This window comes from Bacteroides xylanisolvens XB1A (genome assembly GCF_000210075.1).
Classification (GTDB): Bacteria; Bacteroidota; Bacteroidia; order Bacteroidales; family Bacteroidaceae; genus Bacteroides; species Bacteroides xylanisolvens.
Genome location: NC_021017.1, coordinates 4106799 through 4194119, shown reverse-complemented (window position 1 = coordinate 4194119; position 87321 = coordinate 4106799). Strand labels below are relative to the sequence as shown.

Here is an 87321-nt window from a genome sequence, read left to right as displayed (position 1 = left end):
GATTTCGCGAAATCATTTCTCATGTTCTCATACTTCACATGATAATTATCTGTAATTCAAAGCAATAGCACTATGAGAAATACTTTTTAAAAAGGTGTTTCTCATAGTATTTTGCCTGAAATGTCATAAAAAACCGGTATTTCTCATACTTTCATCATGCATTTCTCATACCGGAACTGCTATATAATACCTACATAATAAATGTCAACCCAACCCGAAGATAAAAAAAAGGCAGCCAACTATTATCAGGGTATTACAGCCCCCGGTAGTCCCACATATTGTGGGAAAAGATTCCCTAGCTGGAGAGAATTTATTCCCTCATTTTGAGGGAATAAATTCCCATAATATAAGAGAATACTTTCCCACAATATATGGGATTACCGGAACTAACGGATATACTTACCCAAGATCATAGTATTCGATATATTCATCATATTGAGGCGTTTCTGTAACTCCCCTCTTTCGAAAAAGTTCTTGTATATACTTTTGTTCCTTTGGTTTAATCAACCGTTCTTTATTGCAACAACGATAATAGATCGTTTTGCCGAAGTAGGCTATCATCTGTCGCTTGATAACGGTGGCATCAGCAAGCGGCACCCGATCCAGCAAATGTTTCATTCCCCGTGCAAACAACACCGGCTTTTCATCAATAAAGTAAGTACAGTCTTCACCATCGGAGGTGACATGTTCGGGATTAATAACCATTACAGCAGCCCGCTCTTTCGGCATTCGGAGAGTTACTTGTCGTCGCAGACATTTGTCCGCACGCAAACAATGTCCATTCAAGCAATGAGCGAAGCTAACGGGCATAGAATTGTAATCGAAATCTGTTTTCATGTGTGTTATGTTTAGTGGAAAGTGGCCTATTTTTATAAACCGCTACAAATGTATGAAAATAGCTGGAGGACAAGAAATAAATACACTATTTACTTCAACACATTGATAAAATCTTTATATTTGCCTCCAACATCAATACAGGAACTTATAAAACTATATCTCTCCTGCAAAACTATAAAACAGAATAATCATGAAGACAAAACATTTACCTGGAGCACTACTGCCATTTCTCTATACAATTATCTTTTTTAGCTGTGGAAATAACGATGAAAAAAAGATATATTCTTTATCCTTCGAAAAAGAGTATTACGAACGACCTTTGTTAGGAACAACCAATATCACCATCACAGGTGGAAACAGGGACTACACCGTAACTGTAGAAAAAACTGACATTTTAAATATAGATGTAGATTTGTCCAGTTCGATAGGAATGGGAAGCTTAAGGGTCACCCCAAAAAAGAAAGGAGAAACAAAGGTGAAAGTAAAAGATAATATCACCAACGAAACAGTTGATTTAAGAATTAAAATAACAGACAGCTATTTGGCGTACGCTATAGAAAAAAGTAATCATCCGGCACTTTCCAATGGCACTGTAGTTTATCTGATTAACAATGAAGCTAAAGAATGCTATTTTTTCCGTTATATTGAGTTTAGAGACGAACTATCTCACACTCCAATAGCAAAAGGAACATACGACTTTTTCACCAAGTTAGAAAGCGGTTCCGGCAACTCGTCTCCTACATACGCCATACCTTATTTAACATTAAATTATACATCTGACGAACAAGAAAATTTCACGGATGCATCAGTTCCCCCCACCCCTCACAAATTAAGATTTGAGCTATACGATGGGGTTACGAGTGCAAATGCTGTCCTAAATCTTATATCAAGATTTCTAGGTGTAGATTGGAAAGAACTTGTAGAAAAAGCTCTTACCAGAAGCGAACATACAATAGTACCCACACTAAAAACAACAATTGACAATACAGATTATACCATAATAGGTATATTAAATACCTATCCTGAAATACCAGAGAATATTTTGGAATAACCTCAAAAGTATGGAATTGAAAATAATGCAAAGCATGGAACGTATGAAAAAATAGCGTATATTTGCGAGCAAAAAATATAAAATGACTATTTATAAGCTTCGCATATTACCGCTATTTTTACTAGTTATTGGGCTTACAACGCTTACTTCGGGCTGCAAAAAGAAAGACATGTCGCTGAAACTGAATGAGCCACGCAATATTCGTGGCGTCGTCAGCTATAAACGTTCTTTCCCTGATTTGAATGACGCACATCTGGAAGTAGCCAAAAAGATAGGGATTCACCCATTGGCAGACCGGGAAGCAGCAGAAGATATGAAAGAAAAGCTAACTCATATTACCGACAATGAGTTTTATGTAGTAGATTCACTGACACACTCCATCCCCTATCTCGTACCGCGTGCCAGTGCACTGCTCGATACAATCGGTTCCAACTTTCTCGATTCATTGGCAGCCAAAGGTTTAAACCCCAACCAGGTAATCATCACTTCCGTATTGCGTACCGAAAACGATGTGAAACGCCTCCGCCGTCGCAACGGAAATGCTTCCGCCAACTCGGCACACTGCTTTGGAGCCACCTTTGACGTCAGTTGGAAACGTTTTAAAAAGGTAGAAGACAAGGGTGGAAGACCGTTACAGGATGTAAGTGCCGACACACTGAAACTTGTCTTGTCCGAGGTTTTAAGAGACCTGCGACAAGCTGAAAAATGCTACATCAAATATGAATTGAAGCAAGGATGTTTCCACATCACCGCCAGATAATCGGGAGATGAGTATAAAATGCAGTAAAATTCACCTCCAAACAATCAGAGAATCCAAAACGTTTGATTAAATTTGCAGAAATTTTTCTTTAATACAACTTAATGATAGAGAAGCTGATTGTTCTTGAGGACATTGATCCGGTTATTTTTTACGGTGTAAACAACGCCAACATACAGTTAATTAAAGCTTTATATCCAAAGCTACGCATAGTTGCCCGAGGCAATGTCATCAAAGTGCTGGGCGACGAGGAAGAAATGTGTGCCTTCGAGGAAAATATCACCAAACTTGAAAAGTACTGCGCCGAATATAATTCACTGAAAGAAGAAGTTATCATTGACATTATAAAAGGAAATGCTCCGCAAGCGGAACAGACAGGAAACGTGATTGTGTTCAGCGTCACGGGCAAGCCTATCATCTCCCGAAGCGAAAACCAGTTGAAACTGGTAGAAGGATTCGCCAAGAATGATATGGTATTCGCCATCGGTCCGGCAGGTTCGGGAAAAACATACACCGCTATTGCCCTTGCCGTGCGTGCATTGAAAAACAAAGAAATCAAAAAAATCATTCTTAGCCGCCCCGCCGTAGAAGCCGGAGAAAAGCTCGGTTTCCTGCCCGGCGACATGAAAGATAAGATCGATCCATACCTACAACCTTTATATGACGCCTTGCAGGATATGATACCTGCCGCCAAGTTAAAGGAATACATGGAATTGAACATTATCCAGATTGCCCCGTTAGCCTTTATGCGCGGACGTACGCTGAATGATGCAGTCGTTATATTGGACGAAGCCCAGAATACTACCGCCCAACAAATCAAAATGTTCCTCACCCGTATGGGGATGAACACCAAAATGATTGTGACGGGAGACATGACACAGATTGACCTTCCCGCTTCACAAACATCGGGATTGGTGCAAGCCCTCCGCATCTTGAAGGGAGTGAAAGGGATCAGTTTTGTTGAACTGAATAAGAAAGATATCGTACGCCATAAACTGGTGGAACGTATCGTGGATGCTTACGAAAAGTTCGATAAAGAAGCGAAATTTTAATATATATATCATTATGAAAGCATTAACAAAAACAGATTTCAACTTTCCGGGACAGAAAAGTGTGTACCACGGAAAAGTGCGCGATGTGTACAACATCAACGGCGAAAAACTCGTCATGGTAGCAACCGACCGTATTTCGGCCTTTGACGTAGTACTACCTGAAGGTATTCCTTACAAAGGACAAATGCTGAACCAGATTGCAGCTAAATTCCTCGATGCCACTACTGACATCTGTCCGAACTGGAAAATGGCTACTCCGGACCCAATGGTAACAGTGGGTGTGTTGTGTGAAGGTTTTCCGGTGGAAATGATTGTACGTGGTTACCTGTGCGGTAGCGCATGGCGGGCTTACAAAAGCGGTGTACGCGAGATTTGCGGTGTGAAATTGCCGGACGGAATGCGCGAAAACCAAAAATTCCCCGAACCGATCGTCACTCCGACTACGAAAGCAGAAATGGGATTGCACGACGAAGACATCTCTAAAGAAGAAATCCTGAAACAGGGATTGGCTACTCCGGAAGAGTATGAAATCCTCGAAAAATATACATTAGCCCTTTTCAAACGCGGTACTGAAATCGCAGCAGAACGCGGACTGATTCTCGTAGATACAAAATACGAATTCGGCAAGCACAACGGTACTATCTACCTGATGGATGAAATCCACACTCCGGATTCAAGCCGTTATTTCTATGCTGAAGGTTATCAGGAACGTTTCGAAAAAGGCGAACCACAGAAACAACTTTCTAAAGAGTTCGTTCGCGAATGGTTGATGGAAAACGGTTTCCAGGGCAAAGACGGTCAGAAAGTGCCTGAAATGACTCCGGCTATCGTACAAAGCATCAGTGACCGTTACATCGAATTGTTCGAAAACATCACCGGTGAGAAGTTTGTGAAAGAAGATACCACCAACATCGCTGAACGTATATTCAAAAACGTTGAAACGTTCTTGAATCGTTGATAGTCAACAAATGACAGATAATAAATGATAGTTGACAGATAATGAATGACAGTTCGTATGCAATTCATCGCATATAACTTCAACCTTAATTATTATCCGCCAACTATCATTTATCAACTATCATCTTCCAACTATCATTTATCAACTATCAATTAAAAAGAATGGACTACCCACAACAACATATCAAGCCTTACGACGAAGAAGGAAAAAAGACCGAGCAAGTGGAACGAATGTTCGACAACATCGCGCATGCATACGATAAGCTGAACCATACCTTATCTTTAGGTATCGACCGCAGCTGGCGCAAAAAAGCGATTGCCTGGTTACGCCCTTTCCAACCGCAGCGTATGATGGACGTAGCTACCGGCACAGGAGATTTTGCTATCCTCGCCTGCCGTAAACTGCAACCAGCCGAACTGATCGGGACGGACATCTCGGAAGGCATGATGAATGTGGGACGTGAAAAAGTAAAAAAGGAAGGACTGTCGGACAAAATCTCTTTTGCCCGGGAGGACTGTACTTCACTCTCTTTTGCCGACAATGATTTTGACGCCATCACCGTAGCTTTCGGTATCCGCAATTTCGAAGACCTCGACAAAGGACTCTCCGAAATGTGCCGTGTATTGAAACCGGGCGGTCATCTTGTGATTCTGGAACTTACCACTCCGGATCGTTTCCCGATGAAACAATTGTTTTCCATCTACTCTAAAGTCGTCATTCCATTATTGGGCAAACTGCTCTCCAAAGATAACAGTGCCTACCGCTATCTGCCGGATACCATCAAAGTATTTCCTCAAGGGGAAGTGATGAAAGGAGTCATCGCCCGAGCCGGATTTAGCGAAGTCAACTTCAAACGGCTGACCTTTGGCATCTGCACGCTTTATACCGCAACAAAATAGCAATTCATTGTGAATGATTAATTTAACCCTTATTATATTATGGAAAAATATGGTTTAATCGGCTATCCTCTGCGACATTCATTTTCTATCGGATACTTTAATGAGAAGTTCAAATCCGAAGGAATCAATGCAGAGTATGTGAATTTTGAGATTCCCAGTATCAATAACTTCATGGAAGTGATCGAAGAGAATCCCAACCTGTGCGGGCTCAATGTCACCATCCCTTACAAAGAACAAGTGATTCCTTTTCTGGATGAACTCGATCGTGACACCGCAAAGATAGGCGCAGTCAATGTGATTAAAATCATTCGCCAGCCAAAAGGAAAAGTCAAGTTGGTGGGTTACAACTCCGATATCATTGGATTCACTCAATCCATCCAGCCCTTGTTGCAGCCTCATCACAAGAAAGCGTTGATTTTGGGTACCGGCGGAGCTTCCAAAGCTGTCTACCACGGTCTGAAGAATCTAGGTATCGAAAGCATCTTCGTATCGCGCACCCACAAAGCCGACGATATGCTGACTTATGAAGAACTGACTCCCGAAATTATGGCAGAATACACAGTCATTGTCAATAGCACTCCCGTAGGAATGTTTCCTAAGGTAGATTTCTGCCCTAATATCCCTTATGAACTTCTGACACCAAACCATTTGCTCTACGATTTGTTATATAATCCGAACGTTACGCTGTTCATGAAAAAAGGAGAAGCGCAAGGGGCTGTTGTAAAAAACGGTCTGGAAATGCTCCTGCTTCAGGCATTTGCCGCCTGGGAGATATGGCATAAATAAGGGTTAAAAGAAGTTTTTATGAGGAGAAAAGTAGTATATAGCATCATTATTATCATGCTGGCATTGACCGGCTGCACTATCGGAGGAAGTTTTTATATGTTAAACTTCTCATTGACTCCGAATGCCAAAATTTTGTCTAAAGATGCTGACTCTTATCCTTTCATGTATAAAAACTACCCTTTTTTGCGTCCATGGGTGGATAGCCTGAGACAAGTGGATGCACTGAAAGACACTTTTATCATAAACCCACACGGCATACAACTACATGCGTATTATGTGGCTGCTCCCCAACCTACCAGCAAGACCGCAGTCATTGTACACGGATATACGGATAATGCTATCCGCATGTTTATGATCGGTTATCTGTATAATCGTGATTTAGGATATAATATATTACTCCCCGACCTGCAACATCAGGGAGAAAGTGAAGGTCCTGCCATTCAAATGGGCTGGAAAGACCGTCTAGATGTATTGCAATGGATGAACATCGCCAATGAAATCTTTGGAGACAGCACGCAAATGGTTGTACACGGAATTTCAATGGGAGGTGCCACCACCATGATGGTATCTGGTGAGGAACAAAAGCCATTTGTCAAATGCTTTGTGGAGGATTGCGGCTATACCAGCGTATGGGACGAATTCTCACACGAGTTGAAAACAAGTTTTCATCTTCCTCCTTTTCCACTCATGTACACCACAAGCTGGCTTTGCGAAAAGAAATATGGATGGAATTTCAAAGAAGCTTCTTCACTGAAACAGGTAGCCAAATCACAACTTCCGATGCTGTTTATTCACGGGGACAAAGACACGTATGTGCCTACCTGGATGGTATACCCGCTTTACGAAGCCAAACCGGAGCCCAAAGAACTATGGATTGTGCCGGGAGCCGCTCATGCTGTTTCATACCAAGAGAATAAACAGGAGTACACCGACCGAGTCCGTGCATTCGTCGGGCGATACATCCATTAAACCTATTATAACAAGGAGTTTAAGATTCATAACAGAAAAAGTTTCTATATTTGCAAGCATAAAATAATCGTTATGAAATCAATATTAACTTTTATACTAGCTACTTTTCTTCTGTTCCCACTACAAGCTCAAGGGAAAGTATACACGGTAGACAACCTTCCGAAAGTACATCTGCAAAATAAAATGCAATATGTTTGCAACCCGGCCGGCATACTTTCACAGGCTGCTTGTGACAGTATAGACTCCATGCTTTATGCTTTGGAACAACAAACTGGAATTGAAACAGTGGTTGCCGTAGTTCCCTCAATCGGAGAAGAAGATTGTTTCGACTTCTGTCATCAGCTGCTTAATAAATGGGGTGTAGGAAAAAAAGGCAAAAACAATGGATTAGTCATTTTATTAGTCACCGATCAACGCTGTATACAGTTCTATACTGGTTATGGCTTGGAAGGAGTACTTCCCGATGCTATCTGCAAAAGGATTCAAACAAGGTATATGATTCCTTACCTCAAAGATGGGAATTGGGATGCAGGAATGGTGGCTGGTCTAAAAGCGACTTGCCAGCGGCTCGACGGTTCGATGGAAAATGATGCTCTCTCCGATTCTAACAGCGGTGGTTCTTTTGATTTTATTCTTGCTATTCTTTGTTTTATCACCATTGGCGGAGGTCTTGCTTTCTTTTCGGCACGCAAACAAAGTCGCTGTCCGAATTGTGGTAAACATCAATTGCAGAGAAGCGGAAGCAGAGTCGTATCCCGGATTAATGGAGTGAAGACCGAAGATGTCACCTATACATGTAGAAACTGTGGACATACCATCATACGCCGCCAGCAAAGTTATGACAATGATTACCATCACCGGGGCGGTGGCGGAGGCGGTCCGTTCATTGGTGGTTTTGGCGGAGGCAGTTTCGGAGGCGGAGGCGGTTTCGGTGGAGGCAGCTTTGGCGGAGGAATGGGCGGAGGCGGTGGTGCCGGTTCTCGTTTCTAAAATAAATGTTATCCAATGCCCTAGTTTCGAAATAAATTAGTAACTTTACCTAATGACTAAGACAGAAGAAAATGAAAGAGAATAAAGAATATCAAGAAAAAAAAGAACAAGAAAAAGTTGTCCATGAGCCAACTGGTTCTTACGGTATGGACACCATCACCATGAGACAGAAAATTATGGAACGAGTTATGTTAATGGAAGAAAATCAGCTCAAAGAAATGCTTCGATTCTCCAACGAATTGGAACAAAAATCATGGTTATTACCACATACTCAAGAAGAATTAGAGATCGCAATCAATAGAGGTATGGAGGATGTCAAGGCAGGAAGAATTGTTTCACATGAGGATGTTCTCAAATATTATATGAAATGACAAATATTGTTTGGACTCAATCGGCTTTGCAAACGCTAGAATTAGTTTATTTACAAACATTACAATATACAAAAAACGAACGTATAGCTGCTAAATTACATAATAAACTTATCAAAGAAGCAGAGATGCTTAGAACTTTCCCAAATGCGGGAAACATTCTAAATACTTCAGAAAGAGTTACACTCTGTTACAGAGCATTAGTAGTAGACACTAATTATAAACTTATTTATTACGTTGATGCTAATAAGGATGTAATCATTGTGACAGTTTGGGACGTTCGTCAAAACCCTGATAAATTAACAAAAACTATAGAATAATTAGAAACATGAAGAAGTCAATTATTATCATCTTAGCCGTTGTGGTTATCCTTGTTATATGGGCAGTAAGTGTATATAACGGTCTGGTTACTATGGACGAGAATGTAAGTGGTCAATGGGCAAATGTAGAAACTCAATATCAACGTCGTGCCGACCTGATTCCTAACTTGGTAAACACAGTGAAAGGATATGCGACACATGAAAAGGAAACATTGGAAGGAGTTGTTGCCGCACGTAGCCAGGCTACTCAAATCAAAGTAGATGCTGCCGACCTGACACCGGAAAAGCTGGCGCAATACCAAAAGGCACAAGGTGCTGTAACATCAGCATTGGGCAAGTTATTAGCCATCACCGAGAATTATCCGGACCTGAAAGCTAACCAGAACTTCCTGGAACTTCAAGCTCAACTGGAAGGAACGGAAAATCGTATCAATGTAGCACGCAAAAACTTCAATGATGCTGCACAAGCTTATAACACCAATATCCGCCGTTTCCCGAAGAATATCTTTGCAGGAATGTTCGGCTTCGATAAGAAAGCATATTTTGAAGCAGAAGAAGGAAGCGAGAAAGCTCCGAAGGTAGAATTCTAAAAAAGATTTGATTTACCCAAAAAGATACTTGATATCATCTGAGATATTTATCTCGGCATTTTTTCATTAGATAAAACACTTCTATATTAAGAGTTAAATTCATAGTAATGAAAACTATGAATTTAACTCTTAATTTTCTATTATTCTTCTCCTTTTCAATAGAATATCCCAAAGTATAAAAGTTAATGATTAACATTTACTAGTACCTAGTTGGCTGTACCAAAAAAAAGCTGTACTTTTGCAGCCGTATACAAAATAATTCTATAACTCATGAGTAATCAACGATACATGATGCGTGGAGTAAGCGCATCAAAAGAAGATGTGCACAACGCCATCAAGAACATCGACAAAGGAATCTTCCCGAAAGCATTCTGTAAAATTATTCCCGATATATTGGGAGGTGACCCGGAATATTGCAACATTATGCATGCCGATGGTGCCGGAACCAAATCATCTCTTGCTTATATGTACTGGAAAGAAACGGGTGACTTATCCGTTTGGAAAGGTATTGCACAGGATGCATTGATTATGAATATCGACGACCTGCTTTGTGTAGGTGCCGTAGACAATATCCTTGTTTCATCTACCATTGGACGTAACAAACTGTTGATTCCCGGAGAAGTAATCTCCGCCATCATCAACGGAACAGACGAATTGCTGGCCGAACTCCGTGAAATGGGTGTAGGCGTATATGCAACCGGTGGTGAAACTGCAGATGTCGGCGATTTGGTACGTACCATCATCGTTGACTCTACCGTAACTTGCCGTATGAAACGTTCAGACGTTATCGACAATGCCAATATTCGCCCGGGTGACGTGATCGTTGGGTTGGCTTCTTACGGACAAGCTACTTACGAAAAAGAATATAATGGCGGTATGGGTAGCAACGGTTTGACGAGTGCCCGTCACGACGTATTCGGCAAATATCTTGCTGAAAAATATCCGGAAAGCTATGATGCTGCAGTTCCTGAAGAGTTAGTTTATTCCGGTAAGTTAAAACTAACAGACAGCGTGGAAGATTCTCCAATTGATGCAGGTAAGTTAGTACTCTCTCCTACCCGTACATACGCACCGGTAGTCAAAAAATTGCTTGATGCATTGCGTCCGGAAATCCACGGAATGGTACACTGCTCCGGTGGTGCACAAACTAAAGTTCTGCATTTTGTAGAAAACGTTCGTGTAGTAAAAGATAATCTTTTCCCTGTTCCTCTTTTATTCAAAACGATCCAAGAACAAAGCGGTACGGACTGGGCAGAAATGTACAAGGTATTCAATATGGGACATCGCCTCGAAGTCTACCTGTCACCGGAACATGCAGAAGAAGTAATAGCTATTTCCGAGTCATTCGGTATTCCGGCACAGATTGTAGGACGTGTTGAAGCATGCGAGCAAACAGAATTAATCATTAAGAGCGAATTCGGAGAATTTAGATATTAAAGAATGGCAGACAATAGTACCATACTAGAAAAATTAGACGGACTCGTAGCCCGTTTTGAAGAAATATCTACCCTTATCACAGACCCGGCAGTGATTGCCGACCAGAAACGTTATGTCAAGTTGACTAAAGAATATAAGGAATTAGACGACTTGATGAAAGCAAGGAAAGAATATATCCAATTACTGGGTAATATTGAAGAAGCTAAAAATATCCTTGCCAATGAATCGGACGCTGAAATGCGCGAAATGGCGAAAGAAGAAATGGACAATAGTCAAGAGCGCCTTCCGGTATTGGAAGAAGAAATCAAACTGATGCTTGTCCCTGCCGATCCGCAAGACAGCAAGAACGCTATTCTCGAAATCCGCGGAGGTGCAGGAGGCGACGAAGCAGCTATCTTTGCCGGCGACCTCTTCCGTATGTATGCCAAATTCTGTGAAACCAAAGGTTGGAAAATGGAAGTCTCCAATGCGAACGAAGGGACAGCCGGTGGATTCAAAGAAATTGTTTGTAGTGTGACAGGCGATAATGTATACGGAATTTTAAAATACGAATCGGGAGTACACCGCGTACAGCGTGTTCCTGCGACGGAAACGCAAGGACGTGTTCACACTTCAGCCGCATCCGTGGCCGTGCTTCCCGAAGCTGAAGAATTCGATGTAGTCATCAACGAAGGAGAAATCAAATGGGACACTTTCCGAAGCGGCGGTGCCGGCGGACAGAATGTAAACAAGGTAGAATCCGGAGTACGTCTGCGCTATATCTGGAAGAACCCGAACACCGGTATTGCCGAAGAAATTCTTATCGAATGTACCGAGACACGCGACCAGCCGAAAAACAAAGAGCGCGCCTTGGCCCGTCTCCGTACTTTTATCTACGACAAAGAACATCAGAAATATATCGATGACATTGCCTCCAAACGTAAGACAATGGTATCTACCGGAGACCGTTCAGCCAAAATACGAACTTACAACTATCCCCAGGGACGTATCACCGACCACCGCATCAACTATACAATCTATAATCTGGCAGCCTTCATGGACGGGGATATCCAGGATTGTATCGACCATCTGATCGTAGCGGAAAATGCAGAACGCCTGAAAGAAAGCGAACTTTAGAGAAGTGGAGAGTTGAGAATTGAGAGTTGAGAACGGTTTCTTAAAATAGTAAATAGTAAATTGCAAATTGCAAAATAGTAAATAACAAGATGGATAAGCAACAATTATTTGAAAACATAAAGCGCAAAAAATCATTCCTTTGTGTAGGACTTGATACTGACATCAAGAAAATCCCGGAACATCTGTTGAAAGAAGAAGATCCGATCTTTGCATTCAACAAAGCAATCATTGACGCGACAGCTGATTTGTGTATCGCCTACAAACCCAATCTGGCTTTCTATGAAAGCATGGGTGTAAAAGGATGGATCGCATTTGAAAAGACAGTAAAATATATCAAAGATAACTATCCGGATCAATTCATCATCGCTGACGCAAAGCGTGGTGACATCGGAAATACTTCTGCAATGTATGCCCGCACATTCTTTGAAGAATTGGATATCGACTCTGTAACAGTAGCCCCCTACATGGGTGAAGACAGCGTTACTCCGTTCCTTACCTACGAAGGCAAATGGGTGATCCTGTTGGCATTGACTTCCAACAAAGGATCTCATGACTTCCAATTGACAGAAGACGTAAACGGCGAACGTCTGTTCGAGAAAGTATTACGCAAATCACAGGAATGGGCTGGCGATGACCGCATGATGTATGTGGTAGGTGCTACTCAAGGACGTGCTTTTGAGGACATCCGCAAGATTGTCCCGAACCATTTCCTTCTCGTACCAGGCGTGGGAGCACAAGGCGGTTCACTCGAAGAAGTTTGCAAATATGGTATGAACAGTACATGCGGATTGATTGTTAACTCGTCGCGTGGTATTATCTACGTAGATAAAACAGAGAAATTTGCAGAAGCTGCCCGCACCGCCGCACAAGAAGTGCAGGCTCAAATGGCTGAACAACTCAAAGCAATTCTCTGAAAAGGGAAAAAGGATCTCTAAAGAAAACGAATGCTTTACGAAAGAAAGATAATTAACGACCCCGTATTCGGGTTCATCAATATTCCAAAGGGGTTACTGTACGATATAGTACGGCATCCCCTTTTGCAGCGTCTTACCCGCATCAAGCAAGTAGGATTGTCATCTGTTGTGTACCCCGGTGCACAACACACCCGCTTCCAACACTCCTTAGGTGCTTTTCACCTGATGAGTGAAGCTATCACCCAACTGGCCTCCAAAGGCAATTTTATTTTTGATAGTGAAGCGGAAGCCGTGCAGGCTGCCATCCTGTTGCATGATATAGGACACGGCCCTTTCTCGCATGTACTGGAAGACACAATTGTAAAAGGAGTCTCGCACGAAGAGATTTCTCTTATGTTGATGGAACGGATGAATAAAGAGATGAACGGCCAGCTGAGTCTTGCCATTCAAATCTTCAAGGACGAATACCCGAAACGCTTTCTGCATCAACTCGTAAGCGGTCAGTTGGATATGGACCGGCTTGATTATCTTCGCCGCGACAGCTTTTATACAGGCGTAACGGAAGGTAACATCGGCTCTGCCCGAATCATCAAAATGCTTGATGTAGCGGATGACCGTTTGGTTGTCGAATCCAAAGGGATCTATTCTATCGAGAATTTCCTCACGGCACGTCGCCTGATGTACTGGCAAGTATACCTGCATAAGACGTCCGTGGCATACGAAAAGATGCTGATTAGTACTCTATTGCGTGCCAAAGAACTGGCTTCACAAGGAGTGGAACTATTTGCATCACCCGCATTACGTTTTTTCCTTTACAATGATATCAATCCTACGGAATTCTATAACAACCCCGACTGTCTGGAGAATTTTATCCAGCTGGACGACAACGATATATGGACAGCCTTGAAAGTGTGGAGCACCCACACCGATAAAGTACTTTCTACTTTAAGCACGGGAATGATAAACCGAAATATCTTTAAAGTGGAAATTTCGTCGGAACCTATTAGTGAGGACAGAAAAAAAGAATTAACTTTGCACATCAGCCAGCAACTAGGCATAACCCTTTCCGAAGCGAACTATTTTGTCTCTACCCCCAGCATCGAAAAGAATATGTATGACCCGGCAGATGACAGTATTGATATTATCTACAAAGACGGCACTATCAAAAATATTGCCGAAGCATCGGACATGCTGAACATCTCATTATTGTCCAAAAAGGTAAAGAAATACTATCTCTGCTATCAGAGATTACACAGATAAGTATAAAATATTCATGCAATAACACGGAAATCTGAAAAAAAAATCCGTTATTTGTGAACTAATTAAATTTTAAATAAAAGACATGGAGTTCTCGGCTAAGCAAATTGCAGCATTTATCCAAGGGGAAATCATTGGAGACGAAAACGCTACGGTACACACATTCGCTAAAATTGAAGAGGGAATGCCCGGAGCAATTTCTTTCCTGTCAAATCCCAAATATACACCTTACATCTACGAAACACAATCAAGCATTGTCTTGGTTAATAAGGACTTCACTCCCGAACACGAAATTAAAGCTACTCTTATCAAAGTAGACAATGCATACGAAAGTCTAGCTAAATTGCTCAATCTTTATGAGATGAGCAAGCCTAAGAAACAAGGGATAGATTCATTAGCTTTCGTTGCACCCAGCGCCAAAATTGGTGAGAATGTATACATCGGTGCTTTTGCCTATATCGGTGAAAATACCGTGATTGGAGATAATACTCAAATTTACCCCCACACTTTCGTTGGAGACGGCGTGAAGATAGGCAACAGTTGCCTGCTTTACTCCAATGTAAATGTTTATCATGACTGCCGCATAGGTAATGAATGTATCCTTCATTCGGGTGCAGTGATCGGAGCTGACGGATTTGGTTTTGCTCCCACTCCGAACGGATATGACAAGATTCCGCAAATCGGAATTGTTATTCTGGAAGATAAAGTAGATATAGGTGCTAATACGTGTGTAGACCGTGCTACAATGGGAGCTACGGTAGTACACAGCGGTGTCAAGTTAGACAATCTGATACAAATAGCACACAATGATGAAATAGGTTCGCATACCGTTATGGCTGCGCAAGCCGGAATTGCCGGTTCTACCAAAGTGGGTGAATGGTGTATGATCGGTGGTCAGGTAGGTATTGCAGGACATGCTAAAATAGGAGATAAAGTTGGATTAGGCGCACAATCAGGTGTGCCGGGAGACATCAAGTCCGGTAGCCAGCTTATCGGAACTCCTCCTATGGAACTGAAGCAATATTTCAAATCATCCATTGCACAAAGAAGCCTGCCGGATATGCAGAAAGAACTGCGTAACTTGCGCAAAGAAGTAGAAGAATTAAAACAACTATTAAATAAGTAAATAAGTAACCAATGCTGAAACAAAAAACGCTGAAAGATAGCTTTTCACTGAGCGGGAAAGGTCTTCACACTGGACTTGATCTCACTGTAACATTCAATCCAGCTCCGGACAATCACGGATATAAAATCCAACGCATTGACGTAGAAGGACAACCAACTATCGACGCAGTAGCCGACAATGTAACAGAAACCACCCGTGGTACTGTATTGTCGAAAAATGGAGTCAAAGTAAGCACCATTGAACATGGTATGGCAGCCCTTTACGCATTGGGCATTGATAACTGCCTGATCCAAGTTAACGGACCGGAATTTCCTATTTTAGATGGTAGTGCACAATATTACGTACAAGAAATAGAACGTGTAGGAACAGTAGAACAAAATGCCGTCAAAGACTTTTATATTATCAAGTCTAAAATTGAGTTCCGGGATGAAACGACTGGTTCTTCTATCATTGTACTACCTGACGAGAATTTCAGTCTGAATGTACTGGTTTCTTACGATTCGACTATTATCCCGAATCAGTTTGCTACCCTTGAAGATATGCATAATTTCAAAGACGAAGTGGCTGCCAGCCGTACTTTCGTCTTTGTTCGTGAAATAGAGCCGTTGCTCTCCGCCGGATTGATTAAAGGTGGCGACCTGGACAATGCGATCGTAATCTACGAACGCAAGATGTCACAGGAAAGCTTCGATAAGTTGGCAGATGTGATGGGAGTACCTCACATGGATGCCGATCAGTTAGGCTATATCAATCACAAACCGTTAGTTTGGCCCAATGAATGTGCCCGTCACAAACTGCTTGATGTCATCGGTGACCTCGCTCTAATTGGAAAACCGATTAAAGGTCGTATCATCGCTACCCGTCCGGGACACACCATCAACAATAAATTTGCCCGTCAGATGCGGAAAGAAATCCGTCTGCACGAAATACAGGCACCAAGTTACGACTGTAACCGTGAACCAATAATGGATGTAAACCGTATCCGCGAATTGTTACCGCACCGCTATCCTTTCCAACTGGTGGACAAAGTGATTGAAATTGGTGCCAACTACATTGTAGGTATTAAAAATATCACAGCCAACGAACCTTTCTTCCAGGGACATTTTCCACAGGAGCCCGTTATGCCGGGAGTACTTCAAGTGGAAGCAATGGCACAAGTCGGAGGCTTGCTCGTCTTGAATTCCGTAGATGATCCTGAACGTTATTCTACCTATTTCATGAAAATAGATGGAGTGAAATTCCGTCAGAAAGTAGTGCCGGGAGATACAATCATCTTTCGTGTAGAACTGCTGGCACCTATCCGCCGTGGCATTTCTACCATGAAAGGATATGCGTTTGTCGGCGAGAAAGTTGTTTGCGAAGCAGAATTCATGGCACAAATAGTAAAAAATAAGTAATAATTGATATTTAAAAGCATGATAAGTCCTTTAGCGTATATCCATCCCGAAGCTAAGATCGGAGAAAATGTAGAAATTGCGCCTTTTGTATTTATAGATAAGAACGTAGTTATCGGCGACAACAATAAAATTATGGCTAACGCCAATATTTTATACGGTTCACGTATTGGTAACGGAAACACGATTTTTCCGGGTGCCGTTATCGGAGCCATTCCGCAGGACCTCAAGTTTCGCGGTGAAGAATCGACAGCCGAAATCGGAGATAATAATCTGATTCGTGAAAATGTAACAATCAACCGTGGTACGGCAGCTAAAGGGCGCACGATTGTGGGAAATAACAATTTATTGATGGAAGGTGTACACGTAGCACACGACGCATTGGTTGGTAACGGATGTATCATCGGTAACTCTACCAAGATGGCAGGCGAAATCGTCATTGATGATAACGCGATTGTCAGCGCCAATGTATTGATGCATCAATTTTGTCATGTAGGCAGTCATGTAATGATTCAGGGCGGATGCCGTTTCAGTAAAGATATTCCTCCTTACATCATTGCAGGACGCGAACCGATCGCTTTCAGCGGAATCAACATCATCGGCTTGCGCCGTCGTGGCTTCTCCAATGAAGTGATCGAAAGTATTCACAATGCATATCGTATCATCTACCAAAGTGGTTTGAACACGACAGAAGCATTGAAAAAAATAGAAGATGAATTCGAAAAGAGTCCGGAAATTGACTATATAGTCAATTTTATCCGTAATTCAGAACGTGGTATTATTAAATAAACAGTTCAAAATAGTCATATTATGATATACAGATTTACTATCATATCTGATGAAGTTGACGATTTTGTCAGAGAAATACAAATTGATCCGGAAGCAACTTTTTATGACTTCCATGAAGCAATACTGAAATCAGTAGGGTACGCAAACGACCAGATGACTTCTTTCTTTATCTGCGATGACGACTGGGAAAAAGGAAAAGAAGTAACCTTAGAAGAAATGGACGACAATCCGGAAATAGATAGCTGGGTAATGAAAGACACTGCTATCAGTGAACTGGTAGAAGACGAAAAACAGAAACTGCTATATGTATTCGATTACATAACAGAACGTTGTTTCTTCATCGAACTATCCGAAATTATCACCGGAAAAGATATGAATGGTGCCAAATGTACCAAGAAATCAGGAGATGCTCCCAAACAAACGGTAGACTTTGAAGAAATGACCGCTACCGGAGGTTCTCTTGATCTGGATGAAAACTTCTATGGAGACCAGGACTTCGACATGGAAGACTTCGATCAGGAAGGATTTGACATAGGTGGTGACACTAGCAGCCCATACGAAGAAGAAAAATTCTAAGTATTAAGCATCAAGTATTAGGTATTAATTGCTATGTAGTGTCAGGCAGTTAATACCTAATATTTTTTTTTAGTCCCGTACGCTTTAATACTTAATACTTCTATACTTAATACTTAAAAATCTATGCCTACTCTCATTGTTCTTATAGGTCCTACAGGTGTGGGGAAAACGGAGTTGAGCCTGCGCTTGGCAGAAACATTTCAGACAAGCATTGTATCTGCCGATTCGAGACAGCTTTATGCCGAATTAAAAATAGGCACGGCAGCTCCTACTCCCGACCAACTCAAACGTGTCCCCCATCAACTGGTCGGCACGCTCCACCTCACAGACTATTACAGCGCTGCCCAATACGAAACAGAAGCACTGGAAATTCTGGAGAAATTATTCACGCAACACGAAGTCGTGATTCTCACTGGTGGCTCAATGATGTATGTAGACGCTATCTGTAAGGGAATTGACGATATTCCTACCGTTGATGCGGAAACCCGTCAACTCATGCTACAAAAGTATGAAGAGGAAGGCCTTGAACAACTCTGCGCAGAACTTCGCTTGTTAGACCCGGAATATTACCGGATTGTAGATCTGAAGAATCCCAAGCGGGTAATTCATGCGTTGGAGATTTGCTATATGACCGGACGCACTTATACTTCTTTTCGCACCCAACAAAAAAAACAGCGTCCTTTCCGTATTCTGAAAATCGGCCTGACTCGTGATCGGGAAGAACTTTATGACCGTATCAACCGTCGGGTAGACCAGATGATGGAGGAAGGATTATTGGAAGAAGTACGTTCCGTACTTCCCTATCGTCACCTCAATTCACTCAATACAGTAGGCTATAAAGAACTGTTCAAATATCTGGACGGAGAATGGGAACTCTCCTTTGCTATAGACAAAATCAAGCAAAACTCCCGCATTTATTCGCGTAAACAGATGACCTGGTTCAAAAGAGATGAAGAAATAAAATGGTTCCACCCGGAACAAGAAACGGAGATACTAGCGTACCTCCGTCAATCTTTATAACATTATATTTTGACAATATTTAGAAACAGAAGACATCTAAAATCTACTGCTATTCTTCAGATGTAGTTACTTTTATTGTTGAAGTCACTGTATCATTAATAGCACGAATAGAAATTTGACGGGCTTGATATTCTTCTTTCACTAATAGATTTACTTCAATCACTCCATTCTTTCCCTTATCACCATAAGCAGCCAATGCAGTCTTATCTTTCAATACAGATATACTCCTAATACGATCAGGAGAAATATTCGCTAAAGGATCATCACCTGTAGCCTCTTTGCCATCAATTATAACCAAAGGTTTACCTCCATCAGCAGAACGAAACGTAGCTCCCCAACTCTTTGCCCCACTATTTAATGCATCCAACCTTGTTTTATTAATGCCTTCGATTTCAATCTTTCTCGGCGCAAACTTTTTTTCCGAATATAGTTTTATATCCATCACTCCATCCTTAGCCTTTTCTCCATAAATCTTAATAGCTTTTTCAGGACCTATGACAGACACACTTTCAATACGTTCAGGATTCAAAGCATTTACTACTTCACGTTCAGACTCTTTCCCATTAATAATAACCAAAGGTTTTCCTTCACCGGAAATTCCTTGTACCGAAATAGCCACCTTCTTTTTCCCGGATGTTAAGACAGAATCTTTTTTTTCTGTACGATAACCTACCACTACTACCTTATTCTTGGTAGTATCAATAGGCTCCTTAACAACATTTTCTTCACTCTTTTTTTCCACAATTTCCGCCAAATCATTAACTTTGACTGCAGAAATCTCTTCCACTTTTTCAGAGATTTCAGGACGGGCAAAAGCAGTTACTGCAATAGCTGCCAACGGAAGTACATACAGGTACTTCAACCGTGCCCACGGATTCGATTTTTCTTTTAACATCATAGTGATACGTTTTTTAAGTTTACTGTGATTAAAGCTGTTGGCCATAGAGTAGAGCCTTGTGCCAACGGCTTTTTTTATTAATAATAGTTGATATTCTTTCGCGTTTACACCCTCATTAATGACGGTCTCGTCCGCTTCATATTCGTGAACGTTCTGCAACTCCTGTTTCAACAACCATGCACCAGGATTGAACCATTGGAAAAAGATGCAAATATCCGCCACCAATAAATCTACTGAATGACGATGGTGGATATGAGCCATTTCATGAATAAGGATTTCCCTCCCGTTTTCCTCCAGGTCTTTCCGGCTGATGACAATATACTTCATCCAACTGAACGGAGCTATCTCCTGATTGTGCACCACAAGTGTAACTCCTTTCTCCAACTTCTCATGTTTGCCGGAATGTATCAACCGGAAGAGACAAATCAAAGAATAGATATTGCGACAGGCAAGAAACAGAATACCCGCCAGATAGACCAACAGAACAATCTGTACCCAAGATATGGCCGGCGTCTCCTGCACTGCACCGACATTGGCAGGAGTAGCCTCCAACTCTGCCATCAATAGCAATTGTTCAATGGAAAGCACAGCCTGCTGCACTTCAACCTGATGCCGGGTAGTTACTTCGATACAAGGAATGAGTAATGAAAAGAACAACACTCCCAATAAAGCCATACGATTGAAACGATGAAAGGTTTCCTTGCTAAGTAATAACCGGAAAAACAGGTAAAACAGAACAAGACAAACAGATGATTTTAATATATAAATGAAGAAAACTCCCATAGCATAGATTTTCGTTTAATAGATTAGTGTTTTTTGTCAGCCTGTTCCACTTCCTCGATGAGCTGTTTCAATTCATCCAAGGAAATATCTTCCTCCTTAACCAAAGAAGAAACGGCATTCAGGTAAGAATTATTAAAATACTTACTAATCACATTCCGCAGCGTTCCTTTACGAAAATCTTCTTCACTGACTACGGGATAATATTGATAGGTATTTCCGAAAGTATAATGAGCTAGAAAACCTTTTTCTTCCAACCCACGCACAATCGTAGATAGTGTATTGAAATGTGGCTTGGGATCTTCATAGAAAGCCAACATTTCCTTCACGAACAAGGGACCTTTTTCCCAGAAAAAGCCCATGATTTCTTCTTCTTTTGCTGTTAATCCTTTCATATCTGCAACTTTGTTTGCTGCAAATAACGAAAAGTTTTAGTTCATAAACTAATTTATCTAGTTAAAGTAAACTAAAAACTATAGTTAAGACGAAGAATCTACTATTAAACACCTGTGAAACAGATTTATTACATCTCTTTTAGCTCCACAGTTTATTGACAATAAAGTTGCCGATAAAGAATAAGTCGCCCATAAAAATAATGCTAAATACCAGAAAAGTGAAACAAGTACTCCACCGGGCTCCTCCCTCCTCTTCGCCACGTTTGATACGAAGCAGGGAACTATGTAAACAATCACCTGCTATGAATAGTACAAACAAACTCGGTATCAAGTCACCCCATGACACCAACCACAGATTATCACCCTTCCCCATCAGGAACGTCAATGCCACGGCCAATAAGAAGACAGAAGCATATTGCAAGTCTTTTCTTTTTGAATTCATAGTGGTAATGTTTAAAGTCCTTTTCACAAAGATATTGAATCTCACCCAATAATCCTTATCAAATCTATATAAAAATCGGTCAGGCTTTGTTGAATCTAAGTTTATTGTTACTTTTGCAAGTACGAATTAAAACCAAAACCGATTATAAACGCAGATGAAAAAGATCAGCATCACTTTATTACTCTGCCTTCTCTGTCTGACCGGAATGGCACAAGGACAAAAGGCACTCGATTTAAAAGATATTACCTCCGGACGTTTCCGCCCGGAAAATATTCAGGGAGTAATCCCTATGCCTGATGGCGAACACTACACACAGATGAACGCTGACGGCACGCAAATCATTAAATACTCTTTCAAGACAGGCGAGAAAGTAGAAGTGATTTTCGATGTAAATACCACACGCGAATGTGACTTCAAGAACTTCGACAGTTACCAATTCTCGCCCGACGGTCAGAAATTGCTGATTGCTACTAAAACAACACCTATTTACAGGCATTCATACACAGCTGTACATTACATTTACCCTTTGAAACGAAATGATAAGGGCGTTACGACAAACAACATTATTGAACGGCTGTCTGACGGTGGACCTCAACAGGTCCCCGTCTTTTCTCCGGACGGTACCATGATTGCATTTGTACGCAACAATAACATATTTCTTGTTAAGTTGCTTTACGGCAACAGCGAAAGCCAGGTCACAGAAGATGGCAAACAGAATTCGGTAATCAACGGTATTCCTGACTGGGTGTATGAAGAAGAGTTCGGCTTCGACCGTGCTTTGGAATTCAGCGCCGACAATACGCTGATTGCTTTTATCCGTTTCGACGAGTCGGAAGTTCCCTCCTACTCTTTCCCGGTATTTGCCGGACAAGCACCCCGCATTGATGCTTTAAAAGATTATCCGGGCGAATATACATACAAGTATCCGAAAGCCGGATATCCGAATTCGAAAGTAGAGGTACGCACGTATGACATCAAATCACATGTCACCCGTACAATGAAACTCCCATTGGATGCAGACGGATACATTCCGCGTATCCGTTTCACAAAGGATGCCAATAAACTGGCTATCATGACATTGAACCGCCATCAAGACCGTTTTGATCTTTACTTTGCCGATCCTCGTTCCACACTTTGCAAACTTATACTTCGTGATGAGTCTCCTTATTACATAAAGGAGAATATTTTCGATAATATCCAGTTCTATCCGGAATATTTCAGCCTGCTTAGCGAACGTGACGGTTACAGTCACCTCTATTGGTATAGCATGGGAGGTAATCTGATTAAAAAAGTTACTAACGGTAAGTTTGAGGTGAAAGATTTTCTGGGATATGATGAAGAAGACGGTTCTTTCTATTACACCAGCAATGAAGAAAGCCCTCTGCGCAAAGCTGTCTATAAAATAGACAAGAAAGGCAAGAAGCTCAAACTATCCCAACAGGTAGGAACCAATACACCGCTCTTCAGCAAATCAATGAAGTATTACATGAACAAGTTCTCCAACTTGAATACTCCGATGCTGGTTACACTGAATGATAATTCGGGCAAAACACTCAAAACGCTTATTACCAATGACGGTTTGAAACAAACATTGTCCGGATATGCTGTGCCACAAAAAGAATTCTTCACTTTCCAAACCACAGATGGCGTGAAGTTGAACGGCTGGATGATGAAACCGGTTAATTTTTCCGCATCTAAAAAATATCCGGTACTGATGTATCAATATAGCGGTCCGGGCTCTCAACAGGTATTGGATACCTGGGGAATCAGTTGGGAGACATACATGGCAAGCCTTGGTTATATCGTGGTATGCGTGGACGGTCGCGGCACAGGAGGTCGTGGAGAAGCTTTCGAGAAATGCACTTATCTGAAAATCGGAGTCAAAGAAGCCAAAGATCAGGTAGAGACTGCCTTGTATCTCGGCAAACAGCCATACGTGGATAAAGATCGCATCGGTATCTGGGGCTGGAGCTACGGCGGATACATGACTCTTATGAGCATGAGCGAAGGAACTCCCGTATTCAAAGCAGGAGTAGCAGTAGCTGCACCCACCGACTGGCGTTTCTATGATACGATTTACACCGAACGCTTCATGCGTACTCCGAAAGAGAACGCGGAAGGATATAAGGAATCATCAGCCTTCACCCGTGCTGACAAACTGCATGGAAACTTGTTGTTGGTGCATGGCATGGCAGATGACAATGTGCACTTCCAAAACTGTGCAGAATATGCCGAACAATTGGTTCAACTTGGAAAACAATTTGATATGCAAGTGTACACGAACCGCAATCATGGAATATACGGTGGCAATACCCGCCAACACCTATACACACGGTTGACCAACTTTTTCTTGAATAACTTATAATGACGGACAGAGTACGTAAGCCCGAATGGCTGAAAATTAATATCGGTGCCAACGAACGATACACCGAAACCAAACGGATTGTCGACTCCCACTGCTTGCATACTATATGCAGCAGTGGGCGTTGCCCTAATATGGGGGAATGCTGGGGAAAAGGAACTGCCACCTTTATGATCGGTGGTGACATCTGTACGCGCAGTTGCAAATTCTGCAACACACAAACCGGCCGCCCGCACCCGCTAGACATAAACGAACCTACCCATGTAGCAGAATCCATCGCACTGATGAAACTGGATCATGCTGTCATCACATCCGTAGACCGGGATGATCTGCCGGATTTGGGAGCAGCACATTGGGCACGTACCATTCAAGAAATAAAACGGCTGAATCCACAAACAACAATCGAAGTGCTCATCCCTGATTTTCAAGGCAGGATGGAGTTGTTAGATTTGGTAATCGAAGCCCGCCCCGACATTATTTCACACAATATGGAAACCGTACGCCGCATTAGTCCGCTAGTGCGCAGCGCGGCAAATTATGATACAAGTTTGCAAGTTATCAGACACATTTCCAGAAAGGGAGTTAAATCTAAAAGCGGCATTATGGTCGGACTGGGTGAGACCCCGGAGGAAGTTGAAACATTGATGGATGATCTGTTAGCAACCGGTTGCCAGATTCTTACCATAGGCCAATACCTTCAACCGACTCACCGGCATTATCCCGTTGCGGCATATATCACTCCGCAGCAATTTGCAGAATATAAAACTGTAGGTTTAGAGAAAGGATTCAACATCGTAGAAAGCGCTCCCCTTGTTCGTTCCTCCTACCATGCAGAGAAACATATTCGTTAGTAAACAAAACACATACCCTATTTGTTTTATAGATAGAACCGACAAATAAACATAAATATAGAGATGGCTCATAAAGGAATACTTTCTTCCGCATTTAACATGTCGCTGGGTTTTATCCCCGTTATTATTTCCATTTTATTGTGTGAACTTATAACGCAAGACACGGCTATTTACATCGGTACAGGCATAGGTATTATAGGTATATACCTTTCTTATCGACGTAAAGGATTGTTAATTCCTAATTTTATCCTCTATATAGCGACCGGAGTGTTAGCACTATTATCCGTAGCAGCTCTCATTCCTGGTGATTATGTTCCCCCCGGTGCGCTTCCACTTACGCTGGAAGTCAGTATTCTCATTCCGATGCTAAGTCTTTATATGCATAAGAAAAGGTTTATCAACCACTTCTTAAAACAGATAGGTTCTTGCAACAAACGTTTATATGCGCAGGGAGCAGAGGCAGCCGTTGTCTCTGCCCGCATTGCCTTGATTTTCGGAATACTGCATTTTATTATAATCAGCATCACCGTCATTTTCCAAAACCCACTAAGTAAGACAAGTCTGTTTGTACTCTATAAAGTGTTACCTCCTACTGTCTTTCTGATGAGTATCCTGTTCAATCAGATCGCCATCCGTTTCTTCAATCATTTAATGTCACACACGGAATATGTTCCTATTGTGAATACCAAAGGAGACGTGATCGGGAAAACACCTGCAATAGAAGCTGTTAATTACAAAAATGCATACATCAATCCGGTGATAAGAATTGCCATATCCACTCACGGAATGTTATTCCTTTGCGACAGGCCATCAACAGCCATTCTGGATAGAGGGAAAGTAGATATTCCCATGGAATGTTATCTTCGCTACGGAGAATCTCTGGAAGTAGGCGCCACTCGCTTAATCAACAATGCTTTTCCTCATGAAAAAGGTATCAAACCTGAATTCAATATCGTTTATCACTTCGAGAATGAAGTGACCAACCGTCTTATCTATCTATTCATTGTCGATATCAAAGACGATTCCATCCTTTGTACTCCCCGCTTTAAAAACAGTAAGCTGTGGAGTTTCAAACAGATAGAGGAGAACTTAGGAAAAGGCTTCTTCAGCAGTTGCTTCGAAGATGAATATGAACACCTGAAAGGCGTTATTTATATAAGAGAAAAATACAGGGAATCTTAGATAAATCGGGCACGTGTCCTTTCCAGTCCTTCACTGTACGCGTCTGTATATATTCTCCTTCACAAGTAATATTGGCAGCGATACAGAGCTTTGTTTGAGGACGGCAATTCAACAAAATATCTTCTACCATCTTATGATTTCGGTAAGGCGTCTCAATGAAAAGTTGCGTTTGATTTTCAGCATACACACGCTGCTCCAGTGCTTTTAGTTTCTTGGCACGTTCTCCCGGTTCAATCGGCAGATAACCGTGAAACGCAAAACTCTGCCCGTTAAAGCCGGAAGCCATCACGGAAAGGATAATGGAAGAAGGTCCGACCAAAGGAACCACTTTCAGCTTTTTACGTTGTGCGATAGCAACCACATCCGCTCCCGGGTCAGCTACTGCCGGACAACCTGCTTCGGAGATAACCCCCATTGAAGCTCCACCCACCAAAGGTTGCAGATAACCGGAAATATCATCAGGAGAAGTATGCTTGTTCAACGGGTAAAATGTCAATGCATCAATATCAATCTCCCGGTCCACCTTTTTCAGGAAACGCCGGGCAGAACGAACATCTTCGACTATAAAATACCGGATACCAGAAATGATCTCCTTATTATAAGAAGGCAATACCTTTTCAATAGACGTATCACCTAACGTCACAGGCAACAAATAGAGGGCAGTTTCCACTTTTAAAATTGAGAATTAAGACTATACTTTAATATTAAAAATCAAATAAGGTTTTGAGCGAAGCTAATTAAAAATTGAAAAATGCAACAGTTTAGGAAGCCAGATAGTTGGATTCACTTAACATCACATGATAATCAGTAAATTCCAGGAGATCTTTCAGTTTCATGTCCTTATGCTTTTTCATATAAGAGGCGATGATTCTTGCACCCATCCATGTTCCGATCAATGCCGGAGCTTGAGCACCCAACATATCGACAGCAGGAGCAGGCTTCATATAATAGCGGATCACCATCGGGTCTCGTGCATGCAGATGATCGTTGGTACAGATATAATTCCATATCTCCTTTTCATTCTCCTTACACCAGTCGTTTTCCTCCTTGGAATATCCCATCGCTTCGCCGATATCACTATATCCTAATAAGTTCTGCACGACGTAGTTGATTTTTCCGGAGTGCATCATCAAGTCAATCAAACAAGTACCCTCATGATAGTTCATTCCGTAACGGCTCAAAAGATAAAAAGCAAAACAATCCGGCACAATCCGTTCCGGACGCATCGAGCGACATTGATAATCGTAATAGAAACGCTTATAAAGAGGATAATCTTCCCCCATATATTTATCAAGACTGATTCCCAATAAAGAATCCACTAAAATAATAGATTCGTTGAAAGCGGATACTTGCGAATAGATAAACGGCACTTTCGTATCAGGCACTTCCTTTTTCAGTTTCCGAAATCCTTTGCTAAGTCCTTTTTCCACTTCATCCAGATTAGGATATTTTGCTTCTACATCGCTAAGCAAACGAACCAAAGTCGTATCCGAATAGAATTTTTGCAGACGTTGCGAGATGGTATCATCTTTCACTGTACCGATAGACAATACATCCTCAATCAGGATTTTCGTCGGCATACGGTAGTCCATCGTCAACTTCTGCAGAGCAGAAAAACTGTTGGAGCGAACATATTCGCTCAACAGCTTATCATATCTCAGAACAGAAATCTCTTCTTCCTTCTGCTCCGTACCCTTTCCTGTGCTTATCCCGCAGGAGGCGAAAAGCATACTCATTAAAATAATAAGAAGAGAGATCCGTAGTTTCATATTTTTTTATCCGTAAATGATGTTACCATTTTCGTCCATATACTCATCGAGTCCTTTCTCGTAAGTAGCCATGGCACGAAGACTCATACCTACACTGGAGAATCCACCGTCATGGAATAAGTTCTGCATAGTTACCTTACGGGTAAGATCGGAGAACATCACGATGCAATAATCGGCACATTCGTCAGCCGTAGCATTTCCGAGAGGAGACATACGGTTGGAGAAATCAAACAGTTTATCCATACCCTTCACGCCCGAACCGGCAGTAGTAAATGTAGGAGACTGCGAGATAGTATTCACACGTACGCTATGTTCGCGTCCGTAGATGTAACCAAAGCTACGTGCAATAGATTCCAGCAATGCCTTTGCATCTGCCATATCATTGTAGCCGTAGAAAGTACGCTGCGCGGCCACGTAGCTCAAAGCAACGATAGAACCGTAATCAGCAATAGCGTTCAATTTCTTGGCCGACTGAATCATTTTATGGAATGAAACAGCTGAAATATCCAATGTCTTATCCAACATTCCATAGTCAAGGTCATCGTAAGTACGTTTTTTGCGCACGTTGGGAGACATACCGATAGAGTGGAGTACAAAATCAATTTGTCCACCCAGTATATCCATGGAGGTCTTGAATACATTTTGCAAATCTTCTACACTGGTGGCATCTGCCGGAATAACCTGGCAATTTAATTTCTGGGCCAAAGCGTCGACTTCTCCCATACGGATAGCCATCGGAGTATTTGATAATGTAATAGTTGCACCTTCTTCTACGGCACGCTCTGCTACTTTCCAGGCAATAGACTGATCGTTCAAAGCACCGAAGATAATACCTCTTTTTCCTTTCAACAAGTTATAACTCATATCTTTTAATAGTTAAATTTTGTGCAAAGATAGGAACTTTCTGCATAAAAACACGAGAAGTGTGCAAATAATAGACAGAAATGACAAAAAATACACGTATTCTATCAATTAGTCCACATCCTCTTGGGGTTTGCCACCTATCTTTGCAATCGATAATTAAGAGGTTTTTTCATAATATTTATTTAAGGTTAGAATTAGGTTAACATGAATTTGTCTTATTCCTCTCCTGCAGGCTGCCTGCGACAGATCGCCTGCGGAAGGACATAAGAATTATGAAATCGCCCTCATTAATCATCACCCAATTACCAAGAAAAACAATAGATGTATAACCCTATAGAAATAAGTTACTAAATGAACACATTGACAAAAAGACTCTTCTGGATGGCCCTATGCTGTTTACCGTTTATCTCATCAGGATGTAAACAAAGCGAGACTACCGTAAAAGAAAGCTCCATCAGTGACGCTCTTTACCAGAATTTACCTTTTGAAATGCCGAAAGTACAGCAACCGGTTTTCCCTGCTTACGAAGTAAACATTGAGAAATTCGGAGCCAAAGGAGACGGTCTGTTCCTGAATACCAAAGCTATCAACGATGCTATTAAAGACGTGAATCAACGCGGAGGGGGTAAAGTGATTATCCCGGAAGGTGTCTGGTTGACTGGTCCGATCGAGCTGTTGAGCAATGTAAATCTATATACGGAACAAAATGCGCTGGTACTTTTTACCGGTGATTTTGAAGCATATCCTATCATTGCCACTTCTTTCGAAGGACTCGAGACTCGTCGTTGCCAATCACCGATTTCAGTACGCAATGCAGAAAATATAGCCATCACCGGACATGGTACATTTGACGGAAACGGTGACTGCTGGCGTCCGGTAAAAAAAGGAAAGCTGACTGCTTCACAATGGAAAAAGCTGGTAAACTCGGGAGGTGTTCTCGACGAGAAACAAGAGATATGGTATCCCACTGCCGGCTCACTGAGAGGTGCAATGGCTTGCAAAGACTTCAATGTCCCCGAAGGTATCAACACAGATGAAGAATGGGCTGAAATCCGTCCATGGTTACGTCCGGTGTTGTTAAGCATCGTCAAAAGCAAGAAGGTGCTGTTGGAAGGAGTTACTTTCAAAAACTCACCAAGCTGGTGTCTGCACCCATTGTCTTGCGAAGATTTCACAGTAAATAATATCATGGTCATCAACCCCTGGTATTCTCAAAACGGTGATGCTATCGACTTGGAATCTTGTAAAAACGCTCTAATTATCAATAGTGTGTTTGATGCGGGAGATGATGCCATCTGTATCAAATCCGGTAAAGACGAAGATGGACGCCGTCGTGGAGAACCTTGCCAGAACGTTATCGTGAAAAACAATACAGTATTGCACGGACATGGCGGATTCGTGGTAGGTAGTGAAATGTCCGGCGGTGTGAAGAATATCTATGTAGAGGACTGCACATTTATGGGTACAGATGTAGGTTTACGTTTCAAGAGTACCCGCGGACGTGGCGGTGTGGTAGAAAACATCTACATTAACAATATCAATATGATTAATATTCCGAATGAACCCTTATTGTTCGACTTGTTCTACGGTGGAAAAGGTGCCGGTGAAGAATCGGAAGAAGATCTGTTGAGCCGTATGAAAACTGCCATTCCTCCGGTGACAGAAGAAACACCAGCTTTCCGCAATATTCATATTTCCAATATTGTTTGCAGAGGTTCGGGACGTGCCATGTTCTTCAACGGACTGCCGGAAATGCCCATCAGCAATATTACCGTTAAAAACGTTGTGATGACGGAAGCTGCGGATGGAGTTGTTATCAGTCAGGTAGACGGAGTTACTTTGGAAAATATTTATGTAGAATCTTCTAAAGGTAACAATATATTAAACGTTAAGAATGCCAAGAATCTGACTATAGACGGAAAGGTATATGAGGAATTAGGTGCAAAAGAGGAGATTTTAAGTCTCAAATAAAAAACTCATTGCCATTCTGTGATGCAAAATAGAAACCACAATATCATTATATAGAGTAAAAAGCTCAAATAGCAGACTATAATCTCCTCAAAAGAGACACAGTCTGCTATTTTTTCTGCTATTTTTGCAAGGAGAAATACGACGTATAATTTCAGCCTTAGAAACATGAAGAAGAATCTTTTTATTATTACTTTCTTTTTAGGAGCTTTCAGCCTGTCTGCCCAAACGCAGAAACAGGAGAAAACCATCACAGTTGAAGTACAAAACAACTGGAATCAGCCCAAAGCGGATGCTCCGGTTGTTATCAATCTACATGAGTTGCACGCTGGTTTCAAAGTAAAATCAGCCGTTGTCATGGAAGGAAGGAAGGAAATTCCTTCGCAGTTGGACGATTTGAACCGGGACCGCAAGATGGACGAACTGGTCTTTGTTGCCGATCTTCCTGCCCATGGTAGAAAAACATTTCAGGTTACACTTTCTTCGGAAAAGAGTACAAAGACTTATCCTGAACGAGTTTATGCCGATATGTTTATTGTAGACAACAAGAAAGGTAAACATCAACGGGTACAGGCTATCACCGTTCCCGGCACTAGCAATATATACAGCATGGTACGTCCTCACGGTCCGGTTTTGGAATCGGAACTGGTAGGATACCGTCTTTATTTCAATGAAAAACAGACACCGGATATTTACGGCAAGTTCAACAAAGGACTGGAAATCAAAGAATCGCAGTTCTATCCGACGGATGAGCAGTTAGCTAAAGGATTCGGAGATGACGTACTTCGCGTGTTCGACAGTTGCGGACCGGGTGCATTGAAAGGTTGGGACGGACAAAAGGCAACCCATATTACTCCAGTGGACACTCGTACAGAACGTATCGTCTCTTATGGACCGGTACGTGTAATTGCAGAAATAGAAGTAACCGGATGGAAATATCAGGACCAGGAACTGAATATGATGACACGCTACACGCTTTATGCCGGACATCGCGATCTTCATATCGAAGCATTCTTTGACGAACCGCTCGATAAAGAAATTTTCTGCACAGGTGTGCAAGACATCGTAGGTACTTCCAAATCTTTCTCCGATCATAAAGGACTCGTAGGAAGTTGGGGAACGGACTGGCCGGTAAACGATACCGTAAAATATGCTAAAGAAACTGTAGGGCTGGGCACTTGTATTCCCCAACGTTATGTAAAATCGGAAGAAAAGGATAAAGCCAACTTCCTTTATACAATTACCGCCCCGGGAAATAAATATTTCCAGTATCACACGACTTTCACCTCGATGAAAGAGACATTCGGATATAAAACGCCGGAAGCATGGTTTGCTCATCTCCGCGAATGGAAAGAAGAGCTGGCTCATCCGGTGACAGTGAGAATAAAAGATAACCGCCCCAATAAATAGGGTAGAAACAAATACAACTAAACAAAAATTACGAGGTATCTACCAATTTTTCTATGACTCTGCACAAATATTCCTCCTTGTGCAGAGTCTTTTTATTTACCTTTGCCATCAGATAAAACCAACGAATCATATCTATAAATAATCTATCTATAACATGAAACGATTGACACAGACTTTAGCCTTTTGCTTATTAACGGTTTTCACCGCAGTAGCACAGAAGAACTATGTATCTGAAGTATGGGTTTCCGACCTCGGAAACGGTAAATACAAAAATCCGGTGCTTTATGCCGACTATTCCGATCCGGATGCTTGCCGTGTAGGAGATGATTTCTATATGACTTCATCCAGTTTCAACTGTTTGCCGGGATTGCAAATCCTTCATTCTAAAGATTTAGTCAACTGGACAATCATCGGTGCCGCAGTTCCCAATGCCCTCTCCCCTATCGAAACTCCGGAACGGCCGGAACACGGCAATCGCGTATGGGCTCCGGCTATTCGTCATTACAACGGTGAGTTTTACATCTTTTGGGGAGATCCCGATCAGGGAGCTTTTATGGTGAAAGCCAAAGATCCGAAAGGTCCGTGGAGCGAACCGGTCTTGGTGAAAGCGGGAAAAGGTATCATTGACACTTGCCCGTTCTGGGATGAAGACGGAAAAGTATATATGGTACACGCATACGCAGGAAGTCGTGCCGGACTGAAAAGTGTAATCACTATCTGCGAACTGAATGCAGAAGCAACAAAAGCGATCACTCCTTCCCGTATAATTTTCGACGGTCACGAAGCACATCAGACTTGCGAAGGTCCTAAAATGTACAAGAGAAACGACTATTATTATATCTTCCATCCGGCCGGCGGTGTGCCGACAGGCTGGCAGGTCGTATTACGTTCTAAAAACATCTACGGTCCTTACGAATGGAAAACAGTACTTGCGCAAGGTAACTCTCCTGTCAACGGTCCTCACCAAGGTGCATGGGTAGATACTCCTACCGGAGAAGACTGGTTCCTCCACTTTCAAGATGTCGGTGCTTACGGACGCATTATGCATCTCCAACCGATGAAATGGGTGAACGACTGGCCTATTATCGGTATTGATAAAGACGGTGACGGCTGCGGAGAACCTGTTTTGACTTACAAGAAGCCAAATGTCGGTAAAACATATCCTATCTGCACTCCACAAGAAAGTGACGAATTTGATGGGTATACACTTTCTCCGCAGTGGCAATGGCATGCTAACATTAATGAAAAATGGGCGTATTATGCAGGTGACAAAAGCTATGTCAGATTATACTCTTATCCGGTAGTAGAAGATTATAAGAACCTGTGGGATGTAGCCAACCTCTTATTACAAAAAACTCCTTCTGATAATTTTACCGCAACAATGAAACTGACGTTCAGCCCTAACCAAAAGAATAAAGGCGAACGCACTGGACTTGTCGTTATGGGCAGGGATTATGCCGGACTTGTTCTAGAAAATACAGACAAAGGTTTGGTTCTGTCGCAAGTTGAATGTGACAGAGCAGATAAAGGCAAACCAGAAGAAGTGAAAGCCGCTGTTGATCTTTCGCAAAACACGGTTTATCTGAAAGTGCGTTTCAGTTGTGACGGAAAGAAAATCAAGGGTAGTGAAGGCGGACATGACCTCATTGTGATGTGTAATTTCAGCTATAGCCTCGACGGAAAGAAATATGAATCATTAGGTGTTCCTTTCCAGGCAAGAGAAGGACAATGGATTGGTGCCAAAGTCGGTATGTTCTGTACGCGTCCGGCTATTAAAACGAATGACGGCGGTTGGGCAGACGTTGACTGGTTCCGTATTACGAAGAAGTAATCAAAGTATATATAAGGATGAAAAAAGATTGTCCCACAACTTTCAAGCAGTAGCGGGACAATCTTTTTTATCTTCTTTAAACTTACATACAAGCCCAGCCAAATTTACGAACAAGCTCTGCAAGCAGACTACGGTCTTTTATTGGCAAATTAATGACCACATTCTCGCGCTTCTCTCCAGATAAAACATATCCCTCAGCCGGCAATTTATCTTCCAACAATACACTTTCCTTTAATAACGTTTTCTGGTATTCACCCGATTGAAACACAACATCGTAATACTCATGTTCATTTTCAGGCTGTAGATAGAGTAAACGCAAATCGGCTTTACCTGCTAAGAAGGATTCAAGTCTACGTGTAGAGATACGTATTCCCGTATAGCGATAAACCGTCTCATCATCATATAAAAGACAAAGATACAGTGTATCAAAGGCATCTCTTGCCACAAAAAGCTGAGGCACATCACAGAAATCCAGAATTTTGTCTATCCTTAACACATCTTCCATTCCCATAATCAGACTATTTTAGCTTGTAAAACATTAAAATCCTTTGTTCTCCACCAAGAATAATGTGCTATATCAAATGTTTTCTTTAACACTCCATCTTTTGGTTCCAATATGACTAAAGCAATATTTGCCTTCTTGAACTTAGGAAGCTTTAATCTTTTCTCCGCTTCTTCCCTCTCTGAAAATAGAGAGACTGCCCTTGTCACACATTCATCTATTCCTAATCCTTTAAAGACCTTATCCGGCTGCATTTTTCTTTGCGAAAAGAAATCTTCTGTTGTAACAGGATTACCATTTGCAATTCTATAATAACAGCCTTCGCACCGCTTCGCATCTGTTGGGGGACATTGTTCAGGCAATGCCTCAAACCATTCTGCATTCATTATTCTTTAGTTTTTCGCAAAGTTAAGCCAATCTGGTAGAATAACAAATATATTTCCGGCTTTGTTGTTCATTCGATATTCTCTAAACTATTGCCTCATTCTTCCCAATCTCATTTTTTTAGTATACCTTTGCAGAATAAAAGATTTAAATATAGAATTAACTATAAACATAAGCCTTAATGAAAAAACTAATAATATTCGATTTGGACGGTACATTATTAAATACTATCGCAGACCTCGCCCATAGCACTAATTATGCTTTGAATAAATTAGGATACCCCACACACGATGTAGAAAAGTATAACTTCATGGTAGGAAATGGTATCAACAAACTCTTTGAACGTGCATTACCCGAAGGAGAAAAGACAGAAGAGAATGTGCTCCGGGTAAGAAAAGAGTTTATTCCTTATTATGATATTCACAATGCAGACGATAGTCGTCCTTACCCGGGTATTTCAGCGTTATTGTCTTATCTGCAATCCGCAGGCATTCAGATTGCCGTAGCCTCCAACAAATATCAGGCCGCTACCGAGAAACTGGTTGCCCACTACTTTCCGGAAATTCATTTCACTGCCGTTTTCGGCCAACGGGAAGGAGTAAATGTCAAACCTGATCCAACAATCGTTTTTGATATATTAAAACTTGCCGATGTACGAAAAGAAGATGTTCTTTATGTAGGTGATTCCGGTGTAGACATGCAAACAGCAGCCAATGCCGGTGTAACCGCTTGCGGAGTGACATGGGGATTCCGACCACGCACGGAACTAGAAGAATTTAATCCGGCATATATGACAGATGTGGCCGAAAAAATAAAAAAAATGGTCTTTTAACGATGATATCCTTACAAGAATAATTATGATTCGGCAAGTAAAACTTCAATAGTCTCAATAAGTTCTCTTGCCGGAGCTTTTATCGTACTGATTTCATCCTCCGATATTGAATAAATGCAATTATAATCCCCTTTTTGCCGTAATTGTTCCATACGCGCCAAAAAACTTCCCAAACGTGCACTAATTTTGCCTGTTTTTATAAAATTCAAGCCAAAGCAAGCTATCAACCCATCATGGGTTTTACATGATAATCCATTTTGTATTAATAAAGCCTGAACAGCATGAAAACAGGCATAATAATATCTATTGGAAGCAATATCCCAATACTTCAGATCAAACATCTCATCTGCTTGTTTCAAAAATACTTTAGCTTTCTCCAACTGTAATATCACCAAAGAATTACGTTCTTCATCTGTCAATTTCATACTAATTCAATTCCTTCCTGCTCTACATTTTTATAAAATGGTGTAATACAACTTGCAGCCCATTCTTTCATCGTATACATAATCGGATTAATTCGCGCTCCCAAGTCCCATCCCAACATAGTTAAGGGAAAGCTTACCTTATCATAATCTTCAGGCTCCAATTTTTCTTTATCTAAGATAATCAAAATATCCCAATCAGAATCAATCCGTGCATCCCCACGAGCTTGAGAACCAAACAACAAAGCCTTGCCACCTTTTGGTAAATGCTCTGTCAATGCCTGCTTAATAGACTCTAATATTTTATTTGTATGACTTTTCATATTCGTCTCCCCTTACTCTTCTACAAATATACAATAAATATCAATACAACAATATGACTTACAAAAAAATCGCTCTTGCTAATTATTCATACTTGGTTCTTATCCATGACTAATATGAATAAAGAATAAAGTCTAATATTACATATTTTCCGTACAAATTTCAATATCACTTTCCTTACAATGCATTTTCTTTGCAACAGGTAAAGAAAGGCTCACCTTTGCGTGCCTAAATCTAAGAACAATAGTAATCTAATTTATTATAAAATGAAAAAGCATCTTATACTATTTTTTGCAGGAGTAATATTGAGTTACGGGAACATAAAAGCACAGACAGTTCCCGATAAAAAAGAAATTCTGAAAGTAACTCTTCATGTGAACGACTATTTCATGAAGAAATATGCCGACTATCGCACTCCTTCCTTTGTGAAAAAAGTAGTTCGCCCCAGTAATATCTGGACACGAAGCGTATATTACGAAGGCTTAATGGCACTCTACTCCATCTATCCCGCAGACGAATATTATCTCTATGCCAAAGAATGGGCGGATTACCACCAATGGGGCTTCCACCGTGGGACAACCACCCGTAATGCAGATAATTACTGCGCCAGCCAAATCTATCTCGATTTATACAACATTTGCCCCGATCCTGAAAAAATACGGAAAACGAAAGCCAATATGGATATGCTGGTCAATACTCCACAAATAAACGACTGGTGGTGGATAGATGCTATCCAGATGGGGATGCCTATATTTGCCAAAATGGGGAAACTTACAGGCGAACAGAAGTACTTCGACAAAATGTGGGATATGTACGAATATACCCGTAATAAACACGGAGAGAACGGAATGTTCAATGTCAAAGAAGGTTTGTGGTGGAGAGACCATAATTTCGATCCTCCATACAAAGAGCCTAATGGCGAAAACTGTTATTGGAGCCGTGGTAACGGATGGGTATACGCAGCTTTGGTGCGGGTAATGAACGAAATTCCATCTGATGAAAAACATCGCCAAGATTACATCAATGATTTTATGGCTATGAGCAAAGCACTGAAACAATGCCAGCGTGAAGATGGCTTTTGGAATGTCAGCCTCCACGATCCGTCAAACTTCGGAGGCAAAGAGACTTCCGGCACAGCTCTTTTCGTATATGGTATGGCTTGGGGCGTACGCAACGGTCTATTGGATAAAAAGACCTATCTGCCTGTAATCATAAAAGCATGGAATGCTATGGTGAAGGATGCAGTTCACCCGAATGGTTTTCTTGGTTATGTACAGGGAACCGGCAAAGAACCGAAAGACAGTCAACCTGTCACATACGACAAAGTTCCTGATTTTGAGGATTTCGGAACAGGATGTTTCCTTCTTGCCGGAAGTGAAATCTATAAATTAGACCTCAATATGTAACTGATAAACATACTTATCTTGAATCCGGTCTATCCTTCACAAACCGGATTCAAGGTAAGTATATACTACGTTTTACTTCTCTCCCCTTTCTGGTAAGCCGAAGGAGATACTCCAAACTGCGCTTTAAAACATTTACTGAAATAAAGAGGATCGTTAATACCCACTTTATAAGAAACTTCCGCAACAGTCAGATCCCTTTCGGTCAAAAACAGTTCGGCAGCCTTCTTCATTCGTACGACACGCAAATACTCATTCGGTGAGTATCCTGTCACTCCGCGTAATTTCTTATAAAACACAGTTCGTCCCATCCCCATCATCTGCGCAAATTCATCAATAGAAATGTTGTATTGAGAATAAATCTTTTCCACCACAGCCACCAACTGATCTGCAAACTCCTTATCCCGGTCCGTGTTACATAAAGCAGGACGCACTACCCCCGGTTCACTGGAAAACTTCTTCCGTAACTTTTCGCATTGCTCTATCAGCCGGAACACCTGCGCAAGCAAAAGCTTAAAACTAAATGGCTTTGCAACATAAACATCCGCTCCCGCTTCAAGTCCTTCCAGGTGCTTATCCGGTGAAGTCAAGGCAGTCAGCAGAATAATAGGAATATGACTTGTCGCAAATTCAGTTTTCAGTTTCTTTGTCACTTCGAAACCGGTCATCCCAGGCATCAATACATCGCAGATAATCAAGTCTGCGTCATAGTTGCATGCCTTTTCAAATCCGGATATTCCATCCGCAGCCACTTCTACTTCAAAATAAGCACTAAGCTCCTCCTGCAGGAACCCACGAATATCATTATCGTCTTCGATGACTAATATTTTATGTTTTCTTGATGTGGTGACTGTCTTTTCATGTTCCTGACATTCCTCTGAAAGCTCCTGCAAATGGTGAGTCTGCATATTCGCTTCTTCCAACAGGAGATTGCCGGGAACCAGGAAGTCTTTTTCCGAATAAACAGTTTTATCAGTCGGAATACATACCGTAAATACGGAACCTCCCCCTTCATTATCTTTATATTCAATCGTTCCCTTATGCACCTGCACCAATTCATGGCTCAAATGCAACCCTACTCCAATGCTATCTCCGGAGAAACTACTTTGCATGAAACGTTTAAACAATTCTCCCTGCTTTTCTTTAGGAATACCTACTCCGGTATCCGCTACCTGAATGTATAAACACTTCTTCACCTCATCCACATTCACAGAAAACAGAATTGTCCCACCCGAAGGAGTATACTTAAAAGCATTTGAAAGTAAGTTATACACCACCTTATCCAAATTACCTTTATCAATAAACATTTTATAGGATGGCACAGACGGCAAAAAGCGGAAATCCATATTCTTCTGTTCTGCTACGTCACTGAAACTTAAATATATTTCGTACAGGAAAGCAACTACATCAGTTTCCTGCAGAGAAAGAGCCAACTTGTTGTTCTGCATTTTTCTGAACTCCAGCAACTGATTAATCAGCCTCAACATACGTTGTGTACTTTTATCCATGACTTTCAACGGATGCAATAAGGCTTGTGGAATATCATCCATCCGGTACATTTTCTCCAATGCTCCTTGGATCAATGTAAGCGGAGTACGGAATTCATGAGAGATATTTGTGAAAAATACCAGTTTATACTCTGTCAGTTGTTTTTCAACATTGATGCGGTTGCGCAACCTATTGAAATTAAAAATGATACGATATGTAAAGTACAAAGCTATTAACATCAGGATGAAATATCCAAGCATAGCCCAATTTGTTTTCCAAAACGGAGGCACGATAACAATCTTCAAAGTTGTTTCGGTATCATTCCAAATACCGGCACCATCACAATATTTCACATGGAAAATGTAACTGCCCGGCTCCAGATATTTATAAGTGGCAAAACTTAACGAAGACGGAACATTCCATCCCTTGTCATAGTTTTCCAGCCAATACATATACTTGATTTGACCATTATCCGAATAATCGAGAGTAGAAAAATCAAGCATAAAAGAATTCTGGAAATATTTCAATGTAATCTTATCCGAATAGGCTAAAGATTCTTGCAAAGGAGAACCCGGCATATTAGGCTTCACCTGAATTCCATTAACGGACAATCCTGTGATAACAATAGGAGAAAGCAATCTCTCTGTTGGAATCTTCTTCGGGTCAATAATCGTCAATCCGTAGTTTGTTCCAAAAATCAGTTTACCGTCTGCCCCCATACACGCACTGTTCTCGCTATACACATTTCCTAATGTATAAGATGAGAAGAAATAATTCTCGAAAGAATGGCTGTTGGGATTGAACCTTGAAATTCCATATTCCGTAGCAATCCATAATTGTCCCGAATGATCTTCCAAAATAGATTGCACCATATTATTAACCAGTCCTTCCGCTATTCCATAATGTGTATATTTCAAAGACTGACAGTCGTCTGACAGTTCGCATAGATTCAGCCCGGCACCCGAAGTACCTACCCACATGCGCCCTTTGCTATCACGAAACAGGCAACGAATCTCATTGCTGCAAAAATTGCCATCGGTGTAGCTGAACAAATGATAGTTATCTTCATTAGCGATCAATGAGTCAGGGTGGAAAATGCAGATACCTTCACTTGTGCCCATCCATATCATCCCTTTCTCATCTTCTGCCATTACTCTGACTATCCGTAAGCCATACTTCTTTCCTTGAAAGAAACGACGGAACTTGTATTGTCCTTTTTCCGTTGATTCTGCCAGATCCAGTCCTCCTCCAAATGTCCCCACCCACATACGATCTTTCTTATCGCGAAGAATGGAATAAATATTAGAATGAGATAAGGCAAAAGGATTAGACGGATCCGTTTTATACCACGTATCTCCTATTTTTAGTCCGTCTCCCCGGGTTCCTATCCATATATTCTCCTGACTATCTTCTGAAATCGCATAAATATTATAGGGCAAATAATGATTATCTATTTTAGTTTTCAGATGAGAATCATAATTATACAATCCACCTCTTCGCGTTCCTACCCATATATCTCCATTCGACATTTTAGTCAGTAACCGGATTGTATTCGAACGGTCAAAAACATCCGGTGATTCTGGATAGACATGTGTAATGCCTTTATTTGAAATGGAAATATGAGACAAACCGGAATATTCGGAGCTTACCCATATCCCTCCTGTTCTGTCTTTCATCAAACATAACAAAAAATCTGACCCTATAGGTCCTGCATTCTTCCCTTCGGAAACAAAGTGTTCCAACCGGTCCTCCTGAATATCGTAGGTGAAAAGTCCGTTTCCATAAGTTGAAATCCACACAATCCCCCGGTCATCACGCACCACATGATAGCGTTCATAATCTATATATTTCATCTTCTCTTCAGGAATCAGTTGAAAATTCTTTATTTCTCCGCTCTTCGAGTTTATGTAATAAATTCGTCCAGTGTTATTGTAAGCCCAACAATCTCCATAATTGTCATGAATAACTTTTCCATTATTTATTTTCAATTCCCGGCAAGGAGTTATTTGAAAATTCTGAAAATCAAATTCATATACCCCTTCGCTAGAAGTAAATATAACCCATTTATCTTTTATCAATGAATGTGTACTGACAGATGTATTACCGGCAATAGCAGACAGCGACGCTAAACAGTCTATTTTTTTCGATCCATTTACACAGCGATACACATCTCCACTCTTTGTCAGAAAATACATATCCTCTCCATGAGGGAAAGAAGAAGAAAAATTCAATTTCCTATCGATAAATTCAACTTTCCCTTTATAAACAGACGCAAGTCCCTGCATGGTACCAATCCAGATCCTGCCACTAGAATCTTCATTTATAAATTTAATCCGGTCATCGGGCAGGTTTCCAAATTTCGTTCTAAACTTCACAGAGGTCATAGTCCGATCGTCCTCACAAACAATTTGACGTACACCGTTCCTTCTATGCCAAAGCCACACATCTCCATTAGAGGACATAAATATTTCCGAATAGTTCTCTCCATCACTTCCGGTACCGGTAAAATCTACAAAACAAGCTTTCTGTAGGTCATAACAGCTGAATAATTCCGGTACAGTCTTTATCCACAAAAAACCGTTCTTATCCTCTGCCACATGTTTTATTCTGTTATCTGCTAAAGAAATCTGATCGTGTTTTCCACTTTCCAACTGATAAGTAAGAAAAGTATTTCCATCATAACGGGTCAATCCGTCTAAAGTACCCAACCATAAGAACCCTTTACTGTCCTGAAACATGCATCGTACAGAATTACTAGGTAGCCCATCACTGGTTCTCATTTGTTTGGAACTAAGTTCAATATCAGCATACAAATCCGATAAAGAAAAACTTAATAAAACGAAGAGGCATAATAATTTATATTTCATATAGTGGTTGGGGTTATTTTGATTGCTGGTTACAAAGATACATCTTTTCATAGTTTTTTAAGATTTATACAAGCAAAACTAGCCAAAAGGAATAATAAATACAAAAAACTTAGCAGTCTATTTCGAAACAAGGATTATTATCCATATTTATGTCATTTTTTCCATATACTGACCAATGATTTGCATTGGTTCATAATCGGTACGGTTTTGAACAATTCAATGCTTTTCTCTATAACATGGTCAATTCTTCCATCTCCTTCACTTTTCTCTGTTTCTTCGATAAATAAGGAGTTTGCAGGTGGAATGTCTTTATTCTAAAAAGGTTGTCATCTAAAAAAATAAGAACAAGTGAAGCAAATTCTGTATTTCAAGATAAATCCTTATATTTGTATCAAATTCGTCTGATATAAAAGTTGAATATGATAAAAACAATGAATAAGCCACTTACATACGATGATATACCTAAAATGTATCTGTTTTGCAACCACACCAAATGTCCGCGCCGCAACAAATGCCTCCGTTTTCAGGCTGCGATGATTGTGCCCCAAAGTGTTCCTCACTACGAAGCGATCAACATCAACCATGTAGCGGGGAATGAAAAGGAATGTTCCTATTTCAGCGCATACACTCTCACGACCTTTGCACTTGGCATCAGCCATATATTAGACGACGTTCCGCACAAAAAAGCTATGGCCATACAAAATAGCCTTAAATCTTTAATGGGGAAAAGTATGTACTACCGTATTCGCAACAAACAACGTCGACTTCATCCATCGGAACAGAAACAAATCGCAGACGTTTTCCTGGAACACGGCATCAAGACAAAGATTAACTTCGACGAATACATTGAAGATTATGACTGGTAAGCCACAGATTGTGACGGGAAAGATACTTGCGAAAATATTTCATAGGAATTGAATAAAAGTTTCATAACGATGAAAAAAAAGTTCCATCGCAATGAAAAAAAAGTTCCATCGCGATAGAAATAAAGTTTCACAACGATGAAACCTGCGAAACTTTTAGCACAAATAAAGATTAACAGGTAAGCGAAGACCTAAAGGTTACACATGCGTCATATTCCCCTTATAATAAGAAGCCTGCGCAGACGCCCGTCCAAATGTTCAAGCATAAATATTAAAAAAAATCGGATACCATATTTAGGCTTCTGATTCATTTTCGCAATCCGCTCTGGACGCCAGCTTCTCCAGTGCCACCAATTCCCATCCCTTGAACACCAGCGTAATCAATCCAAGCCGGGTATTCCCTTTCGTGCGGGCCACCTTCCCATCGTCGGCATAGCGGCGCAACTGTTCTGCCGCATCACGTTTCAGCAAGGCGATGTCGGCATCGGAGGTGTCACGGCGGGCATACTTCACCTCCACGATATAGCTGTAGACTATGTCCGGCTGGCGCACCAGATCGGGCATCATGTAGAAGTCCGCATAACCTTTGGAAGATTCGTATTCGGGAAGAAGGATGTAGCCCTGCGTCAACCCTAAGTAAGCCAACAGGAATCCCTTGACGTGCGCCTCGCCGTCGATAAATTCACGGATGGCATTTTGCCGATGAATCAATACCATATCTGCTTAACATCTTTATACAAGAAAATTCGTTCATCCGTCCCCCTAGTAAGATCTCTCAATAAAAGTAAAGCATTTTGTGGTACATGGTGAAAGGTTAGACTAAAATCGTCAGCTATTTGTTTGCCCAACGACACCCAATCCATATCCCAATAAAAAAGCTCGTAAGTATCTCCAATACGAACATTATTGTCATCATTACGTGTCATATAGCCTATTCTTCCAACAGATTCCGGTTTGCCCAAATCCAATCCTACCCAACCATCTCTTAAAGTTTTAGATGCGAAAAATGTCAACGGATCTAAATCAAAAGCAGCAGAACGGCTATAATGAGGATTCTTACTTCGTTCTTCAGAACCAATAATTGTTCCTGTCAGTTTTTTATTCTCTTTATCCAAGAACATCAATTCTGCAATATTACAGCGGTAGGGCTTTGGACAGATATAACGCCAATAACGATACTTTGTAGTATCGCTCACATTTATACTACCCGATACGCTATACTCTTTGAACGTATGTACTGTGACGGCATCACTAAAATCCTCCTTGTGTGCTGCTTGAAACATGCTGTGTTTTAAACGGAGTGCTGTAGTGAACGCTTTGCGTGTTAAGGGATATTTCCGTTTTAAACTAATACTTCTTTTGGATGTGTTATCGGGATTCAAGAACTCCAGTTCACCTTTTTCATTCAACAAAGCAGGATAATTGAATGGACGAACCCTTCCATTTATATAATATACCGGCAGATAGACAGCTCCCTTCTCTATTTTATCAAAGGCAATCTGCTTACTATCTTTTATTTCCGAAAAGCAAATAGGAATCCATTTCGCATTGTCGAATACAGCCAGATACGCATATCTTTCTTTGCGTTCTCTTTTCCCGGAAAGTACAGGAAAAACAGGATCAATGGTCGTTGCATATTCATCCGTAACGTCTTTTATAAACACATTGCGCAACGTTGACGGGACACTACCAGCTTCTTTATTCAGCCGGACTAAGGCCGAATTGGGAGAATATGTTCTTCGATATACTTTTCCTTTACACTCCCCCGGTCGTAAGGCAGCTAAAAAAGGTTCATGTCCTCCTTCACATACCATTCGGCGATCGTGATCTATCAAAATACTAAGCCACGAATGTGCATGTGCTTTTGTAGGCCACTGCAAAACGAAATCATACGAAACCGCAAACCCCTTACTGCGCATGATAGCTAAAGCTGTGTTTGTCCTTGTCTCACAAGAATTGGAAGGAATATTGCACCAAAACGGAACCTTATATAACGCATGCCACTTCAGAGGCTTTTTCAAATCGACAATAACGGTATCACGTAGTTTAATATTAATAGCTTCTGCCGCATGATAGGGTGTTTTATTCCAAATGTCATTATAAGAAAAATCGCCTAATGTGTCATTAGCTATCGGTTTCAACACATTGCGCCAATCATCAAAAGCCTGAAACTCTACGCACTTATAAGGAAGCATATATTCACAAAATTCATCGAATGTAATGCCTCTTGCCCAACGACCTTGTTGCCAATCGTCAAAAGCCGCGTCTATACTCTGTATCAGATAGTCGGCTTTTATGACAGAGTAATCTTCCTTAAACTCAAAATCATCTGATGGAAACTCTAACAACAAGTTATTTAATTCATTCACCTGTTCATCAATCTTTCTGTCGGAGAAGATAATCTTTTCAGCTTCGACATAATATTCTTCAATATCTTTCCCTATATACGACTGGTGTCCGGGCATATTCATTATCAAAAATTTGGCAGCTCTAAGTTTCAAACTGTCAGCTTCGTTTTCTTTATAATGCTCCAACACTTTTTCGAGTTCCGGACGATTATTGCCCGCCAGTGTCAGCACCTTTTCCAACTGTTTTTCTTCAGAGCTTTGACAACTGAAAAGCAAAACAAGAAAAAGAAAGATGAATGTAGCTTTCATTTTGTTTTATTGTTAGTTTATAATTAAATATTCTTTTTACGCAAATAGTTTCTAGCCTCTTCTTGTATGATAGTAACAGTGTAAGATGGTATCTTTATTCGTTTATTTATTATTTCTAAAGCTATCCGTTCGGCAAGTATGCAGTTATCAGATTTTACATAGACCCTCAAAAGTCCTTGTAATGGAAGAAAACGGCTAGGACACATACATTGTGCCAGCTTATATCGTCTTTCAGCTTCTTCCCAACATTCCATTTGATAGTAATTATCCGCCAATTGCATTTGCAGGTCATACGTATTGATATAAGATTCGCAATGCAAGAATATGTTGACGCTTTGTTTGTACAATTCCACATTTTTCAATTCTGATGCATAATTGTACAAGAAATAGGGATTGCCATTCCACTCATCATATAGCTTGGTAAATACAGATAATTCATTATCCAGCAAACCATTGTTCTTTTCTGCAACCAACGAAATTCGTTTCCATGTACGCTCGAAAATGATATTCTTAATCAAAAAGAAACAGAGTATAAAAAGAATAATCAATAAAAATGGCTTGTTGAAACGTATTGTTCGTAGAGCAACCTCCCGTTGATTAAGTGAAGCGAAGCAGTAGATAATCATGAACCAAACAAAAGTATATTTGAATGGATAAGAAAAACAGGAAAATATAGCAATAGAAACAAGCGTCAGTATGGCTGGAGTGTCAAATGCCACATTACTTCGAAAAACAGCAATCAACGACAATAAGAATAAAGCGATTCCTATAAGTCCTTGTTCAATCAGCAGCAACAGATACTCATTAAATGGATAATTCGTGTTTCCTGCCAATATTCTATCGCTTTCATCAGCATGGGAGGAAGACAAATATTTGGCTTGTTCCGGCATGTAATCCGCCTTAAAAGAACCAAGTCCGTTTCCCTGAATTATATGTTCCTTACACAATCCGGCAGATACTTTCCAAATCAGAACACGACCGGAAGCGGAAGCTGGTTTTAGATAAATCAGTCCAATGAATAAACTTATTAGAAACAAAGCGCCTCCGCTGATAAGAAAGATGCGCCTTTTATGAATTAACTTCCGATAACGGAGAGCATAAAAAAGGAGTGTTACTACGCATAAAGTAAGTACACCTGTTCTCGAACCGGATAAGATAACGACTATAATGAGGAGAAGGCACGCCATAACCTTGAACGTTCTTCTTTTTCCGTTAGAAGAATGACACAAAAGAAAAGGATAACAGAGAACGATGCTCGCAGCAAATCCGGCGGGATTATCAAAAGAACCGGTAACTGGAAAATAAGATTGAATTTCTATACACCCTACATATTGCAGCAAGCCATACAAGGCCGACAAAACTCCAACGACAGCTAAAATGCTATTAAATGTTTCTGTAGGATTTTTTCTATTACGCATCAACACAAAAAGAATCCATCCAGATACAATGTATACACTGTGTATATATTGTGATGTAAAGAGACTGCAAACGAAAACATATCCCATAAAAACAGTAAAAGACAGAAATAGAAAATCAACAGACAGTCTAATTTTTCGCTTCCAGTTCCCTATGCAAATACCTCCCCATAATATGATGCCGACAACGAAACTTATATTTTTAGGCATAAAATACCTATCCATAAACCAATCAGCCGATAAGTATAAGGTGGTGATAAGTAAAAAAGAAAACGTAAAAACATTATCACTGAATAATTGCCTTAACTTGCAGAATATAAAAGAGGGAGTCTGTATTTGCATTGATAATAATTAATTCTTCTTTCGCTCCTAATCCCTTTCCTTTCGGATTGAAAGAAAAATGAAGCGAGCACGATTCGTCAGGATTTAATTCATACTTCTCCACCGATGCTTGTGTACATCCACATCCAGTTTCGATCTCTCCTATCTCCAATCTGGCATTGCCTACATTGGTGATTGTAATGCTATCACGACAAATTATATCAGAACTAATTATTCCGAAATCGTGTGTATAGGAAGACAGGGACATCTCTGCCTTCCTTTTTTGATTGCAAGAAACGCAAATCAGCAGAATAACAATAAGACCAAGGATTTTACTCATTTTTTATAGTTGTTGATGATGAACTACTCGGAATAGTCTCGATGAAACGGGGCGCATTATCACGTATACTATCCAACAACGGTTTGGTCTTTTCTCTATATTCTTCTCTTTTAATAGTATAGTCCCGCCAAGCCAAAAGAATATCTCGATCGGCTTTGGGCATTCGGTCGAGAATCCGTAGATATTTTGGGAAATCAGGATCCTTTGATGCTCTTCGTCCGTTCAACAAAAAAGATAAGTGGAATCGTACGACATCTGGATATTGAGCATATTTCTCTAAGAAAAAAAGTCTACATTCGTTGGCATGTATGTATGCATCTCTGAAAGATGCACTTCTATTTTGAAGAGAACGCTCTCTATCCACTTTTTTTTGCTGTTCGATAATACATCTGTTATAATCGTCGTTAATAGGAGTACCTGATACAATACCCTTATCTGCCCAATTAGCGATACGGATATGGATATTACCAGGCTCAACTATAAAATATAAGCCCAAATCCAACATATTTCTTCCTGTTCTGGCACTAGAAAGATACGCTAAGAATGGCTTTTGTGAAAGTACACCTTCATAATGGAATTTCCCGTCAACCACCAATATACTATCAATAAATGAATGTTTCATGCGCTCATACTCTTGACCAATGGCAGAATTGTTAACTAAACGCAAATAACTATTATCCAACGAATGGTCGGGTAATTCACCCCAAATGGTGTACTTTTCTTGTCCATAAAACTGTTGAGCTATAGAAACGAATGCGATAATTAGCAATATACTACTATATTTCATTTTTATATATATTAAATTTATCATTTTTCTTTTTTACCATATGCCGCCTGACAAGCATCTTGACACCCAGTTAAATCAAAATAACAACAATCCAAACAGAAATCATGACTATCTACGCATGCCTCATATCTAGGTCCCTCTTGATATAATTTTTCCTTTGCCGGTACATTTTCAAGACATGTATTGAATATCTCATAGCAATTAGTTACACCTTGTTCCATATCACCATCACATTTTTTATTACAATTCTCAAGTGCCTCTGGATCTTCCGCTCGTGTACCAATAACAATTTTATGCATTTGATATTTTTGCCGAGCTCTTATTAATTCTAATCGGGTGACATCAACTCCCTCATAAACTTCTTGAAATATAGAAAAAATTCTATTCCGTTCGGTTCGTTCATCATATTTTAACAAAATATTCAATTGCACTCTTGCTTCCATACGAGTTTCAGAATTCAACAATTGTTTCTTAAGCTGATGATACTGTTCCTTCCCTTCTGAAGATAATTCGTTAATTGCGTTTCGCCTTCGCCTAATCCCCTTCCTTATTTCTTTTTGTAAGTTCTGATAGGCTTCCGAAGCAATAAAGAGATCAGCGGCAGTCACATCTTCTGCCTGTTGAAAGTAATCGTCAGCTTCATCCGCCTGACAACTAAGCACAGAAATACTGATTAGAAAAACTAATCCAACCATAATAAAGCCTAAATTCATTTTTTTCATAAGAACTACTTTTAGAGATTAATAATATTGAATATCTTTTTCAAGGCGATACCAAGATATTAGTAGATAATCGTTTGGCTCATTTTCCAGTTCTGTCTATATCAAATAAGATAAGGAACTGTATTTTTCCATAATATTAGTACGAATAAAAGTTTATTGCTCTTGCTGTTACAAAGGACGACATTTATAAATTTAAATACAAATTTCAACCGTATACAAATACGTATACACAGCCAATGTATATGCGTTTTTTAAAGACCAAGGATTTTACTCATTTTTTACAGTTGTTGATGATGAACTACTCGGAATAGTCTCGATGAAACGAGGTGGATCACCGATCAAACTATCTAATATTATTCTGCTCTTCCTTTTAAATTCTCGTTCTTTTATAATATAATCCCACCACGACAAAAAAGCATCTCGATCCGCTTGGGGCATTGAATTAATAATGCGTAGATATTGAGAGAGTTCAGATTCCCTAATCGCGAATTATCTGGAAATTCACCTTGAATCGTGTATTTCTCTTGTCCGTAAAATAGTTGGGCTATAGATACAAACATTAATATGAATAGATATTTTCTCATGATAATAATTTAAGTGTTACAGAGACTCCGTTTCTTCTCTTCACATATTTAATTCTCCTAAAAAATGATACTTTTCCCCTGCTGCAAGGTGATATAAATGCTCGCACTTCCATTGGAATATACCTTAATATAAAAGTTGCAATTACCTATTGTTGTATTTGCAGAAAACTTGATGTGAGCATTTTTCTTTTTATCTATATCCACAGTATATTTTTTCAAAGGAGCCTGAAAGTAAAGTTCTGCTCCTCTCCTGTATGGTATATCAGCTTGACCGAGATAAAAAAGATCAGAAAAAATTGAATCATTTTTAATTTCTATTGAATAATCAGACTCATTCAATAATATAGGATCTTTATATGGAAGAATGCAAGTACCTACATTTATCTTGTAGACTTTTGATGTAATAATCTTTCCGACAACTTCCGCCTTTTGTTTTTTTTGTTCTTTTTTGCTTTGGGGCAGAAAGAATCGGAATTTCTACCAGCATTGTCAAAAATAGAACAAGAATTTGCTTTTTTACTTTCATATTAGATTATAACTTAAATATGGATGTATAAAAAGCCTAATGAAATACGGTTATAGGACACATACCATTGCTACTCTCACAATTGCCTATTCCGATTTGCAAATAATCATCATTCGATTGACAACTAAGCATAGATATAGCTATTAAAAAGGTTAACACAACCATATTCAAGAAAGCTTTGCTTTTTTTCATAAAACTATTTTTAAGGTAGTAACATATAGGGCACTTATTCTCCCGCTGATTGTCAATTTCATAATCAAAAACACGTCATACAAATCACAATAAGACTAAAATTCTACTTATTTTTCATCGTTGTTGATGATGAATTACTCGGAATAGTCTCGATGAAACGAGGAGCATTGTTACGTATACTGTCCAATAATGGTTTGGTCTTTTTTTCATATTCATACTTTTTAATAGTATAGTCCAGCCAAGCCAAAAGAATATCCCGATCTGCTTTAGGCATTCGGTCGAGAATCTGTAGATATTTTGGAAAATTAGGATCCCTTGACATTCTTCGTCCGTTCAATAAAAAAGATAAGTGGAATCGTACGACATCCGGGTATTGGGCATATTTTTCTAAAAAAAGTAATTGATTTTCCATACTTCTCTTTGTGCCAATCATATAGGTACTGTAATCTTCATTAATAGGAGTACCTGATACCACACCCTCATCTGCCCAATTAGCGATGCGGATATGAATATTACCAGGCTCAACTATAAAATACAGGCCCAAATCCAACATATTTCTTCCTGTCCTTGCACTAGAAAGATACGCTAAGAATGGCTTTTGTGAAAGTACACCTTCATAATGGAATTTCCCATCAACCACCAATATACTATCAATAAATAAATGTTTAATTCGTTCTTTTTCTTGACTAAGAGCTGAACTATTAGTCAAACGCAAATAACTATCATCTAACGAATGGTCGGGTAATTCACCCTGAATGGTATATTTTCCTTGACCGTAAAATAGCTGGGCTATAGATACGAAAATAAAAATGAATAGATATTTTTTCATTATTACGACTATTAAATATTAACTCTTACAATTAAAATTTATTCCTCATCTGGATAGCTTTTATCACAATTTTTTTTACAATTTTCTTCCTCCCTTTGTGCAGCCGATATACAGGCATCTCTTACTTTTACCCAGAATTTATAGCTTTCACCATCTGGAAATTCACTAGCAGGTAAATCTTTAATATTCTCGTTAAAATGGTTATGACATGCAATTATATCTTCTTTAGTCGTTTCATCACAATCATTCTTGCATTTTTCACGTAATTCTGCATTGGTATCTGTTCGTGTAATCACAACTTTACACATTCGACTTTTTTGTCGTGCCCTCATCAACTCTAATTTAGTAAAATTTACATCTTTAAAAACGTCCCTGACCAAGGAAGAAATACGATCACGGTTAGCTTGATAATCATATCCTGTCAGAATCTTTAATTGAGTAATTGCTTCTGTACGAGTCTCAACATTAAGCATACCTTTTCGGAGTAAACGATATTGTTCCAAGTCTTCTTTAGACAATTTAGAGATTGCGTTTCGTTCTCTTCTCATGTCCTTTCCTATTTCTTTTTCCAAGTTCTGATAAGCTTCCGAAGCAATAAAAAGATCAGCAGCAGTCACATCTACTGCCTGTTGAGAGTATTCGTCAGTTTCATCCGTCTGACAACTAAGTACTAAAATACTGATTAGAAAGGCTAATCCAATCATAACAAAGCCAAAATTCCACTTTTTCATAAGAATTACTTTTAGAGATTACTAATTTTGAATATCTTTTTCAAAGCAATATCATATATTTGTAAAAATTGTATAATTCACTTCCAATTCCATCTATATCACATAAGATAAGGAGCTGCATTTTTCCATATTATTAGTACGAATAAGAATTTATCGTTCTTGTTGTAACAAAGGACGACATTTATAAATTGGAATACAAATTTCAACCGTATACAAATGCGTATACACAGCCAATGTATACGCATTTAAATATGTTTTTTAAAGAAAGATTATTCTAAACGTAATGATTTAATAAAATCGGTAATAGATTCACAAGAAACATTCATTTTCTTTTTCAATCTACTACGGCGTATCCGAAAAGAACTTCCTAGAATATGGAACAACTCTGAAATCTGCGCATTACTAAAATCGATACGTAACAAAAGAATGATATGTATATCATCTTCAGAAAGTACAGGGTAATAACGTCTCAACTTATAGATAAAACCATCCTGATGAAGATTTATCCAGAATTCTAACTTATTCCAATTACAATCACTTATTGCTGATAAAGATGTAACATAAATTTGTACGTCATAGACAGTCTTCCATTCTTCTTCATTCATAGCTGGATTTTTATCTATTACAATTATGCCCTATTTCACCAATTCACCATTGATATAAAGGTTTTTGAAAGTAATATCTTTCGCCCCTTTAATATCATTTGCTCCTTTGGCTACATTATTAAAGTGAGAATCCTCTACACTGATATTATATACATGTTTATCATCCTCCAATCCGATAATAAGCACACCTAATTTACTCTTCTCACAAGTTACATTCTTCAAATGCACATTACGGACAATCGGGTCAAACCCTCTCTTACATTTCTCCCGATTCTCATATTGCAGATTGATGCGAAGTACAGCTTCACGACATTGTCCTACCGTTACATTGCGCACATATACATTTTCTATAAGTCCTCCACGGCAAGTGCTCGTCTTAATACGAATGACACGATCCAGATTCGGGCTATCCATCCGGCAGTCTTCTACAAACAAGTTACGGTAACCACCGGAAATCTCACTGCCGATCACTACTCCTCCATGTCCATTTCTCATCATGCAACCACGTACGATAATGTTCTCACTGGGAATATTCCATTTACGCCCGTCTTCATTACGTCCTGATTTAATGGCAATACAATCATCACCCGTGTCAAATGTACAATTCTCTATCAACACATTCTTACAAGATTCAGGATCACATCCGTCTCCGTTAGGTCCACGATTGAAAACAGTCACTCCGCTAACAATCAAGCTCTCGCAGAAAAGAGGATGAATCACCCAAAATGGAGAGTTTAACAAAGTAACACCTTCAATCAAGATGGTGTGGCAGGAATGTAAGTTCAATAGCTGCGGACGCATACCATCTTCCGGCTTCATCAGACGCTTGTAGACAGGAGTCGATGTTTCACCATACATCAACAGACGTTCACGACCTCCATTGCGTTGAGCCACCATGCCTTCTTTCCAACCATACTTTACGGCCCCACACATCGGCCACCAAGTTTCCATGCTACCTTGTCCGTCAATAATACCTTTTCCTGTTATGGCAATATTGCTTTCACCATAAGCATAAATCAAGGGGTGAGCGTTATAGCAATCAATTCCTTCCCAACGGGTTAAAACTGCAGGAAAATAAAGGCTTTGATCTGTAGAGAATTTCAAAACAGCTCCCTCTTCGAGATGGAAATTCACATTGCTCTTTAGAGTAATAGGTCCGGTATAAAAAGTGCCTTTAGGAACAATTACTGTGCCACCTCCTGACAGACTGCACTGTAAAATAGCCTGATTAATGGCTTCATGGCAAGGATTAGCCTCATCATCCGTTTTTGCTCCAAAATCAGTTATAAGAAATGTTCGTTTCGGAAAAGAGGTCCGTTTAATCTGTTTTTCGATACGGGCGCTTTCTTTAAATGCTTTATCAAAATCAACAGTATTCGCAGATGTTACCTCTGCCACAAAAAGCAACATCAGTAGTAAATTAATAGTTCTTCTCATCATAATTCTTATCCTTTTATTAATATGTTATTTTTATTTTATTGCAATGTAACTCCCATCAGACCGATAACAACATCGTTTGAAAGTGTTTCCAACGTCAGATGACTTAACTCTTTGGAAGGATTCAGAGGCATGTCCAAAAGTACACCTGCTCCCCCCTCGATGGAACGTCCATAAACACCCTTTATGCCTAAGTCCTTTCCCAAGTCATTGCTAACCAAACCCGTCTTAAAATGAATGCGATAAGGACGGGGAGAAACAACGGTGAATGCCTGACCATCAACATAGAAATCCTGTTCAATAGGACACCAGTTATCCGGATTCACTAATTCCAATACATCAGAAGTTCCATCTGTATAGTATACACGAACAATACCATTAGCAATGCGACACTGCATGTGGTTGGTACTGCCTGCCATCATTAAATAGGCATGAGAAGCCCGACCGGAAAGCGGAATACTCAAACTGTCGGGATAATTATCCCACAACGAAGTAAAAGCAATATTGCTTCCTTGAGCCAATGTTCGGAATGGCACACCCAGTTTGGTAGTCAGCATCTCATCACGTACCAAGGCACGCAAACCTGCATCATCAATATCAGCAGTTAATTTGGGATGGCACCACTCGCCAATGCCCTGAACAGGAAGTTGCAAAGTGGTATAAGGCGAACGGGGTGTCAGATACTCATTCCGGAAAATATCAGTCACATTCGCATTGAACAAAGAATCCATATTCATCACCCGGCACTCTGACGTATTCACCTGTGAGAAAGGAAGAATGACTGATGTTTTTTCCGATTTCGTAATCTGTACGTTTACAGGCTGCCACCATTCCATCTGTCCTTGTTTCATGCGAACAAAGAATGTATGATGCCCCAAATGATCATTGACCTTACTTCTTATAGATGTATCACTAACATTCGGTTGTATCAGCACTCCCTGCGGATCATATATTTCACCGAATACCGCCCCTAAAATGGATGGAACACGGATCTCCGCTAAAGCCTCCGCCTGTATTTCAGGCAAAACCGGATTCAGACAGTTTCCTTTCCACACAATTTCGACAATTGCTTTTTGGGCAGAAGAAGCAGGAATAACAACCACCGGATAACCAGAAGCAGCTTCCGCAAAGCTCCAGTCAACTTCTTTCCCATTTACTTTCACAGAATGAATCCTTTCTCTTCCGACATTCACTTGTAATGTCAATGCCAAAGGCGCCTTAAAACGTTGCTCTATCCGGTAAATATCCGTATCATTCTCCCTGACAAAGTGATAGGTTATGTCAGGCAAAGAAATAGAAGCTTTTAACCATCCTGCGGGAAATCCCGGACGAATCACCATCTTCCCGTTCAATACATCGGGTAAAATGCCATACAATCCTTGTACCAGTAATCGGGAAGCTACCCCTATCGGATCTCCAAAGTCACGATAACACTCTCCACGGGCAGCATCATAAAAGCTGACTTGCCCCAAATTGCCGGGACTGTTACCTAAGTACATACCATCCAGAAATGAACTTTTCATCAATCGATATGCCTCCTCCGGACGTCCTGCCTGGAAATAGGCCAAAGCTGTATGCATTACCTCTGCGAAAGCCACATTATTGATACTCCAGGAATAAGGTAACCAATTGGTAGTGGCAATCGTTGCATACCCCTCTTCCAGTCCATCGGCATACACGGGGATATGTGGTATTTCCGTATCAACATACCGTGTAGCCTGATAAGCTTGAAAAGGATCAGCAACGTCGCTATCGAGTGCATGGTATATAGTCCATAATCCCGGACTTTCGTGAAGCCGGCGATGTCCCATAAAATCCTGATATTCCGCCCAACAACCTTTGCCCTGCATCCAAAGACGCTTATTCATCGCTTTCAATATTTGCTCGGCTTCGTTCTGATAAGGTGAAGGGTCTTCGCCTATCAAAGAAGCAAGAAAAGCTGCCATTTTATTGGCACGGTAGTTATAAGCCGACGAATGGGTGACTGCGCCACTGTTGTAGTAAAGCGCATCACTTGCCCAAATACAAGCGTATGCATCATATAAACCATCATTGTCCGGATCATAATTTAATTTTTCCCAAGCTAGATGGCGGGTAATCACAGGCCACATTTTGCGGACATACGCAGTATCTCCCGTCCAGTTGAAGTGCCATAACAATTCATCCATGTAACAAAGATTCATGTCATAGTGGTGCATCTGGTTGTTACGTCCAGGATTCCGGCAAATATACCCATTACTATATTGAGGAGTTCCCCAACGTTTTTCCGAACGCGCCAGATTCATTGTAGAATCCTGTGCCGGATGAGGTATTGTATTCGGGACATCAGTCACCTGACTGGCTGCATAAGCATCAAAATGAGTCCGTGCCCGGTCATGCCAACCTAAAGCATCACCGGTATATCCGGCCCTCCACCCACTTAACGGCATACGCCAGCCAATAGCACCGTGCAACCAAACCTGTCCGTCCCAAATTCCATCGGCAGCTGCGACCAATGCACCACCCAACGTGTTCAAATAAGGGTCCGGCGTTTCTATCTTCAAATGAGAAGCCAATACCAAAGAGGCTGCCTCCGCTTGTTGATAAAGTTTACGGACATTATAGCCTTCGGAAACCTCCCCACGTACCAAGTATACTTCTTTCTGCAAAGAAAGTTCACCTGTGACAAGGTCAGTCGCTTCGGCAGGAAGTTCGAAGCAATCAGCCGGGTCTACCCCCATATCTCCATTACGACTCAAACGTTTTCCGGTAGCTCCCCCATGTTGCCAACGAAGTATAGCTCCTTTAGGCATATTCGAAGGAGAAAAACGCCAAATAGCTCCATCCATATCGGCTAATGCCAATACAGAAATACGCAGTTCTCCTTTTCCCCAAGACGGGTCTGTCAAATAATAGGTACGTTTTCCAGCCGAATAACGGGATTCACAATGCCCGGTGCAGTCAAGCGCCAATTCTGTTCCGTCACGAAGAATGACTTTGAAACTTATATTTCCTCCGCGTCCGTTATTATAAAAAGCAAAAACCGGCCGGTCACTTGTTTCTACCCGAAAGGGACTGTGACTACCGTACAAAGCACGGGTATACCGATTCTTACCATTGACACAAACAAACTCATCACCATCGGGACGATATTGCAACGTCCTTTTTGTACCTCGCAGATGTTCATTCAAGGAGATGGATTCTTTAAAGTCACCGATCTGCTTTGCCTCTCTTTGAGCATTTAATGGCATCGCCGACAACATCAAGAGGCAACAAACAGTCAGCTTTCCTTGTAAAATAAGATTCAGATGAAAATAACTCATATTTTTTTGTGTTTGATTATGGTAATGGCTTCAATCCTTCCCAACGGACATTCCAAGTTCCATCTTTCGGAAATCCCGGATTAGTCTCCGTACATCCGTCCCAACCGGCACACATCATCGCAATAGCAGTCAGCAAGCCGCCATTACCCGGTAAATAAATACGTAAACGACCGTCCTGATAATTATGACCATTCGGCAAGTATGTGTTTGTACGTTTGTCCATCAGTAAAGCTCCGACGGCCTTTTCCGGTTCACCCAAACGGGCAGCATTCATAGCCGTCATCGGATAATCCCATCCCCAGGTTTTACCCCAATTCCAGTTATCCCAAATCCAGTGCAATGTATTTTTCATATAATCTTCCCGGATAAGTTTATTCATCGGAAGAATACCGACTGCACCTAATACTGCCATGTGGTCGGAAGTATAACGAATATCTTTATAAGTATCTATGGCTGTTTCAGCAGCCAGATAAAGTCCTTCATTATTAGATGCTAAAGGGGAAAGTTTATCGATCATTTCATCCCATTCCAAACTGCGTTGCTGTCCCATACGTTCACGCCATTGTTGGGCGGTCTGCATGGCAAAATGCCAGTAAGAAAGTTCAAAAGGAGGATTAACTGTTTCTGCAGCACGCAACGTTTCTTGTGCAGGAATGGCACCTTTCAATATGTAACGTCCTTCCAGTTCATCGTATGTAGCAAAAGAGTACATAAATTCTGCAGTCTCCTGTACCAAACGATTATATTTCTCCAATACTTCTTTAGTCGGATCAGCACGATAAAGTAATTCTGCCAAATAAATTAAATGAGGTTGTTGCCAAATCAGAAAACTTCCTACTTTGGAAGGGGCTTCTGTTCCTGAAGGATCGGTCATTTTCATCCAGCGAACACCATCAAACCCTTGTCTTTGAGCTATTTGACGCGCTATCGGTTCAGCCTTTTCATACCAGCCTAATGTACGGTCAAGTAAGTTGCTACGATTCCAAAGAGCAAATTGAGCCTCGTGCCACCAGATCATTTCAAGATGGAATTTGCCAAACCACGAATTATAGGTAAGCCCCGTCTCTTGCGGAGGAGTAGTACCTGCGCTCTGAATAGCAAGCAAATATTGGCTAAGTACCACACGTCGTTCCAGTTCTTTGGCCCGTGGGTCTGTACATGCCGAAAAGTCAACAGCTGCACCTTCCTTCCAAAACGAATTCCAATAGTTTTTTGCTTCTTCTTGAGTTTGTGCTACAGTAACAGGCTGCATTGAAGGAGCTGTACTAGTAAAAGCACATGCAAAAGCTAAATGATCGTCCATCGGAGTCAGGACAAAATAATGTTTTGCTTTCTCATTGAAAGTAGCCTTCCCTTCCCAATACAAAGTTACGAAATACTCTATGCTATCTAAAGTATGTTTCAAAACTGCGGAAGATTCATTTTGAGTAACAATAGTCGTTGTATGTTTATCAACGGCTTCCCAATTACATGCATCATCACAATGAGCGCCCGTAGGATACGGAAAGCGAAAACAAATCCCGGTATGCGCCTTAGAGGTAATATTTGCAGCAATCATATCATTAGAAGGATGGCAGACTGTCTCTACTTGATAATCTTCACCGTTTAATTTAAACCGACTTTCGATTTTTCCATCCCACAAGCAAAGTTTCTGATGAACATCAGTTACCTGTTCAATATCCGTACCTTCCTCCACGTCAAAACCGACAATTCCTAAATGAAGACGATGCGGATTGACACGAAACCAATTAGCGGCATCCTGCTGTCTGCCTTCTTCTTTGAATTGAGTAGCGTAAAGTTCTTTCTTTCCCCTGCCAAAATCGTATTCTTTCAGGGTTTCTTCCGAAGTAAGCCGGTCCGGATTGGCGAAGCTATGCCAACCCCACTGGCTCTGCGTTCCCAACGGAACTCCTTTTTTATAATTGTCCGGAAACGTCTGTAATCCGGTTATGTCTACCGTATAAGCAAACTCTCCATTTCCTACAGAAAGTGAAGCTAATGAATCGAATGCCGTCACAACAGGACTATTCCTTTCTACTAATGCCTCGCGGTCAATTATCGGCTGATTTCCATCTCCGCAAGCTGTCCAAATAAAAAGTGCTGCAATAGATACTGCGAATGTTTTCATGATTCTTTATTATTGTTATTTACAAAAGTATTTATTTTTGAAACAAATGACGCGGATTCTCATTCAAAAACCCGCGTCACTCCACCCTAATAATCCAATCCAAAGGATGATTTGAGGATCTTTATTTTAAATTCCATTTGATAAAATAGTCTCCATTCATTATTTTGGAACGAATGTCTTCAGCATTGCCGGTAGTTTCGTACTTTTCCGAAATATACTTCGCCATGAAACTATTATCATTATAACGTTTTGCCATACGAATCATAGCCGGATAAACTTTTCCTTCGCATGCCATTTCCAGCATCATTTCTTTCAATATTTCTTCGTCATTGTTTTGCTTATCGGAGGTAAAGGTACGTGATCCTAAACCACTATAACTTACTTCCGTTCCACGAATCCCCTTGTCACCATATTTACGGCTAGCGATTCCTGAAGTTCCATTTGAATAATTGTATACGGTACTAGCATTTGTCCAATGAGGGGTAAACCCATACCAGTTACCAGAATAAGTTCCTTCTTCATTAACGTCGAATTCACTAATATACCCACTAACACCAACATTAATTAAAGCGTCTATTACCGCTCTTCTACCCAACTGATTGAAAGCTTCCGCCAACATGAAATAGAGGTCTGCCCCTCGATAAGTATACACAAATACGTCATCACGATAAGCAGCACGCAAAGGACTGGAAATCGGACGAAATTTACAAACCACCCATTTTCCATTGTAATCATAAACCGTACGATCCATTCGGAAATCTTTGGTTTGATTACCCAGCGGATCGAATTCATTGTCTTTGAAACGTTCAACTGCCACTTCGGCCGGTGCTAACCAATATTTATTCGGATAATCAGAATCGAAATGTTTCAACAGATTGTTCGTCTGTCTGTTTTGATAGTCATACATGATTGCTGATGCAGATTCATAATCATACGGTGTCTCATTATTAAAAAAATTATTATAATGACTGAACAACATATCATTACGTAAAAAAGCAATAGATTGATTGTTGGTCTTTTCATACATACTATTCATTTTGTTAAGTATCATATTGATACACTGCTGGTATCTACCTAACCACAAGCAAATCTCTGCATATAAAGCATAATAAGGCGGAGTCATCATATCCCAACGACGATATTCACTGTTCGCTAATTCTGTGTCCGGATCTACCCAGTCTTTCCAAGCCGTTTCATAAGTTCCATCAATGTTATCAAAACCAATGTCTAACAAATTCTTACAAGCAACCATTGTTTCATCAAGATTCAACACGTCAAACTTTGACAAGTCTCTTAATGAAGTCATCGGTTTATCCACCCAAACTACCTCTCCATAGATTTTGGCAATTGTCATAAACATCCATGTCTTAACACGTAGCGTACTGCTGACCAACGCCTTGTAATGGCTTTCGTTAATAGAATTATTTTCTTCGTATGTTTTCAATTTTCGAAGATAATCGTTGCAAGCATTAATCACTTCGTAAAATCCGGAAGGATCTGCATACGAATTACCACTCAAATCATCATCATAATTATACAAGTTATAGAGTTCAGTGGGTGCCGTTGCAGTCGGCACCACCATTTCTCCACGAAGTTCATTCAGATAAATCACCTTGTCTCCAATAGCTTGCATTTTAGTCATAATACCAATGTAACCGGAGTACATCTCACTTTCTTCCGATATATAATCCTCATTATCGAGTGTAACATCCGTATCGGGATTAAAGAAATCATCACATCCTCCCAATAAGGTAGCCGCTAGAATGAAAGCGACATTTAATAATATTTTTTTCATCTTCATCATTAGAATTTCAAGTTAATACCCAATTTGACAGATTTCGGTTGCATTACTTTCGCATAATCAAATCCTTGTATTGCACTATTACCGGACGAGTAAGCAAATTCCGGATCCAGTCCCAAGTATTTAGTAGCAGTAAGCAGATTTTCTCCTGTCACATACAGTGTGCCGGAACGGAAGAACTTCCAAACTGGCTTATCAAAACTATAGCTTAACGTAACACTCTTCATGCGCAAATAAGAAGCGTCTTCAATCCAGCGAGAAGAAAATTTGTTATTGCCAATAGCGTCTCCATAATTGGCACGCGGAATATTGGTCACTTGTCCTTCCACACTCCAACGATTGGCTACAGCAACACTTTGGTTGGAAAAAGATGAAGCTGATTCCAATGTCTGTCTTACTGCATTGTAAGCTTCGTTTCCTTTTGAATATGAGAACTCAGCAGCTAAAGCAAACTGTTTGTAACGGATGTTGGTGTAAAATCCTCCAAAATAATCAGGAGTAGCACTACCCAAAGATACATAATCTTTAGAATCGATCCGACCATCATTATTCTGATCTACATAACGTACATCACCGGCACGGTATGGCTGATTACTACTGTTCAGCAATGCTGCCTCTTCTGCCTCCGACTGAGTGGAGTAAACACCCGTTGCCTGAAGTCCGTAAAACTCATATGGATTACCTCCTACTCGACTCACCAACATGGAACCGTCTTCATATTCAATTACTTCTTGTTCCTTGCCACCTAACGACTTGATTTTGCTTTCCATAAAAGAAATGTTACCTCCGACAATCCATTCAAAATCACGCAGGCGAACAAGTGAAGCCTGTAAAGAAAGCTCTACTCCATTATTGTCAATCTTACCGATGTTTGCATAATAAGCAGACGTACCATAAACTGCAGATTTACTAATGTTCATAATAACATCTTTGCTTCTTCCACGATAGTAATCAACCCCTACGTTAATACGATTTCTTAAAATACTTGCGTCCAAACTCAAGTTCATTTGTGAAGTTACTTCAGGTTTCAAGTGTGTATTCGGAATTTGTGTACGCAAAATACCTGACACTGCCATATATGGTGAACTACTATAATACGACTTTCCGTAATTGGAAGAAAAACGGCTGTTTCCCATCAGACTATATTCCGCGCGAATATCCAGACGATTTATCCAATCTTTATCAATCAGGAAAGACATGTTTTTCATCATCCAGGTGGCACTACCTGACGGATATACCTGGAAATGATTTGTATATCTTCCGTTGGCAGAAGAACCGTCAATTGCCATATTGAATGCAGTATTCAGAACATTATTATAAGTATAGTCGACATGAGCATAGATATTCGCCCAGTTCCATTTGTTCTGATAACCATCGAAATAACGACCAACAGCATTTGCAGATCCCAACACCTGATAGAAATCATTAGTAGTGTTACGGGCATATGCTCCGTCATATTCCTGCAAAGTAGTCATTGCCTGGAATCCTGCCATAACGTTCAGTGCATGACGGCTGTTGAACAACTTGTTGTAGCGCGCATTTAAATTATAAAAGTAGTTAGTGGCTTCCGCTACACCTTCTCGTATCGTATTTTCTTCTGTACCATATGAGTCGGTGATAGGAACAATGGTAAGATCCGTACGTCCCGGAACAAAAATGTGTTCTTTATTGTAATTATAATACAACCCAAACACACCACCAAGAGAAAATCCGGGAAACATTTTATAATTGAAACCAGCTTTGATATTGACGTCATACTGCCGACTTCTCGCATCTAATGTATTAACAATAGCCAGCGGATTACTTACGGCATAAGCCATATTCTCGCTAATTCCATAATAATAGGTAGAATAAACCGGAGTAAATATTCCATTATCAGATTTTTGGTAAGGGGCCAGCAACGGAGACTGTGCATAAGCAGTGAGTAACGGATTGGTACGCATATTCATTCCTTGTTCCTGATAATTGCCATTGATATATGCCAATCCGACAGTAGCATAGACTTCAAAATTCTTACTCACCAAGAAGTTTCCGTTCAACTGGGTATGGTAGCGATTCTGCTGGGTACTTTTCAATATTCCATCTTCTTTAGAGTACCCCAAAGATAAATCATATTTAGCGATAGCATCACCACCTTCTACCCGAAACAGATTCTCCGTTACGAATCCTCTCCGGTAGATTTCATCCTGCCAGTTCGTATTGTTATTGTAGTAGTTAGCATATTTGCTGTTATTAGGATCACTCATAAAAGGAAATTCAGTAAAGAACTCATCCATATTACCGAAATAACTCATACCCATATCCGACAAATACGAACGGTAGTTGATTCCGTTTAATAATGGCATACGCTTATTATTCCAATTGATACCAAATTGTCCATAGTAACTGATTTCCGTATTCATGTTGTCCGAATTAGCACCATCTGTCTCAATCAGAATAACGCCATTAGCACCCATAGAACCATATAAAGCAGCCTCTGCACCTTTCAAAATTGTAATATTCTGAATATCCTGCAGATTGTAAGCTTGGAAAATATTACGGCTCAATCCGTTAATCAACGGAGAATCATTCACGTCCGGTATATGAGGTATACCATTAATAACAACTAACGGAGCATTGTTACCCACAAACGAACGTACTCCACGGAAATTGAGATAACTTCCCTCTCCAGGCATACCGCTACCACGAGTTACCTGCAAACCGGCAATTTGTCCAGCCAAAGCACGGTCTATCTTCATGCCGGCAGGTACAAAGTCTTTTTTGGCAATATTCTCAGCGGAAGTAGTAACACCGTTTGTCTCAATACGGAAAGGCAACACCGTTGTCTCATTATACTTATACTCCGATTCGGGAATCAGAATAATAGACATCTCCTTACGGTTATTTACCGCCTGAAACACTGTATAATACCCGGCAGCCCAAACAGAAATATTGGCTTTCTGCGGATCCTTGCATTGAATTTGAAATACTCCATTTTTGTCCGTAGTGACATCTTCACTTCCGGTGACAGAGATTACCGCACCCTCAATCGGAATATTCAGGGTAGATAATATTTTACCGCTTATTTTGCCTTGTTCCTGCGCATACAGATTAGCTGCGAACAGGCAAATTAACAGGGCGAAAAATAAAACTTGTATCTTTTTCATGTTGTCTTTATTTTCATAAGATTAATAACAGTCCTTAGTTGGTCTTAGGCACCAATGATATAACGATGCGTGTTTCAAGTTGCTTCCAGAACCTTTAAAGCGTATCACAATTTCAGAAGCTTTATCACCTGGAATAGTAACTGTGCCTACAGTACCACCGTCACGATCGTATTTTGCTTTATCTTTAAATCCTTGTTTAACAGCTTCATCTATATTTTCCGGGTATCCCCCTTCTTTACCACGGTCATAATGGAGAGCAGAATTGTTGTTTAGTTTAGACTGTGAAAAAGTACCAACTTTAATTTCCTCTCCATCTTTGAAAATTGAAAAATCAATCGCTCCCAAGTCTTTAGCTTGCCGGAATCCCATAGCAAACGTGTAAGTTCCAGGTGGAATTTTGTATGAAGTAGCGACATAATCTTTTCCTACCATTTCACCTCTAAACGGAGTATAGTCCAGCGTATAATTTTTATTTTCCAAATCTGTCAGAGTAAAATAAAGTACCCTATATCCTATCTTGGGAAATCCTAATGCCGGCCATCCATTTATAGTTGCTTCGTCTGTTTCACTGATCTTTTCAAATGAAAGATTCGTAGTGTTGAAATACTTTTCTTTATCACTTGCGCTCAGATATTCATAGTTTCTGAAAAGTTCCTTGAGACGGTAAATCAATACGTTAGTCGGTATTTTCATTTTTGTGACACGGTAAGCCGTTCCGTTACTCATAGGAATCGGATTTTCAAGGTCTACTTCCTGTACAGTAGTACGCCATTGTTTATCAAATACAGAAGTCAGATCTTCGTTTGTTTCAAAATCTTCCTTGCTATAAACGTTGTTAAAAAAAGCAGCTTGGAACACCCAATTCTCCAAGATGCTGTCTGCGCGTACCATATTCCAATCAGCCAAATTTTTCCGTGCGGTACTCAAGGCCTGATTCACCACATCATTGGAAGGGAGCAACATAGTAGCAGTGAGATTCTCAGACATGATGTTGAATTTTCTATTCTCGAAATAAGGAGCTTTGACGGTAAATACAGAATCATACACAGTATTTCCCGTCTTATCTACTCCTATCACCGTACTTGCATTTTTATCAAATGTCAATACATAACGTGATCTGACCATATTACGAAAAATAGAATAATCGTCTCCCAAATTCTCAATAATTTCATACAGACTTCTCGGAGACTCTACAGCCTGATCCAATAAATACAAATATCCATTGGTTAGCTTAATAACTTTAGTAACATTTGCATTGTTGAAACGAACACCGGCAACTGCTCTAGTCTCAGGAGAAGTGGTAGAAATCTTTAGATACTTACCACTCCACATCAAAATACGCTGTCCGTCTTCCAAATTAGAAGGAGAGATGGATGCATCAGAAATATAGGTTTGAGCAGTATATATAGGATCATCCCCTGCTGCAATACCTGATTCTACAGCTAGAATAGTGTACATCTGTTCTTTCTCCAATAGTTGCTCCACCATACCTGTTTCGTTAAACAATTGGTACATATCGCTCAATGAAGGCTCCTGAGCCAAATAATCGGTAATGGTTGCATTAACTACAGAAATCTCCGTATTATTCACCTTACTGGTATCTTGGGCATAATGCTCATCCCATGTGTCGGTACAACTACTCCCTATCAATCCGATTAGAGCAATGCCAAATATATATTTTCTTGCTTTCATAATTTATTCGTCAAATATAGGTTCAAATAATAAGTAATCAATAAGTATACGATAGTTGGGGTCTTTACTTGCAGCAGGGTCATTCATCACTAATCGGAAAGTGTGAGTAGAAGTCTCTGTAAATTCCAGTTCAGGATAAAGCACATAGGAATAACATCCTAATGTTTTAGAAGGAACTGTCGTATAAGGAGCGCATGTAACAGAGTTTTCTCCATCAAAGCTGAAAATCATTTTCCCTCCGTTACTGCCGCCTGTACTGGTTCTTATAAATTCCATGGAAGTGGCGTAACCAAATCGTAATGTCACTTTGTACTTTCCTTTAATGATAGATGGCGTTTGCATGGAAACCCAACCTGTATTACCCAAGTTTAACATCAGGAAATCCATATTATTTGCAGTATTCCATCCATTATTGGTTCGGGTAGTAAAATAAGTGACATTGTAATAACTACCATAAGTTCCAGAAGGATTATTAAGGCTATATTCATAACAATTGAGACCTGAAACATCACACTTTTTCTCTGCTGTACCAAAAGATTCTTGGAATTTGATCCCATCTTCTCCGTTACCAGCCGCTATCCAATCGCCAATAATAGAATAATTGCATACGTCAAACAAAACAGTTTCCGGTTCGGCTTCCGCCACAGGCAAGTAAGAAGAAACTTGATGAATATAACCATTTTTAGCTTGTAAATTACAATAGTCTTCTACAAAACAAGCTCGATTCTCATCCCTGTAGTTCAAATAGAATATCTTGTCTTCTTTGCTGATTCTTATCACGCTTCCAGCATTCAGTGTATTCCATATTTTGGAGGTTGCGTCCGGTGTATCAAAGCTACGTAATTTACTCAAATCATAGCTTCCATCCAAAACATGATAAGCTACATATTGATACAATGCATTCTCTGGATTAGTATAATCACTGCCTGCTCCCAACAGCTGTACCAAGTCTTGCAAACTGTTGACACCTGCTTCCTTGAATACATCGTCCGATACTGCCAACAATGTATAATTGCGTTTCTGCTGAGTGGTCTGACCCAAATCATCTACTATATCATCATATATAACATCTAATTCCGCACCCACTCCTGTAGCATCCATTGCAGATTTCAGAATTGTGTAGGGACGTCCGCTTTCAGATATACGAGCATATACACTTTCTGTAAGTGGCGTCAGCGTATTTTCCAATACATATACATAACCGTTAGATACCTTATTTGCAAACTCTATTACATGAGCTTCATTATTCAAGTAAACAGACTGCATACCACCACCTCCAACTTCCGCACTTCCGAAAGATACCATCAAGACATCATCAGAAACGGTCCTTTTTGCTAATGCCCCTTCCTTCTCTATGAAAATTTCCTGACTAATGGTATCCTGTACTATGTGATAGGACACTAGGCTACGTGCATACTCTGTACCCAAATCTTCAATGGAAGAAACTCCTTTTCGATTATAAAATTCTTTTACAGCAGCATTATTAGGTACAAAAAGTGTAAAAGACTGTGTTGCCTGATTTACAGCATTGTACAAGTCTGCATACTTCATAATGTGAATCCATTCGGAAAAGTCGTCTGACCTGTTGGACAAATAAGTTCCTGCAGGCTGCATATCGAAAACAACATATGTATCTCCGTCATACGGATCATTGCAAGCTGCACATAAAATAATGAACAGCATCCAGTATATTTTTTTCATTTTTTTCATTGCATATCGTTATTTAATTATTCATAATAAGGATTTTGCTTCAATAACGAGTTGGTGGATATGTCACTGGCAGGAATTGGCAAATACCAAGCATTGTCGTTGTCTAAAACAGAGCCCAACCATCTGCTTTCCGCGGTAAGATTATTCTCCATTATAAGTATTTTGAAGCGACTTTTATATTTGAAGTTCTGTTGCTTGCCATATCGTAACAGATCGTACCAGCGCTTTCCTTCTGCAGCAAATTCCATATCCCGCTCGTCCAGCAACATTTCCAACAATATTTCCTCAGTAGCTTCATTAATATTTTCCGCACTGACTTCATCTCGTGGTCTCAACTCAGAACGTTCACGTATTCTATTTATGATAGCCAATGCTTCTGTCCAATTGGCAGAACCGCCAATACGAATCAAAGCTTCCGCTTTCATCAACATCACATCTGCCATACGATAAATAATATAGTTGGCATCCAAAATTGTACGTACTGCTTCCCGATCGGCTACACCCAACCCTGAGTATTTCCAAATAATACCATTTTCCGGATAGCTGGTATAAGTTATACCAGCAAACGAACCATAATAGGTACGATTTACTTCATCCTGATTTTGGTAGAATTCATTTATCAAGCGGATAGTCATCGGTTCTGAATACATATAAGTATTGACCGTGACGTCAGAGCCATAAGGAAGAAGTTTTGACGGACTTCCGCCTCCTTGTGCATAATTCGTTTCGTCATACTGTATCTCAAAGATAGATTCATTACTATTACCAGGATAAAATATATTGTACCATTGTCCAGGTGTTGACATAAACACGGGACGTATGGGAGCTGTGGAGTTAATCAAGTAATCAGCGTATGTAACACATTCTTCATAATCTTCCGCCCAAAGACAGGTTTCCGCCATTAGTGCATATAGAGCCCATTTGGTAGCACGTCCTTTAGTAGCCCATGTTCCGTTAAATGTTTCTTTAGCGGCATCAGTTGCCAATGCTGCACGTACATCACTTTTGATTTGTTCCAGAATCTCCACTTCGGAAGACTTTGGCACGTCAGTAGGCATGGCATCGTCTACATAAGGTTCAGTAATCAAAGGAACTTCCCGAAAGTTGCGTACTAAATATAAATACGACAGTCCACGCAAGAAATAAGCTTCCGTCAAATGTGAATCCATTTGCGATTGATAGTAACTCTCGTCTTTCTCAATTACCCCTGGTGCATATTTCAATACAGCATTTGCCATACCGATTACTTGATAGAATGTTCCCCATTGAACGGCTGATGTACTGGGCAATACTGTAAAATTCTGAATTTGACCAGCCGGAGTCGATCTTACCGGAACAATAACGGAACTTCCTCTCAATTCCCCCCAATCTATGATATAGGGAACGCAATCACGCAAACGACTGTAACCTTGTGCAAGAATTGCCTCTACATCTTCGGAAGATTCCCAATACATATCGGTGGATTGTTTATCTTTAGGCTGTACATCGAGCCAATCGCTGCATCCGCTCATTAATAAGCCACCGAATAGTAACAATATAGTAAATATTTTTTTCATTTTCGTAAATCTTTTAGAAACTTAAATTAAAGCCAGCAACAAGCTGAATAGAAGCAGGTGTAGTGGCTGTATCTCTGGCATACGTATTCTCAGTCTTTACCTCTGGGTCCTGCCCTGTGTACTTAGTCCATGTGAAAAGATTGTATCCGGTTACGTACACATCAATATTGTTGAATCCCCAACGCTGAATCGCTTTCTTCGGCAAACGATAGGTGAATGATAAGGATTTTAAACGCAAATAGGAAGCGTCTTCAACAAAGCGATCAGATCCTAGTGTATTGTACCCCTCTCCATAAAGTGCACGTGGAATGTCGGTTTGATCACCTTCATTACGCCAACGTCTGAGGACAGCCGTACTTTGGTTATCAATACCACGCATAGACTCATTATTCAAGCGAGTAGCGTTAACCACATCCTGCCCGTAACGCCCATAGAAAATAGCAGATAACTTAAACTGCTTATAGCTGACATTGAGTCCTGCACCTCCTGTAAGTCTCGGATTTGAATTACCCAAATAGACTATATCGTACTGATTGATAACACCATCATGATTTACATCTTCATAGATTGCATCTCCGGGAGCCACGGTATATGATCCATTCCTCATAACAATTGCATTACCGGAAATATCTTTCATCACGTTACCTTCAATGTCACGTGCATAAGTTGCGTCTTTATTTTGATAAACGCCTTTGTAACGATAACCATAGAACGATCCCATCGGACGACCTTCTTCTCTACGATATGCGTAATTACCATTACCGAAAGTATAATTCTCTTCGATATAATTATCAGGCATTTCCGTAATCTTATTCTCATTGTGGGCAATATTGAAGTAGACTCCCACACGCCAGTCTTTGTTTTGGAACGGAACAGCGTCAACACGGAATTCCCATCCTTTATTTGTCATTTTCCCGGAATTCATGTAGCTAATTTGATAACCATTTCCATAACCGATAGTGGTCGGCATCTTTACCTTTGGTTGTAACAGGTCTTTTACATATTTCTGATAGACATCAACAGTAAAGCGAAGTTTGCCTTTTAAGAAAGTAGCATCAAGCCCTGTGTTATATTCGGTTGTTGTTTCCCATTTCAGTTTATTAAGTTGCATAGAACTCGGAGTAATGGCACTCATATCCATGTAGTTATTCCCGGAAGCATAAGAACCCAGATAGAGTGAAGCACCACTGGCTGAATTCCCGGTCTGTCCCAAACTAAAACGAAGTTTGAACTCATCCATCCAGTCATTCGAAAAATCCATGAATTTCTCATCTGCCAAATGCCAAGCTAAACCAACAGTAGGAAACATACCAAAACGTTCCGATTTACCCATGGTCGAATTGCTTTCCATACCTAGTGAAGCATTGATAATGTAACGGTTCAATAAGGTATAGTTCATTAAAGCTACACCGTTAATATTGCGTGTTTTGGAATCACCAGAACTAATTTTGCGTACAGCACTTCCAATGGTAGGATCAGCAAGTCCTGAAGATACGTTACCAGAAGTTTCGCTTCCATAGCTGGATTTATTCGTTTCCGTAGTACGGAATACTGCAGTCGCGATAATTGCATGTTTATCGTTCCAGTTTTTGCGATACATCAACTTATTTTCCGTATTTATAGTTAATAAGTCAGAAGAGGTATCCGTACTACGATTTGACATTTTGTCTGTCCATGCAAGACCAGTAGCCACCTGTGGCAAAAACATACGCCCTTTAGTATTACGGATATTCATGTTAACATATCCTTCATAAGTCAGTCCATTCAAAATGTCATATTTAATACGAAAATTCATTTTACTTTCCCGCTGTATGGTTCGGTTGACACTCTCATTTGCCATAGCAATAGGATTATAGTACTTATCACCATTAAAAGCAGGATCCAATGTAGAATTTTCATTGTGATTGAAATACTGTGATGTACGATTCCCTGTCTCATCGTCAATGTAGTAAGGTGATTTGTTCGGTGCTTTGCGGAAAGCTTCCCCACGTACATTATAATAGTTATTATTTCTCTCAGATTGAGTATAAGAGAACTGTGCATAAAAATTCAATTTGTCAGAGAACTTATAATTTACATTCAATGAAGAATTCAAGCGGCTGAAATCGGTTCCGACAGTCGTACCTCCTTCGTCCAAATAACCCAAAGAAAAACGATAAGTCGCTCTTTCACCACCACCACTCATAGAAAACGTATTTTCCCATGACTGAGTATTCCGACGCACTTCGGACAGCCAATCTGTATTCTGGTTATACTCGTCAAAATATGTCCAATCCGGCTGATAACCGATCTCAGGAGAACCGTAAAGCATTTGCAAGTAGCTGGTAGAGTTGGCAAGACCAATATAATTGGCACTATTCCACAACGCTTCAGATACCAAAGCAGAATATTGGTTACCGTTCAACATCGGAATGGTTTCCGGCTCAAACTTAGCGGAAAATTTGGATGAGAAACTAAAACGTGTTTTCCCTTGTACCCCCTGCTTAGTCTTGATAACCAATACACCGTTGGCACCGGAAGTACCCCAAACGGCAGTAGCTGCTGCATCTTTCAACACTTCGATAGACTCAATATCTTGCGGAGAGATATTCAACAAGGCACCCAAATCGTCATTATTGATGGTAGAGAAATCAGTATTATCATCAATTTCTGCCGGATAAGGAACTCCATCTACTACAATCAGTGGTTCTGCATTAGCATTCAGTGTACTACCACCACGAATCTGTATGGAAGCACGTGCTCCAGGGTCGCCACCACCTAATACAATATCCACACCACCGAGCTGTCCTTGCAAGGCATCTTCGATGGAAGTTACAGGAGCAACAGCCACCAAATCTTCCATACTAACCTTCTGCGTTGCAGAAGATTGTTCTCTAGCACTGATACCTAAGTCATTCCGTTCGATTCGTTTTCCTTGCACAACAACTTCATTAATGGTCTGTGTATCATCTTTTAGGACAACATTCAACCGTGTCTGACCGTTGTATTTGATTCTTTCACTCTTTTTTCCAATATAAGAAAAAACGATGATCAGATTGTTCTCATTCGGGATCGGAAGGTTATAAATACCGTCCAGATTTGTGACAGTACCACCTAAAGAACGGTTTTGGGAGTTGAGAATATTTACGTTCACCCCTATCATAGGTTCTGCTGTCGTCCCGAACATCTCGGTCACTTTTCCAGAGAGGACTTTCGCTTGTCCGAAAGCTTCGCCAGTAGTTGCTGCGAATACGATAGCAATCAGTATGTATTTTAATAATTTCATAATCTCTGTTTTTCTGTTAATCAAAAGACATCATCAATCAGATGGAAACAACCTCCTTCGTATGCAAATGGGAAGTAATCGTAATCTGATACCACTTGACATTTGTTTCCACCTTCCAATTGGATACTTAGTGAAGTTCCATTATCTGTATAAATTAGCTGCGGTGCAGTAGCTCCTTCCGTCTGTACCACACGTTCACTCCAATAACGCCCACTTTTAAAATCGGATCCTATATACGGATAAGATGGAATAACGTTTTGAGCAGCAGTAATAAAATAGGAATTCAAATAATTTGCCAATTCTTTTGCATCAAATGTACCACTTAACTTACCTTCAGCATCAAATGAAGCATCAATCGCTCCTGGAATTTTATTTGATGCCAATGCCCGCTTTATAGCATCGTTAGTCGGGATAAATGCAACGAACCGTCCTTTACCAAATAAATTCATCATAATCTGATTGGATATAAGATTTGCCTCACGCAATAACTGAGCAAAACAGTAATAGGGATAATTGTGATCCGCACAGATAGCAATGTTATAAGCCAAATCCCCGCTCTCTGCTGCAAACAATTGTTCAGCATCAAAGCTATATGTACTTCCGTTACTTCCATTTTTAAGTTTAGTAAATGGTGTAAAAACTGTACCATTGAACTGAGGATTCAACTGTTGATTGAAAGTTGAGCTACAAGTGATGTTTCCATCTTTAACGAACCAGTAGTTCCAGGTAGACTCCGTAGGAATCACACGCGTTCCTCTTTCTGGTAATTCACTTGATTGTTCACTCGAGATACTAGCTGAATGCAAATACACGATATTTTGCTTGGCAGTATTGCTGATTTCCGCCCATCCATCATCTCCTTCTGCTTCCAACCCCTGTGTACTGTAAACCGTCCGAATGCCAGAGGCTTCAAATTGTTCGGCTGTAGGAACCAAGACAATATATTTACTCAAGTCAGACACATAAGAAGAGAACAGTGAACTCCCTAACAATGCGTAGAGAAAAGAACGTGCACTTTTATATTGAAACAAAGGTCCGATAACGGAAGCAAATGTGCTAGGTTCCTTAATTTCATCCATACCATAGAGAGCACCATTAACACACATCGTTTTTTCATTCAATGCAGCAGGATTAATATTAAGAGATGAGCCCGCCAAATTCTTCAATTCATCGTCTCCTAACTCTTCAGGGAATAACATACTACCTCCATAAATAAATTGATAGAGGAAATAATTCAACGCTAGCGCATCTACTTCCTGCATAGAAGAATAACCACCGATTTTCCAAAAGCTATCAAAGAAACTATTAATAGCAGTGTTTGACGGTGCAAAAATACTATAAGAAAGAGCTGTCAACGCCGTAAAATTCAAATAGCTGCTTGTAGGCCATTCACAAGCAATATTTGGCAATCCCCCATGCTGATACTGATAGAGCGTATCCACTCCGTATGCTTTAGCATATGACTTACTCAATTCATCATCTGCAACGTAAACGCCAAACGAATCATACAAATCAAGGAAAGTCGAGTATTTTTCTTTATTTTTCAGTTCCGTATAAATCGTTTCTAGCGGTTCAACGACTCGATCAACAGCATGAATATAGCCGTTATTAGCAATAATTCCATATTCTTTTACAGATGCATTAGATACATTGAAACCATCATCTCCCGTCCAAGTAGAATTGGGGTAGAAAGCCTCGTAATTATTTTTAGCATCTATACCTTTCGTCTGGAAATAACGGTAGGAAAATATAGGCAAATAACGTTCTAAGTGATACACCATGACAGAAGCCCCTGTAGGGGTTGTCTCAACAGTAGGAGCATCGCTACTTCTTGTGCGGTGTTTGTAATACAATCCTGCTTTTATGTTCTGCTCCTCTTCCGTTTCCGTACTTCCTGTTGGACGGAAATTGACTAGTTTCTCCTTATTATAAGAATAATAGAGCACGTGGTACCCAATCAATTTACTCACTTCGTTAACAGGCATATCACTGATGCTGGTAAATCCTCTCTTATTCAAATAAGTTTGAAAAGCATCGTCGTCTGGAGCAATAATAGTTAAAATTGCTTTACCCTCCAGCATTTGCTTGTAGCCAGCAATCTCTAGCCCCTGCAAGAAAATAGAATAGTTTCCGTGTTCACCGGAACTTAACACTTCCCATGCATTGTCTGCTACCCAATCAGGTACTTCATAGTGCTCATCCATGCTATCTTTACATGCAGTTAAGAGTAATGGAAGACATAGCAGCCAAAGCATTCTCCGTAAAAATACTTTGTTGTTCATTTTTTTTATTAATTTAAAATTAGGATTTCTCTCTATCATTATTCAAAATTCAGATTAATTGATAATGTATAATCTTCATTATTTATTGTATTTCACTATTTATTCACCGTATGCTTCATTCCAAGCCTTTTCATACTCATCTGGGAATTCGAGTGAAAGAGCATAGTTTTCAATCATCGTATATCCGTTCTCTGCAATACGAACGGCATCTCCAGCATTATTTTTATTTAGCCCCCATTTGTCCTCAAAATCATCGGGTATGCCGTCGCCATCCGTATCTTTTCTAGCAGTGCCAACATTAATATTTTGCCAAGTCTTGGCAAGAGGGTATTGTGTCTCTATGTTTTGATTTCTAAAAATTGTTCCTTTAGTACCTAATGAAGTCAGTTCATCAATCATGAATTTATCTACCAAATCACGATTGGGTAAAACCGGTCCAACATTTTTAACAATCCAATGATAAGCTTCTGTAGCACTAGTTTTTATGCTGATTTCCGAATGTTGGCTATCTGGTTTACTCAGAAAGACAGGAGTGGCACTACAATAGGTTTGCCAATTACCCTGAGTGATTTCGAATCCATTTAATGTGCCGTCTTTATCGTTATCATAATAATTACCTACACAATAAGTATCAAAATCACCATCACCATTACCACCTATAAAAGGTTTAGTTGGATTTACTTGTTGATAAGTATCTACCAAATAATTTTTATTGTCACTACTTATTCCATTATAATGATATTTCGTTTCATCATCGAACATACTCTTATCTGTAGTTTCTATAGGATATGACGTATTCACCCATGTATAAGCTGGTCCTTTGATAAAATAATTATTTTCAATAACTGTGTTAGAGTGCCCTGAAGATTCCCCCCCCCATATTATAAGCCGCTCCATTTCCCCAATTATAGATAACATTGTTAACAAATTGATTCAATCCTTTCACTTTAAAATTACGAGTTTTATTATCAATAAATAGATTTCGGAAAACAGTAACTCCTTCTTCATCACTAGTTTGAACTAAACCTCCACAAGAATGATTCTGGCATCCTTGTCCTAAAATTGAATTCTGCAATGTTATGTTATAGAGACCTTTCGGTTGCTTGTCATTATTGAGTGAAAAACATTCATCTGTTCCCCATGTGAAAGAACAATGATCATAAATTTGATCATGCCCATAGGCAGCTCCTCCTGCGTCTATGTTGTCACTGCCACTAACCTGGCGACCAGTACGCATACGCATATAACGTACAATCAGATTATTTGCATTGGTGGAAGAAGTCCTACCATTATAAAGTTCGATGCCATCACCGGGAGCTGTCTGAAACAAGACTGTTTGATTGTCCTTAAACACAAGTACTTCTTTATTCAAATCAATCACACCTGACACGTTAAACACTATAATTCTGTTTGCTTGACTAACAGCATCTCTTAACGATCCAGCACCACTATTATTCAAATTAGTTACTACATAAATTTCCCGGTTGTTACTACCACGTGCACCATCAGCGTTTCTACCATATCCTACTGCACCCGGAAATGCCGGTGCATAATTGGCTAAGACAGGAAATGCCGGACCAGAACTTGTATTACCACCACTTTCTTCCTCCTCTAGATATGAACTGTAAGGATTGATAGCAGGATCTGCATCCTCCTCATCTACAGGTTCTTTATCCACGCAAGCCGCTAACGACGAGAGTGAAAACAAAAAGAAATATAAAATGCTTGTTAAGCATCTCACGGCAATTGGACATGCCTTTTTTTGAAAAGTTGCTGTGTTTCTCATTTTATATAAAAAATAATTAATAAATACTCATTTGATTAATAAATTAAATTCAAACCTAAAAAATTGTATATCCGTTGTCAAGTATACTTAATTATTTTGCTATTTACGTAATCAGTAGTTGAATATCTATTTTAATATTGATCCTCATCTTTATACGTAAAAATCAAGACTTTTTAGTTATTAAGGTACAATGCCCCATTGTGATGCATAAGCATCCTGAATTTCTTTGGTATTGAAACATACAATCTCAATATTAGGATAATAATCAATAGTAGCATCTATCCTAACTGAAGATTCGTCTAATTCATCCATAGGATACCATTCTGAATATTCTCCGTCATCCCATTCTACTCTATAATAAGCTGAATACCACGAAACTTCTGTTTCGCCAATCATAGTATCAATATTTGACTGTAATTTAGCCCATATACCTGTTATTAAATATAATTTATAGCCAATATCATCACCATTTGGTAATCTTACCATTTTATGCCAACTTACATTATTAACAGCCATTCCATTCCTATCTATAGAAAAGTCTTGTTCACAATACCCTTTATAACAATATTCTTTTTGAGTAGAATTATATACAATTCCAAGAACAAAGTCAATATCAGTTGGCCTAGCTGGTTCAAAAATGGATCTCCATTGATAATAAGTATTAACACTAACATTTCCGTTTACATAAGGACCTGAAGAACCATCGTCGTATGTTTCATCATAAAATCCTAATGTAATATCTAATGTGTAATCATTGTTTTCAGTATAAGGAAAATCTACATCAAATTCAACAGTAAAGGCTGAATTTGTGAAAGAAGAATCCGCTCTTTTAAGAATAATTCTATCGTAGAGCACCGTACTTGCTTCACCGTTCTTTAAGGTTACCAAAGCATTGCATAGTTCAATCGGATATGTATATGATTTACCATCATCAATTTCTATATTCAATTTAATTCGATGTTTTCCGAAAGGTATCAAGAAATTACCTTTTACATTCTTTCCACTTTGTGGATAAAGGCATCTAGTAAGATCTTCCTGATTATCAATATATACAAAACACTCATCTACATGATCACCCGTATTATACTGATAATCAAAATAAGGTTTTGTGAATAAATTCAGATTAACCATACATGTATTATCACTTGTCCCATCATTTAACAGTCCTTGCTGCACATCTCCTTGCATCAATGCAGTCTCTTCATATTCCATAAGGCCATTACCATCACATGAGATAGCAAGCAAAGGAATAATTAAAAATAACATCGATTTGATAATTTGTTCTTTTTTCATGGTATTACATTTTATTTGTTCATTAATTGAAACTGTAGTCGAAAATTTCCTATCATTTCTATTTCTATATTATTTGTTCAGTTCAATACATCCCATAATGAAAGGTCCTGTTGCTTTAGCATCATTATCTCTCATTTTCTCTCCTATATAATACTCAAAACTACCGTCACGATAAGGCTTACCGCCTAATCCACCCACTTGGCAACATCTTGTCAATGTCAATGTTCCGTCCGAATTTGAGATTAGCAGTTTATTGCACAGCCCCTTAAAGGCTTTTTCTGCAATAGCACGATACTGACTATCAATGTATCCTTTATTCACAGCTTTCATATAGGCATACATACATTGCGCCGTAACAGAAGCTTCCGGGAAATTACCGGTACGTGAAGGTTGGTCAATTACCTGATACCATAAACCATTTTTATCTTGGTATTTTGAAAGAGTTTCTGCTAATTCTTTCGTCCATTTAATCATATCAGCATAGCCTGAATGATCTTGGGGAATATATTCCAAAGCATCTACCAAAGCCATAAACCACCAACCAATACTACGTCCCCAGAAATTAGGAGAATGGCCAGTTTCCGGATCAGCCCAGCGCTGGCTCCGGTCCTCATTCCATGCATGATAATAAAGTCCCGTCTTGGTATCGTATGTATGCTGATGGCAGAGAGTGAACTGTTTAACAGCCTCATCAATCCATTCCGGACGATTAAATTCAGCTCCATATCGAGCCATAAAAGGAGAAGCCATATACAATCCATCCAACCACATCTGATTAGGGTATATTTTCTTATGCCAGAAACCTCCATCTGTTGTACGAGGTTGCTTTTTTAGCTGATCTATCAAATTCTCGATAGCCAATTTATATTTCTCCTTTTTGGTTTCATTGTACAAATCAAACAGAACTTTTCCGGAATTGATATAATCCAAATTATAGGTTTCTTTCTTATATAAATGAATCTCTCCTTTGTCGTCTACCAAAGAATCAGCCCATGCCTCTACATAATCAAAGTACCTACGGTCTCCTGTTTTCTTCCAAACTTGTAACATCGCACAACAACCTACTCCTTGCGCATAACCAAAATACAGGCGTTTTCCATGATCCAGTTGCCACGCTTCCGGAAAACGACGAATTTCCGAATCGGCAAACAGACGATAATAAGTGTCGGAAGAAAAAGTATCCGTACGGAAAGGAACTGCCGGAAGTCCGGCTTTATTAAACAGATTCACTCTAAAGAAAGTCCCATAACCGTAGCGTACAGCTACAGGTGCAGAGACATAAGTTGAAGAAAGTGTTATCAAACTTCCATCAATTACAGCTTCAGCCGGATAAAACCGCGCATCATTGCCGGCAATAAAAAATCCTTTTACCGGTTCATTGCCGGGTGTCTGCAGGCCACCTTCCGCAAATTCAAAATCTAATGTAATTTCTCCCCCATTCACTTTCATTGATTTGTAGAGAGGTCCTGAATAAACAATCTTTTTACCATATTGCTTTGCTAATGCCCAAGCTGCCAGCCGTTCGCCCGGTGCAACTTTATTTCGTGGATGTATGTCGGTAGAATCGGCTGCATCCGTCACTACTGCCATACCAATATTTTCAAGTCCACTTAACCATGTTTTTAATTGTGCTTCACGAATACCTGCCGGTTGCTTGTAATGTGGTGCAATCTGTACGAAATAGAAAGGCATATCCGGCTGATTCCATTCTTTCCGCCAACTATTAATCAGGTTAGTAAATACTTCCTGATATTTCTCATAACGAACAGAGTTGGATTCTCCCTGATACCAGATATTTCCTTTTACAGTGTACCCTACTATAGGAGCAATCATGCCATTCCACAAAGTAGCCGGAACCTTACACTTATCTTTTTCCCTACTCACCCTTTCTTTTGAATATTGTTTTAAGACATCAGCATACAGCAGATTGTTTTCCATCACTTTCATACTTGTCCAAGATTCAGCATGTGTTCCTCCCCAAGTAGACTGAATCAATCCAACCGGTGTACTCAATTCTTTATACAATTTACGTCCAAAGACAAATCCTACAGCAGAAAAGTCTTTCAGATTCTCCGGATTACAAACCACCCACTTTCCAACGCAATCTTCTTTCTCACTATCAGGTGCCAGTTGATGCTCTACATGAAACAGGCGGATTTCCGGAAAATCAGCATCTTTCATTTCTTCCGCTTCATTCAACATTCCTGTTTTCCATTTCACTTGCGGATTACGGGCTACGGGAAATTCCATATTTGACTGTCCCGTACAAAGCCAAACTTCACCTATTAATATATTATTGATCCGGATCCTATTATCACCTTTCAACATTACAGATTGTCCGGAAGTAGCAGCCGGTGTTTGTATCATCAGTTCCCAATGACCGTTTGCTAAAGCAGTCACCTTGTATTTCTTATGATCCCATGAAGTCTTTACCAAAATCTTTTCTCCGGGACGTGCTTTTCCCCAAAAACGTACTTTCGCATTTTGCTGAAGTACCATATTATTTGATAATATAGAAGGAAGTTGTATATCTGCATGAATACCTATTGGAAAGAAACAGACCAATAACCACAGACAAAAAATAATTCTACAGAATTTCATTGTATTTTATAGTTTTAGATTCAATATTTTACTGAATAAGCACATGTCAAAGATACCGCATTACATGGTAGAGTTAAAGAAAAGGAATATGGAGAATTCGACTTTCTTATGTAAATTCATATGTGTACAGCCCATCACACGCCTATTTTGTACGATTTTACAGGCTATGTACGATTTTCCAGTCTTTCTACCCTTCTTTTTTAATTCACTTTATTTATCTCAACCTTTCTCATAACCAATGCATCAATAATATCTTCATCTATCTTCACATCTTTTTTAGCCGTAATAGTCAAATTGTCAAAACAGAAATTGGATAATTTATATTGTTTTGATTTCTCTACAGCAAAAAAGGAATCACAATCCAGATGAATATTACGCATTGTAATATAGCTGGAATACGAGACTGGCATATCCTTGCGATCTTTCAAATCATAAAACTGTGTCCAAGGAGCAATAAAGATACAATTGCGGACATTTCCTTTTATGTCTTCAACGAGGATGTACTTATATTGTTGGGGAGTATCCGGACGCATTTTCAACCACAACAGGCGTTTAGCCTGGTCCAGATTGCAGCGTCGAAGAATTATATTATGATTATATATCGATTCGCTACCGCAAGTCAGCACTCCGTGACAGAATCCAAAAGTACAGTCTTCAATAATAATATCACAATTGCCACCATTATCGGGATTTTGATCAGCCCATGGTCCTTTGCCGCCTTTTAATGCAATTGCGTCATCATTAACCGACATATAGCATCCCTTGACAAGTACATTTTTACATGCATCAATATCGATTGCATCCGTACTTGGAGCCTTTACAGGAGAAGAAGGTGAAAAGATATGCAAATCCAAAAGTTTTACGCTATCACACTTATAAATGTGAGTTGTCCAAAACGGAGAATTAACAAGTCGCACATCTGAAACTTGTACATTATTGCTATGAGATATATGAAGTAGACGAGGACGCAATTCATCCATATTAGTACATTTAGGAATAACACGCCGCCGCAACCAAAATGACTTCCAATATCGTTCACCGTTTCCATCAACTTTTCCTTTTCCGGAAAGGGTGAAACCATCTACCTTATCAACATTAATCAAAGCTGAAAAGTACTTTAGGTTCTGTCCCTCCATCCGTGTTTCTATTACAGGAAAGTTGCTAATATCGTCACTACCTTTTAATATAGCTTTCTCTTCCAAATGCAAGTGTGTTCCCGGCTTAAAGAACAGCGCACCACTAAGATAAGTACCTTCAGGTATAACAATGACTCCGCCTCCATTATTAGACGCCAAATCTATAACAGCCTGAATTTTCTCTGTCTGTAACAGTGTACTATCATTCACTACTCCATAGTCGGTAATCAAGAAACTCTTTCCTAATCCATTTATATCAGTTTTTTCATTTTTGTAAAACCAATCCGGTATAATTTTACCATCGGGAAATTTTTCCTGACTAAACAGTTGCAGACTGCAACATGTCGCTACTATTAAAAATGCTGACTTTATCATTTTCTATATCTCGTTACTTTTTTGCAAAAGTACCGCATGTTTCCATTTGCCCCAAAGCAAAGGATATGGAGATATTGATTTTCTTATGGAGTTCTATACAAAGGATTCAAATACTATTTATCTATATACAATATTCCATATTCAGACTTATTTTTGTACATATATCGAATTAAAATAAAACGCTCTCTACAGTATCAAAAAAGCGCATCCTCTTTATAAATTTTGTAAACACAATCTCTCCTTTACGTCCGCCACCACGAAGAAAGATTTCATAAGTACTATTTCCTGATTCTTTTATTTCCAGCAGATCCAAATCCGTATTCTTTGTTTGTTCCCCGCGTATAACCGTTTTTAATACCCCTCCTGTTGTCCGGTCCAGTTCCACTCTTTGACATTTTAAACACCCGGCTCCAAGTAGTACTTCCCGCAGTATAATGTTCCATTATCTCTGCTTCCGTCACTCGATATGTACCTTGCCGGATATATACAGTATCTCCTGCCATCACTTTTGATTGTGCTTTACCCAACGTGGCAAAAGGCTTATCAATCGTCCCACTGTTTGAATCGCTTCCATTAGTAGCCACAAAATAATTCGTAGCCGAAAGAGAAAAGAGGAAACATCCTATAAAAAAAAGAAGAAGGCTAATACGTTTCATTGTATATTAAGTATTATGTAGCAGCAAAGCTACTGTTTTTTATACCATAGGAGCTGTAATATCGTACGTAAAGAATAGAATTTTGTCTTTTCTACTTCAATTATCAGACAAATTCCAGCATTAACAATCATAGTTCATAATAACAATAGTTTGATATAAGGATAAAAATGCATCCTTTATATACAAATTTGCAGGTGAATACTCTCCCAATCCACTTCCTTTGTAGAAAGAAAATATTCAATCTTTATAACAATATAATTATGAAAAACTTATTTTATGCGCTTACATTTTTTAGTTTTGTCACAGCTTGTAGTGATAATTCAGTCCAAAATCCAACACCACCTCCCGTGTCTGATAATGGTGATAACAATAATATGCAAGTTGTTGAGTTTCTAAGAAATCGTGCTATGGTGGCAAGTTATAACACTATCTTTCCTAATAAAGAAACAGAAAGAATAGAAAGAAAAGGCGTACTACTCAGCTGGAGATGGCTTTCCACCGATCCGGACGATATTGGTTTTGATATCTACCGCAAAGAAGGTAACTATAAATTCCAAAAGCTAAACAAAACTCCGATTATCAATAGTTCTAATTACAAAGATTTAACAGCAAACATTAATAAGATTCTCAAATACGAAGTTCGACAAGCAAATACCAATAATATTTTATGTTCATGTAACTTTACTCCGGAAATGGCACAGAACTTCTACCGGACGGTCCCATTAAACAATAATAATCTGCCATATCCCGATTTAGTATATAAAGCTTCGGATGCAGCTATTGGCGATTTAGACGGCGACGGAGATTATGAATTGGTTCTGAAACGTGAAGTGTCACCTCTTGACAATGGTAGCACGGGAATTGGAATTACTCCCGGAAGTTGCCTGTTAGAAGCATACAAGCTAACAACCGGGACATTTTTATGGCGTATCGATTTAGGCTCTAATATCCGGCAAGGTATTCATTATACTCCCTTCATTGTATATGACCTGAATGGAGATGGCAAGGCGGAGATCGCAGTCCGCACCTCCGAAGGTACCGTTTTCGGGGACGGAACGAAAATAGGCGATGTCAACCAAGATGGAATAACCGACTATGTAGACAGGGCTCCCCAAAGTGCCACTTATGGCAGAATTATCACAGGGCCGGAATTCTTATCTATCATTGAAGGCAGAACCGGAAAGGAAGTAGCCCGAACCGACTATATCTACCGTGGTGAAAAAAATAAATGGGTGACATATTGGGGAGATAATTGGGCAAACAGGATGGATCGTTTTCTGATGGGAGTCGGACACTTCAGATCTCAAAAAGGAATTCCAAGCCTACTCATGTGCAGAGGATATTATAAGAACTACCAGATTGTAGCTTTAGATTTTACTGATAACAAAATAACAGAGCGATGGCATTTTGATACAGCTGACAACTATTCGGATTATATAGGGCAAGGTAATCATAATTTAGCAGTCGGAGATATAGATGATGACGGAAAAGACGAAGTCTTATATGGGGCATGTGTCATAGACCATAACGGTAAAGGGCTATATAGCACAAAATTAGGACATGGTGATGCCATGCATTTGGGCAAATTTGATCCTACACAGGAAGGGTATCAAGTAGTAGTCTGCCATGAAGAACCCAAGGAGTATGGAAATATTGGAACAGAATTCCGGGATGCCAGAACGGGCAGGATATTACATTATATTCCCGGAAACGGCAAGGACGTAGGACGTTGTATGGTCGCAGATGTTGATCCGGACAGTCCCGGATGTGAATATTGGTCGTCAGAACCGGACGGTGTCATGTATTCCTGCAAAGGAAATGAACTGACAGGTAAAAGGGCACCTATAGCCAAAGGTGGTGATACATCATACAATATGACAATCTGGTGGAGTGGATCATTAAACAGGCAAATGCTTGATTACCTCGTTATTCACAGCTATACCGACGGACGTTTGTTCAATGGCAGCGATTGGGGTGTAAAAACAGCCAGCGGAACCAAAAACAATGCCTGTTTTTATGGCGATATTTGGGGAGACTGGCGGGAAGAAGTTATCTTCGTTGATGAAAATGATACAGAGCTAAGAATCTTTACTACTGATTTTGAAACCGACTATCGTTTCCATCCTCTAATGGACGACCATTTATATCGTTTAAGCGCTACACATCAGAACATAGGTTACAACCAGCCCACTCATCCGGGTTACTATATCGGTTCTGACTTGAACAAATAAAAAAGAAAGGCGTGTATGCTTTCCGCAAAGAACATACACGCTTTTTATAAAACTAACCCTATTCAAAACTCTATCATTTCCTTACCTCAATAAATATCAGAAAGCAAATACATATCGGGAGCTTACTCCAGGTCTGTCGTATTTCAATCCATCAACTTTGGTACTTCCACTGCTTGTCAACTGTACTCCAAATATACTTGTATTATTACGCTCTGTAGACGACCAATAATACATGTCATTTTTCAGTCCGTCACTACCTGTTATTTTTCCCAACTGCGTATTCATCGTTTCCCAATTAGTTACCATTGCCCTCAAATCACCGACAGAAGGAATAAACCAACCGGAAGAAATACTCGGAGCAACCAAATTATAGTTATTCAAGGAATTCACTAAAAGTGACTTATTCTTTGCTTCCGCATATTTTTTAATTACTTCCGTGTGATTATACCCTAATCGCTGATCCCTCGACGTACCATTCAATGTTCCGGTAGACGCCGATCCATCCCATCCCATCGGACTTAAATCAATATAGGAATTTCTTTCGGCAAACTCTGTACGATACCAAACTCTTATTTCATCTTTCTCCCCAAAAACAATATTGGTATTCTCTTTCAGCCCCAAAACCAATCCATGGGTACAGCCCGGATGATCACGCAATAATGCATCCTGACGTTCAGAATAAGTAAATTCATTATCTTCTGTAAAAGGATATAACACAGAAGGCATCGGATTACCAACAAAATAAACGACTCCTACACAATCATCGCTAACAGGAGCATTATCGTCAACAGAAGCCAACGCGCCATTAGAATATATCAGATCACCCACTTTCAACTCATGATCCACAGTTTGCAGTCCTCCGTCTATCTCACAATAAATATACTCTCCGGCTTTCAACTTTGTCGCATCTATCGAGTATTTTTTAAGCCCGTTGTCTACTGAACTGATAAAACTTCCTCCTATTTGCTCTACTTTTTTTGTCGGATTTACCAAAACACGGTAAGTCGTTGTTTCCTTATCATAATAAGGAATGATCACCTGCTCACCAATAGAAAATTTCACCTCTCTCAAAGATACACTGTAAGATGGCAGTTCAGGAGAAACCTCATTAGTGAAATTATAAGTAACAGAAGGCAGTTCGGCTACCATCAAGGCCATCCGATGATTCATTACAAAAGTTATTGTACTTCCGTCTGCTGAAGCCTCCCCTGTCATTAAATCATTATTTGTATATCTGTCACCACTCAGATCTGTGTCAACAGTCCAGTTCCCCACAATCGTTTCAAACGGATCCTCCTTCGTCATATCTATAGTTATATTTTCCTTATAAGGATAATACGCATAAAAAGTCACGGTTTCCAAATCTTCCGTACACGAAAGACGTCCTCCGTCAATTCCCCATATTCCATCATTATACGTCGCAAGGACATTTTTAATGAAAACTTCCTTATCACTATTTACCGCAAAAATACCAATCGCATCCCCGTCCGAAAAAGTTGTCTTGTAAGTCACATCAGTGACAGCACGACTTACATTGCCATTTTGTTGAATACTGGAATCAACCACCTCAATCTTTAATATATTACTATTGACGGCCAGCTTGGCATCCTCATCCTGCGAACATGCCACCATCAGAAAAGAACCGAGCAATACATAAATTACAAAAATGAATTTACAATATCTCATAATATTTCTTCTTTTAAATGTTTAATTATCATATAACTCCATACTTATTGACCTGCCCCCCTGACTCACAATAGTTTGAGTATTTCCCCCATCCCATTGTACATCTCCTGGTTCAACTCCTGTAATAGTATTACCGTCACTTGTATTAATTTCCTGACGATCTCCTTCAACCCATCCCTGAACTTCTCCTGATTCGACAGTTACATAAATCGTTTCATCCCTCTCACTGATTATTACAGTGTACGGATGTATGTGTCCGGGAACCAGGTCCATCTCACCAATCTTCTTGATAAAAGATTTCCCGCCCATTTCTATCTCAAAAGTAACCTCTGAAACTTTTTGAGGAAATACAATCAATGAAGTCCGCATATTTTCACCGGCCATAACCTTCTGAGATAACGCCAAAGCCGGTGCATCTTCGACAACAGCGGTCGTGCCGTCTATTGTATTGAAAGTTCCTTTAAGTTTCAAGCCAATCAACGTATAAGT

The 87321-nt window shown here is 39.9% G+C and carries 67 protein-coding genes and 2 pseudogenes (1 of these 69 cut by a window edge); 30 read left to right on the top strand and 39 right to left on the bottom strand.

The window, feature by feature from the left end; genetic code table 11:
* Positions 1-399 precede the first annotated feature (399 nt).
* On the bottom strand, positions 400-837 hold the full coding sequence (locus BXY_RS15955) for a DUF6078 family protein (RefSeq protein WP_008020821.1): 438 nt from the start codon (positions 835-837) through the stop codon (positions 400-402).
* Positions 838-1027: 190 nt separating this feature from the next.
* Here BXY_RS15955 and BXY_RS15950 point away from each other — a divergent pair, with 190 nt between their 5' ends.
* The 20 genes from BXY_RS15950 (at position 1028) to miaA (ending at position 19206) form a co-directional block, all read left to right on the top strand.
* The gene (locus BXY_RS15950; RefSeq protein ID WP_008645469.1) at positions 1028-1888 is read left to right on the top strand and encodes a hypothetical protein; all 861 of its coding nucleotides are present in this window, start codon (positions 1028-1030) and stop codon (positions 1886-1888) included.
* 82 nt (positions 1889-1970) lie between these two features.
* The gene (locus tag BXY_RS15945; RefSeq protein WP_008645471.1) at positions 1971-2648 is read left to right on the top strand and encodes a DUF5715 family protein; all 678 of its coding nucleotides are present in this window, start codon (positions 1971-1973) and stop codon (positions 2646-2648) included.
* 101 nt (positions 2649-2749) lie between these two features.
* Positions 2750-3697, top strand: coding sequence for a PhoH family protein (locus BXY_RS15940; RefSeq protein ID WP_015532433.1), 948 nt, complete (start codon positions 2750-2752; stop codon positions 3695-3697).
* 13 nt (positions 3698-3710) lie between these two features.
* Entirely contained in the window at positions 3711-4655 is a 945-nt protein-coding gene (locus BXY_RS15935) for a phosphoribosylaminoimidazolesuccinocarboxamide synthase (protein ID WP_004315679.1), read from the top strand.
* Positions 4656-4816: 161 nt separating this feature from the next.
* The gene (gene ubiE / locus BXY_RS15930) at positions 4817-5554 is read left to right on the top strand and encodes a bifunctional demethylmenaquinone methyltransferase/2-methoxy-6-polyprenyl-1,4-benzoquinol methylase UbiE (RefSeq protein ID WP_004315680.1); all 738 of its coding nucleotides are present in this window, start codon (positions 4817-4819) and stop codon (positions 5552-5554) included.
* 39 nt (positions 5555-5593) lie between these two features.
* A complete protein-coding gene (locus tag BXY_RS15925) occupies positions 5594-6340 on the top strand; it encodes a shikimate dehydrogenase family protein (RefSeq protein ID WP_008645474.1) in 747 nt (248 codons plus the stop codon).
* Between the two features lie 18 nt (positions 6341-6358).
* Positions 6359-7309 carry an alpha/beta hydrolase gene (locus BXY_RS15920; protein WP_008645475.1) on the top strand — a complete coding sequence of 317 codons (951 nt, stop codon included), beginning with the start codon at positions 6359-6361 and terminating at the stop codon, positions 7307-7309.
* Between the two features lie 72 nt (positions 7310-7381).
* On the top strand, positions 7382-8299 hold the full coding sequence (locus BXY_RS15915; protein WP_008645476.1) for a TPM domain-containing protein: 918 nt from the start codon (positions 7382-7384) through the stop codon (positions 8297-8299).
* Positions 8300-8370: 71 nt separating this feature from the next.
* A complete protein-coding gene (locus tag BXY_RS15910; protein ID WP_004315684.1) occupies positions 8371-8670 on the top strand; it encodes a hypothetical protein in 300 nt (99 codons plus the stop codon).
* On the top strand, positions 8667-8987 hold the full coding sequence (locus BXY_RS15905; RefSeq protein ID WP_008645477.1) for a type II toxin-antitoxin system RelE/ParE family toxin: 321 nt from the start codon (positions 8667-8669) through the stop codon (positions 8985-8987). The genes BXY_RS15910 and BXY_RS15905 overlap by 4 nt, the downstream gene beginning before the upstream one ends.
* A gap of 8 nt (positions 8988-8995) precedes the next feature.
* The gene (locus BXY_RS15900; protein ID WP_004315685.1) at positions 8996-9577 is read left to right on the top strand and encodes a LemA family protein; all 582 of its coding nucleotides are present in this window, start codon (positions 8996-8998) and stop codon (positions 9575-9577) included.
* Between the two features lie 270 nt (positions 9578-9847).
* Positions 9848-11014, top strand: coding sequence for an AIR synthase related protein (locus BXY_RS15895; protein WP_008645478.1), 1167 nt, complete (start codon positions 9848-9850; stop codon positions 11012-11014).
* A 3-nt stretch (positions 11015-11017) separates the two neighbouring features.
* Positions 11018-12130, top strand: coding sequence for a peptide chain release factor 1 (gene prfA, locus BXY_RS15890; RefSeq protein WP_004301709.1), 1113 nt, complete (start codon positions 11018-11020; stop codon positions 12128-12130).
* 89 nt (positions 12131-12219) lie between these two features.
* On the top strand, positions 12220-13044 hold the full coding sequence (pyrF, locus tag BXY_RS15885) for an orotidine-5'-phosphate decarboxylase (protein ID WP_004301706.1): 825 nt from the start codon (positions 12220-12222) through the stop codon (positions 13042-13044).
* Between the two features lie 30 nt (positions 13045-13074).
* On the top strand, positions 13075-14304 hold the full coding sequence (locus BXY_RS15880; protein WP_008645479.1) for an HD domain-containing protein: 1230 nt from the start codon (positions 13075-13077) through the stop codon (positions 14302-14304).
* 82 nt (positions 14305-14386) lie between these two features.
* The gene (gene lpxD / locus BXY_RS15875; protein WP_004320905.1) at positions 14387-15427 is read left to right on the top strand and encodes a UDP-3-O-(3-hydroxymyristoyl)glucosamine N-acyltransferase; all 1041 of its coding nucleotides are present in this window, start codon (positions 14387-14389) and stop codon (positions 15425-15427) included.
* An 11-nt stretch (positions 15428-15438) separates the two neighbouring features.
* The gene (locus BXY_RS15870; protein WP_004301699.1) at positions 15439-16824 is read left to right on the top strand and encodes a bifunctional UDP-3-O-[3-hydroxymyristoyl] N-acetylglucosamine deacetylase/3-hydroxyacyl-ACP dehydratase; all 1386 of its coding nucleotides are present in this window, start codon (positions 15439-15441) and stop codon (positions 16822-16824) included.
* 18 nt (positions 16825-16842) lie between these two features.
* Positions 16843-17610, top strand: coding sequence for an acyl-ACP--UDP-N-acetylglucosamine O-acyltransferase (lpxA, locus tag BXY_RS15865; RefSeq protein ID WP_004320906.1), 768 nt, complete (start codon positions 16843-16845; stop codon positions 17608-17610).
* Positions 17611-17631: 21 nt separating this feature from the next.
* Entirely contained in the window at positions 17632-18186 is a 555-nt protein-coding gene (locus BXY_RS15860) for an IS1096 element passenger TnpR family protein (RefSeq protein ID WP_008645481.1), read from the top strand.
* Between the two features lie 123 nt (positions 18187-18309).
* The gene (miaA, locus tag BXY_RS15855; RefSeq protein WP_008645483.1) at positions 18310-19206 is read left to right on the top strand and encodes a tRNA (adenosine(37)-N6)-dimethylallyltransferase MiaA; all 897 of its coding nucleotides are present in this window, start codon (positions 18310-18312) and stop codon (positions 19204-19206) included.
* 49 nt (positions 19207-19255) lie between these two features.
* Here miaA and BXY_RS15850 read toward each other — a convergent pair whose 3' ends face one another.
* The 3 genes from BXY_RS15850 to BXY_RS15840 all read right to left on the bottom strand — a co-directional run bounded on the left by BXY_RS15850 (position 19256) and on the right by BXY_RS15840 (position 21721).
* Positions 19256-20887, bottom strand: coding sequence for a M56 family metallopeptidase (locus tag BXY_RS15850; RefSeq protein WP_008645485.1), 1632 nt, complete (start codon positions 20885-20887; stop codon positions 19256-19258).
* Between the two features lie 23 nt (positions 20888-20910).
* On the bottom strand, positions 20911-21279 hold the full coding sequence (locus BXY_RS15845; protein WP_004301694.1) for a BlaI/MecI/CopY family transcriptional regulator: 369 nt from the start codon (positions 21277-21279) through the stop codon (positions 20911-20913).
* A 139-nt stretch (positions 21280-21418) separates the two neighbouring features.
* Positions 21419-21721, bottom strand: coding sequence for a hypothetical protein (locus BXY_RS15840; protein ID WP_004301693.1), 303 nt, complete (start codon positions 21719-21721; stop codon positions 21419-21421).
* Positions 21722-21875: 154 nt separating this feature from the next.
* On the opposite strand from BXY_RS15840, the gene BXY_RS15835 reads away from it, so the two are divergent.
* From BXY_RS15835 to BXY_RS15825, 3 genes are all read left to right on the top strand, one after another.
* A complete protein-coding gene (locus BXY_RS15835) occupies positions 21876-24086 on the top strand; it encodes a S9 family peptidase (RefSeq protein WP_008645487.1) in 2211 nt (736 codons plus the stop codon).
* Positions 24086-24934: a lipoyl synthase gene (lipA, locus tag BXY_RS15830; RefSeq protein WP_008645494.1), complete on the top strand. Its 849-nt coding sequence runs from the start codon at positions 24086-24088 to the stop codon at positions 24932-24934. Before BXY_RS15835 ends, lipA begins: the two co-directional genes overlap by 1 nt.
* Before the next feature lie 63 nt (positions 24935-24997).
* Positions 24998-26116 (top strand): hypothetical protein, encoded by a 1119-nt coding sequence (locus BXY_RS15825; RefSeq protein WP_008645495.1) that lies wholly within the window; start codon positions 24998-25000, stop codon positions 26114-26116.
* On the opposite strand, the gene BXY_RS15820 is transcribed toward BXY_RS15825, so the two are convergent.
* From BXY_RS15820 to BXY_RS15810, 3 genes are all read right to left on the bottom strand, one after another.
* Entirely contained in the window at positions 26082-26786 is a 705-nt protein-coding gene (locus tag BXY_RS15820; protein ID WP_008645497.1) for an SAM-dependent methyltransferase, read from the bottom strand. The two genes, BXY_RS15825 and BXY_RS15820, sit on opposite strands and share 35 nt — an antisense overlap.
* A 91-nt stretch (positions 26787-26877) precedes the next feature.
* Entirely contained in the window at positions 26878-27885 is a 1008-nt protein-coding gene (locus BXY_RS15815) for a gliding motility protein GldB-related protein (RefSeq protein ID WP_208946827.1), read from the bottom strand.
* Between the two features lie 6 nt (positions 27886-27891).
* Positions 27892-28749 (bottom strand): enoyl-ACP reductase FabI, encoded by an 858-nt coding sequence (locus tag BXY_RS15810; protein ID WP_004301687.1) that lies wholly within the window; start codon positions 28747-28749, stop codon positions 27892-27894.
* Between the two features lie 351 nt (positions 28750-29100).
* Between BXY_RS15810 and BXY_RS15805 the strand changes: the two genes are divergently transcribed.
* The 3 genes from BXY_RS15805 to BXY_RS15795 all read left to right on the top strand — a co-directional run bounded on the left by BXY_RS15805 (position 29101) and on the right by BXY_RS15795 (position 33958).
* Complete coding sequence (locus tag BXY_RS15805; protein ID WP_004301686.1) at positions 29101-30720, top strand: glycoside hydrolase family 28 protein; 1620 nt, start codon at positions 29101-29103, stop codon at positions 30718-30720.
* A gap of 165 nt (positions 30721-30885) precedes the next feature.
* Positions 30886-32127: a DUF4861 domain-containing protein gene (locus BXY_RS15800; protein WP_004301684.1), complete on the top strand. Its 1242-nt coding sequence runs from the start codon at positions 30886-30888 to the stop codon at positions 32125-32127.
* Positions 32128-32281: 154 nt separating this feature from the next.
* Positions 32282-33958, top strand: coding sequence for a glycoside hydrolase family 43 protein (locus BXY_RS15795; protein WP_004320923.1), 1677 nt, complete (start codon positions 32282-32284; stop codon positions 33956-33958).
* Between the two features lie 82 nt (positions 33959-34040).
* On the opposite strand, the gene BXY_RS15790 is transcribed toward BXY_RS15795, so the two are convergent.
* Together BXY_RS15790 and BXY_RS15785 are read right to left on the bottom strand one after the other, a co-directional pair.
* Positions 34041-34469 (bottom strand): DUF6575 domain-containing protein, encoded by a 429-nt coding sequence (locus BXY_RS15790; protein ID WP_004301681.1) that lies wholly within the window; start codon positions 34467-34469, stop codon positions 34041-34043.
* Positions 34470-34471: 2 nt separating this feature from the next.
* The gene (locus BXY_RS15785; protein ID WP_004301677.1) at positions 34472-34846 is read right to left on the bottom strand and encodes a hypothetical protein; all 375 of its coding nucleotides are present in this window, start codon (positions 34844-34846) and stop codon (positions 34472-34474) included.
* A 179-nt stretch (positions 34847-35025) separates the two neighbouring features.
* On the opposite strand from BXY_RS15785, the gene BXY_RS15780 reads away from it, so the two are divergent.
* Positions 35026-35676 (top strand): HAD family hydrolase, encoded by a 651-nt coding sequence (locus BXY_RS15780; protein WP_004301675.1) that lies wholly within the window; start codon positions 35026-35028, stop codon positions 35674-35676.
* Positions 35677-35699: 23 nt separating this feature from the next.
* Here BXY_RS15780 and BXY_RS15775 read toward each other — a convergent pair whose 3' ends face one another.
* Entirely contained in the window at positions 35700-36101 is a 402-nt protein-coding gene (locus tag BXY_RS15775) for a HEPN domain-containing protein (protein ID WP_004301673.1), read from the bottom strand.
* Positions 36098-36421 (bottom strand): nucleotidyltransferase domain-containing protein, encoded by a 324-nt coding sequence (locus BXY_RS15770; protein ID WP_004301671.1) that lies wholly within the window; start codon positions 36419-36421, stop codon positions 36098-36100. Before BXY_RS15770 ends, BXY_RS15775 begins: the two co-directional genes overlap by 4 nt.
* Positions 36422-36685: 264 nt before the next feature.
* Between BXY_RS15770 and BXY_RS15765 the strand changes: the two genes are divergently transcribed.
* Positions 36686-37825, top strand: coding sequence for a glycoside hydrolase family 88/105 protein (locus tag BXY_RS15765; RefSeq protein WP_004320924.1), 1140 nt, complete (start codon positions 36686-36688; stop codon positions 37823-37825).
* A gap of 65 nt (positions 37826-37890) precedes the next feature.
* On the opposite strand, the gene BXY_RS15760 is transcribed toward BXY_RS15765, so the two are convergent.
* Entirely contained in the window at positions 37891-42177 is a 4287-nt protein-coding gene (locus BXY_RS15760; RefSeq protein ID WP_032842389.1) for a hybrid sensor histidine kinase/response regulator transcription factor, read from the bottom strand.
* A 431-nt stretch (positions 42178-42608) separates the two neighbouring features.
* Here BXY_RS15760 and BXY_RS15755 point away from each other — a divergent pair, with 431 nt between their 5' ends.
* Positions 42609-43043 carry a DUF6078 family protein gene (locus BXY_RS15755; RefSeq protein WP_032842376.1) on the top strand — a complete coding sequence of 145 codons (435 nt, stop codon included), beginning with the start codon at positions 42609-42611 and terminating at the stop codon, positions 43041-43043.
* A gap of 291 nt (positions 43044-43334) precedes the next feature.
* Here the strand turns inward: BXY_RS15755 and BXY_RS15750 are convergent, their stop codons facing one another.
* The 25 genes and pseudogenes from BXY_RS15750 to BXY_RS15630 all read right to left on the bottom strand — a co-directional run.
* On the bottom strand, positions 43335-43757 hold the full coding sequence (locus tag BXY_RS15750; RefSeq protein ID WP_008645508.1) for a PD-(D/E)XK nuclease domain-containing protein: 423 nt from the start codon (positions 43755-43757) through the stop codon (positions 43335-43337).
* Positions 43748-45697, bottom strand: coding sequence for a discoidin domain-containing protein (locus BXY_RS15745; protein ID WP_008645509.1), 1950 nt, complete (start codon positions 45695-45697; stop codon positions 43748-43750). Before BXY_RS15745 ends, BXY_RS15750 begins: the two co-directional genes overlap by 10 nt.
* A 23-nt stretch (positions 45698-45720) precedes the next feature.
* Complete coding sequence (locus tag BXY_RS15740; protein ID WP_015532424.1) at positions 45721-47115, bottom strand: O-antigen ligase family protein; 1395 nt, start codon at positions 47113-47115, stop codon at positions 45721-45723.
* Positions 47116-47398: 283 nt separating this feature from the next.
* Entirely contained in the window at positions 47399-47773 is a 375-nt protein-coding gene (locus BXY_RS15735) for a DUF1573 domain-containing protein (RefSeq protein WP_015532423.1), read from the bottom strand.
* On the bottom strand, positions 47766-48560 hold the full coding sequence (locus BXY_RS15730) for a DUF4369 domain-containing protein (protein ID WP_008645512.1): 795 nt from the start codon (positions 48558-48560) through the stop codon (positions 47766-47768). Before BXY_RS15730 ends, BXY_RS15735 begins: the two co-directional genes overlap by 8 nt.
* A gap of 20 nt (positions 48561-48580) precedes the next feature.
* A complete protein-coding gene (locus BXY_RS15725; protein ID WP_008645514.1) occupies positions 48581-49282 on the bottom strand; it encodes a hypothetical protein in 702 nt (233 codons plus the stop codon).
* Between the two features lie 641 nt (positions 49283-49923).
* Positions 49924-50250: a DUF4251 domain-containing protein gene (locus BXY_RS15720; protein ID WP_230296849.1), complete on the bottom strand. Its 327-nt coding sequence runs from the start codon at positions 50248-50250 to the stop codon at positions 49924-49926.
* Between the two features lie 437 nt (positions 50251-50687).
* Positions 50688-51413, bottom strand: coding sequence for a DUF4369 domain-containing protein (locus BXY_RS15715; protein WP_008645522.1), 726 nt, complete (start codon positions 51411-51413; stop codon positions 50688-50690).
* Between the two features lie 38 nt (positions 51414-51451).
* The gene (locus BXY_RS15710; RefSeq protein WP_008645524.1) at positions 51452-52144 is read right to left on the bottom strand and encodes a hypothetical protein; all 693 of its coding nucleotides are present in this window, start codon (positions 52142-52144) and stop codon (positions 51452-51454) included.
* A gap of 269 nt (positions 52145-52413) precedes the next feature.
* A complete protein-coding gene (locus BXY_RS15705) occupies positions 52414-52749 on the bottom strand; it encodes a hypothetical protein (protein ID WP_008645528.1) in 336 nt (111 codons plus the stop codon).
* 30 nt (positions 52750-52779) lie between these two features.
* Positions 52780-54189 carry a glycoside hydrolase family 28 protein gene (locus BXY_RS15700; protein WP_178286125.1) on the bottom strand — a complete coding sequence of 470 codons (1410 nt, stop codon included), beginning with the start codon at positions 54187-54189 and terminating at the stop codon, positions 52780-52782.
* A 35-nt stretch (positions 54190-54224) separates the two neighbouring features.
* Positions 54225-57488 carry a DUF4450 domain-containing protein gene (locus BXY_RS15695; protein ID WP_008645532.1) on the bottom strand — a complete coding sequence of 1088 codons (3264 nt, stop codon included), beginning with the start codon at positions 57486-57488 and terminating at the stop codon, positions 54225-54227.
* A 16-nt stretch (positions 57489-57504) separates the two neighbouring features.
* Entirely contained in the window at positions 57505-59616 is a 2112-nt protein-coding gene (locus tag BXY_RS15690) for a hypothetical protein (protein ID WP_008645533.1), read from the bottom strand.
* 121 nt (positions 59617-59737) lie between these two features.
* On the bottom strand, positions 59738-61420 hold the full coding sequence (locus tag BXY_RS15685) for a hypothetical protein (RefSeq protein ID WP_008645534.1): 1683 nt from the start codon (positions 61418-61420) through the stop codon (positions 59738-59740).
* The gene (locus tag BXY_RS15680; protein WP_008645537.1) at positions 61420-64563 is read right to left on the bottom strand and encodes a SusC/RagA family TonB-linked outer membrane protein; all 3144 of its coding nucleotides are present in this window, start codon (positions 64561-64563) and stop codon (positions 61420-61422) included. Before BXY_RS15680 ends, BXY_RS15685 begins: the two co-directional genes overlap by 1 nt.
* Positions 64564-64584: 21 nt before the next feature.
* Positions 64585-66255 (bottom strand): hypothetical protein, encoded by a 1671-nt coding sequence (locus BXY_RS15675; RefSeq protein ID WP_008645540.1) that lies wholly within the window; start codon positions 66253-66255, stop codon positions 64585-64587.
* A gap of 3 nt (positions 66256-66258) precedes the next feature.
* Positions 66259-67965 (bottom strand): DUF5108 domain-containing protein, encoded by a 1707-nt coding sequence (locus tag BXY_RS15670; protein WP_008645548.1) that lies wholly within the window; start codon positions 67963-67965, stop codon positions 66259-66261.
* A gap of 17 nt (positions 67966-67982) precedes the next feature.
* On the bottom strand, positions 67983-69521 hold the full coding sequence (locus tag BXY_RS15665; protein ID WP_008645551.1) for a RagB/SusD family nutrient uptake outer membrane protein: 1539 nt from the start codon (positions 69519-69521) through the stop codon (positions 67983-67985).
* 13 nt (positions 69522-69534) lie between these two features.
* Positions 69535-72786, bottom strand: a complete 3252-nt coding sequence (locus BXY_RS15660; RefSeq protein WP_008645553.1) for a SusC/RagA family TonB-linked outer membrane protein — start codon at positions 72784-72786, stop codon at positions 69535-69537.
* 20 nt (positions 72787-72806) lie between these two features.
* On the bottom strand, positions 72807-75068 hold the full coding sequence (locus BXY_RS15655) for a fasciclin domain-containing protein (RefSeq protein WP_032842379.1): 2262 nt from the start codon (positions 75066-75068) through the stop codon (positions 72807-72809).
* A 99-nt stretch (positions 75069-75167) separates the two neighbouring features.
* Positions 75168-76854 (bottom strand): annotated as a pseudogene (locus BXY_RS15650) (pectate lyase family protein).
* A gap of 180 nt (positions 76855-77034) precedes the next feature.
* Positions 77035-78147 (bottom strand): hypothetical protein, encoded by a 1113-nt coding sequence (locus BXY_RS15645; RefSeq protein WP_008645558.1) that lies wholly within the window; start codon positions 78145-78147, stop codon positions 77035-77037.
* Positions 78148-78216: 69 nt separating this feature from the next.
* Positions 78217-80646 carry a glycoside hydrolase family 88 protein gene (locus BXY_RS15640; protein WP_015532417.1) on the bottom strand — a complete coding sequence of 810 codons (2430 nt, stop codon included), beginning with the start codon at positions 80644-80646 and terminating at the stop codon, positions 78217-78219.
* Positions 80647-80948: 302 nt separating this feature from the next.
* Positions 80949-82259 carry a rhamnogalacturonidase gene (locus tag BXY_RS15635; RefSeq protein WP_004324943.1) on the bottom strand — a complete coding sequence of 437 codons (1311 nt, stop codon included), beginning with the start codon at positions 82257-82259 and terminating at the stop codon, positions 80949-80951.
* Positions 82260-82621: 362 nt separating this feature from the next.
* Positions 82622-82915 (bottom strand): annotated as a pseudogene (locus BXY_RS15630) (right-handed parallel beta-helix repeat-containing protein); the annotation flags it as partial.
* Between the two features lie 260 nt (positions 82916-83175).
* Here BXY_RS15630 and BXY_RS15625 point away from each other — a divergent pair.
* Positions 83176-85146 (top strand): rhamnogalacturonan lyase, encoded by a 1971-nt coding sequence (locus BXY_RS15625; protein ID WP_008645566.1) that lies wholly within the window; start codon positions 83176-83178, stop codon positions 85144-85146.
* A 96-nt stretch (positions 85147-85242) separates the two neighbouring features.
* Here the strand turns inward: BXY_RS15625 and BXY_RS15620 are convergent, their stop codons facing one another.
* Positions 85243-86832, bottom strand: coding sequence for a fimbrillin family protein (locus BXY_RS15620; RefSeq protein ID WP_004308514.1), 1590 nt, complete (start codon positions 86830-86832; stop codon positions 85243-85245).
* Positions 86833-86853: 21 nt separating this feature from the next.
* Positions 86854-87321 carry the 3' portion of a fimbrillin family protein gene (locus tag BXY_RS15615; RefSeq protein ID WP_015532416.1) on the bottom strand. The gene runs 525 nt beyond the window's last position, so only the last 468 of its 993 coding nucleotides appear in the window; the start codon falls outside the window, past its right edge — the gene reads right to left on this strand; the stop codon is at positions 86854-86856.

Excerpts from the sequence above, each read along its gene's own strand:
- BXY_RS15715 (WP_008645522.1), bottom strand. The coding sequence starts at position 51,413 with ATGAAAAAATATCTATTCATTTTTATTTTCGTATCTATAGCCCAGCTA.
- BXY_RS15675 (WP_008645540.1), bottom strand. The coding sequence starts at position 66,255 with ATGAAAGCAAGAAAATATATATTTGGCATTGCTCTAATCGGATTGATA.
- BXY_RS15795 (WP_004320923.1), top strand. The coding sequence starts at position 32,282 with ATGAAACGATTGACACAGACTTTAGCCTTTTGCTTATTAACGGTTTTC.
- BXY_RS15620 (WP_004308514.1), bottom strand. The coding sequence starts at position 86,832 with ATGAGATATTGTAAATTCATTTTTGTAATTTATGTATTGCTCGGTTCT.
- BXY_RS15790 (WP_004301681.1), bottom strand. The coding sequence starts at position 34,469 with ATGGGAATGGAAGATGTGTTAAGGATAGACAAAATTCTGGATTTCTGT.
- lpxD (WP_004320905.1), top strand. The coding sequence starts at position 14,387 with ATGGAGTTCTCGGCTAAGCAAATTGCAGCATTTATCCAAGGGGAAATC.
- BXY_RS15640 (WP_015532417.1), bottom strand. The coding sequence starts at position 80,646 with ATGGTACTTCAGCAAAATGCGAAAGTACGTTTTTGGGGAAAAGCACGT.
- BXY_RS15745 (WP_008645509.1), bottom strand. The coding sequence starts at position 45,697 with ATGAAAGCTACATTCATCTTTCTTTTTCTTGTTTTGCTTTTCAGTTGT.
- BXY_RS15825 (WP_008645495.1), top strand. The coding sequence starts at position 24,998 with ATGGCTCATAAAGGAATACTTTCTTCCGCATTTAACATGTCGCTGGGT.
- BXY_RS15870 (WP_004301699.1), top strand. The coding sequence starts at position 15,439 with ATGCTGAAACAAAAAACGCTGAAAGATAGCTTTTCACTGAGCGGGAAA.
- BXY_RS15670 (WP_008645548.1), bottom strand. The coding sequence starts at position 67,965 with ATGAAAAAAATGAAAAAAATATACTGGATGCTGTTCATTATTTTATGT.
- BXY_RS15810 (WP_004301687.1), bottom strand. The coding sequence starts at position 28,749 with ATGAGTTATAACTTGTTGAAAGGAAAAAGAGGTATTATCTTCGGTGCT.
- BXY_RS15925 (WP_008645474.1), top strand. The coding sequence starts at position 5,594 with ATGGAAAAATATGGTTTAATCGGCTATCCTCTGCGACATTCATTTTCT.
- BXY_RS15655 (WP_032842379.1), bottom strand. The coding sequence starts at position 75,068 with ATGAACAACAAAGTATTTTTACGGAGAATGCTTTGGCTGCTATGTCTT.
- BXY_RS15685 (WP_008645534.1), bottom strand. The coding sequence starts at position 61,420 with ATGATGAAGATGAAAAAAATATTATTAAATGTCGCTTTCATTCTAGCG.
- BXY_RS15900 (WP_004315685.1), top strand. The coding sequence starts at position 8,996 with ATGAAGAAGTCAATTATTATCATCTTAGCCGTTGTGGTTATCCTTGTT.
- miaA (WP_008645483.1), top strand. The coding sequence starts at position 18,310 with ATGCCTACTCTCATTGTTCTTATAGGTCCTACAGGTGTGGGGAAAACG.
- BXY_RS15770 (WP_004301671.1), bottom strand. The coding sequence starts at position 36,421 with ATGAAAAGTCATACAAATAAAATATTAGAGTCTATTAAGCAGGCATTG.
- BXY_RS15785 (WP_004301677.1), bottom strand. The coding sequence starts at position 34,846 with ATGAATGCAGAATGGTTTGAGGCATTGCCTGAACAATGTCCCCCAACA.
- BXY_RS15850 (WP_008645485.1), bottom strand. The coding sequence starts at position 20,887 with ATGGGAGTTTTCTTCATTTATATATTAAAATCATCTGTTTGTCTTGTT.
- BXY_RS15905 (WP_008645477.1), top strand. The coding sequence starts at position 8,667 with ATGACAAATATTGTTTGGACTCAATCGGCTTTGCAAACGCTAGAATTA.
- BXY_RS15750 (WP_008645508.1), bottom strand. The coding sequence starts at position 43,757 with ATGGTATTGATTCATCGGCAAAATGCCATCCGTGAATTTATCGACGGC.
- BXY_RS15645 (WP_008645558.1), bottom strand. The coding sequence starts at position 78,147 with ATGAAAAAAGAACAAATTATCAAATCGATGTTATTTTTAATTATTCCT.
- BXY_RS15815 (WP_208946827.1), bottom strand. The coding sequence starts at position 27,885 with ATGAAACTACGGATCTCTCTTCTTATTATTTTAATGAGTATGCTTTTC.
- prfA (WP_004301709.1), top strand. The coding sequence starts at position 11,018 with ATGGCAGACAATAGTACCATACTAGAAAAATTAGACGGACTCGTAGCC.
- BXY_RS15915 (WP_008645476.1), top strand. The coding sequence starts at position 7,382 with ATGAAATCAATATTAACTTTTATACTAGCTACTTTTCTTCTGTTCCCA.
- BXY_RS15805 (WP_004301686.1), top strand. The coding sequence starts at position 29,101 with ATGAACACATTGACAAAAAGACTCTTCTGGATGGCCCTATGCTGTTTA.
- BXY_RS15940 (WP_015532433.1), top strand. The coding sequence starts at position 2,750 with ATGATAGAGAAGCTGATTGTTCTTGAGGACATTGATCCGGTTATTTTT.
- BXY_RS15740 (WP_015532424.1), bottom strand. The coding sequence starts at position 47,115 with ATGCGTAATAGAAAAAATCCTACAGAAACATTTAATAGCATTTTAGCT.
- BXY_RS15835 (WP_008645487.1), top strand. The coding sequence starts at position 21,876 with ATGAAAAAGATCAGCATCACTTTATTACTCTGCCTTCTCTGTCTGACC.
- BXY_RS15725 (WP_008645514.1), bottom strand. The coding sequence starts at position 49,282 with ATGAAAAAAATGAATTTAGGCTTTATTATGGTTGGATTAGTTTTTCTA.
- BXY_RS15945 (WP_008645471.1), top strand. The coding sequence starts at position 1,971 with ATGACTATTTATAAGCTTCGCATATTACCGCTATTTTTACTAGTTATT.
- pyrF (WP_004301706.1), top strand. The coding sequence starts at position 12,220 with ATGGATAAGCAACAATTATTTGAAAACATAAAGCGCAAAAAATCATTC.
- BXY_RS15695 (WP_008645532.1), bottom strand. The coding sequence starts at position 57,488 with ATGAGTTATTTTCATCTGAATCTTATTTTACAAGGAAAGCTGACTGTT.
- BXY_RS15690 (WP_008645533.1), bottom strand. The coding sequence starts at position 59,616 with ATGAAAACATTCGCAGTATCTATTGCAGCACTTTTTATTTGGACAGCT.
- BXY_RS15710 (WP_008645524.1), bottom strand. The coding sequence starts at position 52,144 with ATGAAAAAGTGGAATTTTGGCTTTGTTATGATTGGATTAGCCTTTCTA.
- lipA (WP_008645494.1), top strand. The coding sequence starts at position 24,086 with ATGACGGACAGAGTACGTAAGCCCGAATGGCTGAAAATTAATATCGGT.
- BXY_RS15755 (WP_032842376.1), top strand. The coding sequence starts at position 42,609 with ATGAATAAGCCACTTACATACGATGATATACCTAAAATGTATCTGTTT.
- BXY_RS15700 (WP_178286125.1), bottom strand. The coding sequence starts at position 54,189 with ATGATGAGAAGAACTATTAATTTACTACTGATGTTGCTTTTTGTGGCA.
- BXY_RS15735 (WP_015532423.1), bottom strand. The coding sequence starts at position 47,773 with ATGAGTAAAATCCTTGGTCTTATTGTTATTCTGCTGATTTGCGTTTCT.
- BXY_RS15880 (WP_008645479.1), top strand. The coding sequence starts at position 13,075 with ATGCTTTACGAAAGAAAGATAATTAACGACCCCGTATTCGGGTTCATC.
- BXY_RS15765 (WP_004320924.1), top strand. The coding sequence starts at position 36,686 with ATGAAAAAGCATCTTATACTATTTTTTGCAGGAGTAATATTGAGTTAC.
- BXY_RS15845 (WP_004301694.1), bottom strand. The coding sequence starts at position 21,279 with ATGAAAGGATTAACAGCAAAAGAAGAAGAAATCATGGGCTTTTTCTGG.
- BXY_RS15935 (WP_004315679.1), top strand. The coding sequence starts at position 3,711 with ATGAAAGCATTAACAAAAACAGATTTCAACTTTCCGGGACAGAAAAGT.
- BXY_RS15730 (WP_008645512.1), bottom strand. The coding sequence starts at position 48,560 with ATGAAATATAGTAGTATATTGCTAATTATCGCATTCGTTTCTATAGCT.
- BXY_RS15680 (WP_008645537.1), bottom strand. The coding sequence starts at position 64,563 with ATGAAAAAGATACAAGTTTTATTTTTCGCCCTGTTAATTTGCCTGTTC.
- BXY_RS15705 (WP_008645528.1), bottom strand. The coding sequence starts at position 52,749 with ATGAATGAAGAAGAATGGAAGACTGTCTATGACGTACAAATTTATGTT.
- BXY_RS15895 (WP_008645478.1), top strand. The coding sequence starts at position 9,848 with ATGAGTAATCAACGATACATGATGCGTGGAGTAAGCGCATCAAAAGAA.
- lpxA (WP_004320906.1), top strand. The coding sequence starts at position 16,843 with ATGATAAGTCCTTTAGCGTATATCCATCCCGAAGCTAAGATCGGAGAA.
- BXY_RS15760 (WP_032842389.1), bottom strand. The coding sequence starts at position 42,177 with ATGAAATATAAATTATTATGCCTCTTCGTTTTATTAAGTTTTTCTTTA.
- BXY_RS15625 (WP_008645566.1), top strand. The coding sequence starts at position 83,176 with ATGAAAAACTTATTTTATGCGCTTACATTTTTTAGTTTTGTCACAGCT.
- BXY_RS15665 (WP_008645551.1), bottom strand. The coding sequence starts at position 69,521 with ATGAAAAAAATATTTACTATATTGTTACTATTCGGTGGCTTATTAATG.
- BXY_RS15910 (WP_004315684.1), top strand. The coding sequence starts at position 8,371 with ATGAAAGAGAATAAAGAATATCAAGAAAAAAAAGAACAAGAAAAAGTT.
- BXY_RS15780 (WP_004301675.1), top strand. The coding sequence starts at position 35,026 with ATGAAAAAACTAATAATATTCGATTTGGACGGTACATTATTAAATACT.
- BXY_RS15660 (WP_008645553.1), bottom strand. The coding sequence starts at position 72,786 with ATGAAATTATTAAAATACATACTGATTGCTATCGTATTCGCAGCAACT.
- BXY_RS15950 (WP_008645469.1), top strand. The coding sequence starts at position 1,028 with ATGAAGACAAAACATTTACCTGGAGCACTACTGCCATTTCTCTATACA.
- ubiE (WP_004315680.1), top strand. The coding sequence starts at position 4,817 with ATGGACTACCCACAACAACATATCAAGCCTTACGACGAAGAAGGAAAA.
- BXY_RS15800 (WP_004301684.1), top strand. The coding sequence starts at position 30,886 with ATGAAGAAGAATCTTTTTATTATTACTTTCTTTTTAGGAGCTTTCAGC.
- BXY_RS15860 (WP_008645481.1), top strand. The coding sequence starts at position 17,632 with ATGATATACAGATTTACTATCATATCTGATGAAGTTGACGATTTTGTC.
- BXY_RS15840 (WP_004301693.1), bottom strand. The coding sequence starts at position 21,721 with ATGAATTCAAAAAGAAAAGACTTGCAATATGCTTCTGTCTTCTTATTG.
- BXY_RS15775 (WP_004301673.1), bottom strand. The coding sequence starts at position 36,101 with ATGAAATTGACAGATGAAGAACGTAATTCTTTGGTGATATTACAGTTG.
- BXY_RS15635 (WP_004324943.1), bottom strand. The coding sequence starts at position 82,259 with ATGATAAAGTCAGCATTTTTAATAGTAGCGACATGTTGCAGTCTGCAA.
- BXY_RS15920 (WP_008645475.1), top strand. The coding sequence starts at position 6,359 with ATGAGGAGAAAAGTAGTATATAGCATCATTATTATCATGCTGGCATTG.
- BXY_RS15955 (WP_008020821.1), bottom strand. The coding sequence starts at position 837 with ATGAAAACAGATTTCGATTACAATTCTATGCCCGTTAGCTTCGCTCAT.